This window comes from Quyinboa mangrovi, from assembly GCF_042219825.1.
Classification (GTDB): domain Bacteria; phylum Bacteroidota; class Bacteroidia; order Bacteroidales; family UBA5342; genus JBHJHP01.
Genome location: NZ_JBHJHQ010000003.1, coordinates 373,267 through 488,609, shown reverse-complemented (window position 1 = coordinate 488,609; position 115,343 = coordinate 373,267). Strand labels below are relative to the sequence as shown.

General features: G+C 40.6%; 81 protein-coding genes (2 of these 81 only partly in view). 37 read left to right on the top strand and 44 right to left on the bottom strand.

Annotated elements, in window-relative coordinates:
- The 5 genes from ACE1ET_RS08070 to ACE1ET_RS08050 all read right to left on the bottom strand — a co-directional run.
- Window positions 1-372, bottom strand: partial view of a Fic family protein gene (locus ACE1ET_RS08070; RefSeq protein WP_375727874.1) — the beginning only. The gene continues 1,041 nt to the left of window position 1, outside the view; only the first 372 of its 1,413 coding nucleotides appear in the window; the start codon lies at window positions 370-372; its stop codon lies beyond the left edge, outside the window.
- 12 nt (window positions 373-384) lie between these two features.
- Entirely contained in the window at window positions 385-1,884 is a 1,500-nt protein-coding gene (locus ACE1ET_RS08065) for a type I restriction-modification system subunit M (RefSeq protein WP_375727873.1), read from the bottom strand.
- The gene (locus ACE1ET_RS08060; protein ID WP_375727872.1) at window positions 1,874-2,461 is read right to left on the bottom strand and encodes a restriction endonuclease subunit S; all 588 of its coding nucleotides are present in this window, start codon (window positions 2,459-2,461) and stop codon (window positions 1,874-1,876) included. The genes ACE1ET_RS08065 and ACE1ET_RS08060 overlap by 11 nt, the downstream gene beginning before the upstream one ends.
- 294 nt (window positions 2,462-2,755) lie before the next feature.
- Window positions 2,756-3,136 carry a hypothetical protein gene (locus ACE1ET_RS08055; protein ID WP_375727871.1) on the bottom strand — a complete coding sequence of 127 codons (381 nt, stop codon included), beginning with the start codon at window positions 3,134-3,136 and terminating at the stop codon, window positions 2,756-2,758.
- Window positions 3,129-3,506 carry a MotA/TolQ/ExbB proton channel family protein gene (locus ACE1ET_RS08050; protein WP_375727870.1) on the bottom strand — a complete coding sequence of 126 codons (378 nt, stop codon included), beginning with the start codon at window positions 3,504-3,506 and terminating at the stop codon, window positions 3,129-3,131. The genes ACE1ET_RS08055 and ACE1ET_RS08050 overlap by 8 nt, the downstream gene beginning before the upstream one ends.
- 394 nt (window positions 3,507-3,900) lie before the next feature.
- Between ACE1ET_RS08050 and ACE1ET_RS08045 the strand changes: the two genes are divergently transcribed.
- Together ACE1ET_RS08045 and ACE1ET_RS08040 are read left to right on the top strand one after the other, a co-directional pair.
- The gene (locus tag ACE1ET_RS08045; protein WP_375727869.1) at window positions 3,901-4,986 is read left to right on the top strand and encodes a sensor histidine kinase; all 1,086 of its coding nucleotides are present in this window, start codon (window positions 3,901-3,903) and stop codon (window positions 4,984-4,986) included.
- A complete protein-coding gene (locus tag ACE1ET_RS08040; RefSeq protein ID WP_375727868.1) occupies window positions 4,983-5,711 on the top strand; it encodes a LytR/AlgR family response regulator transcription factor in 729 nt (242 codons plus the stop codon). The genes ACE1ET_RS08045 and ACE1ET_RS08040 overlap by 4 nt, the downstream gene beginning before the upstream one ends.
- A 68-nt stretch (window positions 5,712-5,779) precedes the next feature.
- Here ACE1ET_RS08040 and ACE1ET_RS08035 read toward each other — a convergent pair whose 3' ends face one another.
- Window positions 5,780-6,904, bottom strand: coding sequence for an aminotransferase class V-fold PLP-dependent enzyme (locus tag ACE1ET_RS08035; protein ID WP_375727867.1), 1,125 nt, complete (start codon window positions 6,902-6,904; stop codon window positions 5,780-5,782).
- A gap of 323 nt (window positions 6,905-7,227) precedes the next feature.
- Between ACE1ET_RS08035 and ACE1ET_RS08030 the strand changes: the two genes are divergently transcribed.
- The gene (locus ACE1ET_RS08030) at window positions 7,228-8,676 is read left to right on the top strand and encodes a tryptophanase (RefSeq protein WP_375727866.1); all 1,449 of its coding nucleotides are present in this window, start codon (window positions 7,228-7,230) and stop codon (window positions 8,674-8,676) included.
- Window positions 8,677-8,762: 86 nt separating this feature from the next.
- Here ACE1ET_RS08030 and ACE1ET_RS08025 read toward each other — a convergent pair whose 3' ends face one another.
- Entirely contained in the window at window positions 8,763-9,440 is a 678-nt protein-coding gene (locus tag ACE1ET_RS08025; protein ID WP_375727865.1) for a DUF554 domain-containing protein, read from the bottom strand.
- A gap of 260 nt (window positions 9,441-9,700) precedes the next feature.
- On the opposite strand from ACE1ET_RS08025, the gene ACE1ET_RS08020 reads away from it, so the two are divergent.
- Complete coding sequence (locus ACE1ET_RS08020; protein WP_375727864.1) at window positions 9,701-11,128, top strand: T9SS type A sorting domain-containing protein; 1,428 nt, start codon at window positions 9,701-9,703, stop codon at window positions 11,126-11,128.
- Window positions 11,129-11,365: 237 nt separating this feature from the next.
- On the opposite strand, the gene ACE1ET_RS08015 is transcribed toward ACE1ET_RS08020, so the two are convergent.
- The 4 genes from ACE1ET_RS08015 to ACE1ET_RS08000 all read right to left on the bottom strand — a co-directional run bounded on the left by ACE1ET_RS08015 (window position 11,366) and on the right by ACE1ET_RS08000 (window position 15,496).
- Entirely contained in the window at window positions 11,366-12,073 is a 708-nt protein-coding gene (locus ACE1ET_RS08015) for a DUF4386 domain-containing protein (protein WP_375727863.1), read from the bottom strand.
- Window positions 12,074-12,085: 12 nt separating this feature from the next.
- The gene (locus ACE1ET_RS08010; protein ID WP_375727862.1) at window positions 12,086-13,078 is read right to left on the bottom strand and encodes an NAD(P)-dependent alcohol dehydrogenase; all 993 of its coding nucleotides are present in this window, start codon (window positions 13,076-13,078) and stop codon (window positions 12,086-12,088) included.
- Window positions 13,079-13,368: 290 nt separating this feature from the next.
- Window positions 13,369-13,614 carry a hypothetical protein gene (locus tag ACE1ET_RS08005; protein ID WP_375727861.1) on the bottom strand — a complete coding sequence of 82 codons (246 nt, stop codon included), beginning with the start codon at window positions 13,612-13,614 and terminating at the stop codon, window positions 13,369-13,371.
- Window positions 13,615-13,711: 97 nt separating this feature from the next.
- Window positions 13,712-15,496: a helix-turn-helix domain-containing protein gene (locus tag ACE1ET_RS08000; protein ID WP_375727860.1), complete on the bottom strand. Its 1,785-nt coding sequence runs from the start codon at window positions 15,494-15,496 to the stop codon at window positions 13,712-13,714.
- 498 nt (window positions 15,497-15,994) lie between these two features.
- Between ACE1ET_RS08000 and ACE1ET_RS07995 the strand changes: the two genes are divergently transcribed.
- Both ACE1ET_RS07995 and feoB read left to right on the top strand, forming a co-directional pair.
- Window positions 15,995-16,225, top strand: a complete 231-nt coding sequence (locus tag ACE1ET_RS07995) for a FeoA family protein (protein ID WP_375727859.1) — start codon at window positions 15,995-15,997, stop codon at window positions 16,223-16,225.
- A gap of 3 nt (window positions 16,226-16,228) precedes the next feature.
- Window positions 16,229-18,316 (top strand): ferrous iron transport protein B, encoded by a 2,088-nt coding sequence (feoB, locus tag ACE1ET_RS07990; RefSeq protein ID WP_375727858.1) that lies wholly within the window; start codon window positions 16,229-16,231, stop codon window positions 18,314-18,316.
- Between the two features lie 165 nt (window positions 18,317-18,481).
- Here feoB and ACE1ET_RS07985 read toward each other — a convergent pair whose 3' ends face one another.
- The 3 genes from ACE1ET_RS07985 to ACE1ET_RS07975 form a co-directional block, all read right to left on the bottom strand.
- Window positions 18,482-19,189 carry a hypothetical protein gene (locus tag ACE1ET_RS07985; protein WP_375727857.1) on the bottom strand — a complete coding sequence of 236 codons (708 nt, stop codon included), beginning with the start codon at window positions 19,187-19,189 and terminating at the stop codon, window positions 18,482-18,484.
- Between the two features lie 162 nt (window positions 19,190-19,351).
- The gene (locus ACE1ET_RS07980) at window positions 19,352-20,110 is read right to left on the bottom strand and encodes a Mut7-C RNAse domain-containing protein (RefSeq protein WP_375727856.1); all 759 of its coding nucleotides are present in this window, start codon (window positions 20,108-20,110) and stop codon (window positions 19,352-19,354) included.
- 116 nt (window positions 20,111-20,226) lie between these two features.
- On the bottom strand, window positions 20,227-24,513 hold the full coding sequence (locus ACE1ET_RS07975) for a family 43 glycosylhydrolase (protein ID WP_375727855.1): 4,287 nt from the start codon (window positions 24,511-24,513) through the stop codon (window positions 20,227-20,229).
- 191 nt (window positions 24,514-24,704) lie between these two features.
- On the opposite strand from ACE1ET_RS07975, the gene ACE1ET_RS07970 reads away from it, so the two are divergent.
- From ACE1ET_RS07970 to ACE1ET_RS07930, 9 genes are all read left to right on the top strand, one after another.
- A complete protein-coding gene (locus tag ACE1ET_RS07970; RefSeq protein ID WP_375727854.1) occupies window positions 24,705-25,640 on the top strand; it encodes a permease in 936 nt (311 codons plus the stop codon).
- Window positions 25,641-25,716: 76 nt separating this feature from the next.
- On the top strand, window positions 25,717-27,687 hold the full coding sequence (locus ACE1ET_RS07965) for a DUF362 domain-containing protein (RefSeq protein WP_375727853.1): 1,971 nt from the start codon (window positions 25,717-25,719) through the stop codon (window positions 27,685-27,687).
- A gap of 273 nt (window positions 27,688-27,960) precedes the next feature.
- The gene (locus ACE1ET_RS07960; RefSeq protein WP_375727852.1) at window positions 27,961-29,232 is read left to right on the top strand and encodes a DEAD/DEAH box helicase; all 1,272 of its coding nucleotides are present in this window, start codon (window positions 27,961-27,963) and stop codon (window positions 29,230-29,232) included.
- 33 nt (window positions 29,233-29,265) lie between these two features.
- Entirely contained in the window at window positions 29,266-29,688 is a 423-nt protein-coding gene (locus tag ACE1ET_RS07955) for a VOC family protein (protein WP_375727851.1), read from the top strand.
- A 39-nt stretch (window positions 29,689-29,727) separates the two neighbouring features.
- Window positions 29,728-31,644, top strand: a complete 1,917-nt coding sequence (locus ACE1ET_RS07950; protein WP_375727850.1) for a sialate O-acetylesterase — start codon at window positions 29,728-29,730, stop codon at window positions 31,642-31,644.
- A gap of 118 nt (window positions 31,645-31,762) precedes the next feature.
- Window positions 31,763-33,943: a polysaccharide lyase family protein gene (locus tag ACE1ET_RS07945; protein ID WP_375727849.1), complete on the top strand. Its 2,181-nt coding sequence runs from the start codon at window positions 31,763-31,765 to the stop codon at window positions 33,941-33,943.
- Between the two features lie 20 nt (window positions 33,944-33,963).
- Window positions 33,964-35,115: an endo-1,4-beta-xylanase gene (locus ACE1ET_RS07940; RefSeq protein WP_375727848.1), complete on the top strand. Its 1,152-nt coding sequence runs from the start codon at window positions 33,964-33,966 to the stop codon at window positions 35,113-35,115.
- A 37-nt stretch (window positions 35,116-35,152) separates the two neighbouring features.
- Window positions 35,153-37,189: an alpha-glucuronidase gene (locus ACE1ET_RS07935; protein ID WP_375727847.1), complete on the top strand. Its 2,037-nt coding sequence runs from the start codon at window positions 35,153-35,155 to the stop codon at window positions 37,187-37,189.
- Between the two features lie 145 nt (window positions 37,190-37,334).
- On the top strand, window positions 37,335-40,859 hold the full coding sequence (locus tag ACE1ET_RS07930) for a beta-L-arabinofuranosidase domain-containing protein (RefSeq protein ID WP_375727846.1): 3,525 nt from the start codon (window positions 37,335-37,337) through the stop codon (window positions 40,857-40,859).
- 29 nt (window positions 40,860-40,888) lie between these two features.
- Here the strand turns inward: ACE1ET_RS07930 and ACE1ET_RS07925 are convergent, their stop codons facing one another.
- On the bottom strand, window positions 40,889-43,780 hold the full coding sequence (locus ACE1ET_RS07925) for a PAS domain S-box protein (RefSeq protein WP_375727845.1): 2,892 nt from the start codon (window positions 43,778-43,780) through the stop codon (window positions 40,889-40,891).
- A 224-nt stretch (window positions 43,781-44,004) separates the two neighbouring features.
- Here ACE1ET_RS07925 and ACE1ET_RS07920 point away from each other — a divergent pair, with 224 nt between their 5' ends.
- From ACE1ET_RS07920 to ACE1ET_RS07890, 7 genes are all read left to right on the top strand, one after another.
- Window positions 44,005-44,805 carry a cation efflux transmembrane domain-containing protein gene (locus tag ACE1ET_RS07920; RefSeq protein WP_375727844.1) on the top strand — a complete coding sequence of 267 codons (801 nt, stop codon included), beginning with the start codon at window positions 44,005-44,007 and terminating at the stop codon, window positions 44,803-44,805.
- Window positions 44,806-44,822: 17 nt separating this feature from the next.
- The gene (locus ACE1ET_RS07915) at window positions 44,823-45,395 is read left to right on the top strand and encodes a hypothetical protein (protein ID WP_375727843.1); all 573 of its coding nucleotides are present in this window, start codon (window positions 44,823-44,825) and stop codon (window positions 45,393-45,395) included.
- A 26-nt stretch (window positions 45,396-45,421) separates the two neighbouring features.
- The gene (locus tag ACE1ET_RS07910; RefSeq protein WP_375727842.1) at window positions 45,422-46,414 is read left to right on the top strand and encodes a Gfo/Idh/MocA family protein; all 993 of its coding nucleotides are present in this window, start codon (window positions 45,422-45,424) and stop codon (window positions 46,412-46,414) included.
- Window positions 46,415-46,630: 216 nt separating this feature from the next.
- On the top strand, window positions 46,631-47,578 hold the full coding sequence (locus tag ACE1ET_RS07905) for a bifunctional methionine sulfoxide reductase B/A protein (RefSeq protein ID WP_375727841.1): 948 nt from the start codon (window positions 46,631-46,633) through the stop codon (window positions 47,576-47,578).
- Window positions 47,579-47,719: 141 nt separating this feature from the next.
- Window positions 47,720-48,979 (top strand): spondin domain-containing protein, encoded by a 1,260-nt coding sequence (locus ACE1ET_RS07900; protein ID WP_375727840.1) that lies wholly within the window; start codon window positions 47,720-47,722, stop codon window positions 48,977-48,979.
- A 233-nt stretch (window positions 48,980-49,212) separates the two neighbouring features.
- Window positions 49,213-53,157, top strand: a complete 3,945-nt coding sequence (locus tag ACE1ET_RS07895) for a two-component regulator propeller domain-containing protein (RefSeq protein ID WP_375727839.1) — start codon at window positions 49,213-49,215, stop codon at window positions 53,155-53,157.
- 139 nt (window positions 53,158-53,296) lie between these two features.
- Window positions 53,297-54,514: a glycoside hydrolase family 88 protein gene (locus ACE1ET_RS07890; RefSeq protein WP_375727838.1), complete on the top strand. Its 1,218-nt coding sequence runs from the start codon at window positions 53,297-53,299 to the stop codon at window positions 54,512-54,514.
- A 150-nt stretch (window positions 54,515-54,664) separates the two neighbouring features.
- On the opposite strand, the gene ACE1ET_RS07885 is transcribed toward ACE1ET_RS07890, so the two are convergent.
- A complete protein-coding gene (locus ACE1ET_RS07885) occupies window positions 54,665-55,033 on the bottom strand; it encodes a hypothetical protein (RefSeq protein ID WP_375727837.1) in 369 nt (122 codons plus the stop codon).
- 271 nt (window positions 55,034-55,304) lie between these two features.
- Between ACE1ET_RS07885 and ACE1ET_RS07880 the strand changes: the two genes are divergently transcribed.
- The 5 genes from ACE1ET_RS07880 to ACE1ET_RS07860 all read left to right on the top strand — a co-directional run bounded on the left by ACE1ET_RS07880 (window position 55,305) and on the right by ACE1ET_RS07860 (window position 65,269).
- Entirely contained in the window at window positions 55,305-56,441 is a 1,137-nt protein-coding gene (locus ACE1ET_RS07880; RefSeq protein WP_375727836.1) for a sensor histidine kinase, read from the top strand.
- Window positions 56,442-56,739: 298 nt separating this feature from the next.
- Window positions 56,740-59,031, top strand: coding sequence for a heparinase II/III domain-containing protein (locus ACE1ET_RS07875; RefSeq protein WP_375727835.1), 2,292 nt, complete (start codon window positions 56,740-56,742; stop codon window positions 59,029-59,031).
- A gap of 145 nt (window positions 59,032-59,176) precedes the next feature.
- Window positions 59,177-59,947 (top strand): helix-turn-helix domain-containing protein, encoded by a 771-nt coding sequence (locus tag ACE1ET_RS07870; RefSeq protein ID WP_375727834.1) that lies wholly within the window; start codon window positions 59,177-59,179, stop codon window positions 59,945-59,947.
- A 30-nt stretch (window positions 59,948-59,977) separates the two neighbouring features.
- Window positions 59,978-61,450 carry a glycosyl hydrolase family 28 protein gene (locus tag ACE1ET_RS07865; RefSeq protein WP_375727833.1) on the top strand — a complete coding sequence of 491 codons (1,473 nt, stop codon included), beginning with the start codon at window positions 59,978-59,980 and terminating at the stop codon, window positions 61,448-61,450.
- Between the two features lie 18 nt (window positions 61,451-61,468).
- Window positions 61,469-65,269 carry a LamG-like jellyroll fold domain-containing protein gene (locus tag ACE1ET_RS07860; RefSeq protein WP_375727832.1) on the top strand — a complete coding sequence of 1,267 codons (3,801 nt, stop codon included), beginning with the start codon at window positions 61,469-61,471 and terminating at the stop codon, window positions 65,267-65,269.
- Window positions 65,270-65,425: 156 nt separating this feature from the next.
- On the opposite strand, the gene ACE1ET_RS07855 is transcribed toward ACE1ET_RS07860, so the two are convergent.
- From ACE1ET_RS07855 to ACE1ET_RS07845, 3 genes are all read right to left on the bottom strand, one after another.
- Window positions 65,426-66,421 (bottom strand): glycoside hydrolase family 43 protein, encoded by a 996-nt coding sequence (locus ACE1ET_RS07855; protein ID WP_375727831.1) that lies wholly within the window; start codon window positions 66,419-66,421, stop codon window positions 65,426-65,428.
- A gap of 341 nt (window positions 66,422-66,762) precedes the next feature.
- Window positions 66,763-67,317 carry a DUF4251 domain-containing protein gene (locus ACE1ET_RS07850; protein WP_375727830.1) on the bottom strand — a complete coding sequence of 185 codons (555 nt, stop codon included), beginning with the start codon at window positions 67,315-67,317 and terminating at the stop codon, window positions 66,763-66,765.
- Window positions 67,318-67,437: 120 nt separating this feature from the next.
- Entirely contained in the window at window positions 67,438-68,415 is a 978-nt protein-coding gene (locus ACE1ET_RS07845; protein WP_375727829.1) for a c-type cytochrome, read from the bottom strand.
- A gap of 314 nt (window positions 68,416-68,729) precedes the next feature.
- On the opposite strand from ACE1ET_RS07845, the gene ACE1ET_RS07840 reads away from it, so the two are divergent.
- From ACE1ET_RS07840 to ACE1ET_RS07820, 5 genes are all read left to right on the top strand, one after another.
- Complete coding sequence (locus tag ACE1ET_RS07840; RefSeq protein WP_375727828.1) at window positions 68,730-69,260, top strand: DUF3124 domain-containing protein; 531 nt, start codon at window positions 68,730-68,732, stop codon at window positions 69,258-69,260.
- Window positions 69,261-69,365: 105 nt separating this feature from the next.
- Window positions 69,366-71,555, top strand: coding sequence for a glycoside hydrolase family 3 N-terminal domain-containing protein (locus ACE1ET_RS07835; RefSeq protein WP_375727827.1), 2,190 nt, complete (start codon window positions 69,366-69,368; stop codon window positions 71,553-71,555).
- 8 nt (window positions 71,556-71,563) lie between these two features.
- Window positions 71,564-72,943: an MGH1-like glycoside hydrolase domain-containing protein gene (locus tag ACE1ET_RS07830; RefSeq protein WP_375727826.1), complete on the top strand. Its 1,380-nt coding sequence runs from the start codon at window positions 71,564-71,566 to the stop codon at window positions 72,941-72,943.
- 133 nt (window positions 72,944-73,076) lie between these two features.
- Window positions 73,077-73,790 carry a CPBP family intramembrane glutamic endopeptidase gene (locus ACE1ET_RS07825; protein WP_375727825.1) on the top strand — a complete coding sequence of 238 codons (714 nt, stop codon included), beginning with the start codon at window positions 73,077-73,079 and terminating at the stop codon, window positions 73,788-73,790.
- Window positions 73,791-73,805: 15 nt separating this feature from the next.
- Window positions 73,806-74,792: an SDR family oxidoreductase gene (locus tag ACE1ET_RS07820; protein ID WP_375727824.1), complete on the top strand. Its 987-nt coding sequence runs from the start codon at window positions 73,806-73,808 to the stop codon at window positions 74,790-74,792.
- On the opposite strand, the gene ACE1ET_RS07815 is transcribed toward ACE1ET_RS07820, so the two are convergent.
- Window positions 74,793-75,629 carry an SDR family NAD(P)-dependent oxidoreductase gene (locus tag ACE1ET_RS07815; RefSeq protein WP_375727823.1) on the bottom strand — a complete coding sequence of 279 codons (837 nt, stop codon included), beginning with the start codon at window positions 75,627-75,629 and terminating at the stop codon, window positions 74,793-74,795.
- A 284-nt stretch (window positions 75,630-75,913) separates the two neighbouring features.
- Here ACE1ET_RS07815 and ACE1ET_RS07810 point away from each other — a divergent pair, with 284 nt between their 5' ends.
- The gene (locus tag ACE1ET_RS07810; RefSeq protein WP_375727822.1) at window positions 75,914-77,656 is read left to right on the top strand and encodes an ABC transporter ATP-binding protein; all 1,743 of its coding nucleotides are present in this window, start codon (window positions 75,914-75,916) and stop codon (window positions 77,654-77,656) included.
- Entirely contained in the window at window positions 77,646-79,412 is a 1,767-nt protein-coding gene (locus tag ACE1ET_RS07805; RefSeq protein WP_375727821.1) for an ABC transporter ATP-binding protein, read from the top strand. Before ACE1ET_RS07810 ends, ACE1ET_RS07805 begins: the two co-directional genes overlap by 11 nt.
- Before the next feature lie 4 nt (window positions 79,413-79,416).
- On the opposite strand, the gene ACE1ET_RS07800 is transcribed toward ACE1ET_RS07805, so the two are convergent.
- The 10 genes from ACE1ET_RS07800 to ACE1ET_RS07755 form a co-directional block, all read right to left on the bottom strand.
- Complete coding sequence (locus ACE1ET_RS07800) at window positions 79,417-79,998, bottom strand: HD domain-containing protein (RefSeq protein ID WP_375727820.1); 582 nt, start codon at window positions 79,996-79,998, stop codon at window positions 79,417-79,419.
- A 4-nt stretch (window positions 79,999-80,002) separates the two neighbouring features.
- Window positions 80,003-80,965 (bottom strand): YitT family protein, encoded by a 963-nt coding sequence (locus tag ACE1ET_RS07795; protein WP_375727819.1) that lies wholly within the window; start codon window positions 80,963-80,965, stop codon window positions 80,003-80,005.
- Window positions 80,965-82,005, bottom strand: a complete 1,041-nt coding sequence (locus ACE1ET_RS07790) for an adenylate/guanylate cyclase domain-containing protein (RefSeq protein ID WP_375727818.1) — start codon at window positions 82,003-82,005, stop codon at window positions 80,965-80,967. Before ACE1ET_RS07790 ends, ACE1ET_RS07795 begins: the two co-directional genes overlap by 1 nt.
- A gap of 1 nt (window position 82,006) precedes the next feature.
- Window positions 82,007-82,381 (bottom strand): response regulator, encoded by a 375-nt coding sequence (locus tag ACE1ET_RS07785; RefSeq protein WP_375727817.1) that lies wholly within the window; start codon window positions 82,379-82,381, stop codon window positions 82,007-82,009.
- Window positions 82,378-86,232 (bottom strand): sensor histidine kinase, encoded by a 3,855-nt coding sequence (locus tag ACE1ET_RS07780; protein ID WP_375727816.1) that lies wholly within the window; start codon window positions 86,230-86,232, stop codon window positions 82,378-82,380. The genes ACE1ET_RS07785 and ACE1ET_RS07780 overlap by 4 nt, the downstream gene beginning before the upstream one ends.
- 24 nt (window positions 86,233-86,256) lie before the next feature.
- Window positions 86,257-89,940: a sensor histidine kinase gene (locus ACE1ET_RS07775; RefSeq protein ID WP_375727815.1), complete on the bottom strand. Its 3,684-nt coding sequence runs from the start codon at window positions 89,938-89,940 to the stop codon at window positions 86,257-86,259.
- Window positions 89,941-89,944: 4 nt separating this feature from the next.
- A complete protein-coding gene (locus ACE1ET_RS07770; RefSeq protein WP_375727814.1) occupies window positions 89,945-91,387 on the bottom strand; it encodes a sensor histidine kinase in 1,443 nt (480 codons plus the stop codon).
- 12 nt (window positions 91,388-91,399) lie between these two features.
- Window positions 91,400-92,086, bottom strand: a complete 687-nt coding sequence (locus tag ACE1ET_RS07765) for a transmembrane-type terpene cyclase (protein WP_375727813.1) — start codon at window positions 92,084-92,086, stop codon at window positions 91,400-91,402.
- A 25-nt stretch (window positions 92,087-92,111) separates the two neighbouring features.
- A complete protein-coding gene (locus ACE1ET_RS07760; RefSeq protein WP_375727812.1) occupies window positions 92,112-93,866 on the bottom strand; it encodes a hydroxysqualene dehydroxylase in 1,755 nt (584 codons plus the stop codon).
- Between the two features lie 446 nt (window positions 93,867-94,312).
- Complete coding sequence (locus ACE1ET_RS07755; RefSeq protein WP_375727811.1) at window positions 94,313-95,662, bottom strand: MFS transporter; 1,350 nt, start codon at window positions 95,660-95,662, stop codon at window positions 94,313-94,315.
- 243 nt (window positions 95,663-95,905) lie between these two features.
- Here ACE1ET_RS07755 and ACE1ET_RS07750 point away from each other — a divergent pair, with 243 nt between their 5' ends.
- A complete protein-coding gene (locus tag ACE1ET_RS07750) occupies window positions 95,906-96,382 on the top strand; it encodes a MarR family winged helix-turn-helix transcriptional regulator (protein WP_375727810.1) in 477 nt (158 codons plus the stop codon).
- Window positions 96,366-97,724: an MATE family efflux transporter gene (locus tag ACE1ET_RS07745; RefSeq protein WP_375727809.1), complete on the top strand. Its 1,359-nt coding sequence runs from the start codon at window positions 96,366-96,368 to the stop codon at window positions 97,722-97,724. The genes ACE1ET_RS07750 and ACE1ET_RS07745 overlap by 17 nt, the downstream gene beginning before the upstream one ends.
- Before the next feature lie 4 nt (window positions 97,725-97,728).
- On the opposite strand, the gene ACE1ET_RS07740 is transcribed toward ACE1ET_RS07745, so the two are convergent.
- From ACE1ET_RS07740 to ACE1ET_RS07730, 3 genes are all read right to left on the bottom strand, one after another.
- Window positions 97,729-98,343 carry a hypothetical protein gene (locus ACE1ET_RS07740; protein ID WP_375727808.1) on the bottom strand — a complete coding sequence of 205 codons (615 nt, stop codon included), beginning with the start codon at window positions 98,341-98,343 and terminating at the stop codon, window positions 97,729-97,731.
- A gap of 10 nt (window positions 98,344-98,353) precedes the next feature.
- Window positions 98,354-98,842, bottom strand: coding sequence for an RNA polymerase sigma factor (locus ACE1ET_RS07735; protein WP_375727807.1), 489 nt, complete (start codon window positions 98,840-98,842; stop codon window positions 98,354-98,356).
- 172 nt (window positions 98,843-99,014) lie between these two features.
- Window positions 99,015-100,376, bottom strand: coding sequence for an NAD(P)/FAD-dependent oxidoreductase (locus ACE1ET_RS07730; protein ID WP_375727806.1), 1,362 nt, complete (start codon window positions 100,374-100,376; stop codon window positions 99,015-99,017).
- 664 nt (window positions 100,377-101,040) lie between these two features.
- Between ACE1ET_RS07730 and ACE1ET_RS07725 the strand changes: the two genes are divergently transcribed.
- A complete protein-coding gene (locus ACE1ET_RS07725; protein ID WP_375727805.1) occupies window positions 101,041-101,637 on the top strand; it encodes a superoxide dismutase family protein in 597 nt (198 codons plus the stop codon).
- A 44-nt stretch (window positions 101,638-101,681) separates the two neighbouring features.
- On the opposite strand, the gene ACE1ET_RS07720 is transcribed toward ACE1ET_RS07725, so the two are convergent.
- The 11 genes from ACE1ET_RS07720 to ACE1ET_RS07670 form a co-directional block, all read right to left on the bottom strand.
- Complete coding sequence (locus tag ACE1ET_RS07720) at window positions 101,682-102,362, bottom strand: hypothetical protein (RefSeq protein ID WP_375727804.1); 681 nt, start codon at window positions 102,360-102,362, stop codon at window positions 101,682-101,684.
- 70 nt (window positions 102,363-102,432) lie between these two features.
- Window positions 102,433-103,017 (bottom strand): hypothetical protein, encoded by a 585-nt coding sequence (locus ACE1ET_RS07715; protein ID WP_375727803.1) that lies wholly within the window; start codon window positions 103,015-103,017, stop codon window positions 102,433-102,435.
- Between the two features lie 47 nt (window positions 103,018-103,064).
- Window positions 103,065-103,934 carry a hypothetical protein gene (locus ACE1ET_RS07710; RefSeq protein WP_375727802.1) on the bottom strand — a complete coding sequence of 290 codons (870 nt, stop codon included), beginning with the start codon at window positions 103,932-103,934 and terminating at the stop codon, window positions 103,065-103,067.
- Window positions 103,934-104,650, bottom strand: coding sequence for a hypothetical protein (locus ACE1ET_RS07705; RefSeq protein WP_375727801.1), 717 nt, complete (start codon window positions 104,648-104,650; stop codon window positions 103,934-103,936). The genes ACE1ET_RS07710 and ACE1ET_RS07705 overlap by 1 nt, the downstream gene beginning before the upstream one ends.
- Window positions 104,651-104,663: 13 nt before the next feature.
- On the bottom strand, window positions 104,664-105,116 hold the full coding sequence (locus ACE1ET_RS07700; RefSeq protein WP_375727800.1) for a hypothetical protein: 453 nt from the start codon (window positions 105,114-105,116) through the stop codon (window positions 104,664-104,666).
- 173 nt (window positions 105,117-105,289) lie between these two features.
- On the bottom strand, window positions 105,290-106,546 hold the full coding sequence (locus tag ACE1ET_RS07695) for a T9SS type A sorting domain-containing protein (protein ID WP_375727799.1): 1,257 nt from the start codon (window positions 106,544-106,546) through the stop codon (window positions 105,290-105,292).
- Between the two features lie 197 nt (window positions 106,547-106,743).
- Window positions 106,744-108,249, bottom strand: coding sequence for a family 43 glycosylhydrolase (locus ACE1ET_RS07690; RefSeq protein WP_375727798.1), 1,506 nt, complete (start codon window positions 108,247-108,249; stop codon window positions 106,744-106,746).
- On the bottom strand, window positions 108,249-109,823 hold the full coding sequence (locus ACE1ET_RS07685) for a GH39 family glycosyl hydrolase (RefSeq protein ID WP_375727797.1): 1,575 nt from the start codon (window positions 109,821-109,823) through the stop codon (window positions 108,249-108,251). Before ACE1ET_RS07685 ends, ACE1ET_RS07690 begins: the two co-directional genes overlap by 1 nt.
- 23 nt (window positions 109,824-109,846) lie before the next feature.
- Window positions 109,847-112,024, bottom strand: coding sequence for a beta-glucosidase (locus ACE1ET_RS07680; protein ID WP_375727796.1), 2,178 nt, complete (start codon window positions 112,022-112,024; stop codon window positions 109,847-109,849).
- Between the two features lie 333 nt (window positions 112,025-112,357).
- Complete coding sequence (locus ACE1ET_RS07675) at window positions 112,358-115,189, bottom strand: TIM-barrel domain-containing protein (RefSeq protein WP_375727795.1); 2,832 nt, start codon at window positions 115,187-115,189, stop codon at window positions 112,358-112,360.
- Between the two features lie 71 nt (window positions 115,190-115,260).
- A protein-coding gene (locus ACE1ET_RS07670) for a DUF2179 domain-containing protein (protein WP_375727794.1) crosses the window boundary here: on the bottom strand, window positions 115,261-115,343 show its end. Its footprint extends 511 nt past the window's final position; 83 of the gene's 594 nt are visible here — the last part of the coding sequence; its start codon lies off the right edge, out of view; it ends in the stop codon at window positions 115,261-115,263.

Below are 115,343 nucleotides of genomic sequence, written 5' to 3'. Positions count from 1 at the left end.
CTTTCCATCAGGAGTCTGAGCAGGCATTTCATACGGCTCTTTCAGGATCAATTCATGCAACTGGCAGATAAAAGTTTCGTTTAAAGGTCTTTTTTCTGCAATCAGTTCTTCCAGCCATTTTATGGCCTCGTCGTGACCCTGCATTTCAAGATGGTCATGCAAAGGTTTCGCCTGAGCCGTTACGCCAAATAACAAAAGGGCTTTGGTTTCTCCATAGCTTAGTTTATTGCCCTCAATATTAGAAGAATGATAATTCCAGTCGAGCCTGAATTTTTGCATGATGCGCTGTTCCACTTCTTGTGTTAAGGGCCGAAAGGCATCCAGTTCTTTTTTTAATTCAACGGCTCGCAACAAGTTTTCTTTATACGGCATTTTTCAAATGTTTTAGTACCCTAATTCTTTTAAGTAAGCAGCCATTTGCTCCTCCACGGCTGTCATCTCGTTTTTTATTGACTCAATTTCCTTTTGGGTGGCTGCAATGTCAATCGGTTCTTCCTCTTCAAATGTATCTACATAACGGGGAATGTTGAGATTGTAGTCGTTTTCCCGAATTTCGTCCAACGTTGCTACATAGCTGTATTTGTCAATACTTTTCCTGTTTTTATATGTTTGGTATATTTTGTCAATATCTTCTTCTCGTAAGAAGTTTTGGTTTTTTCCGTTTTCAAAATCTCTGCTGGCATCAATAAATAACACATTTTTATCCTGTCCCTTATCTGTTGATCGGCTTTTGTCAAAAATGAGAATACAGGCCGGAATACCGGTTCCAAAAAACAGGTTGGCCGGCAGGCCTATCACTGCCTTCAATTTATTTTCTTCAATTAACGCTTTACGGATTTTCCCTTCGGAACTTCCACGAAACAATACACCATGCGGTAATACCACGCCAGCACGTCCATGTTCGTTTAAAGATTCCACCATGTGGGAAATAAAGGCATAGTCGCCTTTGCTTTTGGGTGGCACGCCACGCCAGAAACGTCCGTACTGGTCGCTAGCAGCCATATCGGCTCCCCACTTATCCAGTGAGAACGGAGGATTAGCAACAACGATGTCAAATTTCTTTATTGTATCATTTTCTTTATGCAAGGGATTATTTAAAGTATCACCCCATTCAATGGTAGCATTGTCCCTTCCATGCAGGAACATGTTCATGCGGGCAAGTGCCCAGGTACTTCCATTTACTTCCTGTCCGCTCAACGAGAAATTAGGGCTGCCAACTTCTCTTGCTGCTTTTAAAAGTAGCGAACCTGATCCGCACGTCGGATCATAAATGCGATCTTCTTCTTTAGGTTCAACCAGCTTAGCCAGCAGAGTGGAAACCCCGGGAGGAGTGTAAAACTCACCGGCTTTTTTACCGGCGTCGGAGGCAAAGCGGGATATTAAAAATTCGTAGGCATCACCAATCACATCGTTGTCTTCCAGATTGGATGGGCGCAGGTCCAAAACTGCAAAATCCATTAGCAGGTTTTTTAAACGACGGTTACGATCTTTGGTTTGTCCCAGGTTAGGTTCCGAATTAAAGTCGATGTTCCGGAATACCTTTTCAAGTTTTTCCCTGTTAGCATCCTCAATGTTTTCCAGTGCTACATTAATGAGTTCCCCTAAATTGTCGGCATTTCGTTGTTCGTACAGATAATCGAATGAACTTTCTTCATGCATTTTAAATCGCTCATATTTTAATGCGCGTTCAATACGAATTTCATCGCCGTTGTATTTCTTTTCGTACTCTTCCTTTTTTTCTTTGTGTACATCGGAAATGTATTTTACAAAGAGCATGGTTAAAATATAGTCTTTGTATTGAGCCGGATCAAGGGTTCCTCTAAAGGTATCGCATGCTCTCCATACTGTAGCATTAATGGTTGATTGTGATAATTTATTGCTCATTTAATTCATTTATTTCCTGGTTAATTGCAATATTAAGCAAACCTGTCTTTATGGCTTTCTTTTTTTCTAATAATTGATTTGCCAGATCCACGTCTTTTCCAAGGAGCTTTGATAATTCAATGACCTGTTTTTGTTTTTCTAAAGTTGGGATATTGATGATCAATTGTTCCAGTTCCTTTTTTTGTATGGATGGGATGGAAGTGCCTCCGCTTAATGCCTTCAATTTGTGTATTATTCTTTCAGAATTCAAGGTAATGGACAGAAACTCACTGATAATCCCTGTGGAATTCTTTAGCCTGACAATATAAAAGAGCGAAGATGGAATTGTCTTACCAAATTCTTCTTTATATGCCCAGGCAAACAGCCGCTGTCCTTTACCTGTAACAATGACATCATTTGTCTGCAAAATGTATTTGTCAGCATCTTTTATGGTATCCACAAATGATTCTTTGAATAGTGATGGCTCCAGAAGTTCGTCGAAGTGGCTGGAAACGAGATATTTTATGTTTCCTTTTATTTTGGCCTTTTCATAAGGGCCGTAATATATTTGTGCAATATCATTTAACTGACATCTCATATTTTTTTTAGTACGCTATTTCTAATTGCGTATACAAATATCAAAATATAAATGTTAAGAAACAAATTTATTTCTTAGTAGCGTATTTCGAAAATTAGAAAAGATGTAAAATGGAGTTGATAATAAAAGAGGAGTATTTGAATATTTTCAGAGGTTTTAAAGTAATTTTTTAATTCGCTAAAGGCTTGTTTTTGCACGACTGTAATAAGCTTTTATTCAGAATATTACGGGGCTAGCTTAAAACATACCTTCTTTTCAACAAAAATGTACCTTTATTTTGATCAAAATGTACCTTTATTTTTTCAGAAATCGTCGTCGTGTTTCTCTTTGGGCATTGGAGGCTTTAATATTGCCACCTCCCCAACTTAAACCGGATTTACGGGATCTGAATGGGGAATCATTCATTCCCCAGCCTGTATAGGTATCCTTGTCATCTGTTTTGCTGTCTTCATTCTTATGATCAGGCGATGATGAAGATTGATTTACGCTCTGTTTAGATCTGTAAGGTGTATTTTTCTCAACCATAACCAAGGGTAAACAAACTACAAACAGCAGCACCAGGCCGGCAATAAGGAAGATGTCCTTATAAGGTAAGGTTATAAATAGTCCAAGCAGGCGGATTACTAAAAGCAAAGCGCCTGCAATACCTGATATAGTTATAATTTTCTTAATCAACAGTCTTTATGTTTTCGGATTTTTCACTTATGAAATGGAGTACCAGTATCCCTGCGCGTGCGATAATGAACGTTATTATACCCATTAAAGGACCGAGCAAGGCTTTTTTGAGTCCGCCCGACAGCATGCTGGGTGTAATTTCACCCGAGGCTGCTACGTTGTCAAAGGCTTCAATAAGACCCAGTGTACGACCAAGGTAGCCCCAGGCTATGGCGAACCATCCTAAAGAAATCAACAGTTTGATGGTGCGGTCGTATTTGTTTTGTTGGGGCAAAGCCCGTACAAAGAGAACAATTTCAATGATCAGAATAATTATAATCGGATAGCTGATGAATAGTCCTGCATCCTGTAGTTTTTCAAATAGTGCCATGATAATGAGGTTTTAACGATTCAAATGTATTTTTATCCTTTTTTATTGCGTCCCGTACGGGACTTCATTTTTTATACCTAATAAACTTTTTACCTATATAAAGTCCCTCCGGGACTGTCCCGGAGGGACAAGACATTGGTAAAAGTAATATACCGTTAATAAAATTGTCCTGTAGGGACAAGATGTTATGTTCTCCGAACAATAACGATTCAAATGTATGAATTAAAAAAATTCAATTTTACAAAATGCGACCAGTGACTGGTTTAAGGGTTTGTTTAGCACAATAAGGACTTTAAACTAAACAGCAAACAGAAAAAGGGCGTAAAACGGTTGAACACCGATAATTCCTTCAATTCTGATACTTTTTCGTTAATATTGTTCAGGAATATTAGTTATGAGTAGGATAGACCTCTTTGATTTAAATGAATTAAAACGGGGTAAGACATTACCTTTTCATCTGCTTTTCTGGGTGGTAATATGGTTCTTTTACGCATATTTTTTCAGCTATAATTCTACCGATGAAGTGTATGTTACCTGGTTCTCCAGTGGCTTGCTTCCGGTTACTATGATCACCACTTACCTAACTATATTTAAGTTAATACCGGAGTATTTACTAAAGAAGAGATATGGTAAATTTGCGCTTTATTCTTTTTACCTGCTTATTTTTACGTCCTACGCAATCGTGCTGATAATCTATGCCTGTCTGATCCTAATCCTGAAGTTTAATGTGACCAACATGCCTCCGATGAGCAAGAATTTTACCTTTGTGCTCATCCTGGTTTATCTTGTTACTGGCCTGGTCGCATCTGCCAATATTGTCAGCAGAAACAGCAAAATGGCGACTCTAAATAAAGAACTGGAGAATAAGATTCTGAATACACAGCTGCAACTGAAGGAACAGGAGCTGAGCTATTTGAAACAACAGATCCAGCCCCATTTCTTATTCAATACACTGAACACGATTTATGGGTTTGCCATCAAACAGTCCACGCAAACACCGGATATCATTTTAAAGTTGTCCAACCTTTTGGATTATATCTTATACCAGGTAAATAAGCCGGCTGTCAGATTAAAAGACGAAATAGAACATATAAGAGAATACATCGAACTGGAGGAGATCAGGTTTTCTGATGTATTGGAGGTCAGCTTTGAAACCAGTAAGATATCAGAAGACACTGAAATAGCACCGATGATGCTCATCCCATTCGTTGAAAACGCCTTCAAACACGGATCGGTGATACGCAATAAACTCCGGATTAGTATAACCGTGAAAATGGAAGATAACGCCTTGTATTTTCGGGTTGACAATTCTTTTAAGCCGGATCATCAGACAACAGTAAATGGCGGAATAGGGATAGAGAACATTAAAAAGCGGCTGGAGTTAAACTACAAGGGAGCATATCAACTGAATCAGTTTACAGAAAGTGACCTGTATACCACAATTTTAGTCATACAGAATATTAACCAAACGCAACAATGAGCCCAAAGTCTATAAAGTGCCTGATCGTAGATGATGAAGCCATCGCCAGGGATGTACTGGAGAATCACCTTTCCAAAATCAGTTCGGTAGAGATTACCGGAATTTGTAAAAATGCCCTGGAAGCATTTAATATTCTTCAGCATCAATCAGTCGATCTGATGTTTTTGGACATCAATATGCCGGAGATATCAGGATTGTCGCTGGCCAAAACGGTTAGCAGGGATGTAAAAATAATTTTTACGACGGCTTACCGTGAATATGCTGTGGATGGGTTTGACCTGAAAGCTGTGGATTACCTGCTCAAACCAATTTCATTTGAACGCCTCCTGCAATCCGTGCAGAAGTATTTTGATGAACAGCATGTTATTGCAGAAACACATAAGGATGAAGCAGGTAAAGAGAAGAATGATTTTATGTTCGTGCGTTCCGACCGTAAAATGATAAAAATTAACTTTTCAGATATCGTTTTTATTGAAAGTCTGAGCGATTACCTTAAAATTCACACAACCGAAGTCGTAATTGTTACGCGTGAAACCCTCTCCAATATTGAAGCCGTACTACCGCAGGGCCGTTTTTTGAGAGTTCACAGATCCTATATTGTGGCGCCAAAGTATATTGATTCCTATACCAAAGAATACTTAGAGATCGGGAAAAATTCCATCCCAATCAGCAGAAGCTATAAAAAAGAGGTGATGGAACAGCTGGAGCAAATGGGATTGATGTAGTAACAAAGGAAGCTACAGCATAATCACAGGATAAAACCGGTTTAAACATCTAATATCAGCACCAGTCCTTAGAATAAATCCCTGTGTTGTTCCAAAGCCTCAATCAGCACATCAATATCTTCTTTGTTATTGAAAATATTAACAGATACCCGTACGCCCTGTCCACGTGGACTGACGATGATGTTTTTGTCCCGGAGTTCTGAGACAAGCTCGGTTGCCTGCGTGGTTTTTATAATGGTAATCCCGGACATATGTTTTTCATCTTCAGGACTGGTCAGTTCAGCCCCAAGTGCTTTCAGTTTTTTTTGAAGGTAAGTGGTGAGCCCAAGCACATGCGAGGTGACTTGTTCTTTACCGATGCGTTTAAAAAGCTCCAACGCCCCTTTCAGTGCAAATACAGGCGCAAAATGCGGACATCCGGATTCAACCACGGAGGCACGTTCCTCCGGTTCAAATTTCAGGTTGTCCATTTGTTCCGGATCTTCAATGCTGAGCCAGCCTGCAAACGGAAGTTTCCCTCCGGTAAGCCATTTTTTACTGATATAAAGTCCGCCAATACCATATCCTGCCGTAGCCCACTTCAGACCGGTAAAGACCAGGAAATCGATGTTCCATTTTTTAACATCCACAGGAAATACCGGAATGGCCTGTGTAGCGTTAACCACAAAAATCAGGTTTTTTCGCCTGCATAATTCCCCCAGAGCTTCCAGGTCCTGCCGGAACCCGGTGCAATACTGCACATAGCTGGTCATCAGGATTTTTACATCCGGATCGAGACTTGCTTCAATTTTTTCAATGGGATAGCGGAATCCGTCCTTCGGTTCAACCATTTTTAAGGCAACACCCTGGTTTAGCCATGGAAAGGTGGATGAAGGAAATTCGTCATGCATGGTGAGAACTTTGCCCTTGTTCTTATTCATCTGAGCTACCAGGTTCATCCCATGAGAGGTGTTGGTGGTAAAGGCGATCTCGCTGGCATCGGCTCCAATGTATTCGGCCACCATCTGGCGGGTTACTTCGGTTCGTTCCAGCCATTCTTCATATAAATTATCGCCCTGGGCCAGTATCTCATCATAGAATTGCCTGGCCTGCTGAGCAGCACTTGCCGAAAGAGGTGAGCCTCCGGCAGGATTCAGATACACAAACTCTTTGCAAACAGGGAATTCCTTTCTGACTTCTTTCCAAATATCCATAGTCTCTTTCTTTAAGAATATGCAATTAATACATTTTTGCAGGAAAAACCTGCAGGTTATAAATTATAATCATTATAAAATATGATATTGTAAGCAAATAAACAGAAATTCTGTGTGCTTTCATAATCGATTGACCTTTAATGCAATAAATCAGGATTGAGCATTTAGCGCATCTTAATAAGCTCCGGTTTTTTTATCATTTATTATCTTCAAACGTATAGGCAAATAGCTCAAGTGAGATTATTAATTATATTTGCTACAGCCGGTTAACCCGGGAAACTACATTAATTCAACTATTATTTACAATATCTAACTTTTTAAAAATGGCTAATATTAAATTTTATTTAGGAGAAGAAATTCCGTTGGAAATGCACAAGGTAAGAATGGTGCAACGCCTCGATCTGGTTCCGATCGATCGCAGGCTGAAAGCAATTGAAGAGGCAGGCAACAACACCTTCTTACTGTACAACAAAGATATTTACCTGGATATGTTAACCGACAGTGGTGTAAACGCCATGAGCGATAAACAAACGGCATCCATGCTTGTAGTGGATGACAGTTACGCAGGATCAGCAACCTACACCCGCCTAAAGGATAAGCTGAATGAAATTTTCGGTAAGAAGTATTTTCTCCCCGTTCACCAGGGACGTGCATGCGAAAACCTATTATCGCTGGCTTTTGTAAGAAAAGACACTTATGTTCCTATGAACTATCACTTTACCACAACCAAAGCTCATATTATGGTTAATGGCGGTAAGGTGCTGGAATTGCACATGCCCGAAGCATTAAATCCGGTGAGTTCTGAACAGTTCAAGGGAAACCTGAATCTGGATGATCTGCAGAAGTTAATTGACAAGGAAGGGGCTGAAAAAATTTCATTTATCCGTATTGAAGCCGGAACCAACCTTATTGGCGGTCAGCCGGTTGCACTGGAAAATTTTATTGCAACCAGTAAACTTGCAAAGAAATACAACATTCCGTTTGTTATAGATGCGAGTTTGCTTGCCGATAACTTACATTTCATTAAAACCCGAGAAGAGAAATACAAAAATCATTCGATCCGTGAGATAACAAAAATTTTGTCGGATACGGCAGATATCATTTATTTCTCAGCCCGTAAACTGGGACATGTACGTGGTGGAGGTATTATTACGAACGATGAAGCTGTGTATAAAAAACTGCTTGAAATGCTGCCGTTATATGAGGGATTCTCTACGTATGGTGGTATGTCAACACGCGAAATGGAAGCCATGACCATTGGTCTGGATGAAACCATGGATGAAGAGATGATCAACCAGGGACCGATATTCATCAAATTTATGGTTGATGAACTGGTTAAGCTGGGAATTCCGGTAATTACGCCTTCAGGAGGACTTGGAGCACACATCGATGCCATGGCATTTCTGTCACACGTGCCGCAGAAAGAATACCGTGCAGGTTCGCTGGCAGCTGCCATGTACCTGGTAAGTGGTGTAAGAGGTATGGAACGTGGAACCATTTCCGAAGAACGCGAAGAGGATGGCAGTGATCATTTTGCAGCCGTTGAACTTTTGAGACTGGCACTGCCGCGCCGCGTGTTTACCCTGTCGCAGGTTAAGTACACTGTTGACCGCTTAGCATGGTTGTATGAGAACAGAAAACTCATCGGTGGTCTGGAATTTTACGAAGAACCAAAAGTATTGCGTTTCTTCTTTGGTAAATTAAAACCAACCTCAGACTGGCAGGAAAAACTGGTAGCCAAGTTTAAAGCAGACTTTGGCGACAGCCTTTAGTACCTGAATAAAATTTAATAAGATAGAATCCGGGAATCGTCGATTTCCGGATTTTTTTTATCAATAAAGCGGATTATAAAAAGAGATTACAGAAAAAAGTAGGACAGGATCACGGCAAAAATAAGGCTGGGGATCATGTTGATAATCTTAAGGTTTTTAATCTCCAGAATATTGATACCAAGGCCTATCAGCAGCAAACCACCCACTGCAGTCAGTTCGTTGATAATGGGGTCCGTAAAGAAGTTTTGTAAGGAACCGGCAAAAAGGGTCAGACTACCCTGATAAATGATCAGTGGAATAGCAGAAAAAATCACGCCGATGCCCAGTGAAGCCGCCAATGCAATGGACGAAAACCCGTCGAGGACAGACTTCGCCAGCAACAGGTTTGGATCGCCCCCCAGTCCTTCTTCGAACGCACCCAGTATGGCCATCGATCCCATGCAATACAGTAGAAATGAAGTGACAAACCCGTTGGAGAAATTTTCATTTTTCGATTTTACACGCTTTTTTAGCCATTCACTGAACCGGTTAATTAATAAGTCTAAACGTAAAAGTTCGCCTGTTATGGCGCCCAGAACAATGCTGAAAATCAGAACCAGAAAATTGCCGGTCTTCGCAGCCATATGAATTCCCAGGAAAAGGGTAAACAATCCGATGCCTTGAAAAACAATCCGGGTTATATTTTTCGGCATTCTGGAATGAATTAAAAGACCGATGATACTGCCAATAATAATCGCACCGGCATTGATGAGCGTTCCCAGCATAATAATAAGTTGTTTTGTTGTTTATGTCCTGATCCTAACCGGAACATGAGCTGGACAAAAGTAAACCTGTGATTGTGCATAAAAGTAGTAATTTATAAGGATCCCAATATCATATTTGTTGGATTTACGTCTATGTGTAACACAAGAAAGGATTGAAGTAAGGGGTTAATTTCAAAGGTTAATTTTAAAAAAGTCAGGGAAGAATGGGTAATTTCTTTAATTTAGCGGCATTGATTTAAACCCGTTATATAGTTTTTAAAATGATGAAATATCTACATTACGTCTCCATCTTTATTTTCATAATCTGTTTTTCATTTACAGTGACAGCCCGTCCCGGTTCAGAACAGGTTCATCTCACGGCGCCGGAAGGAAATTCGTACCAGTGGCTTTATAACGGACAGCTTATCGGAGCGCAGGATTCGCAACAAATTATTGCGGCACAGAGTGGTACATATACTGTGCTGGTATCCATGAATGATGAAACAGTTGAAACAAAATCATATGTTGTGAATGTCACAACCGGAAAAGTAACGGTGTTTGTAATCGGTGACAGTACGGCATCCATTTATGGTTCAGATCTTTATCCGCGAACCGGATGGGCACAGGTATTACAGCCCTTTTTTAATTCAGATAACGTTGTAGTGAACGATCAGGCTGCATCCGGAAGAAGTTCCAAAAGTTTTTATGACGAAGGGAAATGGAACACAGTATATAACATACTGAAAGCCGGCGATTATGTCCTGATTCAGTTTGCACACAACGATGAAAAGACAACGGACCCAACCCGATATACAGATCCAGCGACGACCTACAGGGACTATCTGAAGATTTTTGGAAACGGGGCGAAAGAAAAAGGGGCGTATCCGGTTTTCATCTCTTCCATTCCAAGAAATAACTGGAGTGGCACTCAGATAAAACAGGCTCATGCGGCATACACGCAGGCGATGAAAGAAGTGGCAGCAGAACTGGAGGCACCGTTTATTGACATGGAAGCCAGCACCATGGCTTTTTTAAATTCTAAGGGGAAATCATATGCCACCGACAGCATTTTTAATAACCTCAAATCCGGAGTCTGGCAAAATTATCCCGATGGAAATTCAGACGGTACTCACTTGCAACAAAACGGAGCCTTTGAACTATGTAAGGTTTTGGTTGCTGATTTAAAACAAGTGACTGCTTTCAGTGAGATTCAGAGCCTCACATCGAATCTTGTTCCTGCTATCAGGATTAATGCCATGGCTGATCCTGATCTGAAAGGAAAGGTTACAGGCTACGGTGTATATTCAAAAGGTACAACTGTTACGTTAACAGCCACACCGGTTAACGGATACCGGTTTGTAAACTGGACGCTGGTCAATTCAACGGATGTCTATAGCACAGAAAAAAGCATCTCTCTGACTACAGACACATTAAGTTTGGATTTCCGGGCGCACTTTGAGCTAATTACCGCACTTCAGGAGCATAAGGCAGAGGACATAAAGGTATATCCGAATCCTGCTTCCAGTTATTTGAATGTAGATGTTAAGGCTCAGAGATGGCAGATCGATATCCTGGATCTTAGCGGACGGGCTATGTTATCGGGACAGAATATTAAATCGATAGATTTGAGAGGTGTAGCATCAGGAACCTATCTGGTTCATATTAAAACTGAAAATACTGAGGTTTACCGAAAAGTTCAGGTTCGGTAATATTTCAAAAATTCCTATAATAGAAGAAGAGGCTGTCCAAAAAGTGATATCAGAATTGTTTTTACTTACGGATTGTAAGTAGTTTTTACAAAATTACCCTTAAATCCCCTGAAGGGGACTTAAAGCCTTCCGTCAGCTGACGGAGAGGTTTGGAGTGGTAAAAGAAGGATTGCTTACATTTATAAGTTCAAAATATTTTTATTTGTCTTTTTGGACAGCCTTTGTTTTAGTGTCAGATTAAACAGCAACAGCTTTTACAGAAGTTTTTGTTCTGAGCGGTTTACCTCCACGGATCAGCAGCCAGACAGCAAAACCAACTTCCCCAATGGCCATTGGAGCGCTAAGGATCATCTCAATCTGTTCAACCTGTCCGATGTATTCAGGGAATAAAAATTTAGCGGCATGAATGCCAAAATAACTGAGGCCTGAAAAGATAAGGAGGACAGCCCAAATCCGTGGAATAAAATCTGACAAATAAACCAACACTCCCAAACCAATCAGGTGCAGACCGAACAGGATCAACCCGAATGACCAGGTACTTTTAAACGATTCGAGATGGGAGTTCATTAGTGCTATTGAGTCTGTTGTTCCGGCAGTTGACGTAAGTGGCAATATGGCGATCAGGTGATATATAGCAACAGCGAGAATTCCTGCATATACCATTCTGATTGTTGCTGTTGTAAATGCAAGTTTTTGATTTCCCGGCTTCAGATAAAGATAGAGAGACCATGCCACCAGCACATCTGTTATAAGAATAATGATCCACCCGGCTATTCCCTGTTTGAACATGGAAGCGGCTAACGATATATTCTGAAATGTAAGATCCGGATGATCATACACGACTAAATTAGAATAAATATATCCGTATGCTATCGCTGCAGCTATAGCCATAATAATGATTGAAATTCCTGCTGTTAATGCGTATTTTCTGTCTGTTGTTTTCATGATTTTATAATTTTATGATTGAACCATTATGATAACATTTCCCCTTTTATGACCTTTGGCAATGTATTCATGCGCCATGGCAACTTTTTCTAGCGGAAACTGGCGATCGATAACTGTTTTTAATTTTCCGTCCCTGAATATTTCACTAAGTTCTGATAACATGGTTTTGAGTTCATGATCCTTTTTCATGCCTGAAGCAGAGAATTTGGCTTTTTGTTTCCCGCTGATGCTGGTTTTAAGCATTCGAAGCAACAGCGATAATTTCAAAACGGGCGAAACGTAAACGCCACCTTCTTTTAAAACCTTACGCGATTTTTTAAACGAGCTCTTACCAACAGTGTCAAAAACCACATCAAATTTCCGGCGAATTTCGGTAAAGTCCACTTTGGTATAATCCAGCACCATGTCGGCTCCCAGGGATTTTACAAGACCGGTATTTTTTGTGCTGGTCACCCCAACCACTTCGGCACCGAGGTATTTGGCCAGTTGCACCGCAGCTGTTCCCAAACTTCCCGAAGCCCCGTTAATCAGTATCGACTGTCCGGGTTTGATTTTTGCAACTTCTTTAAGGAAATTGAACGATGTCAGATGTCCGTCGCAATACGCAGCAGCTTCAGCAAAGCTCATGTTATCTGGCATTGTTAGAATAACGCCTGTTTCAGGAACCGAAACATATTCCGCGTTGGTGCTGAATCCAAGTGTTGTTTCACCAAATACACGGTCACCTGTTTTAAAGGCAGTCACCTGATCTCCTGTGGCTTCAACCACACCGGAAAATCCTGTTCCCGGAATGGGATGTTTGGGTTTTAATAATCCGGTCATTAAGCGGCCAAAATAGGGTTTCCCTGTACGCATCATCCCGTCGGCGGTTGTAGCTGTTGTTGCATAAATTTTAACCAACACCTCATTGTTTCCTGCAAACGGTTTTGCCACATTTTGCAGTTGCAGTACTGCAGGAGATCCGTATCCCGTTGCCACGATTGCTTTCATATTAATTGTTTTCATATCTTTTGTATTTGAATGATTATGATGCAAATTAACGGCAACGTAAGCTTCCCGGCGTTCTGAAAAACACAGAAGGAGTTCGGAATTATAATGCTGGACTTAAAATTTGGAATAGGATTAAGAATTTAAGGTTTAGCAGGTAAGTTAGCGACCTTAGTGATTAATCGTTTTGCTTCTCCGTGGTTTTATTTAACCACAAAGGGCACTAAGAATTGCACAAAGGACACAAAGCAGGATTAACGATTGGATTTTTTTATGAATCCGGAATGTTGCACTAATGTACACCAGGTTTATTTTATCCTGACCTGAAATAAGGACATCACATATTCCTCCTGTGTATTTGTGTAAAACTGAAACGTACTGTCCGAACCTTTAATAACCCTGCTTTCATACAGTGTATAGTCGTACACATCCGCTACATTCTGTGTGATCAAACGGTAAACATAAACCGGCGAATATTTAACCGACAAAACGATGAGGAAAAGTAAGATGAGTGCCAGTGGAGTCAGAAGAATTATTTTAATTGCCTTTTTCATGGAGATAACATTTATGTTGATTCATGCAGCAAATGTAAAATCAATCTTCCGGATAGAAGTTCTGCATTATAAAACGGAACATATTGATCAGAAAAGGTTAAGAATTCTGTTTTAAAAAGGCGCTTGGTGTGAGGCCTGTCTCCTTTTTAAAAAACGTATTGAAAACTGTTTTTGAATTAAACCCGCTTTCATAGGCCAGTCCGATTAGTGAGATATGTGCATTGGCCTTATCGCTTGCCAGTATTTTAAAATGATCCACCCGGTAATGGTTGATGAATTCATTGAAATTTTTGCCCAGCCTTTCATTCAGCAACCATGACAGATGATTCGGATGAATGTTGATCTGTTCAGCCAGCGAGCGCAATGTAAGTTCCGGATCAAGATATGGCTCACGATCCTGAATATATTCAAGTAATAATTTTAAATAGGCCTCACTTGTTTCATTATTCAGTAAGGGAGCTTTCTTTTCCGTTAACGGATCTTCAAACTCAACTTCAGGGTAGAGTTGTTGGTGAAAAACCGTATATCGGGGTTCATTTGTTAAGCCTTTAACCAGCGGATCAGAAAAACTCAACAAAAAAATGGGGGATTTTAGCTTCAACGATGCTTCAAGAAGTTTAAAGGCTTCATCAAATTTCCCAAGATTAGCATAGGCCAGAAACAAGTATGAATGTGCCTGAAAAGCCATTGGATCCTGAGCTCTGAGTTGTAGCTTCTCTAGCTTTTCGGTCATTTTTTCCTGATCTCCGGCTATAATATCCACCAGACACGACATCCCAAGGTAATCATCCGGTATGATGATCTCTTCAGGCATGTTGTCAAGTGTTTTGCGCGCATCATCAGGTCTGTCAAGCATAAGCAGGATGTAGATCCGAACCGTAAAGGCAGGAATATTTTTCGGGTTCCGGCTCAGCAGATCATCATAAATCTCAAGTGCAGCTACGGAATCACCGGTTCTGTAAAGGTAGTAGGCTTTATAAAATAGTGTTTCCTGGTTTAACGGGTCAATCGATAATGCCAGTTGAAGATGTTGCCAGGCTTTTTCCATTTTACCCGCCAGGATATACAGAAAAGCCATATACTGCTGTGCTTCGGGGTAATTTGGTTTTAATGCAATTGCTTTACATCCGTGCCGGAATGCATCGGCATAGCTGCAATCGGTAAAAAAGGAAAGGTTCGCCAACTGATAATGCACGCCGGCATTTTCAGGATCCAGCTTATATGCTGTTTGTGTATGTTCCGCTGCTTTTATCCAGGCCTCAGCTCCCGGCATAAATTCCGTTGTGGCCATAAACCCATAGGCATCGGCCAGGCCAACATGCGATTCGGTATGGTTAGGATCCAGTTCCAGTGCTTTTTCGTAAAGTCCGATGGCCGTTTTTACATCCGCAGGATTCCATTTGTTAAAATAGTAATTGGCTTTAAGAGCCAATACGTAGGCATCGGCATTATCAGTTTGTTTATTTACCAGGTGATCACTAATTTCAAAATGCCCGGTATGTTCCCTTAGTTTTTCCGCAATAATAAGGCTGATCTCATCCTGAATTTCAAAGATATTTTCAAATTTCCTGTCCCAGGTTTCTGACCAGAAGTGCACATCCGTTTCGGCCTCAATTAACTGCGCCGTGATCCGGATCATATTGCCTGACTTTCGCACGCTTCCTTCCAGAACAGTAGCAACATTAAGTTGTGATGCAATGTCGCCTATCGGAATATTCTTATTTTTAAAATAGAACGAAGAAGTCCTTGAGATAACCTTAAGGGTTTTGATTTTAGCCAGGGCATTGATGATCTCTTCCGTTATACCGTCGCTGAAGAATTCGTTCTCTGGATCTGAGCTCATATTCATAAATGGCAGGACAGCTATGGTATTGGTGTTCATACAATAAACGGATTTAATATACTAACACACAAAAGTGGATTTTGCTTAAATATAATGTAATAATCGTATACAAATGGAGGGCTTTTGACCTGAACATTTGAATGCAAAATGACAGACTAAATTTTTTATGAGTTCCCATGAACTATCTGTGACAACTGAATACAATGTGTTGTAATTTTGATCCGGAAATCAAGAGCAGTTTTCTTGATCACTTTAGTATTCACATTTTAAACTGTTCGTTATGTCAAAGAATCATGAAACTCAAAAAAACACAAAAAAGGATCCTGCCAAATCGCTGAAAGAAAAACGTTTGGATAAAAAGGCGAAGAAGGAGATGAAATCGAAATCATAATCCGGGAATTCCGGGGTAGTCTGTTAAAGGGGCCAATTTGTAAAAAACTGGCTCTTTTTTTGTTATTTAAAATCATAACAAATAATGATTGACACACATTAAGTAAAGTATTAATATTGCGGCTCAGTTTAAGGAGTGGCCGCAAAATGAAACATACAATTGCACATTTAAAACGAGGAGAAAGGGGCATTATCGAACAGTTCTCTACAGAAGATATTCCGGTGAAATTTCAGGAAGTGGGATGCCTTCCCGGTAATGAAGTACAGTTGTTTCAGTTTTCGCCTTTTAAAGATCTGGTTTATTTAATAATTAATGATAGCCATTTTGCCATTCGTAAAGAGACCGCTGCTTTAATACAGATAAGGAGAGTGGAGTAAAAGATGGGGAACCAGCTTAATGTTGCATTAATAGGAAATCCGAACACCGGTAAAACATCGGTATTTAATCAACTTACAGGTCTGAACCAGAAAGTCGGTAACTATCCTGGTGTTACAGTTGAAAAGAAGGAAGGCGTATGCCGGTTGCCGGATGGATCAAAGGCTCGCATTGTAGACCTTCCGGGGACTTACAGCCTCAACTCAACATCTCCCGACGAAAAGGTTGCCACTGATGTTCTGCTGAATCAAAAAAGCGAAGATTATCCTGATGTAGCGGTTGTAGTTGCCGACATTGAAAATCTTAAACGAAACCTGTTGCTTTACACGCAAATCAAAGATCTGAATATTCCAACCATTTTTGTCATTAACATGGCTGATGTGATGACACGGAAAGGAATAAGCATCGATATTGATTTGCTGGAAAGGGAATTGCACACTAAGATTTCATTGGTCAGTGCCCGCAAAGGAACCGGAATAGATAACCTAAAACAACTGATTCAGGATTACAATAGTCTTTCTCTTATGTCCTGTGTGAAATTTACTGATATTGATCCGGAGTATTTTACTTCATTTGAAAAGAACAGCACATTTTCGGACAGCTATAAACACTGGTTAAAAATTAACAGGGAAGTTTCAGAATATAAGGGCGAAAATTCTGAAGACACACTTCATGGAAAGCGGATTTCAGAACTGAAACGCTTGCAGCAGAAAGAAACCATTTTACGGTATCATTTTATCAATAAGGTTCTTAAACTTGCATATCGGAAAGATCTTTCAAAAGCAAGGGACTGGCGAAGCAGGCTGGACAGGATTTTAACACATAAGGTATTCGGATACATCATTTTTTTTATGATCCTGCTACTGGTCTTTCAGGGCATATACAACTGGAGCAGTTATCCCATGGATCTGATCGACAAACTGTTTACAAACCTTGCAGAGTGGGTCAGCAATACAATGCCACCGGGTGCACTTACAAACCTTTTTTCTGAAGGAATTATACCGGGAATTGGTGGTATCGTGATCTTTGTCCCACAGATTGCCTTTTTGTTTTTGTTTATATCGTTGCTGGAGGAAAGCGGCTATATGAGCCGTGTGGTGTTTTTAATGGATAGGATAATGCGACGGTTCGGGCTTAACGGGAAAAGCGTGGTTCCATTGATTTCCGGAACTGCCTGTGCCATTCCGGCTATTATGGCGACCCGAAGCATCGACGACTGGAAGGAGCGCCTGATCACCATCCTGATCACGCCATTTATCACATGCTCTGCCCGGTTGCCGGTTTATCTGATCATTATTGCACTGGTTATTCCGGATCAGACCGTAATGGGACTGAATTTGCAGGGTTTGACCCTTATGGGATTATATGTGCTTGGTTTTGTTATGGCCTTTTTATCGGCATTGGTTCTGAATAAAGTATTAAAAATGAAATCCCGGTCGTTTTTTATTGCTGAAATGCCGGCTTACAAAATGCCGTTGGCCAAGAATGTGTTATTGACGGTACTTGAAAAAACCAGGAGTTTTGTCTTTGTTGCAGGAAAAATTATTCTGGCCATCTCTATTGTCCTTTGGTTTCTGGCATCAAATGGACCTGGAAAGGATTTTAAAAATGCAGATGAAATTGTTCGTTCTGATCTTGCCAATTCTGGTCAAAGTGAAAAGGAAATTGTCACCGCTGTAGCCGCTTACAAATTGCAACACTCTTACATTGGTAAGTTTGGTCATGCCATTGAGCCTGTTATTCGTCCTTTGGGTTACGACTGGAAAATTGGCATTGCGTTGCTAAGTTCATTTGCAGCACGCGAGGTTTTTGTAGGCACCCTGGCTACGGTTTACAGTGTAGGCAGCGAGGAGGAATCGACTATAAAGAACAGAATGACGATGGAGGTTGATCCGGCTACCGGCAAAAAGGTATTTAATTTTGCTACAGGCATTTCACTTCTTTTGTTTTATGCGTTTGCGTTGCAATGCATGAGTACGCTCGCAATTGTGAAAAAAGAAACAAACAGCTGGAAGTGGCCCCTTATACAACTGTTTTTTATGACAGGTTTTGCATACCTGGCATCCATGTCGGCCTATCAGTTATTAATTTAAAAATTTTGAATATGATTGATTTTCAGACCATAATGGTATATATCATATTAGCTGCCACGGTGGGCTTCATCATTAAAAGAGTTTTCTTTAAGAAAAAGAAACATTCAAAATCCCCCTGCGGTGAGGTGAACTGCAATTGTCACTGACAATTAAATTGCACTTCAGCTACTTTTGTCCGGTAGAAATCGCTTCGTGAATTACAGGACGATTATCTGACTTAATACGAAGCAATTTTAACTCAGCGCTAGTTCTTTCGGCAAGACTATCACCATCAACAAACACTCTGCCGGTATTTACAGGTATATAAATATCGTAGGGATCGTCATAATCATCCAACATTAAAAGTGCCATTTGATATTGTCGGATGCCATCCTCTGTGATCGTTCCCGAAACGACCTCCAGCCATTTATAATATGCGGTATCAGTACCGGTGTATTCTTCACCTTCCTGGATGGTGAAGGTTGAAAAATAATCATCATTGCCGGAGATAAAGGTTCCGTTTCCCACGGAGTGGGACCTGACGTTACCACCGGCATCCAAACCGTCAATTTCAACATCTACAGTTAAGGCATCCTTATTCTGGTTATAAACATGATAGCGCTGGTCATACCAGTAAGAATATTCATTATGAGATTCATCAGGAACTGAACTTGCTTTCATTACCAACGGCTTTGCTAAAAAGTACCCTTCAATATCGGGTGGGTTTTTGCCTTCGTTAATTGACATCCCCAAATCGCGTAACGACTGAATAGTACTGTCAGGCACAAAATTTTTAATATCGTCACTGAATCCTTTGCTGTCATCGGTCTTTTTACATGAGATTGCAGAAATAACCAAAATAACAGAGATAATCACATAGCATGAACCTTTCATAATGTATATGTTAACAGATTAATAGTTTACAAATTTTGGGGAGTAATACCGGTCTTTAAAGATGGTTCAATTTAAGGAAATATAATACGCATACAAAATATGTCAGTATTTTCTTTGTCAGAACACGACATTCAGAAATCATTTAAGTTAAAAATTAACCGGTTATATACCTTTTATAAATGCTTCCATCCGCTTAAAATGAGATCCTTTCCAGAACACTTTGTCGCAGGAGGAGCAGTAGTAAAACTCATCATAGATTTCAGCTGTATCCGGTTCTACCATATTTAGTATCTCACTTTTAGCCTTTGGGCTCAGGATTGAATTGCATTCCATGCATCTGGTAAAGGGTTTAAACTGACGGTACAAATCGAATTTTAATACGATCTCACTCAATTGCTCTTCCTTTTCAGTAGATCTGACATAATACCCATGCGTTACTTTTTTCGATTTCAGCAACAGTTTATCACGGGTCAGGATAATACGGTTTTCATGCGCGGCTGTTTCAATGATTTCCTCATCACCAAAGTCATTTCTGTATAAGGAGTCAAATCCCAGCATGCGAAGATATCCGGCCAGTTTTCCAAGGTGAGCATCAAGAATAAAAGTGCTTGTGCATAGTGGAGTATGATGATGGTGGATTACTTTACTGATATCAAGTTGCTCAAAAGCAGGATAGAGAGAAACATTATCATTTTCTTTTAGTTTATGGCCGAACCGGACTGGTGTGCTGTTTAACAAAATCAGATCAACTTCTGACAACGGAATACCGAGAGAGACAATTATTTCCTCTATGGTCACCGGCATTTTGACAGACATTGAAAACGATTTCTGCTTCTTATTCTGAGGAAGAAAGTCGTTCAGTTCTGCATAACACCGTATAGTGATGGGCTTAAGAATTTTATGTATTGGATGAGAAATCATCGCTGCATTTCTTCGGTTCCCTTAAAGTTATAAATTATTGGGAATAATACTGAAGGATACAAAAGAAGAGGCACGTTTTGGCGTGCCTCTGTATGCTCAATGTATTTCTTTTTACGTTAATGGTTTAAAACCACCATCTTTTTTGTATCAGTACTTCCGTTTTCGTAGTGGTTAACAACGATGATGATACCGTTCTGTGCCTGCAAGTCGTTTACAGAAATAAGCTGACCCGATACAGTGTATAATTCCTGTTGAATTACTGCACCTTTTGTTGACTCCCGGTTAAAAAAAAACTGAGATGTACTGGTATTAAAGTTACTGTTTACATCTACCGGATTAATTCCCCTGTGTGTGGGTGTGACCGGCTTAATGGTGCCGTCTTCGTTAAAATACAGCCTGTCAATGCAAATCTCACGGTGATAACCCGGTCCGTCGTTCAGATAGTTTTTGTTGATCCGGTGATATACAATGTACCATTCGTCGCGTCCGGGAATTTGTATAATGGAATTGTGAGCCGTTCCGTAGATCTCATTATCCGGATCCTGCTGCATCACAATAGGCTGACTGGCTACATTGATCGGTCCGGTTGGCGAATCAGATGTACCATAAGCCACATGGTAATTGGGTGAACCGGTATCATCAACCGACCAGAGGAAGTAATAAAGCCCGTCTCTGTAAAACACGTAAGTTCCTTCCCTGAAAGCATATGTAGCCAGTGTACCTCCCTGAGGGGTAATTACCTTAATGGTTTCCTCTTTAATGGACGTCATATCATCATTCAGTTCGGCTACAGCCATATAGCCGTTTCCCCAGTAAATATAAGTTTTGCCTGATACGGGATCTTCGAATACGTCACTGTCGATGATTTGCCCGCCAACACCATCCGGATTGGAGCTGATCATGGGTGAACCGGAATCCACAAACGGCCCGGTTGGATAATCCGATACAGCCACACCGGTTTTCTTTCCTCCGCTTTCACCGCTGAAGTAAAAGTAATACCGGTACTGATTATCAGCAATTTTCTTTTCTATGATACAAGGTGCCCATGCATTTCCCGTTGCCCAGCTGACCTGGTCGGTGCTGAGATCAAGAAAGGTTCCCTGGCTAGTCCAATTTACAAGGTCCGGCGATGAATAAACATCAAAATAATATCCGCCCCATCCGGCATAACCATCTGTGGTAGGATAGATATAGAAGAGGCCGGTCTGCTCAGAATAGAGCACTTCCGGGTCGGCATGAAAATCCGGGATTACCGGGTTAGCCCAAATCTCGGTTGTAACATTATAGGTAACTGAATTTCCATTCAGTGTAAATGTATATGCCACACTACCGTTTGTAAAATCCTGATTGCCAACAGGTGTTATCGTTGTTCCGGGGGTGGCATATAATTCCGGATCAAACGATGAAAGATCAACGCCATAATATACCGGAATATGAATGTTCTTACTTGTGCTGTTTATGTCAATACCGGCATCCCGTATATTCTTGTTCCGTACGCCAATGCCTGAAATTGAATTCAGGGCAGTAGATGGGAAAGCTTCTATCAGCCTGTTTACTTCAGCTTCAGAAATGGCTATGGATGTACCATGCCGTGCATCCATGGAATAGTTGTCCATCACATAACTGAAGTTTTTCAGATCGGGTGTCTCACAGAACTGATAATGTCCCGCACCATAGCAGTCATACATCAGAATCCATTTATCCTGATCAATTAACCTGAAAACACCGGCTCCCTCAACGGCTTCATCCGTCTGATCCACATTATCAAGAGGTGTACTCCATTGCGATCCGGGCGTTTCACCATCCTGTGGTGTAAGCGTTTCTGCAGTGACCTCGCTGATGCCTCCTATCCCTTCATTTTTGAAGAACATATGGTAAAGCTTATCCACATCGCTGAAAATGATATCACCGTCTATGGTAGCCGAACCTCTGTCAAACAGATACTGCGGTTCACCTTCAAGGTCGGTGAAGTCTGCATTGGCGTAGCAGTAAAATATCTTATCGTAAGTTACTTTTCCGTCACTGGTCAGCAATGAGAAATAAACCATGTATTTTCCGGCATCGGGATCGTAAATGGTTTGTGGTGCCCATACACGCAACACATTAGCCCACTGATCCGGCCACCGTGTAGGAAAATTAACGGTCGCACTGGTCCAGTTAACCAGGTCAGTTGATTTAAGTAACACAATACCACGGTTGCTGCTCCATCCTTCGCTGGATTTCATATCGGTTACTACCATATAAAATGTTTTGCCATCTTCGCAACGCAGGATATGCGGGTCACGAACAGCTTTTTTCAGTGCAATATCAGCCGAATTAATTACCGGATTACCATTGTTTAATGCCGTATAATTAAACCCATCGTTGCTTAAGGCAAAATGGATCTGTTCCTGCGACTGGGCATTACCGGTAAAATAGGTAAACAGATAGGCCGAACGGTCCTCTTTTTCTGCAATATAAATGGTAAAATCTTTTGTTTTGGTCACATTGCCTTTCGTCACAGTTGCAGTCATTGTAACCTGTTTTTTACCTTGTCCCAGTGGAGACGGCTTAAGTACACGACCCGATGTATTGATGAAATCAGGAGCGTCTGCGCTCCAGCTGACTTTTGATCCTTCAGCTGTTTTATAGGGCAGGATAACACTGCTTCTTGCATATGTTGTATTGCCTCCAATTTCAAGTCCCGAAAGGTCAATATCCACACTTTCTTCATCGGAATATTGGGGTAAAACAGTTATTTCAACCGGTGTGGAAGCCGAGTAGGCATTCCGTGTAAGTGTTGCTGTCATGGTCACGCTTATCGGATCGGACCCGAAAGAAGGCCGGTAAACCGTTCCGTCTGAAGTTACAACTGATTCATCAGAACTTGACCAGGAAATGGAAATATTGTTACTCAGACTTCCCGGCAAGGCAATTTTAGAACGGATTTCATCCTTATTCTCAATGGTAACACTGCTTAATGCTGCTGTAACGATCATGCTGTCCAGGGTGTGGTTCAGTACAGATGTTTCAGCACTTACACTTTCTATTTCAGTTCTGTTAATAGCCCCATTGTAAACTCTGAAATTACTGTAAACCGCGTTTTTCAGATAACCATCACCGGCATAACAGGAACGTCCAAGGAAATTGTATCCTGTTGAGCCAAGCGATCCGGGAAGTTTACTGATGGTGCCATTGGCTATCAGATCCGCATCGAGGTAAATATAACCATGACCGTTCAGCTGGGTGTAGGTCAGATTTACCCACTTGCCTTTCATCATAGGCACGCCTGCATCAAGCTCTTCTTCGCTCCAGTATCCGGTATTCGAAATGGCATAGCGGGTGGAGATAGCAGTTAAAAACATGTTTCCGTTAGCATCCGTTCCCATATTATCTGAATTGGCAAACGTCCAGATAAAATTACCATTTCCTGTCACTGAAGTACCTTCAGGGATATAAATATTCGTTGAAACAGAAAAACTATCCAGTGTGACAATGACATCACCAAATGCTGCACTAAAGTCAAAATAACCGTTCTGGTCGCCAAGATCCAGTACAGGAACTGTGCCAAAGGTAGTCAGTTGTGCACCGTTATGCAGCGATCCGGTATATGTATTTTTACTGTCGGATGCTGAACTGAAATCAAACTCTGCCAGTAATTCAACGGCATCAGAGCTGGTTTTAAGGCCGGATAATGCTTCTATCTGCGCTGAACTGAGCGCACCGTCATAAATTCTGAAGTCAGCATATTTGGCATTTCTCAAATAAGCATCTGCAGAATAACAGGATCTTCCCAGGTAATTGTAGCTGGTTTTGCCAAGTTCTGACGGTGTCATGGCAATTTCTCCGCTAACCGTCAGAAGACCATTGTAGTAAAGAGATCCTGTACCGTTTTGCTGTACAAAGGTAACCGTAACCCAGGCACCTTTTTGCAGTGCTGAACCGGTTTGAATGCCCTCTTCTCCTGTCCACCGGTTTGGTGTTATGGCATACCTGCCGTTTTTTGCACTAAAAAACAGGCACCCATTGGCATCTGTTGCAATATTATTTGAATTGGCTATTGTCCAAACAAAGTTCCCGTTGGACGTTATGGAAGTAGATGAAGGAATATATAGTTTACAGAAAACCGTGAAGTCATGAAGGGTCGTTACAAGATTTCCCAATCCGGTGCCCATATTAACATACCCGTTTCCGCTTCCCAGTTCAATAACCTGCATGTTGTCAAACGAAACGATTGAAGCTCCGTTCACTAGATCAGCGGAAAAGCCGTTGCCCGATGCATCACTGATGGTTGTGGCATTTAAGGCCTCTGTTGCAGGATTATAATGTAACTTAAGTGTCTGTGCCGAAAGAATATTAACCGACGAAAAAAGAACTACGGTTAACAAAACGAGTTTAAAAATGTGTTTGCAGGTTTTAGCCATTTCTGTATATTTTCAATAGTTAAATGATGTGTTTTTTTACCACAGTTGCAAAAATAAGCTTTCAAAGCCATATAAGAAGAGAATAATTGTGCAAAGAGTTTCATTTTTTCGATTATAAAGAACCAATAATATGCCGGAAATGATATTGATAGGAAGAAATGTTGTACTTTCATCTCCGATTTTTTTAGAGCATGGATAATCTTTGGTACAAATTTCTGGATCTTTATTCGGGCAGTTATACGCAGAAAATACTCATTGAGGCGCTTGATCTGTTAAATCAGCTTTGGCCCTACCTTGTTGCCGGAATTGTGCTGTCCTCTCTGGTTAAAGTTTTTGTATCTCGACAAGCCATAGCGGGTATTTTTACCGGGCGTCGAAATGCGATGACCATTGTACTTGCAGCACTGCTTGGTGTGCTTTCTCCGCTGGGCAGTTATATCATTATTCCGTTAAGTGCTGCTTTGTTTGTTGTTGGAATACCTTTACCCGTACTGATGGCTTTAATGGTCTCTTCTCCTATTATAAATCCGAATCTCTTTTTTCTTACGGCCGGAGCCATGGGTTATGAAATGGCTGTCATGCGGGTTGTATCTGCATTTTTGCTGGGTGTGACTGCAGGCTATCTTACACAGTTTCTGATTAGAAGGAAAAAACTTACGCCAGAAGCAATTTTAAGATCTTCACCCGATCTGGAAGCCTGGATACAGACGGAGCAGGATATCAGTTTTAAGGCATTTTTCAGGGATCTGTACCGGATGACACGGTATGTCAGCAAATACTTTTTTCTGGCCATCGTTCTGGCGGCAGCAATCAAGATTCTGGTCAATCCCTATTACGTGGTTCGGTTTTTAAGTGAAAACTCCTTTTTATCCGTGTTGATAACAACAGGTGCGGGTGTCCCGTTTTACGTTTGTGGTGGAGCCGCTATTCCTGTGGTTCAGCAGTTATCAGAACTGGGTTTGCCCGATGGAGCTGTACTGGCTTTTTTTATTTCGGGTCCTGTAACCAAAATTGCTAACATTGCCATGATGCAAAGTGCATTCAAAAAAAACATCCTGAGCATCTATCTCATTACCGGCATTGGAGGAGCCGCAATTCTGGGTCTTATTTATACACTGTTTAAATAGTTGATTGCCAGCATTAAAACCGTTGTTTATTCCGGTGTTTTTATTAATTTTCCGCAATAAATCTATTTATAATCATATGAACCGGAATGTAACCCGTAAACCTTCAAAAAAGGGTGGAAAGAAATATTTAAAATACGCAATACTAATTCTTGCTGCGATATCACTGGATTTTGTGGTTTCACATGTTGCCGACGATCTGGTCACGTATAAATATGAATCGGAATTTGATGCCGTAACGGCAGCTACGGTAAAGGTTGGATTGGTTCCCTCTGATTATGATGGTCTTGAAAATCCTTCTTCACGCGATGCGGATATCACTTATGAACAGGTAGAAGATATGGTGAGAAAGGCCATTGATCTGCAGGGTGGTTTCGACTGGGTGATTGATAAAGGGGATAACGTGATGCTGAAGGTCAATCTTGTGGGGGCGAACAGTCCATCCGGGCAGGGAGAAAATACCGATGTCCGCGTTGTTAAAGCGCTGATAAAAATTATTGATGAGTTTACAGAAGGAGATGTAGAGATCGTGGTGGCAGAGGGTTCGGCCAGGACCAACGATGATCCGGAGTCATCCTCAAGCGTTTGGGCAAACTCTGGTTATACCGCTCTGAAAAGTGATACTTATCTGAATGGCATTAATTTCAGATTTCTGAACCTGAACCAATCCATCGATGATGTGGTGGAAGTGGATCTGGGAGATAAAGGGATGTCTTCCATACAGGGTTCTGTTTATGGTGTTAATGCTGCTGAACTACAGGCAGATGTTTATATTGTGGTCCCGGTACTGAAAATTCATGATACAGGTATTACAAATGCCTTAAAGCTGCAGGTAGGAACAGCACCGGGTTGTTATTACGGTTATAACAAAATGGCCGGCACAACGCATTCACCCGGATTGTATCACGATGTAGGCTTCAGAAGATGGACAACAGAAATGATCGTTGACCTGTGTAATATTGCCGATATTGACTTTGTGGTGGTGGATGCGCTGATGTGCCTTGAAACGTATAAAACATACAAAGGTGATAACCAGGTCAGGATGAATACCATTATTGCAGGCGTTGACCCGGTTGCGGTAGATCACGTTTGTGCAGAACTGATGGGATTAAACCCGGACGATATTGCCCACATCACCCTGGCCGAAAAAGCGGGGCTGGGAACAAACGATCCTGATAAAATCAATGTGGAGGGTGCGACAATCAGCGAGGTAGCCAAACGCGTTAAAAAGAATACATCTGAAAACGGGAAATTCGGTCAGAGCAACAGAACGTGGATTTTATCAGGACCTTACGAGGGAACAAGTATTGCCACAGAATATATCCCGGGGGAAGCTTCTGTAAAGGCTGTTTCGGGTCAGGATGGATGGACACAGCCGGTGTATTTCTTTGATGACAGGATAGACCTATCATCGTTTTACAGCGAGCAGACCAACATTGTATGTTATGCATACACTAATGTTTATGCACCCAAAGCTCAGGAAGCGGAGTTATGGCTTGGCGCACAGGAAGCAATTTACGTCTATCTGAACAGCGAACTGGTTTACAGTTCCACAACCACAAAGACTTACGGTGATAACGACATTGGAAGTAAAGTGGCCACTGTTCAGCTGGCTAAAGGGGAAAATGCTCTTATGGTTAAAACACTGAACCGCTTTGGAGATTACAGTTTTGCACTCAACATCTGTGAGCCCGAAACAAATTCTATTTATGCCGGAAACCGTGTAAAAGGGCTTAAGTTTTACCAGACTTCCGGTTCTACTCCATTGCAGAAAGCAACAGGAGAAGGTAAGTTGAAGATCACGCTGGCACCTAATCCTGCAAGGGATTTTGTTAACATCAGTGTTGCTGCAGGAGCAGATGAACCGGTCAGGATAATCATTACAAATCTTAAAGGTCAAACCATAAAATCATTTGCCGGAATTCGTGGTTCACAAACATTGAACTGGGATCTGCAGGATGAAACAAATCGTAAAATTCAGGCGGGTACCTATCTTTGCATCTGGGAAAGCAACGGTAAAAGGCAGACCATAAAGTTTATGGTTAAATAGTTCAGAACGGAATAATTATCAGATCAACATGACCGTTTATCAACTGTTTTATGTATGGTTTTGAGCATAGTCACGCCTATTTTTAGTATTTCTGTATCATTAAATTCATTTATATCCCGGCTGTAACCCCTTTAAATAAAGGGATGTAGTTAAAAACAGAATTATTCTGCGTTTTAAGCTGATTTAAGAGCAAGAGTCACTACTTTTGCCCTCCTATGATTCTATCCCTGAAATTACTCCCACAGCTTACATTTTTACAGAACAGTCAGTAGCATGAGATTTGAAGATCTGGAATTAATTAAGCCTTTACTTAAGGCATTAGAGGACGAAAAATATGAGGTTCCAACCTCGGTTCAGGAAAAAGCGATACCACATATATTGAAACGCAGGGATGTACTGGGCAGTGCGCAAACCGGAACGGGCAAAACCGCCGCATTTGCTATCCCAATTCTGCAGCATCTGTATCAGGACCGTCAGAATCAGAATAGTCCGCGTAAAATTAACGCGCTGATTATTACACCTACGCGGGAACTGGCGATTCAGATCGGAGAGAGTTTTTCTACCTACGGAAAGTATACCGGATTAAAAAATACGGTCATCTTTGGCGGAGTGAATCAGACAGCCCAGATCAGAAGGTTACGCAGTGGCGTGGATATTCTGGTGGCAACACCGGGCAGATTACTCGATTTAATGGATCAGAATTATATTCGCTTAAACCATATTGAATATTTTGTGCTGGACGAGGCAGACCGGATGCTTGATATGGGTTTTATTCACGATATCAGAAGGATCATCGCTAAACTTCCCGGCAAACGGCAGTCCCTGTTTTTCTCTGCTACGATGCCGAAAAACATTGTGGATCTCTCACGGAAGATATTGAATAATCCGGTTAAGGTTGAGGTTAGTCCGGTGTCGTCTACCGCTGAAACCATACAGCAATACCTTTATTACACCAACAAATCAACAAAAAAGGATCTACTGCAACATATTCTTAAAGACCGGAAGATGGATCAGGTTTTGCTGTTCTGTAAGACCAAGCATGGTGCTGACAGAATTGTACGCAATCTGTTTAAGCAGAAGGTGTCTGCTGCTGCCATTCACGGCGATAAATCGCAGAACCAGAGGCAAAAGGCTTTGGGTAAATTTAAGGATGGAGAGATCCGGGTTTTGGTGGCTACTGACATCGCAGCACGGGGAATAGATATTAACAAGCTGAAATACGTGATTAATTACGACATCCCGAATATCGCTGAAACCTATGTGCACAGAATTGGACGTTCAGGCCGCGCCGGAGATGAAGGCGTTTCCATTTCTATTTGTGAACCGGAAGAAAACGACTGGATCAGGGATATTGAAAAACTCATTGATCAGAAAATTGAGATCATTACCGATAATCCTTTTCCGCAGACGGACCGCCCAATGACAGCAAGTGAAAAGCAGGAGTTCGAAAAGGAGAAGTTGCTGAGAAAGCAGGAATATTTTGCCAACAGACATAAAAATCAGAAAAGACCGGATAAATCACACTCGGGCAGGCAAAAGAAATAATGATAACTTTGTATGGAATCATAAAAAAATCCCATGCAACCGCTTATCGATCATATACAGATTACAGTAAAAAACATAAAAGTAGCAGAAGCATTTTACGATAAGTTTCTGCCTATCCTTGGTTTTGACATCAACAGAAAGGTTGAGGCATTTATCAGGGAACACGACTTTCATGTGATTGAATATACGCACGATAACCTTGCTTTTGCCATTACCTCGCCAAGAAAAGCCTTTCAGAACGACAGTATAAACCGTAGAAAACCTGGCGCCTTGCATCACCTGGCGTTCAGAGCAGAATCAAGAGGTGAAGTGGATGATGCTTACGTGCAACTATTAAAGATTGGTGCTGAAATTGTGTCTGAACCACAGATTCATCCGGAATACAGCGATACGTATTATGCTGTTTATTTTAAGGATACCGAAAACATTAAATACGAGATTGTCTGCAATAGCTGACTTTAAGCTATAAGAAATTATTTCTAAATTTGAGATCTTATGAAAGGAGTCTCAAATTTTATTCTCATTATATTATTCCTGCTGCTTGATCCATATGAGGTATTTGGAGAGGTAAAGCTGCCTGCTTTAATAAGCAACGGCATGGTATTGCAGCGCGATATACCATTAACCATTTGGGGTTGGGCTGATCCGGATGAAGAGGTTCAAATTATTTTCAGAGACAAAAGCTATGCAACGAAAGCTGATACCCACGGCAAGTGGAGCACAGAGTTAGATGCTTCTGAAGCAGGCGGTCCTTACGACATGCAGATTAACACCATTACCATCCATGATATTCTGATTGGTGATGTATGGTTATGTGGAGGACAATCGAACATGGAACTGCCACTGAGCAGGGTTACCGATCTGTATGCTACAGAAATTGATCGCATAAATATTTCTGATATCCGTATTTTTCGCGTACCCATAAGCTATCATTTTCAGGAACCACAAACCAGACTTCCGGGAGGCTACTGGATGAAAGCAGTGCCGGCTCATATCAGGTCTTTTTCTGCTGTTGCGTATTTTTTTGCCGCTGAACTCCAACAGCGCTATCACGTTCCGGTTGGCCTGGTGAATATTGCGGTAGGTGGTTCGCCGGCTGAAGCATGGTTGAGTGAGGAAAATTTGAAACACTATCCTGAATATGCCGAAATGTTGAAAATCTGTTCAAACCCCTCATATGTTGACAGTGTGGAATCGTCGGACAGGAATCGTCGAAACGTATGGTTTAAAAAGCTGAACGCCAATGATCCGGGGGTGGCACTTTGGTCAGAATACGGAGTGGATGTGTCCGGCTGGCCTTCCATTTCACTTCCGGGATACTGGAATGATAAGGGACTGGATTTGATAAACGGTTCGGTCTGGTTTCAAAAAAACTTTGATGTTCCGGATAAACTTTCAGGCAGAGAAGCAACGCTTCGCCTGGGACGAATTATTGACAGCGACTCAGCATTTTTAAATGGTGTTTTTGTTGGATCTGTTGGATACCAGTATCCACCACGCATTTACAAGGTGCCGTCCGGTGTTTTAAAATCCGGACGAAATGAGCTGATGGTCCGGGTAGTCTGTCCGAGCGGTAAGGGGGGATTTGTGGTCGATAAACCCTATAAAATTTTGATTGATTCTCTGGCTGTTGATCTGACCGGCATGTGGAAGTATCATCCGGGAGCAGCTATGCCACCATTAAACCCTCAAACGTTTTTTCGCTATAAACCTGCCGGCTTATACAATGCCATGCTTTTTCCGGTCCGGGATTTTGAATTTAAAGGCGTGATCTGGTACCAGGGAGAATCAAACACCGCGAAACCGGATGAATACAGGCAGCTGTTTCCCGATGTCATTAAGGATTGGCGTTCCACATTAAATAGTAGTAACCTGCCATTTTTGTATGTTCAACTGGCAAATTACGGGGAAACATCCTGTTGTCCCACCGGGAGTAAATGGGCTGAACTCAGAGATGCGCAGCGAAGGGTTTTAGACCTTCCAAAGACCGGTATGGCCGTAACGATCGATATAGGGGAATGGAATGATATCCATCCCCTGAATAAAAAAGAAGTGGGGCATCGCTTAGCCCTACAGGCAAATAAAGTTGCTTATGGTGATACCGGAATCATAAGCTCCGGTCCGCTCTATGAGCATATGTCAGTGGAAAACAACAGCATTGTCCTTACGTTTAAGTCCACAGGTACAGGGTTTAACACCAATTGCAGGCTGCAGGGATTTGAAATTGCCGGTTCAGATGGACAATTTGTGGTGGCTGAAGCTGATTTTGTGAGCCAAAATTCCATCAAAGTCTGGAGCAACAAAATACAGCATCCACAAGCGGTCAGGTATGGATGGGCTGACAATCCTGCGTCTGTCAACCTTTACAATTTAGAGGGCTTACCGGCTTCCCCTTTTACAACTGCAGACTGAAACGATTTTGGAAATATGGCCTGGAAGGTTGTATATTGTACTGATTATTAAGGATGATCACATGGTTTGAACCACAAAGAGTTAACGTCATAAAAGTAATACGCCAGCATAAAGTAACATGAATAGGGTTAAAGACCTCATATTTATTGTATTGCAGTTGTACTTTTTTGCTGTACCTGCTCAGAATATTGCTGTGGTTAGCGGGAACACGGTAGCTGTAGATAACGGCATGATTGAAGCTCAGATTGATGGTGGAAAGATGATTTCGGTGAATCTGAAGGGAGAAGCCAATCTTCTGAATAATGGCGGATACGGTTATTTTTCCTACAATGACGATAACGGTTTTTTTTCACCCTCAGCACTGCAGCCCGGCATAAAAGTAAATACAGCCGAAATAGCAGATATCTATTTTCGGAAAGTCGATAATTTTGATATTGAAATGCACTTTGTGTTTCGAAAAAACGAGTCCGGCTTTTATACTTACTTCGTGGTTTCGGATGCCGGACTTGCCGGTAAGTCGCTTGGACAGTTGCGGTTTGCCTTTCGCGTGGATAAGGACATATTTGATTATGCCTGGACTGTAGAACGCCAGGGCCCCATGATTCATCCGGATGTGCTGGCAAATTATGTGGAGGAAATTCAGGATGCGACCTTCCTGCTTCAGGATGGCTCCATCTATACCAAATATGACTGGTGTACCTATAAAATTTACGACGATCTGCATGGCCTTATGGGTAATGGAACAGGTGTTTGGAATATAGAAGCCAGCCATGAATACATTTCCGGCGGTCCAACCATGCAGGAGACCACACTCCATGGGACAAATACAACGCCCATATTGCTTTGTCCCTTTTTAACGGGCCATTTCGGGAGTGAAACCATAACGCTACAGGATGAATATACACATTGGAGCAAGATCTTTGGCCCTGCATTTATTTATATCAACAGTGGAACCAATGAAGAAATAATTGCGGATGCCAGGCAAAAGGCTGCAGAACTGAAATCAGAATGGCCGTACCAGTGGCTTGAACATGATTTGTTTGCGCGCTCACGTGGCAACTTAAACGGAAAGCTGGATATAAAAGGCCGTGGAATGGTGGATAGTGCCATGGTGGTGCTGTGCAAAGCCGGGCCATCCTGGATTCCTGAAGAAGGGCGCTGGCAATGGCAACCTTACGATTATTTCTTTTGGGCTGAAGCCGATGAAAACGGGAATTTTAAAATTGAAAAGATCATTCCCGGAACCTATACCCTGTATGCCTATACGCAGAAAGGCAAATTAATTGATGAGCTGAGACAGGATAACGTGCTTATCAGCGAAGGGAATAATGATGCAGGTATCATTCAGTGGGATGCTAAAGACAGAGAAAAAACAATATTTCAGATAGGGGTAGCAGATCATAAATCCGGCGAATATAAGCTGGGAAACATGCCAAGAGCCTATGGCCGTTGGAAAGAATCACCCTATGAGCTGACCTATAACAGTGAAGTCGATACTCCACGTGTTAACTGGTATTATTGTCAGCGGGTGAACAGCACCTGGGATATAAATTTTAACATAGCAGATGTTTCTGTTTTGAATGATCCTGTAATTAAAGTAGCGCTGGCTGGCGTGGATGCCGGGCCACACCTCGATCTTATCCTGAACGGTGAAACCGTTTCGGTGAACGATCTTTGGAGTGACAGCGGAATCCGCAGATCCTCACTGACCAGTGGAAAATACAAATGTATAAGCTGCGATATGGATAAAAGCCTTTTACAGGAAGGTGAAAACACCCTGCAACTCAGAAGTTACGGCTCAGCACAGGAATATAAAGGAATAATGTACGATGCGATCATCCTGGAAGCCGATACCAGCAAAAGTGTGCATGACCCGTCGCTGGCATCACTCACGGTAAGTACAGGTCAGCTTAGTCCGGCATTTAATTACAGAATCGGCACCTACGTTGTTTCTGTCCCACAGGGTACTACAGTGTTCCCAACCGTATCAGCCCTTGCTGTAAACGAAAATGCAATGGTTCATATTGATAACGTGACCGAAATTCCGGATACCGCATATGTGCATGTCACAGCGGATGATGGGATATCTACAGCTACCTACAGGATCATTTTTGATTATGCAACATCAATACAAACTGTTAAAATGGATGTGGAAGATGAAAGCAAGAGGGTAGATGTTTATACGGTTTCAGGCCGTTGTTTACGTTCAGGCGTTGAAAAGGAAAAAGCACTGAAGGGATTGGAAAACGGAATTTACATTGTAGGACAAAAAAAAGTAGTTGTTACAGAATCAAAATAAACAATAAAATAAATCTATTGATGGAAACAAAATTAACCGGTCGAAGGGCCTCGGGTCTCTATTATGCTCTGCTTTTTCTAATGGTATTATCGACCATTGCATGTGTGCCGAAATCCAGTCAAAATGGGTTGGCATTAAAGGATGCGTTCAAGGGTAAGTTTTATATTGGAACAGCCCTGAACGGAGCCCAGATAACAGGTAGGGATACCTTAGCTGTCCGTATTGTAAAGGAACAGTTTAATGCCATCGTGGCTGAGAACTGCATGAAGAGTGCATCGCTTCAGCCGGAAGAAGGTCGGTTTAACTTTTCGCTGGCCGATCAATTTGTGAAATTCGGGGAAGAAAATGACATGTTCATAACGGGTCATACCCTCATATGGCACTCCCAGATTCCCGGATGGTTCTTTACAGACAGCCTTGGAAAGGATGTCACACCGGAGGTATTGAAGGAGCGCATAAAACAACATATCCTTACTGTTGTCGGCAGGTATAAAGGACGTGTGAAAGGCTGGGATGTGGTGAATGAGGCCATCCTGGATGACGGATCATACAGACAAAGTAAATTTTATCAGATACTGGGTAAAGATTTCATCAAACTGGCATTCAGGCTGGCACATCAGGCTGATCCTGAAGCAGAGTTATATTACAACGACTATTCAATGGCAAATGCCGGAAAACGTGAAGGTGTTGTCAAAATGGTGAAGGAACTTCAGCAGGAAGGCATTCGGATTGATGGCATTGGTATGCAAACACACATCGGATTAAGTTACCCGGATTTAGCAGAATATGAAAAAAGTATGGAAGCCTTCGCAGGTCTGGGGCTTAAGGTCATGATCACAGAAATGGATCTTACGGTATTGCCTTCACCATGGGGAAATACAGGGGCTGAAGTTGCTCAAAACAAGGCATACCAGGAAAAGATCAATCCCTATAAAGACGGATTGCCTGATTCTGTTTTGCAAAAGTTCAATGCCCGTTACCTTAATTTTTTTGGTCTCTTTATAAAACATCAGGATCAGATTTCACGGGTTACCTTCTGGGGTGTGACCGATGCCAACTCCTGGCGTAACAACTGGCCGGTGAGAGGACGAACGGATTATCCCTTGCTGTATGACCGCAGTGGCAGAGCCAAACCGGTAGTTACGGAAATCATACAGGAAACCAAAAAATAAAGTAACAAACAACACAATCCGGTCAAAATGCCATAACATGACACGAACACTTTTACTTCTCACGCTGCTATTATGCCTGAACATCACTGCAGAAGATGGTCATCAGCTCTGGCTCAGGGCACAGAACAACGGTCAGGTCACCGTAAAATATAAAACAGGTTCTCCTACACTGGATATTGCTGCACAGGAGTTACATCAGGGATGGCAGGGTAAAGATGGCGCCAGAATCAGACTGATAATTAAAGGGGACAGAAGGATTACAGGAGATGGATTCCGGCTGACACGAAACAGGATTTACGCTCAAACAGATCTGGGTATTCTCTACGGTGTATATGAATTGCTGCGTCGTCAGCAAACCGGAGCACCCATTGACAAGGTTATTCAAAATCCATCGTATGATCTTCGTCTGCTGAACCACTGGGATAACCTCGATGGGAGCATCGAACGTGGCTATGCCGGTTCATCGATATTCTGGCGCAAAGGCAAAGATGCCTTTACTGTTACAGCACAGGACAGAAACCTATGGAAGGAGTATGCGCGGGCAAATGCGTCGGTCGGGATAAACGGGACTGTTTTGAATAATGTCAATGCATCACCTCAAATGTTAAGTCCAAAGGTTTTGAAGAGGGTTCAGGAGATCGCTGATGTACTGAGGCCTTATGGTATAAAACCTTATCTGGCGGTTAAATTCTCCTCTCCTTCGCTGATCGGCGGACTTAAAACGTCTGATCCGCTTGATCCTGATGTTATAGGATGGTGGCAGGAAAAAGTCAGTGAAATATATGCGCTTATCCCCGATTTCGGTGGATTCCTGGTCAAAGCTAACAGTGAGGGACAGCCTGGGCCACAGGATTTTGGCCGGTCCCATGCCGATGGGGCCAATATGCTGGCCGATGCATTAAAGCCGTATGGTGGAATTGTGATGTGGCGCGCCTTTGTTTATAAACCTTCCGGAGACGACCGCGTCAAACAGGCTTATGACGAATTTGTCCCTCTGGACGGAAAGTTCAGGGATAATGTTATCATCCAGTCCAAAAACGGGCCGCTGGATTTTCAACCGCGAGAACCCTTCAGTCCGCTATTCGGAGGGATGAAAGAAACGGCTGTGATGCCGGAGCTGCAGATCACACAGGAATACCTTGGGCAAAATGTTCACCTGGTTTTTCTGGCGCCCATGTGGGAGGAGTTTTTTAACAGCGACACTTATATGGAGGGTCCCGGAAGTACGATTGCCCGATACACGGGTGGTGACATAATCCCTTTTCAACATACGTTGATTGCCGGTGTGTCAAATATTGGTTCTGACCCAAATTGGTGTGGTCATCCCTTTGCGCAGGCCAACTGGTATGCTTTTGGAAGAATGGCCTGGAGCAATAGCTTAACGAGCGAACAGGTCGCAGATGAATGGCTGAAGCTGACATTTTTGAATGCCCGGGAAGAACTTTCGGATACTTCCTTATGGTTCCAACATTTTTTGCACCCGGTAAAACAAATGATGATTGAAAGCCGTGAAGCAGCAGTGAATTATATGATGCCGCTTGGGTTGCATCACTTGTTCGCCGCAAACGACCATTATGGTCCGGCTCCATGGTGGAATCCCGCAGATTGGCGTAAAGACTGGACCAGACCATATTACCATCAGGCTGATGATAAAGGTATCGGTTTTGACCGGACCCGGAATGGAAGCAATGCAGTCAGCCAGTATAATGAACCATTGCCATCTGTTTTTAATGATTTGAAAACTTGTCCTGAAAAGTACCTGCTTTGGTTTCATCATGTGCCATGGGATTACAAGCTGCATAATGGTAATACCTTATGGAATGAGCTGTGTTACAGGTATGATAGTGGTGTTAAAGAGGTAGATAAATTTCAAAAAACCTGGAATAATATGGGATTGTATATGGATTCCGAACGGTTTTATCAGGTTCAGGGTAAATTGCGGGAACAATACGATAATGCCCGTATCTGGAAGGCTGCCTGTCTGCTCTATTTTCAGCAGTTCAGCGGAATGCTTTTACCTGATAATGTAGAACCACCGGTTTACAGGCTGAACGAACTGATGCAGATAGATTAAAAGTGATAAACGACATATTAACGCATTAAAGGCATGAGTTTACTTCTTGTTTAAAATCGGATTAATTTCTGGTTTGACGTCAATTTAAACCCGATAATATCAATAAGTTTTTAAATTTGCCCCGTACTAACAACATGCTTATTTCATGAAAAAAACCATTTTTTATGCCTTTGTAGTCTTGCTTGGTTTACAAACTGCAAATGCACAAACAAATTATACCAACTCCATTACCAACCCTAGTTTTGAATCCGGCAACGCTAACGGCTGGAACTGGATCGGAGCCAGTGGCTATACATGGGTTGGAGTGAACAACGATGGAGACGACACCAAAACAGGGACGTACATTGCCGGCACATGGAATGCGAGTATTGGCGATGTAGAACTTTCTCAAACGATCACAGGGCTTCCGGAAGGCATGTACACCATCACAGGAGATCTTATGGGAAGTAGCAATGCAAGCACCAGTCGCTTAACTACCCAGCGTATTTTTGCCAACGGGGTTTCGCAGTTGTTTGGATCAGAAAACGATTATTCCACAGATAATCTGTCTGTTTTAGGCAGGGCAGAGACGTATTCTTTCGGCGGATATACTGAAACTCAGAACGACAGGGGACCGTTTTTAACATTGACGGTCACGGCTCCGGTAACCGACGGTAATTTAGTGTTGGGTGTTCGTACAAATGGTAGAGCAACTCAACAGGGATATGCTTTTCCAAACCTAACTTCTGGAGATGGTCATGGATGGTTCAAGGTGGATAATTTTACGCTGACCTATATCGGTGAGTTAACTGAAGAAGTGAAAACCAATGCCTCTCTATTGAATATTAAAGTCACAGATGGGCAGTTTGAACCGGATTTTAATCCTGACTCTCTAGCCTATACTGTGACACTGCCTGCTGGTGCCACATTGGTCAATCCGGAATTGGTTCCGGCTGTACCCGGTGTTGCTGTTTCAGGAAATGAAGCGGTTGATATCACCTCAGGAACAGGGGTGTCTGTTATAACGATCACATCTGTGGGTGGCTCAGAATCAAAAATCTATACCCTGAATTACACGGTTGAAAACCCTTTTGAAATTACCGGTGAACAACAGGATAAACTTTACACCAATGAATTCCCACTGGGGGATGTTACACTGTTGGATGGTCCTTTTAAACATGCGGAGGATCTGAATATCCAGACGCTTCTGAAATATGATGTGGATCGCTTACTTGCTCCTTATCGCAAGGAAGCCGGTTTGTCTGCAAAAGCCTCCAGTTATCCCAACTGGATCGGACTTGACGGGCACATAGGCGGACATTATCTTACGGCAATGGCTATCAATTATGCAGCTACCGGTAATTCAACCTGTAAGCAACGCATGGATTATATGGTGGATGAATTGAAATCCTGCCAGGATGCAAACGCAATTAAATATCCAGCATGGGGTGTAGGTTATGCCGGGGGTGTTCCTTCAAGTAATTCGGTATGGTCAACATTTAAAACAGGGAATTTCAGCAACTATACCTCAGCCTGGGTTCCCTGGTACAATCTGCATAAAACGTATGCCGGCTTACGTGATGCCTGGCTGTATGGCAATAATGAAACCGCGAAAGAAGTATTCCTGAAATTTTGTGACTGGGCCATTTCGATCACTTCCGGTTTATCTGATGCACAGATGGAAACCATGCTGAACACTGAACATGGTGGCATGAATGAGGTACTGGCTGATGCTTACCAGATGACCGGTGAAGCAAAGTATATTACAGCGGCGAAACGGTTTTCACATAAGCAGATTTTAAACAGTATGGCTGCTCATGTAGATAATCTGGATAACAAACATGCCAATACACAGGTTCCTAAAGCTGTCGGATTTCAAAGAATTGCAGAACTGACCAAAGATGTGGCATACACGAATGCAGGTCAGTTTTTCTGGCAGACTGTGACCCAAAACCGCAGCCTTGCACTTGGAGGCAACAGCCGGAAGGAATATTTTCCACAGGCTTCTGCCTGCATAGATTATATAAATGATGTGGAGGGTCCGGAATCCTGCAATACCAACAATATGCTGAAATTGACAGAAGATCTGTTTCGTGTTGATCCTCAGGCCAAATACGCTGATTTTTATGAGAGGGCGATGTTGAATCATATCCTTTCCACACAGCATCCGGAACATGGGGGTTATGTATACTTTACGCCGGCACGTCCTCAGCACTACCGGGTTTATTCTGCGCCCAACCAGGCCATGTGGTGTTGTGTTGGAACCGGCATGGAAAATCACGGTAAATATGGTGAGTTTATCTATACGCATGATGACGAATCGCTGTATCTCAACCTCTTTATTGCATCAGAGCTTAACTGGAAAGAAAAAGGTTTAACGCTAAGACAGGAGACATCTTTTCCTGATGAGGAGCAGACGGTATTAATTATATCTACTACCACACCAACCGATTTTATACTGAAAGTTCGTTCCCCAGGGTGGGTTAATGCAGGTGCACTGAAAATTATCGTTAACCACGATACCCTTGATGTGCAGTCAGTACCACAGACCTATATCCCGGTTCAGCGTACATGGAGTGACGGAGATACTGTGAAGATTTTACTGCCAATGCATAACGCAATTGAACAGCTTCCCAACGTATCCCGCTACGTGGCCATAATGCATGGTCCGGTACTACTGGGTGCAAAAACCGGGACACAGGATCTGGCTGGCTTGGTTGCGGATGACAGTCGCTGGGGGCATATTGCGAGTGGCAGCCTGATGCCTTTGGATCAGGCACCTGTACTGGTTGCTGACAGGGACAGCATCACCGCAAAAATAGTTCCTGTACAAGGGGAGCCATTGCACTTTAAAGCAAATGATCTGTTTCCTGATGCAGAAGATACAGATCTGGTACTGGAACCGTTCTACAAAATACATGACGCAAGGTACATGATGTACTGGCTGGCGCTGAACAAGGATCAGTATCAGAGCGTACTGGATAGTCTGGCTGAAATTGAGAAGGCAGAACTGGAGCTGGATGCACGGACAGTGGATCAGGTGGCACCGGGTGAACAACAGCCTGAGGCAGACCACAACCTGCAAAGTTCTAACTCCACTACCGGAAACTGGCAGAATGAATTTTGGCGCGACGCCAATAACGGTGGCTTTATCAGTTACACCTTTAGTACTCAGGGTAAATCAGATCTTTCTCTTATGGTGCGTTACTGGGGTAATGAAACGTATGGTAGCCGAACTTTCGAAATTCTGATTGACGACGTTAAATTAACGACTGAAAACCTGATTGGGAAGTGGAATGTCGATGAATTTAAAAATGTGGAATACCCTATTCCGAATTCCATGACGGAAGGAAAGGAACAGATTACGGTAAAGTTTCAGGCTATCAATTTATCTAACATAGCCGGTGGATTGTTTTACGTTCGCATATTGCAACCTTCAGAAGAGGCCGCAATCTCTTACGAAGTAGTGGATAACATGGGTTGGAAAGCTGATGTAGTTGATAAAAGTATCAGGATCACAGCATTACCCGAAAATGGAACGGTTGCTATTTATGATATTCGGGGGAAACTTATTGATAAGCGTACCATAAGGGATTCTTATGAAGAGTTTGAATGTCAGGAGGCTGGAGTAAAAATTATCAGGGTCTGCTCCGACGGTAAAGCACAGGCAGGGAAAGTTGTTATATATTAAACCATTTGTAATGCGATATTTAATTCGCATTACAAATAATTTTTAATGGTCTGAATAAGCTGGTCTTTTTTTATTGGTTTAGGGATATAGCCGTTGCATCCTGCCTTAATAGCTTTTTGTTTATCATCTGGTAATGCATATGCAGTTTGTGCAATAATAATGACATTAAGATCTTTTTCCCTGATTTTTCTTACAAGATTAAGTCCGTTAATGTCCGGTAAGCCTATATCCATTAATATAATATCCGGTTTTTTTGTACTGTAAAGCATCATTGCTTTCTGTCCGTTTTCAGCATAAAAAATGTTCGAAAAGGATTCCTGCAGGACCTCTTCATAGAAGGCTTTGCTGGCAGGATCATCTTCAACAACCAGTATTTTTTCGCTGTTTAGCTGAACAATTTGCGATCCGTTTACTGATATTTCTTCCGGCTTCATGTTGTTCTTTGGAACTACCACAGGCATTTGAAACCAGAATCTTGATCCCACGCCGTGTTTGGATTCCAGGTTTATTTCACACCCCATGAGTTCAGTAAGTTTTTTAACAATGGCCAGACCCAGTCCTGTTCCTCCATAACTTCGGGTCGTATTATCATCAGCCTGGCTGAATCGTTCAAATATCAGTTGCTGCTTATCATCGGGGATCCCAATTCCGGTATCAGACACAAAAAATTCTACAGTTGTACTACTGACAATACGTAATCCAAAATCAATGTTTCCTTTGTGGGTAAATCTAATCGCATTGTCTAAAAGATTCGTAATGACCTGTGTTATCCGGTTCTCATCACTTTTAACAAATATCTGATGATCTGGTTTTATGAGATTTATTTTAACCTCTGGTTTATTAGATTCCCTGATTTTGTTCTGATATATGGAATTGATATTTGAGAGCATAATTCCGACATCGAATATACTTTGATCTATAACCAGTTTCCCGGTTTCAAGTCTGGAAATATCCAGGATATCATTAATGATCTTTAACAATCCTTCAGCGCTTTTATTGATAATTCTTCCGAATTCCTCTTTATTTTCTTTTGTCAGCTTATTATTTTCAGTGAGCAGATTTGTAAATCCCAGTATTCCATTTAAAGGGGTTCTTATTTCATGGCTCATATTGGCCAGAAATGCAGATTTTAACCGTTCACTCTCCTCTGCTTTTTCTTTGGCAATAACAAGATCCTCCAACAGCTTCTTCTTATCGGTAACATCATGTACTATACTATGCAAAAGTACTTTCCCTTTGTATTCGGTTTTACTCGTATAAACCTCCACATCCCGGATCTCTCCGTTAGCCAGACGATGTTTGAATTCAAAATAGATTCTCTTTTCTTTAACTGCGTTTCGCATATTCTGGAAAACTTCATCCTGACTGATTGGATTGATCTCATTTATATTCATTTTTTCGAGCTCATCAATGCTCCATCCATAAAAATCCGAAGCAGCCTTGTTTGCGTGAACAATATTACCGGTTTTAGGATCAAGAAGTAATTTTACTGCTGAATGATTTTCGAACAGATTACGGTAGGCTTGTTCGCTTTCTTCCAACTGTATTTCATAATTCTTACGGTCAGTTACATCCCTGATGGTACCAAACATTCTTACCGGCTCTCCTTGTATGTTAAACTCAAGTTCACCATGTCCGACAACCCATCTCACCTTTTCATCATTTTGCCGGATTATTTTGTATTCTTTTTCAAATACATGCTTTCCTTTAACCACGTAATTCAAAAAATAATCCATCATCTCTTCACTGTGATCCGGATGAACCATGTCGTTCCAGCTATCCACAGTGTGAGGGTTGTCTTTTGATATCCCAAATATTTCATCCAGCACTTCCGATGAAGTCCAGTGATTGTTTAAAATATTTAAATCATAAGTGCCGATTTTGCCAACTCTTTGAGATTCTCTCAGCCAGAACTCACGCTCCTTATACCTTGTTTCACTTTCAATGAGAACTTTCTGGTATCTTCGCTCTTCGGTCTGGTCTCTGAATACGATAACTACGCCAATTATTTTACCATCCTTGTTCTTGATAGGTGCTCCGCTATCAGCCACAGGGAATTCTTTCCCGTTTTTGGAAATTAAAAGTGTATGGTCTGCAAGTCCAACGATGGTTCCGCTGTTTGTAACTTTGGCAACAATATCTTCTGCTTTTTCCCGGCTTTCTTCATCAATGATGTGGAAAACTGTCTCGAGATTTTTCCCTTTCACATTTTTAATCTTCCATCCGGTAAGCTTCTCAGCTACCTCATTCATTTGAGTAATCATTCCCTTTTCATCTGTACATATTACCGCATCACCAATACTTAGAAGCGTGGTGTGGTATAGTGCTTCACTGTCTATAATGGACTGATAGTTAACAATATATTTTTCGGTTAACTGAATGACTTTGGAAATGATAGCAAATGCAATCGGGAATATTGTCAGAACAGGCAACCATAACTGTTCCATGAGGTATGCAAAGTTCAGCACAGGGTGCAAAACCTGTGAGATGAGCATGACAATATGTGCAATAACTCCGATAAACAGGAAATGCCAAAAGCTTAGTTTAGTCAATTTCTCTTTGAAAATATTTCTGAACAATAAGCCGGTTCCACTGCATAAGACAATGGTTGCCAGTCCTGGAATCACTCCGGCGCCACCCAGATAAATTCTGTAGGCTGCAGAAATAACTCCAGAAATCAAAACAGTGTAAGCTCCTCCCCATAAACCTGCAAGGGTAAGTACTACTGATCTTCCGTCATAAATTGTCCCCTGAGAATACACAAATGGGTTCATCATAGCTGCAATGGCTATCAATCCAAAAAGTAATCCACTCAGCGGATGGTACATCTTTTTCAAATCGCCTCTATACCATCTAATAATGCCATAGAGAAATGAAAGCGTAATAAGCAACGTGGCATTCTTAATAAATTCCTGTGTCATTAGAATGAATTAGAATTTATCCCAAATTTAATAATTTATTCTGCTTCAACTGTTTTAGAATTCAACGGAAATCAAAATAATTCATTTTCTGATGTGCTGGCTCTATTAAAGGGAATTGACGTTGTGTTAGGCTTTATTTTAATTCGGAATCGATGTTAATTCATTTTGCCTTTCAACAAATAATCCTGTTCATTCGTTTTAGACCTATAAAAAGCTGGAATGAAATGGATAAAAGTATATATAGTATTGCTAAAATGGACTGCCCATCGGAGGAAAGGCTTATCCGAATGAAACTTGACGGGAATCCGGATATTAAAAATCTGGAGTTTGATTTATCCAACCGGCAACTGACAGTCTACCATAACGGGCATATTCATCCCATAGAACAGGCAATAAACAGCCTGAATTTAGGGATGAAAAAATTATCTACGGAGCAAGTTGAACCAGTGGACGTAGAAGAGGCTGCAAACCAGAGAATCATACTTTGGGCAGTGCTTGTAATTAATTTTGTGTTTTTTATTATTGAAATGTCTACTGGACTTATCTCCAAATCCATGGGGCTGGTAGCAGACAGTCTGGATATGCTAGCCGACTCTTTTGTATATGCATTAAGTCTTTTTGCAGTAGGGGGTACTCTGGTTCGTAAAAAAAATATTGCCAGGCTTGCAGGATATTTTCAGATTTTATTGGCTGTGGCAGGCTTTTTAGAAGTTATCAGACGGTTTATGGGAAGTGAACACCTTCCTAATTTTACAACCATGATCGTAGTATCAATTTTTGCTCTCATAGCCAACAGTATCTGTCTTTACATGCTGCAAAAGTCCAACAGCAAAGAGGAGGCACATATGAAGGCGAGCATGATTTTTACGTCAAACGATGTGGTCATTAATCTGGGCGTAATCGCTGCAGGTATTTTAGTAAATGTTCTTGATTCCAATAAACCGGATCTTGTAATTGGATCAGTCGTGTTTATAATAGTAATGCGCGGAGCCATCCGTATACTTAAACTTGGCAAAAAGGAGTAGAGCTACAAATATTACACTTGAGTAATTCTGATCCGGGTACAAACTTCACCGTGTTATTTTTTCTTGTATATTTTTATATCCCTGCGATTGTTCATAAATTTATCGAAGACTTTAAACGATATGTGTCGATGTTAATTAATGAACTACTTCCTTTACCGGATTATACTGGCAATGCGAAAATGCATAAAGCGCACCTGCAACTCAACAATCTTTTAATAGCAATGAAGAAAAAGGATATTCCTGACAGGATTGCTGCCATAATTAATGCTGAAACAGAAAAGATAAATGCGGTTAAAGTTCCCGGATCGGATTTCCATCGGAAAATCAGAGCTGTACAGACCCGATTGATTAAGCTATTGGAGAAAGAGCTTAAAATGGTTCCCCAAAATCACTACCGTAATCAGTGGTTGGCGCTCGGCATGGCTGCGTTCGGGATACCTCTTGGTGTAGCATTCGGGGCCAGCCTGAAAAATATGGCTTTTATCGGAATCGGAATTCCAATTGGTATGACCGTAGGCATGGCTGTTGGGTCTGAAATGGACCGAAAAGCTTTTAAAGAGGGGCGCCAGCTGGATATTGAAATAAAATGAACGATTAATCCTGTATTCTAAATATTATGACTGATAAGATAAAATTTGTAATCATTGGCAGCGGCAATATTGCCAATACCTATATTTCAGCCATTCAAAAAATTGAGAAAGCTGAAGTGACAGGTATTATATCAAGAAGTTCAAAAAAACCTTCACAGGCAGAACATCTTCCTGTATTTCATTCCTTGCAGTCTGTTACGGTGGAATTTGATGCAGTTATTGTTTGTACACCAAATGGATATCATCATATCAGTACTATTGAAGCGGCAGAACTTGGCAAACACGTATTGTGTGAAAAGCCTATAGACATTACAACGGATGCCATTGATGATATGATTTCTGCCTGTAAACAAAACAATGTGAAGCTGGGTGTAGCATATCAGCGCCGGTATAGTTCTGATAATCCGGTTGTGAAAGCATTGATTGAAAATGGAAGTCTGGGTAAGATTTTTTCTGTTGATCTTTCCATAAAAAATTACAGGGATGACAGCTATTACAATTCCGGTGCATATCGCGGAACCTGGGATATTGATGGCGGTGGCCCGTTTATTCAGCAGGCTTCGCATTACATTGATTTGTACTATTGGTTTTTTGGAAGACCCGAAAAGCTGGTCAGTACCCTGGGAACATTTGTACATGACATTGAAGTAGAGGATCACGGAGCGGTTATATGTGTTCACCAGAATGGAATGATAAGTACCATTACGGCATCTACTGCAACAAAACCCGGCTTTCCGGCAAAACTGGAAATCTATTCTGACAAAGGATACCTGGTGATGGAGAATGATGTGATTACGCAATGGGAGATGGAAGATCTTGAAAATCCATCAGTAGCTGATAAAAGTATGAATGGCCATACCGGATCAGCAACCGCTGTAGTAAACGATACCTCTAATCATGAATTGATTATTCAGGATTTTGTAGAAGCCGTTTTTTCCGGCAAGGAACCATTAATAACAGGAGAATCAGCGCGTAATGCCACAGAAATCATCCTTGATATTTATAAAAACCGGTTCTGACCGTTAATTATTTTATACATTTTTCAGTTTAAGTTATACAACTTTCTGTATTAACATTGGTTTTAACTGATGCGTACCATTATGCTCATGCAATTCATTGTTATTTTGATGAAAATTTGAATGCTTTGTGATCTTCCTGTGATATTTGATTGTGAATTTTGTAAGTGAGAAAAAACGCTTAGCGATCAAATGAAATAAATAGAAAAGGAGAAACAGATGAAACGGATAATAAATTTAATGGTTCTGGTTCTGATTACGCTGACCGGATGCGCTCAGACGGGGAATAAAAAGGAAAAAGAAGATAGTCGTTACTTTCGTCCGTTAACAAGGGCAGAAGAACGTGTGATAGTAAATAAAGGGACAGAAAGACCTTATACAGGGAAATATGAGGATTTCTGGCAGGAAGGGGTATATGTTTGTAAACGCTGCGGAGCCGAATTGTACAGGTCGTCAGATAAGTTCAATGCGCAATGTGGCTGGCCGAGTTTTGATGATGAGATTCCGGGAGCAGTAACGCGTACTCCTGATCCGGATGGCATGCGAACAGAAATTACATGTACAAACTGTGGAGCGCATCTTGGACATGTATTTACGGGCGAAGGCTTTACACCTAAAAACACACGACATTGTGTAAATTCAATCAGTCTGGTTTTCGTTCCGGCTCATCCGCCCAAAAATGCTACTACCGATACTGCCATATTTGCCGGTGGTTGTTTCTGGGGCGTGGAATATTATATGGAAAAAGCACCGGGTGTGATCGATGCTGTAGATGGCTATATTGGAGGTCATATCAAAAATCCCACCTACGAAGAGGTATGCAGCCATACAACAGGATTTGCCGAAGCAGTTGAAATAGTTTATGATCCAAAGAAAACTGACTATGAAACGCTGGCTAAGCTGTTTTTTGAAATTCATGATCCGACACAACTGAATCGCCAGGGACCGGATATTGGAGATCAGTACCGTTCTGAGATCTTTTACCGGAATATGGATCAGAAAAAAACGGCAGAAAAGCTGATTGGAATACTTAAGGATAAAGGTTACAATGTAGTGACGAAGTTAACTCCGGCGACCAAGTTCTATAAAGCAGAGGATTATCACCAGGATCATTATGACAGAAAAGGAGGAAAGCCTTATTGCCACGGATATACAAAACGATTTTAAACTAAAAATATAACTAATTAATAATGAGGGTCCCGGAATAATATTTCGGGACTTTTTTTTATAAAAACTTGAATTTTCCGTGACTTTTCTGTGATAGTTTTCCCGGAACTTCGTCGTGAATAAATTTTAAAAATCAGTATTATGAAACTACTACGTTTAACTTTAGGACTTACGATGTTTGGATTATTTTTTGTGTCATGCGAAAAATATAATCAAATTCATGACGGTAAACATTCTCATAAAAAAGCAATGTATACGGTAACCGTTGAAAATGTGTTTAATGCGTACAGTTATTTCCAGTCCGGTGTTGTTGCTATTCCGGAAGGTGCTTCGGATCCCGGCCCTGCCTTACCGGGTCATTCCTATAAATTTTCATTTTATGCCGGCCCGAAACATATGTTGTCTTTTGCAACTATGTACGGATTTTCGAATGATGGGTTCTATGCGCCGGATGGGATGGGAATTAGTTTGTTCAGCGGCGGCACACCCGTTACAGGAGACATTACATCGCAGGTGATGCTATGGGATGCGGGAACTGAAATGAATCAGATGCCCGGAATGAGCAATATGCATGATGGCGCAGATGAAAACAGTGCGGTCATGCTCATGTCGGATGTGGGGGATGGTTATAATTACGGAACCGTAGCAACAAATCTGATGGTTACGCTTGCATACAACGGGAACCACATGTTTACGGTAACTATTGACAACATGAGTGGAAGTACAACAGCCATATCACCTGTAGCATGGGTGGTTCACAGCATGGATAACCCGCTGTTTGAAAAAGGCATGGCAGATTACGGTAAAGGATTGGAAGATTTGGCTGAAACTGGTAATGCATCGGTGCTGGGTGATTATCTTGCAATGAACAGTGGTTATGTATCCCCGATCGCACCGGGAGTTTGGGTGATCCATGACAATAAGGAGATGCCAATTTTTACGAACAACACCCCGGATTACGGTGAAGGTCTGGAACAGCTGGCTGAAATGGGCGATCCTTCTGTTGTTCATACGTCATTGATGGGCGAAGGTTACCAGACTGGCGTGTACAATACCCCTGATGGAGCAGCTGGTCCGGCACCAATCTTCCCGGGAGAAAAATTTACGTTTTCCTTTGAAGCCTATCCAGGACAACGTTTGAGCATAGCCAGTATGCTGGGTGCCTCTAACGACCTGTTCCTTGGTACAGGCGATACCGGATTCACATTATCATCATCACCGGGCATGAAAGACATCACGAAATGGTTCAGTCTGTGGGATGCCGGAACGGAAGTGAATGAATATCCAGGAACACAAACGCAGGCCAATACAGTTGAAGGCGGAAACGTGATGATGGTGAATGATGGATTCCCTTACCCAATGGTGGATGAGATGATAAAAGTGACCATCATGAGGAATTAAGTTTTGGAAATATAGATTTACAGGATTTAAATTTTAAAAGGGATGCATCTTTATGTGTCCCTTTTGTTTAGACTCTCATCCTGTAATGCTTTTTATTACTTTTGGGGAAGATTTTCAGATGTGTTATGCGGAATTTTACTACTCTTATATTGCTTTTATTTAGTATTTCTTTTTATGGTACTGAATTCCAGGATTTCAATCTGACCAATATCCATAGGTTAAATAATCTTCCTTTGACATATACTGACTGCATAACTCAGGACAGCTGTGGTTTTATATGGTTTGAGTTTGATGGCCTTTCACGATACGATGGCAATCAACTTAAAAACTGGTCAATGAAGCCCGGAGATAGAAATTCGCTAATCAGCAATGATTTAAGATGTTTAGTGCCGGACAGAAAGGGAAACCTGTGGATTGGTACACAAAAGGGACTTTCAAGATTTAATACTTCAACACATCAGTTCACCAATTACAATTATAAATTTCCGAATACGGTAGGTATTCAGTTTATAACTACACTTTGTCTCGCTGACAAGGGGCATTTTTTTATAGGCACAAGCAATAATGGTGCTTATATTTTAGACACTGAAAATGATTCACTGGTTCATTTTAGTACAGGTTCTTCTGAAATTGCGAGAAGTCTATCTTCCAATTCAGTTTATAAGATTCTGAAAGCCGGAGAGAATAATTATTGGGTGGCTACAGAGTCGGGGCTGGACTTATTCAGGCAGGACGAAGCAACAATGCAGCATTTTTTTAGTGGAAAGAGTGTTCGTGATATTGCAGTTGATCGTAATGGTGGACTATGGGTGTCGTTGTATACAAATGCATCGTTTGAAATAATTAATGAGGCAACGGGTGATCCTGTCAGGACAGTTCAGATGCCGGATAACTTCAGGGAAAAGCAAAAACGTCTGTTTTTTGATTCCCGGGATATGCTTTGGATTTCTGTACTGGATCGGGGTCTTTATATATTTGATTATGGAAATTTAGGTCAGCTTAAAGAAGTGAGGGACGGATCAGATGTCGTCCCGGAAACGATTTCCAGTCCGATGAACGTTTATGAAGATAGTTTCCATAATATCTGGATCACAACCTTTAACCGGGGAATATATTTTTACGACAGGATTGAGAGCCCTTTTCACATCGTAAAAAACAGATTTTCATACAACGGACGTTTCGCAACAAGTACGCGGGTAATTTATCAGGATAAAGAAAACAACATTTGGGCCGGGGCACGTAATGCCGCCATCCTTAGCAGGTATAATCCAAAGAAGAATACGTTTGATAATTACGTCCTTCAATTGCCGGGTGATAAAAAACCTGAAGACGACATGATCTGGTCCATCATTGATTACGACCATGAGAAGCTCCTGTTATCAACTCTTCATAGTGGATTATGCATATTTAACAAAGGAAGCCATAGCTTTAATTTCATACAGTTTGATCCGAATCATACCGAAAGACTTAAATCGAATTCCATTTATACCTTGATGGAAGATAGAGACGGGAAATTATGGATTGGTTATTCAGATGACGGACTGGACTTGTATGATCCTTCTTCCGGCCTGTATTCACATTATGATATGCAGGATTCTAGCCATAGCTTATCTAATAACCATGTCAGAACAATTTATAAAGATAAATCAGGTATAATTTGGGTTGGTACCACAAACGGATTAAATGAATATAATCCGGAATCTGACAGCTTTCGCTCCTTTTTTTCTGATCCTGATGATAAAACCACCCTTACAGATAGCCGGGTCAATGCTGTTTATGAGGATTCCCGCGGTATCCTTTGGGTAGGGACATACCTGGGATTAAACCGTTTTGACCGGGCAACCGGAAAGGTAAAGCGTTATACAGCTGAAGACGGTTATGCTTTTACAAATACGTTTAATATTCTGGAGGACAATGATGGCTGTTTATGGTTGAACGGTGAAAGAGGATTGTCGCGTTTCAATGTAGATAAAGAGTCGTTTGATAATTATACCGATGCAGACGGATTACAGAATACGGTATATTACCACACTGCCAGTAAACTGAATTCAGGGGAATTATTATTTGGGGGAATTAATGGATTTAATATGTTTGATCCGGTTAATATCAAGCTTCAAAAAAGGAAATTATCAGTCAAAATAACAGGTATTGAATTGTTTAATAAAGAGCTGCAGGTTGGTCCTGACTCGCCCCTGAAAAAAGACATATCTCAAACGGATACAGTTCGCTTCAACTATTATGACGACGTTATCTCTTTGAAATACTCCGCGTTAAGTTTTAATAACCCCGATCTTATAACCTATGCCTATCGTTTAAAAGGATTTGAACCGGAATGGAATGAGGTTGGCAACAGGAAAACAGCAACTTATACCAATCTGAAACCCGGGAGCTATGTATTTCAGGTAAAAGCATCTTTCAACGGACTTCCCACAAATGCGGAATATGCAGAATTGCATATCCATATATCACCTCCTTTCTGGATGACATACTGGGCGTTTATCGCATACGCGGTAATTTTAGTCCTGCTTGTATTGCTCTACCGTAACCTCCTTATCAAAAGGCAAATCGCGAAACAAAAAAGAGAACTGGATGAAGAGAAGTTGCAGTTTTTTATGAATATTTCGCATGAATTCAGAACGCCGCTAACAATTATGATCAATCCGTTATGGGATGTCATGAAGAATCCGGATGTTTCACCGGGAGTAAAAAAAGTGCTTGATGTGGCTTACAGAAGTGCACAAAAATTAATGCATCTGGTAAATGAATTACAGGATTTCAGGAAACTAGACTATAACAAGGATGAAATGAGGCTTCAGAAGACCGAAATAGTGGAATATGTAAAAAGCAACGTGGAATTTTTCAGATCTCTGGCTGACAAAAAGCATATCACGTTGATATTTGAACCTGGAAATGATAAACTGGAAGCCTTTACCGACACTGGTAAGTTGGATAAGATTCTGAATAACCTGATTTCAAACGCGTTAAAGTATACCGGTAAAGGTGGACTAATAACTATCAGGGTTGCTAAGGATAAAGACAGTTATGACAAAACTGGTAATAGTGATGACCTTATTTTTGAAGTTGAAGATAATGGGATAGGGATGAGCAAACAGCAGGTAAAAGATGTATTTAACAGGTTTTACCAGGTTAATTCCCATAATGTTGGTGCCGGTATTGGATTGAACCTTGTTAAACGTCTTGTAGAGCAACTCAGTGGTACTGTTTCAGTGGAAAGTGAGCCAGGTAAGGGGAGCAGGTTTATGATAAGGATACCATTTATTAAGGAATACTATTATTCCGAAAATGATTTCCAAAGGGTTCAGGAAAGCCAGGACAAATCTGTACTGGATGCATTGGAATATGATCTGGATACCCTGGAGGCAGACGCATTCGACAAATTTAATCCTGAATCCGGAAAACAAACGATATTGATTGTAGAGGACAACAAAACTTTATTGGCACAGTTGAAAGAGAATCTGGAAATAAATTATAACGTAATTACAGCCTGCAATGGGGAAGAAGGGTATAATAAAGCAGTAAAATTCGAGCCAAATATGGTTATCAGTGATGTTATGATGCCGGAGATGGATGGAATTGAACTGACGGAACAACTAAAGACCAATGAGGAAACTTGCAGCATTCCGGTACTGTTGTTAACAGCTCTGTCACAGGTGGATGACCGGATTAAAGCCTATGAAACAGGTGCTGATGCCTATCTCTCAAAGCCATTTTATATGACTGAAGTTATGGTGAGGGTGGCAAATATGATTGAGAATAGGGAAAGATTGGTTGAGCAGATAAAGAACCGGAATTTGTTTACTGATCTAACTTCGAAGGATGTTAAAACGAAAGATGAAAAATTTCTGGACAATGTTATCGGAATAATTACTGAAAATCTGGATAAAAGTGACTTCTCTGTCAGTGATCTGTGTAGTGAGTTAAGGATTAGTTCCAGTAGTCTTTTTAATAAAATATCGTTACTGACAGGACAGAATCCCAGTGGTTTTATTCGGACGGTTCGTTTAAAATACAGTGCAGAACTGCTGCTGAAAGGAGAAGATTCCGTAAAAGAAATCGGATACAGGGTCGGATTTAATTCTCATGCGTACTTCTCCAAATCCTTTTCCGATTATTTTGGTTGTTCGCCGACAGAATATGTAAAACGGCATATGAGATAATGCGTTAGTACGGCAACTCCTAATACAGTTTACAATTTCCGATTGTATTGTGCGACATAGTGATAATTTAAAGAGATATATTTACTGTTTAAAGCAGATACAAATCACTCTGTCTATTTTTGTGGTTTAACTACATCTTATGAGGAAAATAAATCACAAAACTTTATTCATCATGCTGTCTCTGGGGATCACTGCATGTCATGTTGCAGTTGAGAAACCGGAAAAAAGGGTTTTTAACGTTGACAAAGCCATACAGCATGCTGTTGATAAAGTAAAATTATCAGAAACCATACTCTCTGATACAAACCGGATGCCACGTACTATAGAAACCGGCAATAAGGAATGGAAACTGGCAAGCATTCACGACTGGACCAGTGGTTTCTGGCCCGGTATTTTGTGGTACAGCTTCGAGGCAACTGGCGATAGTACCATCCTTAAAGATGCAGAGAAATCAACAGAAGCATTATCCGGAGTATTGGATGTACCGGTTGCAGATCATGACCTTGGGTTCATGTTATACTGTAGCTATGGCAACGGTGAACGTCTGATCCATAAGCCGGGGTATAAAAAATGTATTATCAGAGCTGCAGATTCACTTGCAACCCTGTATAATCCTACTGTTGGAACAATACTGTCCTGGCCTGCGATGGTTCAAAAAATGAACTGGCCCCATAACACCATCATTGATAATATGATGAACCTGGAGTTGTTATTTCAGGCAACAAAATATGGTGGATCACCAAACCTTTATAATATAGCTGTGAAGCATGCTGAAACAACCTTGAAACATCATATTCGTCCTGATTATACCACGTATCACGTGGCCGTCTACGATACTGTAAACGGTGGTTTTATTAAAGGAGTAACGCATCAGGGATACAGTGACAGTTCCATGTGGGCCCGCGGTCAGGCCTGGGGAATATATGGGTTCACCATGTGCTACAGGGAGACCGGCAAACCTGAGTTTCTGGAGACCGCTGAAAAGCTGGCAGAGGTTTATTTAAGGAGGCTTCCAAATGATATGATCCCGTATTGGGATTTTGAAGATCCGGATATCCCTGATGCACCTAAGGATGCATCTTCCGCGGCTATTGTGGCTTCTGCTCTTCTGGAACTATCCGGCTTTGAAAAGAACGATACTTTGGCTGCCCGATATAAAAATGCTGCAGTAGATATGCTGGCTGAACTGTCATCTCATATGTATCAGGCACCTTCTGATATGCCTTGCATACTCATACATTCTACTGGAAATAAACCCAATTATTCTGAAATAGATGTTCCACTTATTTATGCAGATTATTATTACCTGGAAGCCTTATTACGGCTTAAAAATATTATGCTGGAAAATCCGGTTTAACATGTGATCTGAATCAGGGTATTGATAGTTCCCTGATTTAATTCATATCATAAAAAAAAGTCAGCTACGCTTGGGATTCGTAGCTGACGGGTGAAGTATTATTTATATGGAATAAATAATAGGAGCCTTAAGTCATATATGCTGTTACGATTACTTTATTAACCATAATTCAGCCGCTTCAATTGTTGAGAATGTTTTAGTATTACTGTAAGTGACCGCCGATTCCAGGAGAATAGATAGAACAGCATCACCGGGATTATTGGTTATGACAGCAACCCTGCTGTTGCAATGCATGTCGAAAAGATTTTTATAAAATGTGATTACTTCAGTAAACATGCTCACAGGAATGTCAAAATGGCCTTTGGAGCAATCAATAATTACGCCCCGTATTTCATGCGATGTGTCAATGGTATCAAATACTTTGTTCCATGACTGGAAAATCAAATCCTTAGTGATAATGCCTTCAACTGCTTTATATAGAATGCCTTTACTAAAACGGAAATCAACTAATGTATTCATATATCTGTCTATTCAGTTTGTAATGATGTGGTAGTGTTTTACATTCGCAATAAATATTTAACAAATGTTCATATTTTCAATGTGATTAAATTGCACATTTTTTAAGAATATATTCAAAAAATCGACCCTGTTTTGACTGATAATCCGCCTCAGTACTGATATTTCTATAATCCTATTTATAGAGATGCAATAAACATTTTGCTACTTTAGTCCTATAAAACCGGGAAATTTGCCAACTTGCAAGTCTTAACGAAGAGATCAGTGAGAATAAATGAACAGAGAAAAAGAAGCTAACTTAAATAAAAGATATTCACCAGATATTCTGGATTCTGAAAGATCTTTAATCATGTCTTTGGAGTATTTCAAAGATGTTTTCAATTCCATATCAACAGTTGCATTTGTATTAAACAGTACACGTCAGGTCATTTTTGCAAGTAATGAAACCTTACAGTTGCTGGATATAGAAACGGATAAAATACTGATAGGTATGCGACCAGGCGAAGTGGTTTCATGTATTCATGCTTCTGAAACGCCTCATGGGTGTAATACATCTGATTCTTGCAAGTATTGTGGTTTATTTCAGACTCTTAACGAATCTCAGAGACAGCAGGATAAAGTGACATCTGAATGCCGTATTAGTTCAAGCCAAGGAGATAAAACCATTGCATATGATTTTTCAGTGTCATCGGTACCAGTCAGGATAAGTCATAATATCTATTATATTGTTAGCCTGATTGATATAAGTTCAGATAAACGAAAGGAACAAATGGAGAAGATTTTCTTTCATGATCTGGTTAATTCTGTTGGCGGTATAAGTGGATTGATGGAATACCTTGACACCAGTTCGGATCTGAATAAAGAAAGGGATATTTTTAGCCATCTGAAGGATGCTAGTAAGGATATTCTGGAGCAGATTATTTCATTCAAACAACTCCTGAATGCCGAATCAGGCGAGTTAAAAGTAGACTTCATTGATGTCAGTGCTGTTGATATCATCCAGTCATCCGTTGATATAATATCTAAACATGAAGTAGTTAAAGGGAAAAAAATTGATTTCTCCGGTATTGAAAATATCAGGATTTATACGGATAAAGCATTACTAACCAGAATTATGGTTAACATGTTAAAAAATGCAGCTGAAGCTGTTAATGAAAGAAATTCAGTAATTCAGATCGGTGCCGGCAAGACGGATTCAATAGTTAAGTTTTGGGTTAAAAATGATTATGTAATGCCTGATTCCATTCAGAAACAGATTTTTCAGCGCTCTTTCTCCAGCAAAGGCAACGGTCGTGGATTAGGTACATACAGCATGAAAATTCTTGGCGAAAACTATCTGAATGGCAAAGTGGGATTTACAAGCAATAAAACAGATGGAACAACCTTTTTTATTGATCTTCCTACAGAATAAATCAGATTAATTTTGAAAGATATTATTCTGGAGCCATCTGAAAATATACAGTTTCCATTGTTCCCACTAATTCCTTGCCTGATATATTATATTGGATTTTATCAAATTTCCAGAAGCTGAGCAGTTGCACTGAAGACCAGTATCTCTTATATAATATAATTATGCCGGACATGATTCCAAACCTGGCAATAAGTGATAGGAAACAAGCTTTAATTTAAAGGGATAACCCTGTAAATCCTGTATTTTTGATATTGATTTGCAGATTGGAGATTCAATTTTAATTTAAAGTACTTTGGCTATGTATAAAACAATCATTCTTATAACACTCTTTTGTTTATCCGTTATCCATGTACAGGCCAGAAACTACCTTTTTCATACCAATGCAAATATTCAAAAGCTTAAGGCTCAGATACGAACCAGTGAAACTGTAGAAGCGGCCTGGAAAGCTCAACTTAACAGGGCCGATCAGCTTTCAATGCAGGACAAAAATGGAAGCAGGGATTGTCAGGAACTTGGATTGGTGTACAGAATGACCGGGGAAGTTAAATATGCTGAAGTAATTAAAAGGATATTGCTGGATTACACTGCCAGGGAAACCTGGGAAGGCAGGGATTTGCTGAACCGGATACCACCCTGGATTGCCGGACTGGGAACCTCGCATACCAGCTTTGATATTGCTTTAGGATACGACTGTATCTATGATTATCTGTCAACACGGGAACGCCAACAGATAGCGGAAGGATTTGTGAGGGTTGGCATCGAGCCTGCTCTGCATGACTGGCTGAATCCTCTGACGAACCAGCATACCTTCGATACCATGGGGCACAACTGGTGGAGCGCCTGTGTATATACGGCCGGATTATCATCTGTTGCTGTTAGAGATGAAATTCCGGAAGCGGAAGACTGGTTAGAAGAAATATCTGCCACTACCCCGGAATGGTTGAACTATGCCGGTAGTGTACTACAGAATAAACCGCCTACATTTGATAAGGACGGCGGCTGTTATGAGGGTATTAATTACACATCATACGGGATATCACAATACCTGTTGTACCGTTATGCCTTTTCCAATGTATTTCCTGATAAACAGCAACCCGAATTGCCTATTCTTGATAAAATTGCTGATTTTTTTATTTATACAACCTATTATACCAGTGAAGGACCAATGTCTGTCAATTTTGGGGATGGGAACCTGTCACGCAACGGAAATGCCTGCATAACCCTGTTGTGGGATATGGGTTACCAAGAAGACAGGTATGCATGGTACCTGAATCAGATGGTGAAGGGAAGTGATAGGGAAGCACTTCAATTGAATACGCCGGTTGGTCTGATCCTCTATCCGAGACTTCCCCGGTTGGATGAATCTTATGTGCCGGAATTACCAGATGCTCATTTGTATGCCGATATGGGTTGGGCAACCGTGCGTGATTCATGGGATGATAACGCAACCATGCTGGCAGTAAAATCCGGGTTTACCTGGAACCATGCACATGCTGATGCCAATTCATTTATCCTCTTTCATAAAGGGAAAAACCTGATCATGGATTCCGGAAATTCTTCTTATGGGAATCCACTGTACACGCAATATTATTGTCAGAGTGTGGCACAAAATGTAGTGTTATGGAACGGAAAGGCTCAACGTGAAAAAGATCAGTATTACGGCGTAATTCGTCCGGGGAAACTGTATAACCTGATTGACGGGAAAAACTTTAAATATCTGCTGGCAGATGCTACCGGACCAACAGCATTGTATTTTGCACGGAATTACCGGAGTTTTATCTGGGTGGGTGACGTGATCCTGATCATTGATGATCTGTTATCACATGAACCTGGGCAGTTCGAGTGGCTCCTGCATTATAATGGTGAATCCGAACGTCATGGTTTGGATCTTTCCATTAAAGAAGACGGCGCAGAAGTTCTGGTTCATCCATTATTTCCAGAGACCTTCCCTGATGGCGGCCTGCCACACGATTTTCCCGAAAAGATGAGACTGGAAGAACGGCAGGGTTATGCAGATCATCATCCTGAAAAAAAGGTATCATACTGGTCAGTGAGCCAGAATAAAATAACGGATCGAACCAAACTGATCAATGCTATCATCTTAAAAGACAATACGAATAAAGATAATCTGCCGCTACTGGAACGGTTTGAAGGAAAAAACTTCCTGGGTGTTCGGATTACTCAGAACGGTCAGATAACGGAGGTTTATTTAAACCTGCTGGCCGATGGACGGATCAAACACCGCAACAGTGTAATAGATATGAACGGTTGGAGTACAGATACGTATCTACTGGCTGTAAGCTATAAACAAAATGAAAAAGAATGTACCACCGAAAATATTGATGATCTGTTTATGGCACACGGAAGTTATCTGCGAAGGGATTACAAAGTACTGGCGCATGCCTTGTCAAAATACACCATGTTGGTTGAAGATTTTAATGGACAGCCCCATGTAACTTTTCATGGTCAGCCAGATGTAAATTTTCAATTGCATCAGAAACATCCGGATTCAGATTTGAGTATAAATGGTAATACCGTTAGAGGAGAATACAATAAAGAACTAAAAACGGTAAACGTAAAAATTGAATAATTCGGGACACTTCAGCAGTATTTACTTGCATTTACTGATAATTGATAGCCAATTGTTGATAATTTAAAGTCTGTTTTCTGCAGAGTTTTCAAATTTGTTGATCGATACAACACTGAATTATTGAAAGTACTGTGAGATATAGAATATGAATGGGGATACAATTAAAATTTTACTGATTACGCATCTTGAAAACAATGAAATTAAGACATTTTCCGAAAACTTAGGTCATGAATTTCAGGTTACCGTAACTTTGGCGGAAAATGTAAAAAGTATTATTCATGGGCAATATTTTGATAGTATTCTGTATTTCAGCAGTGGTTCTCTTTCGCAATGTATGAGTATAGGTACCATTATCAGAAGCAGCTATCAAAATAGTACTTCTCCCATATTTATTTTAAATACCCGTGTTCAAAAGGATTGTTTGAAACACTGCCTTAATGTTTTTGGTGTTGACGTCCTGAACTGGCCTGTAAACCATGGTTATTTAATACTTAAAATCCAAAATGTTCTGACTTACAGAAAGGAGATTATAAAAAAAGTGTATGCAGAGATTGCAGGAGCTGATAATGAAAAAGATTTTATAAAGGAGGTTGCTGCAACAATACTGGAGCATATGGACGATACAGATTTTGGGGTAGGTAAATTAAGCCGTATAATGGGTATTTCCAAAAACCATCTTTACAGGAAAATTAAAAAGCTTACCGGAATGACGGTTGTAAGTTTTATCCAGAATGAAAAACTGAAAGTTGCCCGGTACTTATTGGAAAATGGAGAATTGAATATTTCTGAAATTGCATTTAAAACAGGGTTTTCGTCACCATCATATTTCACAAGGGCGTTCAGTATGAGTTATGGTAAAAATCCAAAATATTTTCGGCAAAGATTAGCAGAAAATCGTCTTAAGGAAGTGATATAAATATTCATCGGATAATTAATGCGTCTTTAAATGAATAAAGTAATAAAAGTTCTTTTTGTTTGTCTGTTGTGTTTATTGCTCACGCGTTCTGTGGTGAATGCGGAGCATGCAGAAAAGACAAATAGTGATAAACTGTACACTTACAATATGCCTAAACAATCGTATGACAAATTGTATAACGACGATTTTACGGTTAAGGTTCGCCTGAAAAACCAGGAGTGGAAAGAAGTTCCTGGCTACCTGGTGAAAGTTGATGAAGTGGATGGTTCAAAACATCACGTTGAAAATGCGTCTATGTGTTATTTTGATTTTTCAGGTACAGTTGAAGTATCCGTGACATATAATAAGGGGTCGGTAAATACTGCACGGATCAGGCCTCTCTCCTATGGAATAGAACCAAAGATTATTGGGAATACAGTATATTTTTCTTTGTCTCAGTCACGGAATTTGTCTGTAGATGTAAACGGCGATATATTTCATAATCTGCACATGTTTGCTAATCCGGTTGATAATTTTATTCCTGATACCACTGATGCTGGTCTGATTTATTTTGGACCCGGAATTCATCAGTTTGAAAACAACAGGTTTTATGTGCCTTCCGGTAAAACGGTCTATGTTGCAGGTGGAGCTGTTCTGATGGGGCAAATACTGATTGAGAATGTCCGGGATGTAAAAGTGCTCGGGCGGGGAATAATTGATAACTCCGTAAAAATGGGAGTTCTTATCGCCAATTCAAAAAATGTAAAAGTAGAAGGAATTATTTGTACACAATGTGCTACAGGTGGTTCCGACAGTGTAACAATTAGTAATGTTAAAAGCATCAGTTACTTTGGCTGGGGAGATGGCATGAATGTATTTGCAAGCAATAACATATTATTTGATGGTGTATTTTGCCGCAATTCGGATGATTGTACAACCGTATATGCTACGCGCAAAGGATTTAGCGGAGGCTGTAAAAATATTACAATGCAAAATTCAACACTCTGGGCTGATGTGGCACATCCCGTTATGATCGGAATTCACGGGAACAGTGAAAATCCGGATGTGATTGAAAATCTGAAATATTCCAATATAGACATAATTGATCATAAGGAAATGCAGGTCGACTACCAAGGCTGTATGACGATAAATGCTGGTGATAACAACTTCATCAAAGACGTTCTTTTTGAAGATATCAGGGTGGAGGATTTCAGAGAAGGTCAACTTGTAAACCTTCGTATTTTTTATAATAAAAAGTATTGCAATGCTCCTGGACTGGGAATAGAGAATGTGACCTTTCGGAACGTGGAATATAATGGCAAAAATGCCAACATATCGATAATTGCAGGATATAATCAGCAAAGAATGGTTAAGAATATAACCTTTGAAAATTTAAAGATAAACGGGGAACTGATTTATGATGAAATGGAGGGAAAACCTGCGTGGTATAAAACATCTGATATGGCAAGGTTTTTTGTAGGGGAGCACGTGGAAGGAATATCCTTTATCAAAACAGAAGATTAACTGAACAAAATATTTTTCATGAGACCATTTTTTAACATTAAGTACTTTTTGACCTTATTACTCATCTGTGTAACGGTTGGAATGTATTCACAGGGATTTAAGCATCCCGGCATGCTGCATACCAATGAAGATTTTATACGGATAAAAGCACAATTGGCTGCAAATAATCCGGCGGTTGTTGCAGGCTACAATAATTTAAAAACCAATGAATGGTCCCAGTCAAATGTTGGGACATGGCCTGTTGAAATCATTAAAAGAGGAATTGCCGGTGATGAAAATTACATTAATGCAGCACGTGGAGCACATGCTGCTTATCTGAATGCATTGCGCTGGAAAATCAGCGGTGACGTGGCACATGCAAACAGGGCTGTTTATATTCTGAACAGCTGGGCAGATGTGACGAAAGATATAGGAGGAAATACCAATATGTCACTTGCATCAGGTCTGTATGGGTATGAATTTGCCAATGCAGCCGAACTGATGCGGGATTATGTTGGTTGGAAGCCGGCCGATTTTAAGAAATTCCAGAAATGGATGCAAAATGTTTGGTATCCAAGGATATATGATTTTTTAAGCAGGCGACATGATACCTGGGCCCAGGGAACTCCCGGACATTACTGGTCAAACTGGGGTCTATGCAATGTTCTGGCCATGATGAGTATTGGTATTTTGTGTGATGATGAATTTATTTACAATCAGGGAGTTGCATATTATAAATACGATAAGGTTGGTACGTTTAAAGATGATACAACACTGACCCGTGTTGATAACTGGGGACTTACTGAGTTTATTGGGAATCTTGTTCCTGTTGTTCATAGTGACAGCAGGGGCCCATTGGGTAAAATAGGTCAGATGCAGGAATCAGGCAGAGACCAGGGTCATGCTACTATGGCGCTTGGATTAGCAGTAGATATTTGCCAGACCGCATGGAACCAGGGGGACGATTTATTTGGATATATGGATAACAGGTTGCTGGCCGGAATAGCTTACATTGCGGCATATAACTCAGGAATTGATGATCTGCCATGGACTGAATACTGGTATCATGATGTAAGAACAGACTACTGGAATTCATGGAGACAAACAGGTCCAAATGGCGGAAGCAGAGGCCAGTTCAGACCATACTGGGACCGAATATTAGGCCATTATGAAGGGATAAAAGGTATTACTTTAAATTATTCACATCACATGGCCGATATGGTTGTAGCTGACGGAGGAGCCTGGGGTAGTACAAGCGGAGGTTATGACCATCTTGGTTTCAGCACCTTAACCTGTACGCGTCCGGCAATTTCACCTGAGGATGGACCGTTGACATTAGGTACATCGATTATATATAATGGTAAAACTTATCAGCAGGGAGAATTGAGTAATGTTACTCCTGGAAGTACTATAACATTAGTGCCGTTATTACCAGACACAGTAGTAGATACAGGAAGCTGGATGTGGAATACCGGCAGCACAACAAAGGATTTGGAAATTAGTGCAGACAGCAGTGCCTTATATCGCGTGAAATACACTAAAAATGGCATTGAGAGTTCACAGTTGTTTAGTATTTCAGTATATGGCGATTGCAGACCTGATACCTATTCATATTCGATGACAACCAGTGATGGTGTGGTCAATGATACTGTTGTAACAGTCATGCAGAATTCAAAAGTCATTATGTCAACATGGGCTTCATCTTGGCATTCAACATTTCTGTGGAATACAGGGGAAACATCAGGAACAAAGGAAGCATACATTGCAAAGGCAGACACACTCTTTTCAGTAGTCGGAACAAATATGGGAGGAGCTGAAGTAACCCTTAACTTCCACATTAAGGTAAAACCTCTGGGGGCAAGTTATAAAGTTGGAGATGGCGATATAATATTCCGTGATAAGGTTGTTGTTGTTGCAGGTCAAAACGTTACTTTAATGCCAGTAGTAAAGGCTGGTATGGAAGGCGGGACCTGGTTTTGGAGCAGTGGTGAAACAACACAGAACCTTGTGCTGGGAAACATTCAGGAGGAGAAAGAAATCACCGTTACATATTCTATAGAAGGATCAGACTATTCACAGGCTTTTTCTGTAACTATTGTGCCCGATACCAATTCATTTGCATATTGGCCCATGGATGAGGGGCATGGGAATATTATCCATGATGTTTGGGCCGGCAACGATGGTGAAACTAATTCGTGTGGCTGGACAAAAATGGGCGCAAATAACAATGGCGTTAGCTTTGATGGAGGTGCTTCATCCTACATAAAGCTTCCAACAGATTTTCTAAGTACTCTGAACGATTTTACGGTTTCAACATGGGTGAAACCTGATGCGGTTGACACCTGGGCTCGTGTCTGGGACTTTGGAACCAATACCAGCTATAATATGTTTCTGACTGGAAAAGCAAGCGATGGATATGTTCGTTTTGCCATAAAGGCTGGTGGTAGTGAGCAACAAATAATGACTACAAAAACTATTATTACCGATGAATGGACGCATATTGCAGTGACCAAATCAGGTAATACAGCCACAATGTATATCAATGGAGAGACGGTTGGTCAAAACACGTCGATGGCAATAAAACCATCGGATTTAGGCTATACAGAAAATAACTATGTAGGTAAATCACAGTGGCCTGATCCAATGTTTAGAGGAACCATTGACGAATTTCGTATTTATAGCAGTGCTATGACGAAAGCTGATATTGTCAAAATAATGGAGTCGGTTAAACCTTTTGACCCTGCATATTCACTGAATAGCGGTGAGGCCGTTTTTGATAGTATAGTTCCTGTACTATCGGGTCAGTCCGTTAAGCTAATACCTGTTTTTAAGCCAGGCATGAATATGACAGGTGGTACCTGGCTATGGAGTGATGGCAGTACCGATCAGAATCTTATTTTGGAAGATGTTCAGAAATCGGACAGCATTTCGGTTTCTTATGCGTATAATGGCAATACGTATGTACAAACCTATATCATTAACATGGCGAAAGATGTAACCTCAACTTACCTAGATAATCCGGGATTTGACATTAACTGCAATTATGTTCAGGGAACAGGTAGCGGTATCGATCTCGGCGCAGGAAATGGAGCGGTACAGGTAATAGAAGGTTGGACAAGGATACAAAACGGGGAGTGGACTGCCGGATCAACCTACGAATATGGTTACCTTGGCACATTTAATGGAGTAAATGTCCCTTCAACCGGATCGGACGGTGCAGCAGGAGGTGGAGCCGGAGCAGTAGGTATATCTGCTGGCTGGACAGGTTCTGCGGTATATTATCAGACAGTTACTTTACCTGCCGGAAAGTATAATCTGGCGTATTGTGCATATAATGCAAACACCAATGCCAATCAGGGAGAATGTCTGGTAGGTTGGGTGCCAAACAGTGGTAATGCTGTCATGTCTTCAAAATCATCTTTTGGCAATGGAGCCTGGGAAACAGAAGTAATAACTTTTACCTTGCCGGAAGTGGCATCCGGCAAAATTCAGGTTGGTCTTCAGTCGGTTAATGCGGGTACCGGCGATCATGCTAAAATATTTATTGATTATGTTAATCTTAAGGTATTTTCTGACGGAACAAATACAGGAATACCATTAATCCATTCCGGAGATCCGGAAATCCGGATTTATCCAACGGTTTCAGGTACAGGCTATTTTACTTTGAGTACAGATGGGACTTCTGCATTTATATCCATCTATAATCTGACAGGAGACGAAGTGAAGCAAATTTCGACAGAATCAAAAAGCATTACTTTTAATTTGCCGGATTCTCAGATGTATATTGTTAAAGTACAAACTGAAAAGACATCGAACGTATTTAAAATTATAAGCAGGTAGAGTAGTTTTACCTGAAATCAGGGGAAAGATTATTGACGAGAATCATTAGGATTGCATAAAAAATATAATTCTTCAAAATATTACCAGTTACCGACTTTAGTTTTGATTTTAACCTCAAAGGTCAGCCTCATTCCGAGGCTGACCTTTTTTATGCCATCATGGATTATATGGCCCTTTAACCACTAACTTATCACCTGACAAATCCACTTCGAACAAATGTGGAATTCTTACAGTGCGTCCGTTTACTTTTTTATGGCTGTGCACCGACATCAAATCTTTTCCATCCAGTGTTTTAAATAACATGCCATGGCCAAAATTTGCCGGTGTTATTGGTTCTTTTTGCTGAATCCAGGGGCCATCAAGTGTGCCACTTTCTGAGTAAGCCACACCTTGTGTATACACATCGTAAATCCAGCTTGTCCAGATCATTCCCAGTCTGCCGGTTCCGGTTTTAAAAAGATAGGGACCATCCGTAACCTTATTCGGTTTAACGTTTCCATTTTCATCACGTTCCTTGCTCCAGGGTGAATCACTGGCCCTGAACAGTACCTTACCTTCCCCTATAGAGCCTGAAAGATCAGGTTTAAGTTCTATTTTCTCAATTGTACCGTTCCAGTTTTGCAACCATTCATAGCAGTAAATCATATATGGTTTACCATCCTTATCCACCCAGAAAGTGCCATCAAGTGTTGGCTTGTCCGCCGGAAGATAGGTTGGATCATTCATGGGTACATAAGGACCATCCGGTGTGTCACTGACCAGTACGTGACTGGCTCTTCTGTTAATGACATTGCCACGCACAGTGTCTATATTTACACTTCTGTTGGTAAACGTGGCGAAATAATAATACTTTCCTTTGTACTGATGCAATTCTGCAGCCCAGATCATAGGGCGTGGTCCCATCCAGGAATCCGGATCTGTTTTAGCTACAATATACGGGCCAGTCCATTCTTTCAGATTTTTGCTTTTCCAAAGCAGACCACCTGTTCCAGTCATGTAATACATCTGAGTGTTTTGATCTGCCAGAATACATGGATCACTAAGACGGATAGAATCCAGCGGTATATTCTCCTTAACTTCTGGTTTCCAGCGTTGTGCAGAAAGCTGAAAGAAGCTTGCTGCGGTTAAAATTAAAGTTAACAGTGTTTTCATGTGCTTGTATAATGTTATGTTTGTGTTCTTTTGGTATGTGCTGCTTAAGCAGGAAAATTCTCTGTTTACACTACAGGAAATTTAACGTTACATATTTTCATCATGCCATATAAAAATTGACCATTATCCGTAAAGTTAACAAAATCCGTGATGTTTAAGGTTGTGGTCATTAAGGAACAGTAAATTAAGGTTGAATTCCATTAAAAAAAGCCAGCCTCAGTTAAGCGGCTGACTTTCTTTTGTTACTAAAATAGCCAGGAAACAATAACAATTTCCGTTACACAATCAGTATCCTTTCGTTCTGCAATTTTGTATGACTGCATAAACTTCAGGATCACTGCTTAAATAGATTGGCCTTCGAATACGCCTGAATGTTCCAAAGGAACAAGGTCCCCTTCAAATGTCAGTCGTCCCGGACGTAAACCGGTGACACTGGCACTGGAAATATTTCCGGCATTTACGTTGAAACTTACATCATAGATCCCAATACTCGTCATTACATTCATTTGTACGTAAAACGAATCGTTTTTAGGATCTTCCTTTACAGTCCATTTAGTGATTTTACCTTTAGCTGTAATACCTCCAACGCCGTTCGGGCCTATTCTGTAGTTTGATCCTACCTGGATAACTGCAGTGGATGAATCTACCATTACAAAATTAATGGAGGAGTTAACCCATGCACGATTACCCCATTTGTCCATCAGATGATCAGCTTCCAGAACAAAGTCCCTGTTAAGAAGCATGTTCCGGGTCTGATTATAGTCCTTTTCCTGCTGAGCTTTTTCTTCACGTTTGTCAATTTGTTTTTTTTCGGCCCTGCTTACCTGACCCATCCCATTCGCAACGAAAGCAAATGGCATAAGTACCAACAACATTATCAAAAATCTCTTTTTCATGACTTTCGTTTTTTTGATAATATTCCCTTCAAAATCAGTTCCAAAGTTATGTTTTGATGGCTCTAATAGTCTTAAATTCAGAATATTTAGCAGTAAGCAACACTAATTAATAGTGCCGTTTTATTCAGGAACAAATTTTGTGACCTTATTTGATTTTGGTTTGAGCGTTTGCAAATAGGCAAAAATTGCTTTCAGATCGTATTCATCCATGGTACTGTACATCATCCATGGCATTTCAGAGTTAAAATCACCATGGTGTATCTCCTGAGGTGAGTATGAACTGTCAGCATAAACCTTGAACCGGGCAACGAAACTCTCTGCAGTCCAATTGCCGATGCCTGTCTCTTTGTCGGGTGTTAAATTGGCAGAGTAGACTTTCCCTCCTGTGCGTAATGGGAATTCCATACCACCTGCATATTGCATATCCATAATAAACTGACCGTTTTTCATTGGCGTATGACAATCGGTGCAGGATGCTGCTGTAATCATATACTCCCCGTAAGCCAATAAGTCACTTTTATCCGGCCTTTTAGTGAATTCTGGTTCTTTAGGAATTGTATGGATGATCAGACTCATAGGAAAATCAGATTTTGATGCAGGCACAGTATGTTCTATTGGTTCAATGGTTCTCAGGTAGGCAATTACAGAATAGATGTCCTCTTTATCCAGTTTAGCATAATTGAGATAAGGCATGACCGGAAACAACGCCTTCCCTTCTTTGTTAACACCGCTGGTAATAGCTCTAAGCAATTCGCCGTCCGTCCAGTCTGAAAGTGCAGCAGGTGTAATATTTGGTGTGTAATACTTGCCGGGAAAGCCCATTTCCTGATCAAAAACTTCACCGCCTTCACCCCGTGTGCCTGATTCAGGTGGGCCGGAAAATAAGTTCCAGTCCCGTTGCGAATGGCAGTCCATACACAACATAACACTGTTGGCCAGGTATTTGCCCCGGGCAACCTGTTCTGGTGTAATTTCCACATTTACATTCTCCTGAACCGGAATGTTTGGCAGTGCATATTTAAGATAAAGCACAAATCCGATCACAACAATCACAATAACCAGGAATCCATAACCCAGAATTTTCTTAAACTTTTTCATCACATTATATTTAAAGGTTTCCATCAGGAGAGTACAACGAAAATGCGAAAGAATAAGTGAGATTCAATTTTGGAGATAAAATAACGGAGGCGAACTGATCCGGTTATATAACCGTAACCTGACATAAAATTAAGAAAAATAGAAACACATAAAAAGATATTTCTGAACATATAAGAGCATTGATGGACTTTTTAAAAGTCAGTTGACATAGACTGATTTACAGACTGGCATAAAGGAGATTATACTAAATATAGTGCTTTCTGCCACTGTTCCGGTTCAAAAAAAATCCGTATTTTAGATAAAAATTGAGAGCCATGAAAACTTTAATGTGGAGTTTTGCCTTGCTGCTGGTATTGTCGTCTTGTTCTTTGGATAGACAGACGAAAATTAAGAAACGTAGCCATCCCAGTCATATTTACAATTTTGTTGATATTACACATCAAAAACTTGGCTACAAGGAAACGGATTATGTGCCCGTGTATTCTGACATTTACCACAAAGATGGTTCGGAAAGGTTTTTATTGACCACCACACTTAGCATCCGAAACACTTCGTTCACAGATTCGGCTTACATTGTATCTGCAGTATATAACGATTCTTATGGGAAAAAACTGGCCGAATACATTGATTCAACTATTCTTCTTTCACCACTGGAATCTATCGAATTTGTGGTCGGTGAAAAAGAGTCTCAGGGTGGTGCCGGAGCTCATTTTTTGGTTGACTGGACAGCCAGGGATAATTCGGATCAACTGCTGATACAGACTGTTATGATTGGTTCTTATGGACAACAGGGGATATCGTTTACGGCCGATGCCAAAATAATTAAAAGCGCATACACGAAATAAATGGTATTGTCAGTTCACAGGGACTTAGTCATTATTTTTGTGTTTTCTCATTCCCCAAATATTCCCTATTTTTAACCCTTAAGTATGTTTTAACCTTATAATATCATGAATAAAGTCCTTATGTTCTGCCTGCTGATGTTAAGCAGTGCAGGTTTTGCACAGAATCTTTCCAACGATTTTCCCTGGTTTGATGGTTCAAAATCCTTTGATGAACGAATAGATCTTTTGTTACAGGAAATGACGCTGGAAGAAAAAACCAGCCAGCTGCTGAACGCCAGTCCTGCCATAGAACGCCTGGGTATATTTCAATATAACTGGTGGAGTGAGGCACTTCATGGTGTGGCTCGATCCGGACGCGCCACGGTATTTCCTCAGGCCATTGGTCTGGCTGCAACCTTCGATCCGGAACTGGAATACCGCATCGGCGATGCCATTTCGGATGAAGCCAGGGCCATCAATAACGATCTGGTTGCTTCAGGAAAACCCTACATACAATATATGGGGCTTTCATTCTGGAGCCCGAATGTAAATATATTCCGTGATCCCAGATGGGGCCGTGGTCAGGAGACCTTTGGAGAAGATCCATTCTTATCCGGTAGCATGGGCGCCGCTTTTATCAAAGGGATGCAGGGCGATGATCCAAAGTATTTGAAGACTGCTGCCTGTGCCAAACATTTTGCGGTCCATAGCGGACCCGAAGCGGACCGCCACCATTTTGATGCCGTGGTGAGTGATAAGGATCTATACGAAACCTATCTTCCTGCCTTTAAAATGTGTGTGGATGCAGGCGTGGAAGCCGTGATGTGTGCCTATAACCGTACCAATCATCTGCCATGCTGTGGCAGCAATCCGCTCTTGGTTGATATTTTAAGAAATCAGTGGGGTTTTAACGGCCACATTGTGAGTGATTGTGGTGCTATTGCCAATTTTCACAGAACCCATCATGTTACTGAAACGGCAGAACAGTCTGCTGCTATGGCCATAAAGAGTGGTGTGGATATCAATTGCGGTAGTACCTACCATGCACTTGTAAAAGCTGTAAACGACGGACTGATCTCGGAAATTGATATCAATAACCGCTTAAGGGAAGTACTGCGTACCCGGTTCAAACTTGGACTCTTTGATCCTCCTACCGATAATCCATATACAAAAATACCGGTATCCGTCATCAACAGTAAAGAGAATAGGGCACTGGCCCGGGAAGCAGCACTTAAATCGGTTGTCTTGCTGCAGAACAAGAACAATACGCTGCCATTAAAAAAGGATCTGAACTTTGTGTATATCGGAGGTCCGTTTGCAGGGGATATTCATTCCCTCATTGGTAACTACCACGGGTTAAGTGATAACATGGTAACGCTTGTGGAGGGTGTGGTTTCGAAAACATCACCTTCAACACGTGTGGGTTACCGGGCCGGAACATTAGCTGCCACTGAGAATAAGAATCCCATAGACTGGTACAGCGGACAGGCAGGTGAGGCGGATGTCACCATTGTAGGTATGGGATTAACCATGTTAATAGAAGGAGAGGAAGGTGAAGCCATTGCATCGGAATTTAAAGGGGACAATCTGAGCATGAAATTACCTGAAGCACAGATGAAGTATCTACGAAAAATAGCTCAACGCAAAGGCAATAAGAAGCTTGTCGTAGTGCTGTTTGCAGGAAGTCCTTTGGATCTGACAGAAATAAGCAATCTTGCTGACGCCATCGTTTATGCCTGGTATCCGGGTGAAGAAGGTGGAAACGCCGTGGCGGATATCATATTTGGCGATGCATCTCCATCGGGTAAATTACCAATCACCTTTCCAAAATCTTTGGATCAACTGCCTCCCTACGCTGATTATAACATGGAGAACCGGACCTATAAATACATGAAAGCTGACCCCATGTATCCGTTTGGGTTCGGATTGACTTACGGTGATATTGAACTTGGTGAGCTTGCTGTTGAGAAAACAGGAAAAGGAAAATCCAAACAACTGACTATTAATGTACCGGTTCAGAACAATGGTAAGGTCCAAACAGACGAAGTGATACAGCTTTATATCACCCTTCCGAATGCAAAAGTAAAAGTACCACAGGCGGATCTTAAGGCATTTCAACGGATTACGCTTGATCCGGAATCAAAACAAAACCTGAGTTTTAGACTGACGCCGGCAGAGATATCATACATCAACGATAAAGGTGAAACGGTAAATTATAAGGGGAAAGTGAAAATTATGGTGGGTAATGCCTCGCCCGGAGAACGAAGTGCAGAACTGGGTGCATCGGTAAGGGAAGTTGTGGTTGATTATAAATAACCTGTAAAATGATAAGAAGCTTAGCCATATTATTGGGATTATGCTTTCTGAATCTTGCATATTGTCAGATGCCGGAACGGAATACTGCTAATGTTGAAAAATACAAACAGATCTGTCGCGACAATATTTACAGCGAAATGAAGGGCATGTACCGGGAGGCAGGAGGCGCACTTAAGTTTCCGTTTCTCGCACCCGGAAGTGATCAGTACCTGGATATGTTATGGGACTGGGATTCCTGGCTCAGTGATGTGGCATTACGACAGGTCCTGCTGGAAAACGGAACAGAAAAGGACCGGAAACAAGCATTGAAATATGAGCAGGGGTGTGTTTTGAATTCCCTGAGTTATGGCGGCATGGATGGCTGGATCCCTATCTGGATTGAACGCAATGCACCATCACGGAACGAAATGCTTCAAGGGGTAAATGCATATAAACATAACATGCATAAGCCTACCCTGGCTCAGCATGCAGCCTTTATTGTACAGAACATGGATGGTGATGCCGAATGGTTGCGGGATGACTTTTATACCCTTCAGGCTTTTGTGGACAGATACCTCAATTTTCAGAGGCATAAAGCAACGGGATTGATGTACTGGGAAACTGACGAAGCTATTGGCGTGGATAATGACCCAAGCACGTTTTACAGACCGGATGAGAGTTCCGGCTCCGTCTTTTTAAATGCATTGATGTATAAAGAGTTGAAAGCCATGGTTTATCTTGCGGAGTGTCTGAATCTTGGGGAGATTGCCGGTTACTACGAAAAGGAAGCTAACGGTCTTTCGGACCGGATCAGGGAACATTGCTGGGATCCTCGCGATGGTTTTTATTACAGTGTGGATCTGAACCTAAAACCGGTAGTAAAACCTGACGATGCAGATGCCAAAGCAGGAAAGCTTATTTTTCATGTGGGCCAGCCACGGACCTACGATTGTCTGATTCAAAGGCTAAGTGTCTGGAGCGGATTTATGGCCATGTGGGCAGGCATTGCCACGCCGGATCAGGCTGAACAAATGGTCGAAAAACACTTTCATGATACAACGTCGTACAATGCACCGGCAGGAATCAGAACACTCTCTCCGCTTGAAAAGATGTATGATACAAGGGCCAGTGGAAATCCTTCGTCATGGCTGGGACCGATTTGGATTAATGTCAATTACCTGGTATTCCGTGGTTTGGTGGAGTATGGCTATGATGAGGAAGCGAAGGAACTGGCAGAGAAAACGATTTTGCTGTTGGGACGTGACTTTGAACGGTTTGGGGCACTTCATGAATATTACCTGCCCGACAATTGTGAGCCTGTTTTAAATAAGGGGTTTCAGAACTGGAATTTTCTGGTACTGAACATGGCGGCCTGGCTGGACGGGAAATCTGCAGTAACTGAATTTTAGGGTTTTGAGGATGAAAGAAATAAATGCTAATTCTATTTCTTATGATGATTAATAAACGGAACAATCTGTAAATATTTCCATAAACTCATATTATTCAATATATTTGGTTTGATGAACCAATTGTAAATGTTCTATGGATTCGAATTACAGAATATTTTGGATCGTTTTGCTATCTTCGGTTATTCTGCTGGTGATTTATTCTGTCTTTTTTATCGAATTTAACAGAAAATCCAAATCTGTTGATAATAAGCGCAGTGCTACATTTATTTATTTACAGCGCTTAACCGGAGTCATTACTTTCGGAATTTTCCCGATAGGCATCATGAATTATACATTTTCAACCGGATTAGAAGATTACGGTGCAGCGTTGGTTATGCCATACAGATCGTTACTTTGGTTTATTATTCTGTCAGTTATAATAATTCCGCTGAATTTTTTTCAGGCCAGGAAGGATGCCAACCTGAACGTTTATCCGCAGATCAGGATAGATAACTGGAATATTGGCGTATTTACGTTAAGCGCTGTTACATGGATACTTTATCTGCTGGCATATGAGTTTTTCTTTCGGGGCTTTTTATTATTTGCTGCGCAGGATGCTGTAGGACCCTATTGGGCGGTCGTTATAAATACCGTTTTATATGCTATGGCTCATATTCCGAAAGGTAAATTTGAAACAATCGGGGCGATTCCTTTAGGAATTCTGTTATGTATAATTACGTTTAATACCGGTTCATTCTGGGTGGCTTTCGGGATGCACGTGGTAATGGCACTGTCTAACGAGTGGTTCTCATTATATTATCATAAGGAAATGAAGGTTACATTTTTGTCAAAATCAGACATGCATTAAACACCTGTTATAACCATGAAGATTTTTGTAACTGGAGCAACTGGATTCATTGGCAAACAACTGGTTTTAAGATTGGTTGATGAAGGCCATGAGGTGCATGCACTGTTCCGTTCTCCCGAAAAGAAAAAGGAGTTGGTTCAACCCGGGATAAAGTTTTTTAAGGGTGACATTCTGGATCCTGATTCACTGGATAAGGCATTAGCCGGATGTGAGATCGTGTTTCATCTGGCAGCATTTGCAAGGTTATGGGACAAAGATCCGGACAGCTGGTACCGCATTAATGTCACCGGTACCGAAAACGTATTACAGGCATCTAAAAAGGCAGGAGTTAAGCGATTTATTCTCACTTCTACGGCTGGGAAATACGGACCTTCTACCGATGGAATTGTGACTGAAGAAACCAAACGTACGGTGCCTTATTTAACGGCTTATGAGGAAACTAAGGATATATCGGAGCGAAAAGCAAAAGATCTGGCGAATAAAAATTTCGAGGTCATCATTGTTAATCCAACCCGGGTTTACGGACCGGGATTGCTTAGCGAGAGCAACGGTGTTACCCGGATGGTGGATATGTACGTGAACGGAAAATATAATGTGATTCCCGGTGATGGGGAGAGTGTTGGAAATTACGTCTATATTGATGATGTGGTGGAAGGACATATTTTAGCCTGGAAGCAAGGGAAAAGTGGGGAGAATTATCTGTTAGCGGGAGAAAACGCATCGTTTTATGATTTTTTTAAAACCCTTGGAGAAGTTTCCGGCGTTCAGAAAAGGATGCTCCATATCCCTGTCGTCTTGTTATCTTTTGTTGCTACATTATTTGAAGGCTGGACAAGAGTCACAGGCAAACCTCCGCTGATTACAAAACAATGGTTAAAACGCTTTATGTATAACTGGAATGTATCCTGCGAAAAAGCAGAGAAGGAATTGGGATATAAACCTGTAACGTTGAATTTTGGCTTACTGAATACAGTTAAATGGCTAAAAAATAATAATGGGTAACTAATTTGTCTGAGCTGATTTCCCGGTTATATCTTTTGGACTGGGTTTTTCAGCAATTTCATTTTTTATACGTTTAGAAACCATAGGAATTAAAACGCGTGGAGGGATTATCTTAATCATTAACCAGTTGATTTTATTGATTACTCCAGGGACAATAACTTTCCGTCGTTTCAATAAGTTGTTGATCGCTATTTTCGCCAGCTTTTCAGGGGATTGTAACCCGGCATGAACCCACCAGCCCTGCTTTTCTATTCTGCTGATAATTTCGCTGTTGGTGCGGATAGGGCCGGGAAAGATAACCGTAACAGAAACACCTGTTCCGCGAAGTTCTTCTGATAATCCTCGTGAAAAGGAATATATAAAAGCTTTGGATGCCGGGTAGACCGTTTTATAACCAATGGGACTAAAAGCTGCCATACTGGCAATATTCAAAACATAAGCCTCTTCATTCTGCATCAGTTGTGGCAACAGGGTATGCGTAAGTACAGCAACCGTTCTGATGTTTATCTGAATAATCCGTTCAATGTATGAAATCTTGGAGGTATGGAATTTTTTGGTTCCACCTAAACCGGCATTATTTACCAGTATATTGACATTAAATTGTTTGGTCCACTCTTTGATGAGGTCAATGGTGCCGGATTTCATAAAATCAACTTCCAGAAAATTCACTTCCACCTGATGCAGGTTACGGATTTGCTGGCATAGCATCTCCAGTCCCTCATTTTTCAGGGAAAGTAAAAGCAGGTTGTGCTTCCTTGACGCCAGTTCGATCGCAATTGCACGTCCAAAACCCTTACTTGCTCCTGTTATTAGTGCAAATTTTCTGTCAGATGCCATAATACAATGATTTTGTGTTTCTCCGCAATTTCATCATATAAACTCACCACTGCTGATGTTTCATGATATAAATTACGGAAATTATTGGTTAGTTTAAAAATGTAAAATGAATAAAATTCAATATTGCCTCATCTGAACCTTTTAGTAGTCTAAAGAGTTGTAATTGCTGAAACTAACAACACAGAACAATAATTCCTCAATTAATCCTGCTCAGTTAATGGTATTTTCAGTTATTTCACGAGGCTGTTTGTAAATAATTCAGCAGGAAAGTTCAATAGGCAACCATGAAAGGCAAAAGTGATAAAAAGTCTAAGAAGGACAAACCAAATTTGTTTAGCTTACTTAAACCATATAAGTTGCTTATTGTATTGCTAATACTGTTTACACTTATCAGTAATGGCGCCAACCTCATCATTCCCAAGATTATATCTTACGGGATTGATTCATTTTCAGGGGGCTCGTATGAGATAAAGACTGTTATTTTTTATTTTATGCTGGCTGCAATTGTCATTTTTTTGTTCACTGTTTTGCAATCTGTAACGCAGGCGTATACCTCAGAGCGTGTGGCAATGAATCTCAGGAATAAATTGTCAGACAAAATTTCACAACAAAGTTTTGTGTTCATACAGGATTCCAATCCTTCCAAACTGCTCACCAATCTCACATCAGATATGGATTCGGTAAAAATGTTTGTTGCACAGGGAGTAACCAATATTATTTCCTCTGCATTCATGATTGTTGGAATCTGCATTTTATTATTGACGATTAACTGGGAGCTGGCCATTCCGGTTATTTTAGCGATTCCCATCATCGGAGTAACATTTTTTATTATTCTGAAAAAGGTGAGAGTGTATTTCAGACGAAGCCGTGAAGTCATCGACTGGCTGAATAAAGTGATCAATGAAAGTATACTGGGTTCTGCCATAATACGCGTGTTGAATTCTCAGCAGCTGGAATACAAAAAATTTCTGGAAGCCAATACAGAAGCAAAGGATATTGGAATTTCAATCGTCACATTATTTGCAACCTTAATTCCGATTATAACCTTTGTGTCAAATCTTGCCACACTAACCATTCTGGCTCTTGGTGGTCATTTTGTCATTAACGGAAAGCTAACCCTGGGAGAATTTGCAGCATTTAACAGCTACATAACTATTTTAATATTTCCTATTATCGTAATTGGTTTTATGAGTAACCTGATAGCACAGGCTTCTGCGTCATATGAACGTATTGATATGGTATTAAGAGTGCCTGATAAAGAGGAAACAGGATTCATAGAAACTAAACTAAGTGGGAAAATTGATCTGCGCAATGTATCGGTGTATTACGACGATAAACCGGCACTTAAAAATGTGTCGCTCTCGGTTGACCCGGGAACACGAACCGCAATTATTGGACCTACTGCGGCAGGGAAAAGTCAGTTGTTGTATCTGCTTACCGGATTAATTAATGCCGATAGCGGTGTGGTGGAATTTGATGGAAACAGCATTCACGATTACAAAAAGAAGGTTTTTCACAATCAACTGGGATTTGTATTTCAGGATAGTGTGATGTTTCAGATGAGTGTACGCGAAAACATTGCCTTTAGCGATCAGGTAACGGATGATTCACTGGATAAAGCCATTGAAACGGCAGAACTTAAGGAGTTTATCAATACATTACCGAATAAGCTTGACACCATTGTCTCTGAGCGGGGAACCAGCCTTTCCGGAGGTCAGAAACAACGTATCATGTTAGCAAGGGCACTGGCGCTGAATCCCGAAATTCTAATGCTGGATGATTTTACAGCACGTGTGGATCAGCAAACGGAGCAGAAAATTCTGACTAATGTACAGCAAAACTATCCCGATATAACCCTTATTTCCGTCACACAAAAGATTGATCCGGTAAAGGATTTCGATCAGATCATATTGTTGATGGAAGGAGAGATTGTCGCTGCAGGGATGCATGATGAACTTTTAAGAACGTGTCCTGAGTATATTCAGATTTACGAATCACAAAGAAGCACAAGCCATTATGAACTATAATCTTAATACATTCACAGAAGAGAAAAATAAGAAGAAAAAGTTCCGCTTTGCTTCTCTAAAGAGTCTGGTGGGGCACATGGTAGAGGAAAAAAGAACCTTGCTGATTGCCTTTATTGCTATGTTTATTACGGCAGCATTAAGTTTGACCGGACCGATGTTAATCGGATACACGATCGATCATTATGTGCAGACCAAACAATTTCATGGCGTATTGATTTTCAGTGGAATATTGTTGGTAATGTATGTTATTGCCCTGTTTTCCGGTTATTTAAGAACCAAGCTAATGGGATCGGTAGGACAGCGTATGTTATTTACGCTCCGCAATGCAGTGTTTAACAAACTTCAGGAACTGCCGTACGATTTTTTTAATCAGAATAAAGCAGGAGACCTGATATCAAGAATAAATAATGATACCGATAAGGTAAATCAGTTTTTTTCCCAGTCGCTTATGCAGTTTTTAATGTCAGTCCTCATTATGATAGGATCCGGAATATTTTTGCTGTCTATTAACTTCCGTTTAGGTATGGCCGCTTTATCTCCGGCTATCATCATCTGGATCTTCACCAAATTTGTATCTCCATGGGTCAAAAGGAGAAATTCTGAAAGTCTTAAAACTACCGGGTTCCTGAGTTCAGAAGTGCAGGAAAGCCTGAATAATTTTAAGGTGATCGTAGCCTTTGACCGCCGGGACTATTTCAGGGAGCGCTTTAAAAAAGCCAACCGAAAAAATTATTCTGCATCTGTTAAAGCAGGTGTGGCAAACGCATTGTTCATGCCTGTTTACACCATATTATCGAATGTTGGAATGTTGATTGTACTGACCTATGGTATCTATCTTATTTCCCAGGGAAGTTTTACTGTTGGTTTCCTCATCAGCTTTATTGCATACGTCAATAGTTTTTACAATCCATTAAGGCAACTGGCATCACTTTGGGCCAGTTTTCAATTGGCACTGGCTGCCTGGGAACGCATTCAGAAAATTCTGTCCATGGAAAGTAATATGCATGTAATAAAATCGGAAGAAGAGGAAAAAACAGAAACTTTGCTGACATTTAAAGATGTATCTTTTTCTTATCCAAACGGAACCAAAGTATTAAATCAGATCAATTTTAATCTGAAGAAGGGTAAAACATATGCATTTGTAGGTCCTACCGGAGGAGGGAAAACAACAACAGCATCGCTTATCGCAAGATTGTACGATCCTACCGCAGGGAAAGTTTTACTGGACGGGAAAGATATTCGTTCATATTCTCCATCCGAACGGATGAAAAAGATCGGGTTTATTCTGCAGGATCCGTTCATGTTCAGTGGCACTATCCGGGATAACATTTTGTATGGAAACGAAGCATATAAAGACCTGCAAAACGGAGAGCTTACTGAGATATTCAGAAAAAGCGGTCTGGAAAAACTTTTAAAAAGGTTTGATGATGGTCTGGAAACCAATATAGATGTGTCGGATAATGGCATCAGCCTGGGACAGAAACAGCTGATAGCTTTTATGAGGGCTATCCTTCGACAACCTGAATTACTGATCCTTGATGAGGCAACAGCCAATATAGATACAGTTACCGAGCAGTTACTGGACGAAATTATTCAGAAACTGCCTGAAACCACAACTAAGGTCATTATTGCCCACCGTCTGAATACCATTGCCAATGCAGATGTTATTTATTTTGTTAATACCGGCGAAATAGTAAGGGCTGGTTCACTGAACGATGCCATAGATATGCTGATGCATGGAAATATGGCTAGTTAAATGGTCAGCTTTGAGATTTGAGCAGTTCTGCCAGGTACTTTTGTTTAACTGGTTCCCTGTATTTTTTGGCATAAGGCGTATGATAGCTGTGATTTTGAAGAAATTTAATTTGTAATTTATTCCATTCCTCATGTGAATGGATGACACTCAGATTCAGGAGTTCCTGATACAATGTTTGACTTATCGGATAAAACGCTTCTGTTCCAAGATAATCAAGGTCTGAATCCGCTAAAATACATTCCAGAATATTCAATGGTTTCTGAGGAATCTTAGTTGCACGGATCATTCCGTTAATTCTGGCTATTTCGACATCACTGTAATCCCATTCCGGCAATAACTTTCTGGTTATTTTCACACTTTCCTCTTCATGATTATGGCTGCTGACAATATATCCTGTATCATGCATAAGAGCGGCAGTTCTTAACAGGTAAGCCTCATGAGGAGGAACCTGCATACGTTTAATGTATTGCTGACATACATTTAGTACATGAAGCGTATGATGCACGCCATGATAGGTTAGCAATTCGTTAAGACCGTCATTCAACATTCCGGTAATAAAGCGTTTTAGTTTTCCTGTATTTTTCATTCACTTATTTCTTTTCAGGTTTGTTTTCTTTTGTTTTTGGGATACCGGTGCCTAAAGGTCTTATCTTTCTCTTTCCCCAAAATCCACCTTTTACTTCCTTAATGCTTTCCACATAGAAGAAGGCATTGGGATCAATTTGCATGATGGATTGTTTGATCCTGTGAATTTCAAGCCTGGTTACTACGGTTACGACAATGTCGCAGTCAAATTTTTTCTGGAACGATCCGGGCAGGTATCCACGTTCACCTTTATATACCGTTATGGCTTTACCAAAATCGTTAACAATAAGTTTTTTAACTTCCTGATCTTCTTTTGATACTATTGTAAGGGCTGTAAATTCTTCAATTCCATCAACCACATAATCCGACGTTTTCATAGCTGTATAATAAACCAGTATGGAGTACATGGCAGTTTCAATGCCAAATTCCACCGCTGCCGCTAAGATTACCAGTGAGTTAAACAACATGATGATTTCACTCGTAGTAAATCCAACCCATCTTTTAGTGTAATGTGCAATAATTTCCAGACCATCAACAACTCCACCTCCGCGAATGACCAAACCTATCCCTAATCCCATAAGAAATCCACCAAATACAGCAATCAAAACTTTATCCTGAGTTACCGTTGGAATATTCAGTACCAACATCAAAACAGCCATCAGCAAAATTGCCATCAGGGACTGCACGGCGAATGTTTTTCCTATTTTTCTGTAGCCCAGATAAATGAATGGCAGGTTGATCACAATCAGCAAAATACTGAAGTTGATTTTAAATACCAGGTTAAACAATATGGATACTGCTGTAACACCACCATCAAGAAATTTATTGGGGATCATAAACCCCTTCAGTGCAACTACCGAAATAAAGATACCGATTATTGTTGTTAGCATGGATTGCAATGAAAATATTGATTTCCAGTCGATGCTGTTTTTTTTACTTTTAATTTGTGTTTTGTGTTTTTTACGCATTACTCTATCACTTCGTATGTTACCATCGATTTTGCTTTATTTTTCAGGCTGAGTTCACCATTTTTTTTGCAGTTAAAAAATTCTTTGATCTTTTCATATGAGTGTTCGCTGATAAGAATCTGTCCCGGCCCGGCTGATGCCTGTAAGCGTTGTGCAACATTCACCGTGTCGCCGATAACCGTGTAATCAAGCCTTTTAAGGCTGGATGATCCAATATTACCGGACACCATTTCTCCACTGTTGATCCCAATAGATACACTGGGTTTAAACGTGACATGTTCAGAAATTTCCGGCAGGTCAGCTATTTTGTTTCTTACTGCCAGACAAGCATCAATAGCTCTGTCCATGTGATAATCACCGCGAAAGACAGCCATGATGGCATCGCCAATGAATTTATCCACGAATCCTCCCTGGCTGATGATTTCTTTTACCATGATATCAAAGTAGCTGTTCAGCAATTCCACTACCGTATCGGGTTGTTCATTTTCGCTGATCGAGGTAAATCCGCAGATATCTATAAATGCCACGGCTGCTTCAATGGTCTCATTGGTCATGATAGATGATTCAAATTCCTTGGTATCCATGAAGTTGAGCACCGTTTCATCCACATACATTTTCAGGATATTGTTCTCTTTAATCGCCCGAAGCGTTTCTCTTACCTGGGTCACCTGTTTTATGGTTTTTTCGAGGGTTATCTCCAGATCCTTAAAATCGACAGGTTTGGTTATAAAGTCGAATGCTCCCCGGTTCATGGCAGTACGAATATTGTCCATATCACCATAAGCAGATATGATGACGGACTTCAGTACAGAGTGTTGTTCTGCCAATTTGCTCAACAAGGTTAGCCCATCCATTTCCGGCATGTTGATATCGCTCAGCACAATGTCGACATCCGGATTATTTTTCAGCTGCTCCAGTGCCTTCACCCCATTTATGGCGAATACAAAATCATATACCTTATCTCTGATCTGTTTCCTGAACTTCTGCTTGACCAGAATCTCCAGATCAGTTTCGTCGTCTACAACTAAAATCTTTGTCATACTACAATGTTTTAATTTTTTCCTTCAATGATCCAAAATCAACCGGCTTGGTAAGGAAGTCATCTGCACCAAGCTGCATGGCTTTTTTATAATTTTCTTCGTCACCATAAGCAGTTATCATCATAACTGTTGGCGGTGGCTCATGCATTTTCTGCTTAATTTTTGCCAGCAATTCCAGACCGCTCATGCCAGGCATATTAATATCTGATAATATTAGAATGGCCTCATGTCTGTAATGTTCAATTCGCTGAAGCGCCTCTTCTCCTGAATAGGCAAACACGAACTCAACTTCGCCTGACCTGATCTCTTTTCTGAACCGCTGCTGAAACAACGGCTGTATATCCTTTTCATCGTCAACTACTAATATTTTTCTCATTTTAATGGTATTTTGATTATAAATTCTGTTCCTTCACTCTCTTTGGAATTTATTTCAATTTCTCCGTTATGCCCTTTAGTAACAATGTCATAACTCATACTCAATCCAAGGCCGGTTCCCTGTCCTGCCGGTTTGGTAGTGAAAAATGGCTGAAATATCTTTTCTTTTACATTGTCAGGAATACCGTTGCCATTATCTTTTACTTTAATTAAAACAGTATCGCCCTGTCTTTTCGTACTGACAACAACCTCTGGTTTATATCCGTCCAAATTTGATTTTGATTTTTCATAAACGGCATAGAATGCATTATTGATAAGATTTAACAGAACCCGGCCAATATCCTGGGAAACCAAATTAATTTTTGGTAATTTTTCATCTGCATCAAGCCTGAAGTTGGCATTAAATGCCTTGTCTCTTGCGCGAAGTCCATGATAGGACAGGCGTAAATATTCATCCGCAAGCGCATTAATATCTGTTGGTAACTTTTCACCTGTATTACCACGGCTGTGCATTAGCATATTTTTCACTATTCCATCTGCACGTTTACCATGATGGTTTATTTTTTCCAGGTTTTGTTTGATGTCATCTGCAATCTCAGATATTTCAGAGATCTCCCCTTTGGAAAGATCTGATTTTATCTCGTCAATCAGTTCAATGCTTACTTCAGAAAAATTATTGACAAAATTCAGCGGATTCTGGATTTCATGTGCAATGCCTGCTGTGAGTTCTCCCAAAGAAGCCATTTTTTCTGATTGAACGAGCTGTGCCTGTGTTGCTTTAAGTTCATTATACGCTTTTTCTATTTCTTTAGCCTGGGCAAGTTCTTTCTCACGTGTACGTTCCCTTTCCTGTAAAACAAGCCTCCTTCTCATTTGCTTGTTAAAATAATAGATGGAAGCACCCAGTATAAATGCATATATAATAAATGCCCACCAGGTATACCACCACGGTGGTGCTATTACGATGTGCAGTGATTTGCCTGTTTCATTCCATACACCGTATGCATTTGAAGCTCTGAAAATAAAGTCATATTCTCCTGGTGGAAGATTGGTATATGATGCGTAATTCCTGTTATCATATGTCCATTCATCCTCGTATCCTTTTAATATATGGGCATATTGATTTTTCTGGGGATTAGCATAGTGCAGGGCTGCAAACTCAAAACTCAGGTTATTCTGGTCATGCGTCAACTGCAATTCTTTCAGATCAGGTAAGCTGGTGCTTAAAAGCGAGTTATAATCCTTATTGTAAACAGATTTATTTAAGATTAAAAGATCAGTTAAAAGGAGGTCCGGTTCAACATTATTTGCTGTTATTCTACTCACCGAATTTAATCCGTGCTCACCACCAAACCAAAATTTTCCGTCTCTTGTTCTGACAGCAGCCTGATTAACATAGGAAGATCCGCCAAGTCCGTCCTCTGTATTATAATTAATAAATGTAACATTTCCCAGTGACTGGTTTGAGATCATCTGGGATAAGCCATTCTGTGTAGAGATCCACATTTCCCCATTGTCACCTTCCAGGATGGACTCTGTTAAATTGGTTGGTAATCCATCTTCCTGTGTATAAAGTGTAAACTGTTCTTTTCCCGGATCGAATTGTGTAATACCCATTTGGGTAGTTAGCCATAGAGTCCCGTTTTTATCTTCGCAAATATCCTGAATATTATTCCCTGAAATTGAATTCGGATTTTCCGGATCATTTGAATAAGTCTTTACCGCATTATTTTCGAGATTAATCTTATTCAACCCGGCTCCAATGGCTGCAACCCACAGGTATTTATCCCGGACTATTATATCAGAAATATCCGTCCCGTTTATGGCTTTTTCTTTTTTGTTTTTGGAAAGAAGAGTACTAAACAAATTTTGTGCATTTTTATCGGGAAGACGAACCAGAAGAATTCCATACAACTTTGTTTTATCTGGTGGAGCTTCATTCCATTTGGCGTAGCTATGACTGTCATCAGAGGTATATCGCAAGGTGTAACTACCCGGAGATAATATTATCTGGTCAATAAACATTCTGTTTTTTGATGCTCCACCGGCATAATATGATCTGGCGTAGTCGAAAGCATTCCAGATTGTATCTTTATTCGCATTTTCAATCCATCCATAGTCAAACATGCCATCAAAATTTCTCCCTTCACCAACGACTTCTACGGTAAACGTATCTGTTTTGCTAATTTCAAATTGCTGGCTCAGGTTTTGGAAATCGGTAACGTTAACAATTTCCGCAATTTTATTACCAGGATCAGAAACAGATTCGATTTGTTCTATCAGTTCGGGAGAGAGAGTCCGTAACATCTTACTTGGGATTCTCCTGAAAGTTCCTGATGCAGGATAAAAGTAGTTCAGCCCGTTGTTGGTTCCAATCCAGAAATTTCCTTTATGATCCTTTCTTATTACCCTTACCTTATCATCTGAAATTGATGTAGGGTCAGAACTGTAAGCAAACCGTCGGATTTCGTTATAATTTTTATCCAATTTTATCAAGCCGTCTCCCCAGGTTCCCAGTAAAAGACTTCCATCGTCCATTTCACCAATACACCGCACAGCACCACCATAAAGATCATTTACAGCCTTATAGGTAACATGATGAAATATTTTCTTCTTTTCGTCAAATATATTCAGGCCTCCGCCCCGTGTTCCGACATACAGAATTTCAGGCTTTACTTTTGATTCAAATAGTCCGAATACGGATGAATTGCTCAGGCTGTTTTTATCTTTTTCATTATGGACAAATAACTCAAACGGGTTTTTTGCCGGATCATATTTCATCACTCCGGATGAAATGGTTCCAAACCAGAAAATTCCGCTTTTATCTACGGTGAAACTTGTCAGCGTTTTATTCCACCCCTGGTTCAGGAGTTTGATATTACCTGCAATTTTTATTTCAGAATACTCATCGGAAAGGCCATTGAATTTTAATAGGCCATGGAAATTATTGGCTATCCATATATTCCCTTCGTCATCGGAATTGATTCTGTTCCATTGATTTAACCTTGATTCTCTGTTGTAATCGTATATTATTATGGTTTTCAGATGAGTAGTCGACGGGTTATACTTATAGATTCCGTTTCTGGTTGTTATCCATATAATGTCAGCTGAATCTGCATATACATCGCTTATAGTATTCCATGAATCAGTAAAAGGTATATAGTCGGTTTGTTTTATTTTAGCAGGACGAAAGATACTATCTGACGGTGTAAGATAAATAAGGCCGTATTGATATGATCCGCTCCAGATAATTTCATTGGAATCTTCTGTAATTCCTAATCCTAATCCTTCAATTGTGCTACTCTCAGCATTTTCTGAAGGTCTGATTTTTGAAGCATTCCATGTATCTGTTTCATGATTATATGAAACAATACTGTTAAAACCGGTCGTTGCCCATATTCTGTTCCCTGAATCCTGAAACAGTACCAATGCCGAACTAATATTACCGGTGCGTTTAAACAGCTTATTGAAATTGTAGTTGGTAAAGGTTTTGTTCTTTCGGTTATATTTCGATACACCTGAGTCTGTACCAATCCATATATTGTGTTCAGCATCTTCGCAAAGGGTCCAGATGTTATTGTTTTGAAGACTGGATGGGTCTCCCGGAATATTTTTAAATGTCTCTAGTTTAAGTCCATCATATTTTTGAAGTCCGTCTCTTGTGCCAATCCATATAAGACCGTAACTATCCTGAATGACTCCGTTAACACCAGGTGAAGCAATACCATCAGAGACAGACATAAAAACAGGCTTTATTTCCTGTGACTGCAGTGGCACATTAAAGGAAAGTGAAATAGCAATGAAAACTATCATTAATTTTTCTTTCCCTTTAATCATAAACTGATTTTTCATTTTGTAACATTTTTTCGTATAAAATTATTTCGCATTCAGCACAATTATAAATTCAGTTCCTTCTCCAACCTTTGATGTCATTTTTAAATCTCCTCCGTGTGCTTTTACAATATCATAGCTCATACTCAAGCCTAAGCCAGTCCCCTGACCAGCAGGTTTGGTCGTAAAGAAAGGTTGAAAAATTTTCTCTATAACCTTCTCAGGAATCCCATTCCCATTGTCTCTGACAATAATTTTAGCCTTCCCATCATGATATTTAGTGGTTACAATTACCGTTGGCTTGTAACCTTCAATATTTTGATTTTTTTTATCAGCTACGGCATAAAATGCATTGTTGATAAGGTTAATCAGAACCCTGCCGATATCCTGGGGCACGATATTAATTTTTGGTATTTCTGCATCAGCTTCAAGCCTGAAGTCGGCATTAAAGGATTTGTCTTTGGCCCTGAGACCATGGTAAGACAGACGAAGATATTCATCAGCCAAAGCGTTGATATCAGTTAATTCTTTTTGACCGCTGTTTCCACGGCTGTGAAGCAGCATATTTTTTACGATGGCATCGGCCCGTTTCCCGTGATAAATGATTTTTGTTTCATTTTCCTCAATGTCATTTGCAAGTGCCTTAACTTCGTCCAGATTATTATTATCAACTTCTTCTTTCAGTTCAGTAATAAGCTCTTTATTCACATCCGAGAAGTTATTGACAAAATTCAGCGGATTTTGAATTTCATGTGCGATTCCTGCTGTAAGTTCACCCAGAGAGGCCATCTTTTCAGCCTGAATAAGCTGGGCCTGGGTAGACTTCAGTTCATTGTAAGCTTTTTCAATTTCTTTGGCCTGTTCCAGCTCTTTTTCCCGGGATTTTTCCCTTTCCTTTTTAAGTAACCTGCGTCTTTGAATTCTGTCAATGATAATGATAAGGCCAATAAACAAGAGTAGATAAAGACCATACGCCGGCCAGGTAAACCACCATGGCGGAAGGATTGTAAATTTATATTCTGCGGGTTTACTCCATACTCCGTTAAACCCACGCGTTGCTACCTTGAAGACATAATCGCCGAATTTAAGATTATAATAATTGCGTGAAACAGGCTCATTAGTTGTCCGGGACCAGTCTTTGTCTGCTCCTTCAAGAATATACCGGTAGGTTATCTTATCCCTGCCTCTTATTTCCGGATTCGTGAAAGAAAAACTTAATGAATTCTGATTATATGGAAGTTTCAATCCAACCGGAAGATGAAAACCAGGTGAAATGCTATCCCATTTTATGTTATTTTCAGCATAATAACCCGAATCCGAAAACACGCTGTTTTTTAAATAATAAACCGTCGATTGGATATTCCATAAGGTATCAATATGACGGAATACTTTTTCTTTATTTACGAGGTCATAGAAATCAGGCTTCTGATCCATAATACTGATTCCGGATATAAAAACAGAAGGCTTGTTTCTGTTGATAGTGGGTTCCTGGGTTATCACCGTCATTTGCGGTGAAACGCCCCACCAGATTTGTCCGGATTTTGTGGTTGTGGCAACCATTTGATTGTAGTCGTTGAAAGGGAATCCATCACGTTTACCATAATTGTAGAAATGCCATATACTGGTGCTGTCAAATGTTTCCGGTGGTCCCACAACGACCATTCCATCCTGTGATCCGATATAAATTTTCCGGTTTAATTCTGCCAGATCATACATGGTTTCAGGATAGAGCCCCTGGTGACCCGTAAAACTTGTAATTGTTTTTTTATCGGTATCAATAAGTTTAAGGCCCAAACCACCAATCCACAGCTTATCTGATGCTGTTCTCAGCATGGCTGTATTATATTCAAGCATTGCCCCATCTTCTTTTTCAAATTTCGAGATGCGGTCTTCGGCCGGATCTATCACATAAATACCTGATATTGTGCCAACCCAGAGTTTTCCGTTTTTGTCTTCCAGAAAGCCCCATATCCGGTCCATTAGTTTATCTTTATAGCGGGTCATTTTTTTAATTGATTTGTCCTGTGGATTGAACACATAGATACCCAAATTTGATCCTAACCATATTGAACCGTCCTGTTGCTGGAATACAGCAGAGATGAAAACTGGCATACTGTACTCTGTCATGCGTTTGTTTTTCTTGTCAAATATTGCAAACCCGTTGCCTCCACCTGCCAGTATACTTCCGTCTTTCAACAGATATAGCTGGTATCTCCTGTTATTTCCTATGCCATTGTTTGTTGTAATGAGTTTAATTGTATTGCTTTCAGTATCATAAATATTTATGCCGTTATAGGTCCCAAGCCACATCAGACCGCCATTATCCTCCAAAATGCCCCAGACATCATTACTGGCAAGTCCGTTGTTCATATTCAGATGTTCCGGCAAGGCACCTTCAGGGTCAATAATCAGCATCTTGTTCTGAGGTGTTCCAATCCATAAGTTTCCATCCATGTCTGTTGAGGCGCTGCAGGGTATTCTGCTGGTAAACATTAAGACTCCCGTGGGTATTTTTTTTAGTTGTTTTTTTTCAGGATTATGGACATAGATGGTATCATTATCTATCACCCAAATTTTCCCGGTATGGTCTTCCACAACATCCAGGGCACTGGCATCAAAAAAGCCCTGCTGATTGTTTAATATCCGGATATTCTTTCTGTCTGCAGTTACGGAATATGCACCTTTGGCAAATGAGTTAATCCAGATATCGCCTGATTTTGTCTCATAAAAATCAAATGCCGTAGCATTTTCCAATCCGTTCTTTTTGTTTAAAATACGATAAGCACTATGATTTTTATTGATTATGTAGATCTCTTCACTGGTTCCAATCCAGATGCTGTTATTCCGGTCTTTTATGATACCAACGTAAAAATTATTTTCTCTGTCTGTTTCAGGAAATGTAAAGCGTTGAATAGTTTTACGTTTCCTGTCAATTACACCAGCCTGACCATCAAAAGCTGTAAACCATAGCTTTCCGTTGACGGCAAAATCAAGTCTGGCAAAGGGTACATTCAATTCAAGAAGCTGAACCACGCCTAAAGAAGGCATCAGTTTATACATGCTGCCGATTGAAGTTATTAACCAGAGATTATTTTCAGGGTCCGCTTTCATATCTATAATGAAATCAGGATTACCGTTAGGCAGTGTAGGCAGAAAATGATAGGTTTCAAAAAAGTTCCCTTTATAGCAGGCCAGTCCTCTTTCAGTGGCAATCCATATATTGCCGGTGTTGTCCATAACAGTTTCACTGATGTAATTACCCGGTAAGCCTTCTTCCAGTCCCATTTGAATTATCCCGGATGTTGAACGGGGATACTGGGTTGGCAGGCTTGATTTTGTAATTATCGGTTTTGGCAGCAGGAATGTTTTGGTTTTAAACGTATCCTTTTTTATGGTATCCATATTAAACGGATAAAGGGGTAGCTTATCCCATTTAAGAGGTATCGTTTTAAGAGGTTCTTTTTCGTCTTTAAAGGTGTTTACTGTAAATGTTTTTGTTGGCAGTTTTTGTAAATCAAAGGGGTAAATTTTTTCCACGGGTGTTGTATCCCTGCCGACATCCTGCCATTCAATAGGTGTTAGTTCCGGGTAGGCAAAAGGTGTGGTAACAGGAGCCACATACCCTGACGCATTTTCAGGGAAAGGGACTGATTTCTTTTTCAAACAAGCGGTCGGGATCAACATCACTGATATGATTCCAACATAGAAATATGACCTGCGCTTTTTCATATACTTAATTTTTTTTTCTGCTTTCAACAGGCAGAGAAACAATAAATTCTGTTCCTTCTCCTTGTTTGCTTTTGCATTCAAGTGATCCTCCGTGACCTTTTGAAATAATGTCATAACTCATACTTAATCCTAATCCTGTTCCCTGACCTGCCGGTTTTGTTGTAAAAAATGGCTGAAATATTTTATCCTTAACTGAGTCAGGAATGCCGGTTCCATTATCCCTGACAATGATCTTGATCTTATCTTTTTCCTTTTTCGTGCTAATCCATACAGTAGGCCTGTAGGAATTATCCTCGACTTTCGCCCTGTCTGTAACTGCATAAAATGCATTGTTTATAAGATTAAGAAGAACACGACCGAACTCCTGTGCTATGACATCAACTTTTGGCAGATTTTTCTCCAGTTCCAGATTGAATTCAGCGGTAAACATTTTATCTTTTGCCTTCAATCCGTGATAAGACAGACGCATAAATTCACCAGCCAGGCCATTGATGTCTGTACGTTCTTTTTGACCTGTATTGGTTTTACTGTGTTGTAACATTCCTTTAACGATGTCATCAGCCCGTTTGCCATGATGCGATATTTTTTCAAGGTTCCCGGTGATATCTTGCAGTATTTCATTTATTGCTTTCTGGTTTCCCTTTTTCATCTCTTCCTTCAGTTCATCAATTAATTCATGGCTTACTTCCGAAAAATTATTGACGAAGTTGAGCGGATTCTGAATTTCATGTGCAATGCCTGCGGTCAGCTCACCCAGTGAGGCCATTTTTTCGTTATGGATTAATTGTTTTTGGGTCAGCTGCAAATCATTGAGCGCTTTTTCAACTTTAATCTTTTCGTCGGTTAATTCTCTGTTTTTTAATTTCAGCATAGATTTAAACCGTTCGTTATCTGACACGAATTTCAGCAGTAGGAAAAAGCTGATGGAGGTGATAATGGCAATATTGAAAAAATAGAATACCATACGAATCTGATTGGGTATTTCTATTCTTTGTAAGGGATAGAAAATATCAACCAGAGTGGAAATAAGAACAACTGCAAGAAAGAAGAAAAAGAATAACCGTGCGGTTTTTGGGGTGTGAAACATCAAAGCGCCAAGCGGACTTAGCATCGCAGCCAGTACCACCACACTGCTTTGGTCAAATCCCCCATTCAGTACATGGGTCAGTGTTGGAAACAGCAGGATGCCGATCAGTTGTGCGCTTCTGAAAAAGTTATATTTTTTCGTCAGATAATATACAAGCAGATTTACAATGGAAAAGCCAATGTAGAACATTATAGCCGTCATGGCTTTGCTTACGCCCAGAAATACATAGATAAAAGAGTATATAAGCCCAAAAAAAGAGGTTAACCCGACGAGCAATATTAAAATGCTTCGTCGTTGTATCTCTTCCTCCTCGAGATTGGAATAGGCGAATATGTTTGCAAGTCTGGCTTTATAGTTCATATTAAAAATCTTTTATTCTAGCACAGCTGCATTTTCCTTTACATTTTTCAGATTCATGCGCTTCATGATTAAATAAATGTACGTTGCATCAAGAACCGTGGTAACAGCACACATGCTTAACAAAAATCCATCAGTGTACTTTAAAAAGCAAAATGCTGAAATCAGCAGAGTACCGACGCCTTTAAACCATGCAGCCCATACATTGAACGGTTGGGTGCGAGACAGGCGAAGCAGCAATGGAATATACATGGCACTCATCATTACATTAAGTATATAGCCTGAATAAGCTCCATTGTGACTGATCGGGTGATCGTAGTTTTTAATGTAGAAAAACAGGATCAGAAACCAGGATGCAATTCCTGATGCAATGATCAGGACTGCTCTTTTACGTAAGGATGGGAGCTCAATTTGTTTGAATCCATACCTGAACAGGTTAAATACAATAAAACAATCCAGAAAGAACCAGATGCGGTAGCCCCAGACATATAACAGGCCCATATTCGTCATGAAAACAAAGCTCCAGAGAAATTCCCACGCAAAATTTGCCGTAACAGCGATCAGAGGAATCTCAATGAATGCACTTTTTTTGATGACTTTAAGTACAACGATATATGTAAAAACCCATAGCAAACATCCCAGTGCAAAAAGGATGTGTTGCAAAACGGTGTAATCTTCAAGATTTATAATCGGCTGTGCCATGATTTCTAATTTTAATTCTCAATAGCTATTTTTTGCTGAACAGATTTTTGAAAAACATAATGATCTTTTCCAAAAGCTTTGCCCAGAACGGTAAATGAAACTGGTATGGCAATCCCTGGTTATATCTTTTTTGATCCCTGTTCCTGAGGTGAGATAAAATATCCGGTTCATGCAGGTTCCAGACTTTACACAGTTCAGCTGTTGAATCTGTGGCTTCCAGAATGGCATTAACCGCCCGGCGTGCAGCTTCATTGGCTCCTTCCATCGTTGCCAGGTCTGTGAAGGTTCGCACATAATCTGATGCAAGGAAGAAGTTCGGAATGCGGGTGTAGGCCTCGGGTCGTAAATCCCACGAATTGATGGTATTCACCAACAATGGTTCTTTGTTGGTGTCATCTTTGTGATGTTCAACTGTGATATCATGGTCAATGTACCAATGCAGAATCTGATCGTCCTTCAGCACCTCTTTCCCATCTACGTTCAGACTTTGCTTCAGTTGAGCCCACACATCTTCCATAATTTCTGTATAGGTACAATCCCTGGCCGGTTTTTTTCCTTTTTTTGTCTTTCCGGTTTTGGGATCTGTGATATCGAACTCTAAAATTCCGTCTGCTTCCCAATCCGAGATGTCAATGGACAAAATCGTTTTCACCTTTCCGTCATACCGGTCTGTCATGTCAAAATCATTCCAGAACTGTAATTGTGAAATGGATGTAATTGCCCATGGCGAATCGGAGTAAATACAGTGCCCATGTACAATATCAATCTCTTCCGATAGATAAAACTGCATCCCGTTCATCCAGGCGACACTCGGTGCCAGCTTCTGAACACCCTCAAGTGTAGGATCTGCCTTTAGCATCTCAGGCGATAATAGCCCCGATGCAACTTCAACCGGTGTGGCTAAAATGTAGTAGTCGCCCGTCACCAGTTTTTTCTGCGGCACCCCTTTTTTATAGGTTTCCACCCAGGCACCACTGATCTTACCATCTTTCATATCCAGTGCAACAGCTGACCAGTTGAAATTATAGGTCACACCTTTCGATTTAAGGTAATCCAGCCATGGGTTGATCCATACATCGTTCGTTGGACCGTTTAAAACGCGGTCGGTATTTACTCCCGGATTGGACATGTTAAACAGGAGCTGCAGAAAAATATCGCCGCCCGTTTTGGTACTGGCTTTTTTGGCATTGGCAGCAACCAGGGTACGCGTTAAACCCTGAACCAGTAAGGCCTGGTATGTTTTGGAAAACCTGTCGGCTTCCAGAAAATCCCACCAACCCAGTTTTTCGTATTCATTCAGCCTGCGATCGTAACACGAGGTCATAAGCTGCCAGACTTTATGTGCAAAAAACGTTTTCTCTTCAGATGTTAGTCCGGTATTGGCATGCATGCTGTGAATCAGCGCTTTCAGGTCGGATAAAGATCTCGGGAAGTTTACCGTTGCCATTATGGGAGCCTTGCCCGATCTTAACAGGCCAACACGGGTTACATCAGAAAGATTATCATATACCCCGGCGCTGTTGTTTTTAAACGGAATCCGTTTCATGGTATCGGTGACGTGCTTATAAAATCCAGGAAAGAACCTGAATCCATGTTCTCCCGGCAGATAAAGCTCAGGATTGGGTTTGTTGGTTCCCGGAACATTTATACTTCTGGCTTTTCCTCCCGGATATATGCGATGTTTTTCATACACTTCAACTTCGAACCCCCTTTCGATCAGTTCGTGTGCGGCGCTCATACCAGCTACACCACCACCTAAAACAATGACTTTTTCGGACATAAAACGTTAATTAGTTAACAGTAAATTGAATGGGTTTAAATCATCCTCATGTAAGTATCCAAATCGTAATAAATGCAGCTTTACTAAACTGCAAATCCAGAAGCGGCTGAATTGCAATGCAACCTGGTTAAGCTGACCTTTTTCGGTCCTGATTAATCAGAAAAATGAAGTGATTAAATAATATAAGTGCACTGAACCCAAGGATCATAATCATCAAAAAACATTGAATGATACGATGCATTATGCGAATAGAGTGGTCGTATTTGAGCCGGAGAATTTTAATGTATGAGGTAAAACCTGTGATTCAACATTTAGTATGAGAGTACATTGAAACACTTATACCTAATAACACTATGATGCATAGAGTTGTTTAACAAGTATGTAAATATGTAAATTTTTAATAAAAAGTATTAATGTTACAATTGCCGGGTTTTATTGGTCCGGATTCAGTTTTCATTATTCAACGCAGCATTTTCAAGCTTCTGAACCTGAAGTTTGTGTTTTTCAAAGTTGATAAATTTCATCATAAAGAGCATAAAAATGATGAAAACAAGGTAAGCCAGGATAACATATTGCCATTCAAAGTGATTTCGTAGTTGACCCATCAGCCAGGCGCCGCAGGTAAGGCCAAGATTTGAGACGGCCATATAAAGAGTGAACTGTGTTGCTGATATGCGCTTCCAGCAAAGATGCATGGCAATGGCAAAAACTGTAATGGTCAAAAAGGCATCGAGTGTATAAAAGGCAATAAAAAATCCGGTCACAAAACTTCTTTCTTTCCACCATGAATGTCCAAATGACATGAGTAAGATTAAAGTTGTTATACAAAGAATATAAATGACAGACATCCGTATTTTGCCAAAGAAATCGATGAGTGCACCCCCTACAAACATTCCCAGAATGCCTGATATAAGTGTTGCGAAAGCGAAAGTCTGAGAATACATGGTGTCTGTCCAGCCAAGTTCCTGCACGGTAAAAACAGGTAGTATGGCATCAATCAATCCCCTTCCTGTGGAAAAGCTGAATGCAGCCATACCCATGAAAAGGCTCACAGGTAAAAAGAATACCCCGAAGAGGCTTTTAAAAATCTTTTTCCAGCTGTGCAATTGAATATTTAAAGATTCCGGTGCACTTTCACCTTTACTCCATGGTAACAGCTTCTCTCCCGGCCGTTCTTTTAAGCACAATGGAATCAGCATAATTAGAATAACTACAGCAGCAAATAAAACCATCGTACTTGTGTAGCCGAAATGGTTGAAAAGCAGACTGGTTGTAGCAACCGTTGCAGAAGATCCAAGAATTTTGGAACCCCACATTAAGCCATTTGCTCTTGCCTGTTGCTTCGCCGGCAAAATATCAATTGCCAGTCCGTCCACGGCGATGTCCTGAAAGATGCTGAACAAACTGCTTAAAAAACCCATGATCATTAAAGGATTCAGATTTGTTAATGGATCACTGACCAAAGACATTCCCAGAAAACTAAGGGCCAATCCAAACTGGCCAAAAAGCAGCCATGGTTTTCTGCGGCCCATTGGTAAAAATGTAAACCGATCCATAAGCGGTGCTGCAATTATTTTAAAACTCCAGGGCAGTCCAATAACGGCTATAAAACTTCCGATTTCGAGCGCACTTTTACCATTCATAGCCAGCCAGGCCGGCAAGGCAAACCAAAGAAGGCCATTGGGAATTCCCTGGGCAAAATATAATGATGCAAATGATAAATACCGGAGAACAGCACTCTCTGATAATGCCGGAATTCGAATACTTTTCTGTTTTGAAACGGGAAATGTCAGCATATGATCAAAATTATTATGGTGATAATAGAAAACCTTGATCAGTTCGGAGAGAATGCAAAATTCCGGAGAGAAAGAGAATAAAATGCAGGTTAACAGATTAGTTATGTAACAATATGAAGACAGTTAAGTTTAAGTATATGCATTTCAATTTACTGCAGGATTTGTTTTCAGCACATAAACAAATGCTGTTGTTTTTATGTTTTTAAGTTAGTTTGAATTCAAACTAAAATGTAATTTTGCAGCATGATTGGATCAAAACAAGAGCAGAACAGAAAATCAATAGGTAAAAACATCGGGTTTTTATCCCGATCGGCTCACCGTTACCTGAAGCATCGATTCCGGGATTATTCCATCGGGCACGCCCAGGTGTTAACACTTCATTTTATCAGCAGGAACGACGGGTTAAGCCAATATGAACTTGGACATTATTTTAACCTTGATAAATCATCTGTTACCTCACAACTGAATATCCTTGAAAAAAACGGATACATTGTCCGTAAACCGGATGAGAATGATTCACGGGGACGAAATATTTTTATCACGGAAAAAACCAAAGCCTTGCTTCCTGAACTGTATGAGCGGTTTTCGGAATGGAGTAAACTATTACTTGAAGGGTTCACGGAAGAGGAGACAGAGATGATTTTTACCCTGATTGGGAAGTTGATTCTTAATGCAGAAAAGGCGATGGAGGAGTTAAGCAGAAATGAAGAAACGAAGTAAAAACCTTACGGAAGGTAATATAAAAAAGCAGCTATATACCCTGACCTGGCCCATGCTGTTTGGCATGATGGGCATGGTTATATTCAATCTTGTGGATACCTATTTTGTGGGGAAACTCGGCGTAAAACAATTGGCTGCCATGAGTTTTAGCTTTCCCATTGTGATGTTTATCAACAGTCTGTCGCAGGGAATAGGAATAGGCACAAGTTCTCTGGTATCCAGAAATTTTATCACTGAGAGCCGGGAAAATGTAAAGCTGATGGCAAGCCGTTCCATATTGCTGGGTGTAATTGTGGTCGCAATTTTCGTGACTGTAGGATTGAACACCATGCTGCCTGTTTTCAGATCACTGGGAGCTGGTGAAGATATTCTGGGGTATGTTGTAGATTACATGGGAGTGTGGTATTTTGGAGTTCCGTTTGTGGTGATTCCGATGATTGGAAACAACATCGTAAGAGCTACAGGTGACACATTTTTACCCGGCATGCTGATGCTCACATCGGCAGTTGCCAATGTTATACTGGATCCGATTCTGATTTTTGGCTGGGGGCCGGTTCCCGCTTTGGGTATAAAAGGTGCTGCCCTGGCAACGGTAATAGGAAGGAGTATTGGACTGATATTTATTTTAATTGTTCTGATCCGCAGAGAAAAACTCCTGACGCTTAAATTCGGAAAGATCAGAGAAATACTGAAAACCTGGCGAAACGTATTGTACATAGCTGGTCCGGCTGCAATCGGCATGCTGATAACCCCTATATCCATTGGCTTCATCACCAAGATTATTGCCGGGTTTGGAAAAGAAGCTGTAGCTGCATTTGGCGTGGCATCACGCGTTGAAATGTTTGCGCTGATGGTCATCGTCTCCCTGGGATCGGTACTGATTATTTTTATCGGACAGAATGTGAGCAAACACAAGTTTGCCCGGATTTTTCAGTCACTCAGCTATTCCATGAAATTTTCCATGTCATGGGGCATTCTGGTGTTTGTTCTGTTTGTATTCTTTGGCAGATTCATCGCGTCGGTATTCACCGATAATGCAATGGTGATCGATATAGCCCGTAAATACTTCTATATTGTTGGCTCAAGCTATGGATTTCAGGGACTGCTTATGTTGAGTGCGTCCAGTTTTAACGGGATCAATAAACCCTATCCGTCAGCCATATTTTCGGTGGTAAGAATGGTGGTTTTATATGCTCCATTAGCGTGGATTGGCTCAAAAATGCTTGGTATAACAGGTGTGTTCTGGGCGGGTTTTACTGCCAATATTCTGGTAGGCTTACTGTCTTACAGTTATCTTCGTAAAACGGTTAGAAAACTGGAACTGGCTGCACAGCCGGCTTAGGTGACTATTCAGCTTCATATTGTCGGATTTCATCCAGGAGGGCTGCGGTCTTTTTAATTTTCTCATCGTATACTTTTCGGTTGATCCAGGCACCCACAAGGTAACCAACTGTAAGAATTATGACGATTTCAATGCCAAACATCACTAAATTCCTGTACAGATCAATTCCTGCCAATTCAATAAATACAACCGGCATTAATGCGATGGTAAAAAAAGGTAAGAGCGCCAGTTCTGTTTTACGGGCTCTGAGAATGAACGAATTTAATATGGTTAATTCTTTTTGAAGCGAAATAATATCAGAGTTGTAAAAGTTGATTCCGGCAAGCATCCGGTATCTTCTTACAGAGAAAAAAAGATACACTGTTGACAAAGTAACAGCAACGAAGCCTGTGATGCTGAATTGTGGCGATTTAAACTGATTTAGAGAAAGAATCGTAATTAAAACGATTGTGCTTGTCATTATGACAAGGCTGATTATCTCCGTAATCAGAGGCTTTCTTATGTTCTTACCAGATTTTTCCAGGTTCAGTTGCAAAAACAGTTCACGATTGAACCGAAGCACTTTATCCAGTTTTTTCTCCTGATCGTTCCATTTTAGTTTTAAATCTTCCAGTTCCATAATCAGCTGATTAAAGATTTTTTAATTGAGTTTTTAATTTCTGCCTGATCCTGTTCAGTTTTGTTCCCACATTGGATTCGGAAATTCCCATAATTTCAGCTATGTCATTGTAGGAAAGATCATCCAGATACAGAAGTATAAGTGCCTTGTCAAATTCAGTTAACCTGTTTATAAAAGCGTAAAGCAATTCATATTGATCATCTTTTTCTGTAATACTTTCGGCAACTTCTGATATTACTGTTTTATCAAGATAGATGAGATTTTTATTTATACGGTAGTCTGTTCTGAAAAATGATATGGCGGTACTAAGGGCTACTTTGTAAAACCAGGTTGAAATTTTTACCCGACCGTCAAATTTAGGATATGAATTCCATAACTGTATAAGAATTTCCTGCTCCAGATCCTGTCTTTTGCCGGGATCCGGGCAATATGAGTGACAAATTTTATAGATCAGATTCCTGTTGCTGTCTATCAGGTCAATAAATTCTTCCTTCTTCACGTGTTGTATTTGGCTTTATTTTATTATTCGCGAAATGATGCTTAAAATCACACCGCGATGAAAAAAATGTAAAAGTATGGGCTGGAGAGGAGTTAAAAAATAAAATTCCGTTAAATATCTGAAACAAAAAAAGGGAAGACAGGCTTCCCTTTTTCATCATTATAGTAACATATTATCGTTCAAGCATTTCCTCTATCATCTCTTTACTTACTGTGTCGTTTTTCTTTGATGAAGGTCGTAGAATCAGACGGATACCTCTGTCGTAGGTAATATAGTTCCATGACCAGTTGGCAAAAACAACAGCCTTACTTCTGAAACCAATAAGAAATAACAGGTGTACAACCATCCATATCATCCAGCCTACCATACCGCTTAGCTTAATGTTTCCCGGTAAATCGGCAACGGCCTTATTCCGTCCTACCGTGGCCAATACGCCTTTATTAAGGTATTTAAAGGTTTTCATTTTCTTTCCCCTGGCTAAATTGTTCAGATTTTTTGCCAGTTGTGTTCCCTGCTGAATGGCTGGTTGAGCTAATCCCGGAAGACCTCCGGGGTATTTTTTATGGTGCATAAATGCGATGTCACCGATAGCAAAAATGCAGTCATAAGTATCTTTTTCTTCAAAGTTCCTGAATACATGATTGGTATCATCAACGTGAATTTTTCCTTTGCTGACGCTGTTCTCTCCAAATCCTTTTATCAGGTTTCCGCGAACACCGGCTGCCCAGATAAGCGTTTCAGATTCAATTTCCTGTCCGTTATCAAGATGCACTACTTTGCCATCGTATGATGTTGTTCTGCATTTCAGGATAATCTGTACACCCATTTTTTCAAGATATTTTCGCGCAGTATTGCCCGATTTACCGGACATCGCAGGAATTACACGATCTTCACCTTCAATAAGGAAAATACGCATACTGTTCATGTCCAGCTGGGGATAATCTTTGGGCAGTACATTATTTTTGAGTTCAGCCAAAGCTCCGCATACCTCAACACCGGTTGGTCCGGCACCAACGACCACGAAGGTCATCAAACGTTCTTTTTCCTTGGCATCTGTAAGAAATTCTGATTTTTCGAACTGTTGAAAGATGTGACTTCGTAAATCAAGTGCATGTGTCACCTGTTTTACTGGGAAGCCATGTTCTGCGATACTTTTGTTCCCGAAATAATTTATTCTGGCGCCTGTAGCCACTACCAGGTAATCATAGTGCAATTGGCCGGCAGAAGTTTGCAAAGTCTTATTTTCAGGATCAATGCGGTTCACTTTCAGCATTCTGAAATATGTATTTTTGTGGTGTTTGGTTACCTTACGCAAGGGCCCTGCAATAGAATCAGGTTCAAGTCCTGCGGTGGCTACCTGGTACAGCAACGGCTGAAACGTGTGATAGTTATATCGGTCCAGTAAAACAACCTGGTACTTTGTGTTATCAAGATGCTTAACCATACGGATTCCCCCAAAGCCACCACCTATAATAACAACTCTTGGCAGATCTGATTCAGGTATATTTACGGAAAGCAGATGTTGATCTGACATTTTAAAAAATTTAATTGGTTTAAAAATAATCCTTGAGTACTTGTTCAATCTTCAGTGGGGAGGAAGTTGAAACTATGATTAAGAGTTTTTTTGTTTATGTTACAAATACCATACTATGTTTTTCCCTTTTTAGTTCACTCACAAAACAACAGTTATTTGGATAGGTTCATTTTAGAGGTGATAATTAGTGAAATTTTTATTTAATTAAGTTTTAAATCAGCCTCGGAATGCTGGAATAAATACTCAACTGTGGATTTTTTACACGCTGCAATACTTTAAAATCCACATTATTTATTGATGAAAATCAGTTCACTGACCCTTTCCTCCCTGATACTCGGCTACAGATCCCTTTTCCGTAATATATGGTACAGCACTTGTTCTTTAATAGGACGAAAACCAATAACTGCAATGATACCAGCAGCAAGCCCATTGCGTTTTAACTGTTAAACGTCATCTGACCTCTTCTTTTATATTTTGTGTTGAGTGCTGAAAACATATAAACATTATCAACCGCAGGCAAGGTATAATTATAGTGATCCAAACATTATAACATGTTAAAATTTACAACTAAATTAACTGGTACATGTTTTACATCCCATAAATATACATAACGACCTTTATTTACTTCCAGAATAAAAAATTAAAGATTCTAAATACAAGTATTATGAAACACAGAAAAAGTTTTCTTTTAGGATTTGTTATGGCGACAATAATTTTTGCTGCTCAGAGTGTTAACCTTTTTGCAGTGAAAAATAATTCTGAGTCTACCAGTAATAATTCAAATGCCTCCATGCAGATGATGGAAGGTAATGTTACAAAAGCTGTTTGTGTTTTAACACCAACGGAGGGAAATAATGTAACGGGGACAATTACTTTTACAAAAGTACCGTCAGGAGTAAAAATTGTAGCAGACGTGGAAGGCTTAACAACTGGCAAGCACGGATTTCATGTCCATGAATATGGAGACATAACAGGTAAAGATGGAAAAACCACAGGTGGTCACTTTAATCCTGACGGGATGAAACATGGTGCACCGGGTGATAAAGAACGACATGTTGGCGATCTGGGTAACCTTGTTGCAGGTCCTGACGGTAAAGCGCATTACGAAAGGGTAGATCATGTGATCAGTTTTAGTGGTGATCATTCCATTATCGGCCGAGCAATTATCGTTCACGCAGGAGAAGATGATCTGAAATCACAGCCAACCGGTGCTGCCGGAGCACGTGTAGCCGAAGGCGTGATAGGTATAGCAAAAGAATAAAACTTAGATTTGCGAGTTATCCGGCAAAGAATTTTGCCGGATTTTTACAGCTTATATTTCACATTCCAGATCAGCATAGGGAACCAGTAACTATTCACATCTTTATGTCCCATGCCTGGTATAAAGTTGCTGTAGCCATATAAGTCTTTGTAATTTCCGGTTGGCAGCGATACCTGGAAATCTACGCTTGAAACTAAGAATTTTAAAAATTTAAATTCATATCCGGCCGAAACACTTAAGCCACTCATCAAAACTCCATGTGAATAAGGAACAGGATACGGGTGGAAATCGAGTTTCGGATCTGTAAATAAGGCTTTTTCATAAACAAAAGAGTTATTCAGAAAAAGTCCTAAATGGACATAGTTAGTTTTTTCGTATGTCTTTCTAAAGTTATAAAAAGCACCGATTTTAAGATAGCCTCCGTTTTGTTTGCTTAAGTCAAATCCTTCATTAACTCCTTTTTTATGAGGAGTAAGGATATATCCAACCACATCATAAGGATTGGTTTTACTGTAATTTAACGTGTAACCAATATCGGCCATACCGGTTATCCATGGTTTATATTCTTTGGAGTAATTACCGTTTATAGTTAATGACGTATATTGTAGCAGGTTCATACCAACATACTGACTACCGGTTTTAGCTGCAATTTTGTTATTGCTGCTTTGAGCTTTAGCGGCCACAATAAAGACCAGCGCAACAAGTATAATCGTAACTTTTTTCATCGAAAAGCATTTAAAATTACTACAAAAATAGTTTTTCATTTGATTAATTTTAGGCAATGATACATATAATTTAAGGTTTATTTTGCCGTGTGATCCATCTTTTGTATCCCACAGTTAGTCTGAAGTTAATGTTACCATACTCAAAAATACCGGTTTCCAATTGGCCAATTCCAGGATAATACTCAGCGCCTATTCCTACAATAATCTGTCTGACATAATTTAAGTAAAAGTCCCGGTTTATTTTAAAGCCTGCAAATGGTGTATGTTTATAATATTCTTTAAAACGATGATTTACAAACCAATCCTGCTCTTTATCTTCTAAAATACCTATGCAGACATCTGCATTGATCGATTTATAAATATCAAAGTTTATACCTGCTTTATAAATATATCCGAATCTTCTCAACCCCCTGTAAACATCATAATTATTATCAATGAGTTCAAAATCCGAATATCTGTAACTGATGTTCAAAAAAAATCGTTTATAATATACTGATAATTCCGGTAATATATTGAAATCAGAAGTCAGCTGTTTCTGATTTGGTATGAACGAATAATTTGGTCCCACATCAAACCGAATTGCCCAGTTTGTTCGGTTTGGTGCTGGTTCATGGATTTCAGAATTCTGCGAATTCGCAACGGGTGCAAAAAACATCAGAAGAAATATCAGTATAACTCTAAAATAGCTAAACATTACAACTTTTATTCATGAAACCGGATACCAACTGTAAAATCTATCCGGCTGACACTTTCATATTCTCCGGCTTCAAACTGAACTTCGGTAATGGTGTTGCCGTCAGAAATATTTATATTGAATAAGTTACCTGCATAAAAAGAAAGCTGAAAACCTAACGCAACCTTATTGCTCAGATCAATATCATATCCGATTTCCAGCAGGTAACCAATGGTATGGCCTTTAATACTGTAATTATCAATCATAATATAGTCGTCTAAATAACTTATGTATCCCAATGATAATGTTGAATAGAAGGCGTTATTCTGCAGTCTGTTATAAGTACGGCTGGTAAGCGTTGGTCCCCAGTAATTTATACGAATATTATCGCTCATTTCCCCATAGGTCCTGCTTCCATCCGGACCTGTGACATAAATATCTGCTGAATTGGAGGTTTTAAACTGACTCAGCCTGAATCCAAAACCCACGGACTCTGATATAAAGTAGGTTATGTCTCCGCCTATGTTTGATCCGGATTTAAGCTTTTTCATATAAGGTAAAAAATCCGTAGGTACATTATCTGCAATCTTCGCAGTCTGATAGCTGTAACCTCCTGAAATGGAAATCCTCAATGGATCATAGTTTCCTGTAAATTTGTGTTTTGATTCAGTTGTTTTTTCAATAGCAAAAAAACCATATCTTATATCTGAAACATCTGATCTGGCTATTAATGTATTCTTGTTCTCTCCTTTATATTTAAGAGTAAAATATATAAAGTCAGATTTTACTTTTGTGATTCTGCAATTTAGAGAATCCGCGTCAGTGGTGACAATTAAATCCTGAGAAAAGGAAGAATATGCACAGGCAAAGAGTATAAAAATGCTTAGTACTTTTTTCATTATTTCTTCGATTTTAAAGAGTTATATTCAGCACGCCCCGTTTCAAAATCAACAATTTCAAGTTTAGGCCTGCCTACCATTAGGCCTAAGGTTACACCACAGCGCAAAAAGTATGTATGACCAAACTTTATATCTATAGGTACTTCAGCTTTAGACTCTGTTTTAGCCCATAGGATATTATCTCCTTCTTTTTTAAGTATTACCGACTGACAGAACTTATTTGTAACCCGGCATAATAAGGAATCACCCAGATAGAGGTTGTAACTGACAAGTGCACCGGTTCCACCATACCTGTAAATATTTACTATAGCGTAATCACCATCGAATAAAGTATCCTTCAGCGTGTGCGACCTAAGTTCATCAATATTATCTGTTCGAAGTATTCTGGCAGTTATTCTGTGACATGAACTTCCCATTGCTGACGGGGGCTTGTGTTGATCTATTTTCAGAACATTTCCTCCTGCTTTTCGTGCCTCTAAGATTGCTTTATCCATAACGGTTTGGTAGTCACAGTTAGTACTGAATCCAGTATCACCAAGCTTCACCGTTCCTATTTCTACCGCATCTTCAGGCACCTTGTCCTGTAACCCAAGAATGAGAACGTCTTCATTATAATTTAGTGGTGGATATTTAGTCGAAATAGTTGTGTATACAGAAGGATTACATGACGCTAAAATCATACAAAACAACAATACTAAAAGAGAATTTTTTTTCATTTGGTTCAACAGGTTAATTTCGTTTTTGTATATAGTAAGTTTTCCATTTTGGCAGGGATAAGCCAATTAAACCCCCGATTGCAGCTCCTCCAATTGAGAACTTAAAAATTCGTTTACCATCATCCAGACCATGAGGCGTGGAGTTTTTGTAAGTAGATAATGCCCCGATAGCAGTGGATATAAGTCCTCCCCAAAATGCTCCGGCTGCAAAATGATTTCCTTCAGGCACTTGCAGGTATTTAACATTTTTAAGAGCCAGACTTTCATAGATCTGATTTTCTATTGACATAAAATTCAAACTGTCAGATTTTATATTCATATTTAATCCGTTATAACTATTAAAGTCAGTTGTAGTGATTTTAGCCTGCAGGTAAAAGGATTTTGGAGGAAGGTTACTTTTCTTTAACTGTGCAAAAGCCGAAGCAGTCAGCAGTGTAAAAATTAAAACTACAGATAAATTTCTCATTTCAGGTATTCATTTTATGCAAAAAGTTAAGATTGAACAGGTTAATTATTATCAAATAAGTTTTGCGCGTTCCGATGTTCAAGGAACTATCAACGGACTAAAAGTAAATAATCGGAATTATTTTTCAAAAACTTAAATCTAACTTTTCAGCTTTGGCTGTCTATTTATATTCATTATAACCTGACAAGCTTGGCGGTAGAGGAGAAGTCGTCTGTAATAATTCTGTAGTAATAAATCCCTGATGGATATCTATCTAAAGGTATTTTGTATTTATAATCGCCCGGATTCTGAAATTCTGAAACGACCTTTTCTATCTCTTTTCCACTGTGATCCAGAACAGTCAATTTGATATTTGAACTTTTAACCAGCGTATAAGTTATGTAGGTTTCTGATGTAGCAGGATTAGGGTAGCTGTTCAGGTTCAGTTGACCTGTTATTTCAGATATGCCGGTAACTGCTTCAGGCTGAAGTGCCGGATAAAGGTAATAGTTGTTCCCGTCATTACAGGCTGCTATGATATATGCGCCGTTTGAATAATTAATAATTGGCCTGTCATATTTTATGGTTCCGTAATAAGCATTGTTTTTATAAAGCGTTCCCTGTGCAGACCAGTTATAGTCTTCAATAACCTGATTATAAACACCTTCATAGGCATCGTTATAAAACGAAGTACCTCCTATCCAGAAGCAGTTGGCATTTTCAAATCTGTAACTGCCAAGGCTCCCGGTTACAGAATTATTATTGATAATCTGACGGCTTTGTACGTAGATGCCGGTATTGCTATTATGCCCTATGCTTGTATAATACTTTTCGTTTATGTCATAAGTAAGTGTCGAAGAGGCAACTGAACCCATAGTTTCATTAACATAATCGCCAAAGGCAAATCCGCTTTCTACCTCCTCGTTGTTATTGCCTGTATTTGTAAGATTAACATTGTAGTTTATTTCATCTATTCTTGTACTTCCGGTCATGGTTCTGGTCCAGTAAATTTTGCCGTCCTGCGGTCCTGTCTCGCTTTGTATTCTCAGGTTTAAAATGTTTGGGATCACCGATATAAAGTCCATGGCATGCGATCGTTTAAAATCATATTCGTCACCATCAACATACCCATCAATGGCATTGAATATAAATTGAATCATGTCTCCATTTGCATAATTCAGAACCATTTTATCGGCTGGGGCCGAACTAAATGTCCAGTAATCAAAATTGGTGGAACTTTGAGTCAGGGTTCCTGTCGTAGTTTTATATCCTGTAATATCTGAAGCATACCATACCGCATCTACGGATAATGATATCAGCTCTTTAGACTGATTGATGACATCCTCAGAACCGTGAAAAAGTTGTTTTAAAATATCTGCATCCGACTGGGAATAACTGATACACGGAGAAAGAAAAAATAAAAGGAGGAATTGGTAAAGCGGAGTATTCATTGACGCAAGTATTAAGATTACTATAAAAAATCTTGTCCAACTGTAATTCCTGAAGTGGAATATTCAAATAATAACTGATCAAACTATGCGCTGAACGGTATCAAACAAATAAAGTTAAGGAGATTTTTTAAATATAACATGCAGGGATTGATATTTGAATAACAATTTTTACATCTTAAACCGGTATGCGCCCGATATTATTTTATATGTCCATATTTGAAATTCCTGAATCTTACCTTTCCTTTTCCTATGGAACACAATCCGATACGCATGCTCATAAAGCCACCTAGAACATTATGGTGAAAAGCTGAAACTTCAAGCGAGTTTTCTGTCTTATTCCATGATTTCCCGTCTGTGCTGTAATACATATCCACAATATTATCCACATTTTTTATTCTGAGAAAGACATGTCTGTTCACGACATTTTTTTCTGTTTCAAACTGCCAGCCCCTGATATTGGTAAGAATATTTTTAGAATCAGCAAGAATTCCCGAATAAGCATTTTTGTTATAGAAGACAACCAACCCGGCTATGGCATCATTTTCAATAACAATTTCTACCTCTGCGGTATAAGAGTGGTGTGATGGCATACAAAGCAGAGGAGAGCACTCCGGAATAGAGTTCCCTTTTCCATTAATTATTATGCCCTTATCAAAGCTGAACCTTGAAGCATCATATTCCCCGAAAAACTTCCAGTGCGGTTTAAGTTTCTTTTCACTAAAATCATCATTTAATGAAAACGGTGATTTGGGCTTATGGATAACATCTTTTTTAACGGGACTTTCCAGGCTGAGATGATCAGGTATTCTGTACCAGCCATCCGGCGTCCATTCAATTGGTAACAGCAATGTTTGACGGCCCATGTTGTAATGCTCATGCTCATAGCCATGAAAAACAATCCACCATTTACCCTCGGCATCTTCAAATACGGTACCATGACCCACCGAACCCCATTTTTCATCGTTGGTTTTGGCTCTAAGCACCGGATTATACGGGGAGTTTTCCCAGGGACCCAAAGGTGATTCTGAACGGGCCGATATCACCATGTGTCCGGTTGGAGGACCTGCCGTTCCGCCTTCTGCAACCGTCAGATAATAGTACGCTTCGTGCTTAACCAGTTTGGGTCCTTCCATACAAAAACATTCCACAGACCAATCCCTTGGTATTTCCCAGCCACCATAACTGTGCTTAATATCCCCTGAGATAGACATGCCGTCTTTGCTTAATGGTATATAACTGCCACTGCTGAAATAGAGATAGCGGTTTCCTTCCCTGTCTGTTACATGGCCCGGATCAATCATGCTTACATCCAGTTCTACCGGGTCACTCCACGGACCTGCAATGTTATCGGCAGATACAACATAATTTGTACCACTTGCCGGGAAATAAATGTAATATTTCCCTTCATATTTAACGAGGTCGGGTGCCCATACGGAACCAACATATTTAAACAGGGCATTGGCCACCGGTGTCCAGTTTATTAAATCGGTGGAATGCCATATTAACAATCCCGGATAATATTCAAAAGACGAATGGACCATATAGTAGTCTTTTCCGTCGACCAGGATACTCGGATCAGGATAATCACCTGAAAAAACGGGATTCTGGAACGCGTTTTTTGTTAATTCATTCTTTTGATACTGTGCATTTAGAACCGAAGTAAGAGAAATGAACAGGAGAAATAAAATTACTTTCTGTTGCATTATAGTTGTATTAGGTTGATCAGATATACATCATTCTCCCGAAGCGGGAATTCATGTTTGAACTTTCCGGTCGCATCAATGGTCGTCAACACAGAAAGTTCTGCTTCGCCATTACTTTCCTGTTTGAGAAACTCTACCTGTTTTTTTGTCAGCTGATCCGGTTTATCAAGGTGGCAGTACAGGGTATACGGATCGTTATGCATGTAGCCGGTTCGGTACACTTCAAGCCGGTATCTGCCTTCCGGAATGCCGGATAAATCTACAGTCACTGTTCCTTTGTCTTTTGCCGGCAAATCTTTAATGTAATAGTCCTGGTTATTGACAGAATCAGGCAAAGTGTAGGTATAATCCCAGAACAGAACCTGATATGTATTATCATCATTTTTACATATCCAGGAGGCCTTATCATCATTCTGAAGCTCTTTACTTCCAAGCTTATTCATAAAGGCATATGCATGATATGCCGGTTTTTTAATACCCTGGGTATTCATCAATCCAAAGCCACCATGAAAAGGCGTAAATCGGGGACCGGCCTCTTCAAAAATATCGGTAAAAACCCAGTAAGACATGGATGTTGCCGCATCACCGGATTGCTTTATTCTATCCAGTATATATGCTGCTTCGTGATAGCTGTCGTGTAAAGGATCCGCAGGGGTATAAGATGAACTCCATTCCGTATAATGCAATTCCAGGTCCGGCATTTTAGACGCTGCGATCTCTTTTCGGGACTGAATAACGTCCTGGCTCACGCTCCGGTCATTTTGACTCAGTCTGGTTCCTCTTCCTCCGAATTCATCCAGAAATCCTGCATCCACGCCATATGAATGGGTACTGATAAAATCCAGCGGAACACTGTTTTTGTAACAGTATGCGATCATTTCCGGTTCCCATGCTGCACCAGCAGTTGCAGGGCCACCCACCTTATAATCCGGGTTTACACTTTTAACAGCATTGGCTGCATAGGTATACAGTTTAAAATAGTCTTCCTGTGATCCGGTCCAGAATCCGGGTGTCAGGTTAGGCTCATTCCATACTTCAAAATACCAGGTATTTACTTCATCCGATCCGTAACGTTCGGTCCAGTGCAACACGAGGTTTCGAATCAGATCGCCCCATTTGTTATAGTCTTTCGGAGGTGTGACATTACCTTTCCACCAGAAAATGGTTTCCCTTCCGCTAGCCAGCGCAGAAGGCATAAAGCCCAGTTCAACAAAGGGCTTCATTCCAATGTCAAGAATATAATCATACATTACATCGATGTACTGAAAATTATATACAGGATTTCCCTGCCTGTCTTCTTTATATACAGCCATGTCGTCTGTTAACAGACCGTGCATTCTGATATATCTGAAATCGCAGTCCTGTTTTACAGTTTTCAGTTGTTGCTGCCAGTCAGCCCTTAAACCTTCATTTGCTCTGCCGGCACCGATACATTCCTTGAACATTTGATTCATCGGACCCTTCTCATGCTCAACATCAGCTGAAATAGTGCGGTTATTGGTTCCGTTCTGTGCCGTAAGAATTTCTAATGAAGAAATCAGAAGAAGACATGTATAAAGAAAAAATACTTTCATCGGGATTTCAGTTTCACGTTTGGTTAATCGATTTTTATTTTCAGTTTTTGTGCAATATTATCAGATGCATTACCCACATAAACGATGTAATTACCTTTTTCAAGTGACCAGTCAGCTGCTGATTCGTTGTAGTATGCCAGGTCGTTAACGTTTAATTCCACCAACACCTGTTCCGATTTGCCGGCTTTCACATATACCTTTTTAAATCCCTTCAGCTCTTTTAAAGCCCGCGTCACTTCAGATCCGGGCTTTCCGATATAAACCTGAATAACTTCAGCGCCATCCCTGGAGCCTGAGTTTTTGACCTCACAGCTTACCCGGATCTTATCATCCGCAGAATACGTTTTTTTGTCCGTTTTAATATTATTCAGATCAAAGCCGGTATAAGACAAGCCGTATCCAAAGGCAAATTGTGGTTTTATCTTTTTTGTATCATGCCAGCGGTAACCTACCAGTATACCTTCTTCATAAACCACATCAACGTTATTGCCGGGATAGGAGAGTTCACCGAAATGATGGGCCACATTGTCCTCAAGTTTAACCGGGAATGTGAACGGCAGTTTCCCTGACGGATTCACGTCACCGCTGATCACTTCTGCAACGGCATTACCGGCTTCACTGCCCAGGTACCAGCTTTGCAGTACAGCTTTTACCTTGTTGAGCCATGGCATGGCAACCGCATTGCCACTGACCAGTACCAACCCGATGTTCGGATTCACTTTTGAAATTTCAGTAATCAGTTCTTCCTGTCCGAATGGCAGACCAAAGGTCAAACGGTCGCCACCTTCACAATCCTGGTGATGGTTCTTGTTCAACCCTCCGATGAAAAGCACCATGTCGGCAGATGCTGCAGCTTTTACAGCAGCTTTAAACAGAGAATCTGCATCCAGTTTAGAGGGTATTACCCTGCCATAAGCAGATGGACCTGAAGCATAACCCATGGCATGGATGATGGTTGCATTTTTAAAGCGGTTTTTAATGCCCTGAAGAGGAGAAATTTCATATTGCGCTTTCAGTTCGGATGAACCACCACCAATCGTCATGGATTTGGTGGCATTTTCTCCGATTACGGCAATGGTCATGGTTGTTTCCGGATCGAGTGGAAAAAAACTGTCCGTATTTTTCAGCAAGACTATACCATCCGTCGCAATTTTACGTGCGGCATCCTGGTGCGCTTTGGTATTCTTATTGCCTGCTGGCCGGTTTGCATTCATATTGGTGCGAAGCATCAGACGGAGGATCCGCCTTACTTTATCGTCCACAACCGATTCATCGATTTTCCCTTCTTTCAGTAATGCATAAAAAGGAGAGGCCAGGTAATAATGGTCGTAGGCATATTCTTCACTGTCTGTCATTCCGTTTGTCATGGTTCCCATTTCCATATCAAGGCCGTATAATGCGGACTCCATGGTGTTATGAGCACCGCTCCAATCCGAAACGACAACGCCATCAAATCCCCAGTCTGTCTTCAGTATTTTGTTTAACAGGATTTCATTATGGCAACAATGTTGTTCATTATATTTGTTGTAAGCGCCCATCAGTGCCCAGGCCTCACCTTTGGTCACAGCGGCCTTAAAAGCGGGCAGATAAATTTCATGCAAGGCACGGTCGCTAACCTTCACATTGATGTGTCCGCGCCACTCTTCCTGATTGTTGAGTGCATAATGTTTCACACAGGCAGCAACACCACTTTTCTGAACGCCCTGAATATAAGGCACTACCATGGTGGAAGCCAGAAACGGATCTTCGCCCATGTATTCAAAATTGCGGCCATTCATTGGTGTACGGTAGATATTCACGCCGGGTCCCAGCAGCACATCCTTTTTGCGGTAGCGTGCTTCTTCGCCAACAGCAAATCCGTATTCTCCCGAAAGCTCAGGATTAAAAGTTGCCGCAAGACAGGTTAAAGCAGGGAATGCAGTGATGGAGTCGTTGGTCCATCCTGCATATCCCCAATCGTCCCAGTTGATCTCTGCCCTCACACCATGAGGACCATCCGACATCCAGACTTCAGGGATACCCAGCCGTTCCACTCCGGGTGTACTGAATTTGGATTGTGCGTGGCACATAGCCACCTTCTCTTTCAGGGTAAGTTTTGACAGGATCGATTCAATCTCTTTATCCATAGCTGTACTACTCTGAGCATGCATTATTCCTGTAAAAAAGAAAGCTGTCAGGATTAAAAACAAGGTTCTGTTCATCGTTATATTTTTTAATTTCATATAATGTTTTCGCAAATTGGTTCTCTAACAATTCTGATCAATCATTGTGAACATTAAGAATAAGTGTTTTTCAATTCTATATTTTTTGAGTAAACGAGGCTTTTCAAAAAGACAAATAAAAACATTTTGAACTTATAAATTGTAAGCAATCTTTCTTTTACCCCTCCAAACCTCTCCGTCAGCTGACGGAAGGCTTTAAGTCCCCTTCCGGGGATTTAGGGGTAATTTAGTAAAAACTACTTACAATCCGTAAGTAAAGATAATTCTGATATTACTTTTGGGACAGCCTCTTGAGAAAAATCCATTCATCATTTACTTTAACCTGACATTTACCGGTTCACCCGCATAAGTCACTTTTTTAATGTCAGGATTCATTGCATATAACTCAACACTATTCTGTTCTGTAATTATGACCACATTAAATATTCTTTCTTTCAGCATCCCATTGAAGCTGCCCTTTCGTGAACCGATGGTGAGGATACCCTCGTCATTATTCCAATTGAAAGTTATGACTGAATAGGCTCCCTTTTCGTAATTATAGTTGGTTCCTTCATCTTCATACAAATCAAACGTGGCATTATCTCCGGCATATACAAACAGGGTTATGGGATCTGCCGGCTTTTGACCGGTATATTCGATCTCCGGTCCGAACGGAATTATTGAACCGGCTTTGACATAAAGCGGCATCCGTTCATATGGCGCTGCTGCCTCTATCTGACGTCCACCCTTTTCAAATTTACCATTATACAGGTTGTACCAGCCTTTTGATTCGGGCAGGTAAACGGTTCTCGATCTTGCCTTGTACTGATAAACCGGAGCTACTAACAGTGAAGGACCAAACATATACTGATCCCCGATATTGTAAACAGAGCTGTCTTCTGCAAAATCCATGGCCAGGCCACGCATAAGGGTATAATCTTTCAGGTAGGTCCAGCCGGTCATACTGTAAATGTAAGGCATGAGCCTGTAACGCAGCTTATCGTAGTACAACATCGACTGATAGGCAGGATGGTCTTCCGGAGCCAGGTTGAACATTTCACGATACGGGAACTGCCCGTGAACCCTGAAAAGAGGTACAAAAGCCCCAAACTGGAACCATCGTGTATTCAGTTCTCGCCATTCGTCCATATCTTCACTGCCTTCTTTGGCTCGTTCAAATCGTTTTTGAACCGAAAAACCACCAATGTCCATTGTCCAGTATGGCAATCCTGCCATGGCAAAATTAATACCGGCAGGTATCTGTGCTTTCATATCTTCCCAGCAGGTTCCGATGTCACCACTCCAGGTTGCAGCACCATAACGCTGAATTCCTGCAAATCCGGAACGGGTCAGAATAAATATTCTGTTGTTATTTCCAAGTGATCTCTGACCTTCATAAATACCTTTGGCATTCATCAGTGCATAGGCATTGAAATATTGGGTTGACGGTCCCAACGCGGTAGGGTTCATCAGTTTTTTACGATAAGCAATACTTGCATTGGACTGTATATCAGGCTCGGTGGCATCCAGCCACCAGGCATCAAAGCCTTTGGAATAAAGTTTTGTTTTTATCTGATCCCAGAAAAGTTGTCTTGCATCCGGATTATAAGCGTCATAAAATGAACCAATATAGCCGGGTGGTATCCAGTCGCGAATACTGTCCTTCACCGCCTGCCTGTACATCCAGCCCTGTTCATCAAAAGCTTTAAAATGGTCAGTGTTGATGTAAAATTTTGGCCAAACCGAGATCATGATGCGGGCATGCATGTCATGAACGGCTTTATTCATGCCTGCTGCATCAGGAAAACGCTTCAGATCAAAATTGTGGCTCCCCCATTGGTCAACAGGCCAGTATGACCAGTCCTGCACAATATTATCGATTGGAATATGCTTTTCTCTAAACGTTTTTAAGGTATTCAGCAGTTCATCCTGTGTTTTGTACCGTTCACGGCTTTGCCAGAATCCCATGGCCCATTTCGGCATAACCTGTGCTTTCCCGGTTATCTTACGGTAACCACTGATAACATCATCGATAGATTCTCCGGTGATGACATAGTAACGGATATTCTTACCCATCTCAGAGTAAAATGAGATGTTGTTTTGTCGCTCCGGATCAACAGGAGAGAGAACTTTAAGTCCGATATAGGATACACCACCATCAGGAATCCATTCCAGTTTAATATGGTGTTTTTCTCCTTTTTTCATGTTCACGTTAAACTTGGCAACAGAAGGATTCCATGAGGTCCTCCATTTGTCAAACTGCAGTTCACCGTCAATCCACGATCTGGTGTACCCTGCATAGTAACAGAGAAAGCGGTAGATCCCGTTCTCAGTGGCTTCCATGTCACCTTCCCAGGTAATCTCAGCCCTGTTGAATTTAAAATTATCAGGAAAGTCAGTAATCGTTTCCAGATTTTCATAATCAATGGTTGATTCTGTACGTGTGGTGAAAACATGATCAGTATTCCTGTCATCAATGTATGTGGCAGTAAGTCCTCCTTTTTTGCCTTCGTTATTATAAAGGGATAAGCTGTTGATATTGTCATAGGGTCTAGAATCACCAAACCGGGTTAGTGAATAATTATCCCACAGTATGCCATAGTTTTTGGTAGAAACGATAAACGGAACGGATACCTTGGTATTATACTGGAACAGTTCCTCGTTTTTCCCTTTGTAATTGATTTCATCTGCCTGATGTTGCCCGAGACCGTATAAGGCCTCATCTTTTGGAGTAATGAATTGTTGTTGCAGGCTGTAAGCATCCACTCCGTCTACCGATACCGGCTCAAAAAGCCTGCCCTCATTTTCAGGTTCATGAATAACGGGAGAACCATCCGGTTTAAAATAGCTGATTTCGCCGGTTTGTTTGGAAACTTTTACCAGTAATTTGGATGTGGCCAGCTCAACAACAGAGTCGTTTTCAGTGGTTTTAAAGGATACCTGATCAGGAGCAGGAACCTCAATGAGACTTTTTGTATCATCAAATTCCTTACTGGCAGAAGCTTCCACTTTTACAACAGAATTGGTTAAAAAAGTGATCCTTACAGCTTTGGTCTGAGATTTTTTTTGAGGATAGGTAATAACACTGTTTTTTTCTGTTACCACAGATGGTTGTTTACATGCTGTAATTAAGCAGATAAGCAGAATGGGATATAGTATCTTCATAGTCATTTTGTTAAACTCACACACTGAATGAAAGTGGTGATAACTGTTAGTTTACCAGGCTATAAAGATAATTATTTGTTTTTACGGCTTTGGGTCAATCGTTTAAAAATAGTTTTATTGGTTTCCAGCGGAATGACACCTTCATTCACGGTTT

Excerpts from the sequence above, each read along its gene's own strand:
- ACE1ET_RS08065 (WP_375727873.1), bottom strand. The coding sequence starts at position 1,884 with ATGAGCAATAAATTATCACAATCAACCATTAATGCTACAGTATGGAGA.
- ACE1ET_RS08060 (WP_375727872.1), bottom strand. The coding sequence starts at position 2,461 with ATGAGATGTCAGTTAAATGATATTGCACAAATATATTACGGCCCTTAT.
- ACE1ET_RS08050 (WP_375727870.1), bottom strand. The coding sequence starts at position 3,506 with ATGGCACTATTTGAAAAACTACAGGATGCAGGACTATTCATCAGCTAT.
- ACE1ET_RS08045 (WP_375727869.1), top strand. The coding sequence starts at position 3,901 with ATGAGTAGGATAGACCTCTTTGATTTAAATGAATTAAAACGGGGTAAG.
- ACE1ET_RS08040 (WP_375727868.1), top strand. The coding sequence starts at position 4,983 with ATGAGCCCAAAGTCTATAAAGTGCCTGATCGTAGATGATGAAGCCATC.
- ACE1ET_RS08035 (WP_375727867.1), bottom strand. The coding sequence starts at position 6,904 with ATGGATATTTGGAAAGAAGTCAGAAAGGAATTCCCTGTTTGCAAAGAG.
- ACE1ET_RS08030 (WP_375727866.1), top strand. The coding sequence starts at position 7,228 with ATGGCTAATATTAAATTTTATTTAGGAGAAGAAATTCCGTTGGAAATG.
- ACE1ET_RS08025 (WP_375727865.1), bottom strand. The coding sequence starts at position 9,440 with ATGCTGGGAACGCTCATCAATGCCGGTGCGATTATTATTGGCAGTATC.
- ACE1ET_RS08020 (WP_375727864.1), top strand. The coding sequence starts at position 9,701 with ATGATGAAATATCTACATTACGTCTCCATCTTTATTTTCATAATCTGT.
- ACE1ET_RS08015 (WP_375727863.1), bottom strand. The coding sequence starts at position 12,073 with ATGAAAACAACAGACAGAAAATACGCATTAACAGCAGGAATTTCAATC.
- ACE1ET_RS08010 (WP_375727862.1), bottom strand. The coding sequence starts at position 13,078 with ATGAAAACAATTAATATGAAAGCAATCGTGGCAACGGGATACGGATCT.
- ACE1ET_RS08005 (WP_375727861.1), bottom strand. The coding sequence starts at position 13,614 with ATGAAAAAGGCAATTAAAATAATTCTTCTGACTCCACTGGCACTCATC.
- ACE1ET_RS08000 (WP_375727860.1), bottom strand. The coding sequence starts at position 15,496 with ATGAACACCAATACCATAGCTGTCCTGCCATTTATGAATATGAGCTCA.
- ACE1ET_RS07995 (WP_375727859.1), top strand. The coding sequence starts at position 15,995 with ATGAAACATACAATTGCACATTTAAAACGAGGAGAAAGGGGCATTATC.
- feoB (WP_375727858.1), top strand. The coding sequence starts at position 16,229 with ATGGGGAACCAGCTTAATGTTGCATTAATAGGAAATCCGAACACCGGT.
- ACE1ET_RS07985 (WP_375727857.1), bottom strand. The coding sequence starts at position 19,189 with ATGAAAGGTTCATGCTATGTGATTATCTCTGTTATTTTGGTTATTTCT.
- ACE1ET_RS07980 (WP_375727856.1), bottom strand. The coding sequence starts at position 20,110 with ATGATTTCTCATCCAATACATAAAATTCTTAAGCCCATCACTATACGG.
- ACE1ET_RS07975 (WP_375727855.1), bottom strand. The coding sequence starts at position 24,513 with ATGGCTAAAACCTGCAAACACATTTTTAAACTCGTTTTGTTAACCGTA.
- ACE1ET_RS07970 (WP_375727854.1), top strand. The coding sequence starts at position 24,705 with ATGGATAATCTTTGGTACAAATTTCTGGATCTTTATTCGGGCAGTTAT.
- ACE1ET_RS07965 (WP_375727853.1), top strand. The coding sequence starts at position 25,717 with ATGAACCGGAATGTAACCCGTAAACCTTCAAAAAAGGGTGGAAAGAAA.
- ACE1ET_RS07960 (WP_375727852.1), top strand. The coding sequence starts at position 27,961 with ATGAGATTTGAAGATCTGGAATTAATTAAGCCTTTACTTAAGGCATTA.
- ACE1ET_RS07955 (WP_375727851.1), top strand. The coding sequence starts at position 29,266 with ATGCAACCGCTTATCGATCATATACAGATTACAGTAAAAAACATAAAA.
- ACE1ET_RS07950 (WP_375727850.1), top strand. The coding sequence starts at position 29,728 with ATGAAAGGAGTCTCAAATTTTATTCTCATTATATTATTCCTGCTGCTT.
- ACE1ET_RS07945 (WP_375727849.1), top strand. The coding sequence starts at position 31,763 with ATGAATAGGGTTAAAGACCTCATATTTATTGTATTGCAGTTGTACTTT.
- ACE1ET_RS07940 (WP_375727848.1), top strand. The coding sequence starts at position 33,964 with ATGGAAACAAAATTAACCGGTCGAAGGGCCTCGGGTCTCTATTATGCT.
- ACE1ET_RS07935 (WP_375727847.1), top strand. The coding sequence starts at position 35,153 with ATGACACGAACACTTTTACTTCTCACGCTGCTATTATGCCTGAACATC.
- ACE1ET_RS07930 (WP_375727846.1), top strand. The coding sequence starts at position 37,335 with ATGAAAAAAACCATTTTTTATGCCTTTGTAGTCTTGCTTGGTTTACAA.
- ACE1ET_RS07925 (WP_375727845.1), bottom strand. The coding sequence starts at position 43,780 with ATGACACAGGAATTTATTAAGAATGCCACGTTGCTTATTACGCTTTCA.
- ACE1ET_RS07920 (WP_375727844.1), top strand. The coding sequence starts at position 44,005 with ATGGATAAAAGTATATATAGTATTGCTAAAATGGACTGCCCATCGGAG.
- ACE1ET_RS07910 (WP_375727842.1), top strand. The coding sequence starts at position 45,422 with ATGACTGATAAGATAAAATTTGTAATCATTGGCAGCGGCAATATTGCC.
- ACE1ET_RS07905 (WP_375727841.1), top strand. The coding sequence starts at position 46,631 with ATGAAACGGATAATAAATTTAATGGTTCTGGTTCTGATTACGCTGACC.
- ACE1ET_RS07900 (WP_375727840.1), top strand. The coding sequence starts at position 47,720 with ATGAAACTACTACGTTTAACTTTAGGACTTACGATGTTTGGATTATTT.
- ACE1ET_RS07890 (WP_375727838.1), top strand. The coding sequence starts at position 53,297 with ATGAGGAAAATAAATCACAAAACTTTATTCATCATGCTGTCTCTGGGG.
- ACE1ET_RS07885 (WP_375727837.1), bottom strand. The coding sequence starts at position 55,033 with ATGAATACATTAGTTGATTTCCGTTTTAGTAAAGGCATTCTATATAAA.
- ACE1ET_RS07880 (WP_375727836.1), top strand. The coding sequence starts at position 55,305 with ATGAACAGAGAAAAAGAAGCTAACTTAAATAAAAGATATTCACCAGAT.
- ACE1ET_RS07875 (WP_375727835.1), top strand. The coding sequence starts at position 56,740 with ATGTATAAAACAATCATTCTTATAACACTCTTTTGTTTATCCGTTATC.
- ACE1ET_RS07870 (WP_375727834.1), top strand. The coding sequence starts at position 59,177 with ATGAATGGGGATACAATTAAAATTTTACTGATTACGCATCTTGAAAAC.
- ACE1ET_RS07865 (WP_375727833.1), top strand. The coding sequence starts at position 59,978 with ATGAATAAAGTAATAAAAGTTCTTTTTGTTTGTCTGTTGTGTTTATTG.
- ACE1ET_RS07860 (WP_375727832.1), top strand. The coding sequence starts at position 61,469 with ATGAGACCATTTTTTAACATTAAGTACTTTTTGACCTTATTACTCATC.
- ACE1ET_RS07855 (WP_375727831.1), bottom strand. The coding sequence starts at position 66,421 with ATGAAAACACTGTTAACTTTAATTTTAACCGCAGCAAGCTTCTTTCAG.
- ACE1ET_RS07850 (WP_375727830.1), bottom strand. The coding sequence starts at position 67,317 with ATGAAAAAGAGATTTTTGATAATGTTGTTGGTACTTATGCCATTTGCT.
- ACE1ET_RS07845 (WP_375727829.1), bottom strand. The coding sequence starts at position 68,415 with ATGAAAAAGTTTAAGAAAATTCTGGGTTATGGATTCCTGGTTATTGTG.
- ACE1ET_RS07840 (WP_375727828.1), top strand. The coding sequence starts at position 68,730 with ATGAAAACTTTAATGTGGAGTTTTGCCTTGCTGCTGGTATTGTCGTCT.
- ACE1ET_RS07835 (WP_375727827.1), top strand. The coding sequence starts at position 69,366 with ATGAATAAAGTCCTTATGTTCTGCCTGCTGATGTTAAGCAGTGCAGGT.
- ACE1ET_RS07830 (WP_375727826.1), top strand. The coding sequence starts at position 71,564 with ATGATAAGAAGCTTAGCCATATTATTGGGATTATGCTTTCTGAATCTT.
- ACE1ET_RS07825 (WP_375727825.1), top strand. The coding sequence starts at position 73,077 with ATGGATTCGAATTACAGAATATTTTGGATCGTTTTGCTATCTTCGGTT.
- ACE1ET_RS07820 (WP_375727824.1), top strand. The coding sequence starts at position 73,806 with ATGAAGATTTTTGTAACTGGAGCAACTGGATTCATTGGCAAACAACTG.
- ACE1ET_RS07815 (WP_375727823.1), bottom strand. The coding sequence starts at position 75,629 with ATGGCATCTGACAGAAAATTTGCACTAATAACAGGAGCAAGTAAGGGT.
- ACE1ET_RS07810 (WP_375727822.1), top strand. The coding sequence starts at position 75,914 with ATGAAAGGCAAAAGTGATAAAAAGTCTAAGAAGGACAAACCAAATTTG.
- ACE1ET_RS07805 (WP_375727821.1), top strand. The coding sequence starts at position 77,646 with ATGAACTATAATCTTAATACATTCACAGAAGAGAAAAATAAGAAGAAA.
- ACE1ET_RS07800 (WP_375727820.1), bottom strand. The coding sequence starts at position 79,998 with ATGAAAAATACAGGAAAACTAAAACGCTTTATTACCGGAATGTTGAAT.
- ACE1ET_RS07795 (WP_375727819.1), bottom strand. The coding sequence starts at position 80,965 with ATGCGTAAAAAACACAAAACACAAATTAAAAGTAAAAAAAACAGCATC.
- ACE1ET_RS07790 (WP_375727818.1), bottom strand. The coding sequence starts at position 82,005 with ATGACAAAGATTTTAGTTGTAGACGACGAAACTGATCTGGAGATTCTG.
- ACE1ET_RS07785 (WP_375727817.1), bottom strand. The coding sequence starts at position 82,381 with ATGAGAAAAATATTAGTAGTTGACGATGAAAAGGATATACAGCCGTTG.
- ACE1ET_RS07780 (WP_375727816.1), bottom strand. The coding sequence starts at position 86,232 with ATGAAAAATCAGTTTATGATTAAAGGGAAAGAAAAATTAATGATAGTT.
- ACE1ET_RS07775 (WP_375727815.1), bottom strand. The coding sequence starts at position 89,940 with ATGAAAAAGCGCAGGTCATATTTCTATGTTGGAATCATATCAGTGATG.
- ACE1ET_RS07770 (WP_375727814.1), bottom strand. The coding sequence starts at position 91,387 with ATGAACTATAAAGCCAGACTTGCAAACATATTCGCCTATTCCAATCTC.
- ACE1ET_RS07765 (WP_375727813.1), bottom strand. The coding sequence starts at position 92,086 with ATGGCACAGCCGATTATAAATCTTGAAGATTACACCGTTTTGCAACAC.
- ACE1ET_RS07760 (WP_375727812.1), bottom strand. The coding sequence starts at position 93,866 with ATGTCCGAAAAAGTCATTGTTTTAGGTGGTGGTGTAGCTGGTATGAGC.
- ACE1ET_RS07755 (WP_375727811.1), bottom strand. The coding sequence starts at position 95,662 with ATGCTGACATTTCCCGTTTCAAAACAGAAAAGTATTCGAATTCCGGCA.
- ACE1ET_RS07750 (WP_375727810.1), top strand. The coding sequence starts at position 95,906 with ATGATTGGATCAAAACAAGAGCAGAACAGAAAATCAATAGGTAAAAAC.
- ACE1ET_RS07745 (WP_375727809.1), top strand. The coding sequence starts at position 96,366 with ATGAAGAAACGAAGTAAAAACCTTACGGAAGGTAATATAAAAAAGCAG.
- ACE1ET_RS07740 (WP_375727808.1), bottom strand. The coding sequence starts at position 98,343 with ATGGAACTGGAAGATTTAAAACTAAAATGGAACGATCAGGAGAAAAAA.
- ACE1ET_RS07730 (WP_375727806.1), bottom strand. The coding sequence starts at position 100,376 with ATGTCAGATCAACATCTGCTTTCCGTAAATATACCTGAATCAGATCTG.
- ACE1ET_RS07725 (WP_375727805.1), top strand. The coding sequence starts at position 101,041 with ATGAAACACAGAAAAAGTTTTCTTTTAGGATTTGTTATGGCGACAATA.
- ACE1ET_RS07720 (WP_375727804.1), bottom strand. The coding sequence starts at position 102,362 with ATGAAAAAAGTTACGATTATACTTGTTGCGCTGGTCTTTATTGTGGCC.
- ACE1ET_RS07715 (WP_375727803.1), bottom strand. The coding sequence starts at position 103,017 with ATGTTTTTTGCACCCGTTGCGAATTCGCAGAATTCTGAAATCCATGAA.
- ACE1ET_RS07710 (WP_375727802.1), bottom strand. The coding sequence starts at position 103,934 with ATGAAAAAAGTACTAAGCATTTTTATACTCTTTGCCTGTGCATATTCT.
- ACE1ET_RS07705 (WP_375727801.1), bottom strand. The coding sequence starts at position 104,650 with ATGAAAAAAAATTCTCTTTTAGTATTGTTGTTTTGTATGATTTTAGCG.
- ACE1ET_RS07700 (WP_375727800.1), bottom strand. The coding sequence starts at position 105,116 with ATGAGAAATTTATCTGTAGTTTTAATTTTTACACTGCTGACTGCTTCG.
- ACE1ET_RS07695 (WP_375727799.1), bottom strand. The coding sequence starts at position 106,546 with ATGAATACTCCGCTTTACCAATTCCTCCTTTTATTTTTTCTTTCTCCG.
- ACE1ET_RS07690 (WP_375727798.1), bottom strand. The coding sequence starts at position 108,249 with ATGCAACAGAAAGTAATTTTATTTCTCCTGTTCATTTCTCTTACTTCG.
- ACE1ET_RS07685 (WP_375727797.1), bottom strand. The coding sequence starts at position 109,823 with ATGAAAGTATTTTTTCTTTATACATGTCTTCTTCTGATTTCTTCATTA.
- ACE1ET_RS07680 (WP_375727796.1), bottom strand. The coding sequence starts at position 112,024 with ATGAACAGAACCTTGTTTTTAATCCTGACAGCTTTCTTTTTTACAGGA.
- ACE1ET_RS07675 (WP_375727795.1), bottom strand. The coding sequence starts at position 115,189 with ATGAAGATACTATATCCCATTCTGCTTATCTGCTTAATTACAGCATGT.